Annotated in this window: 99 protein-coding genes (1 of these 99 running past the window's edge); 51 read left to right on the plus strand and 48 right to left on the minus strand. The window is 38.9% G+C overall.

The features are described 5' to 3' along the window. Positions 1-478: 478 nt before the first annotated feature. On the minus strand, positions 479-1942 hold the full coding sequence (gene crtD, locus ACFSKV_RS01600; protein WP_380799853.1) for a 1-hydroxycarotenoid 3,4-desaturase CrtD: 1464 nt from the start codon (positions 1940-1942) through the stop codon (positions 479-481). A gap of 391 nt (positions 1943-2333) precedes the next feature. Here crtD and ACFSKV_RS01605 point away from each other — a divergent pair, with 391 nt between their 5' ends. Beyond that, positions 2334-2546, plus strand: a complete 213-nt coding sequence (locus tag ACFSKV_RS01605) for a hypothetical protein (RefSeq protein ID WP_380799855.1) — start codon at positions 2334-2336, stop codon at positions 2544-2546. Positions 2547-4162: 1616 nt separating this feature from the next. On the opposite strand, the gene ACFSKV_RS01610 is transcribed toward ACFSKV_RS01605, so the two are convergent. Together ACFSKV_RS01610 and ACFSKV_RS01615 are read right to left on the minus strand one after the other, a co-directional pair. Beyond that, positions 4163-5629 (minus strand): glycine--tRNA ligase, encoded by a 1467-nt coding sequence (locus ACFSKV_RS01610; RefSeq protein ID WP_380799856.1) that lies wholly within the window; start codon positions 5627-5629, stop codon positions 4163-4165. 157 nt (positions 5630-5786) lie between these two features. After that, positions 5787-6500, minus strand: coding sequence for a pyridoxine 5'-phosphate synthase (locus ACFSKV_RS01615; protein WP_380799858.1), 714 nt, complete (start codon positions 6498-6500; stop codon positions 5787-5789). Between the two features lie 60 nt (positions 6501-6560). On the opposite strand from ACFSKV_RS01615, the gene ACFSKV_RS01620 reads away from it, so the two are divergent. The 4 genes from ACFSKV_RS01620 (at position 6561) to ACFSKV_RS01635 (ending at position 9264) form a co-directional block, all read left to right on the plus strand. After that, positions 6561-7010 (plus strand): GatB/YqeY domain-containing protein, encoded by a 450-nt coding sequence (locus ACFSKV_RS01620; protein WP_380799859.1) that lies wholly within the window; start codon positions 6561-6563, stop codon positions 7008-7010. A gap of 4 nt (positions 7011-7014) precedes the next feature. Further along, positions 7015-7560: a CvpA family protein gene (locus tag ACFSKV_RS01625; RefSeq protein WP_380799860.1), complete on the plus strand. Its 546-nt coding sequence runs from the start codon at positions 7015-7017 to the stop codon at positions 7558-7560. Continuing rightward, positions 7544-8140 (plus strand): anthranilate synthase component II, encoded by a 597-nt coding sequence (locus ACFSKV_RS01630; protein ID WP_380799861.1) that lies wholly within the window; start codon positions 7544-7546, stop codon positions 8138-8140. Before ACFSKV_RS01625 ends, ACFSKV_RS01630 begins: the two co-directional genes overlap by 17 nt. An 86-nt stretch (positions 8141-8226) precedes the next feature. Beyond that, entirely contained in the window at positions 8227-9264 is a 1038-nt protein-coding gene (locus ACFSKV_RS01635) for a sialidase family protein (protein WP_380799862.1), read from the plus strand. Between the two features lie 80 nt (positions 9265-9344). Here the strand turns inward: ACFSKV_RS01635 and dnaN are convergent, their stop codons facing one another. From dnaN to ACFSKV_RS01670, 7 genes are all read right to left on the minus strand, one after another. Beyond that, positions 9345-10469, minus strand: coding sequence for a DNA polymerase III subunit beta (gene dnaN / locus ACFSKV_RS01640; protein WP_380799863.1), 1125 nt, complete (start codon positions 10467-10469; stop codon positions 9345-9347). Between the two features lie 156 nt (positions 10470-10625). After that, entirely contained in the window at positions 10626-12308 is a 1683-nt protein-coding gene (gldG, locus tag ACFSKV_RS01645; RefSeq protein ID WP_380799864.1) for a gliding motility-associated ABC transporter substrate-binding protein GldG, read from the minus strand. Further along, the gene (gene gldF / locus ACFSKV_RS01650; RefSeq protein ID WP_380799866.1) at positions 12305-13027 is read right to left on the minus strand and encodes a gliding motility-associated ABC transporter permease subunit GldF; all 723 of its coding nucleotides are present in this window, start codon (positions 13025-13027) and stop codon (positions 12305-12307) included. Before gldF ends, gldG begins: the two co-directional genes overlap by 4 nt. Positions 13028-13031: 4 nt before the next feature. Then, positions 13032-13943 carry a gliding motility-associated ABC transporter ATP-binding subunit GldA gene (gene gldA, locus ACFSKV_RS01655; RefSeq protein ID WP_380799867.1) on the minus strand — a complete coding sequence of 304 codons (912 nt, stop codon included), beginning with the start codon at positions 13941-13943 and terminating at the stop codon, positions 13032-13034. Positions 13944-14053: 110 nt separating this feature from the next. Next, complete coding sequence (locus ACFSKV_RS01660) at positions 14054-14800, minus strand: hypothetical protein (RefSeq protein WP_380799868.1); 747 nt, start codon at positions 14798-14800, stop codon at positions 14054-14056. A gap of 414 nt (positions 14801-15214) precedes the next feature. Continuing rightward, a complete protein-coding gene (locus ACFSKV_RS01665) occupies positions 15215-17866 on the minus strand; it encodes a DUF5686 and carboxypeptidase regulatory-like domain-containing protein (RefSeq protein ID WP_380799869.1) in 2652 nt (883 codons plus the stop codon). Positions 17867-17996: 130 nt separating this feature from the next. Next, positions 17997-20795, minus strand: coding sequence for a carboxypeptidase-like regulatory domain-containing protein (locus ACFSKV_RS01670; RefSeq protein WP_380799870.1), 2799 nt, complete (start codon positions 20793-20795; stop codon positions 17997-17999). A gap of 515 nt (positions 20796-21310) precedes the next feature. Here ACFSKV_RS01670 and ACFSKV_RS01675 point away from each other — a divergent pair. The 8 genes from ACFSKV_RS01675 to rsmG all read left to right on the plus strand — a co-directional run bounded on the left by ACFSKV_RS01675 (position 21311) and on the right by rsmG (position 38839). Beyond that, the gene (locus ACFSKV_RS01675; RefSeq protein WP_380799872.1) at positions 21311-24298 is read left to right on the plus strand and encodes a SusC/RagA family TonB-linked outer membrane protein; all 2988 of its coding nucleotides are present in this window, start codon (positions 21311-21313) and stop codon (positions 24296-24298) included. 18 nt (positions 24299-24316) lie between these two features. Beyond that, entirely contained in the window at positions 24317-25810 is a 1494-nt protein-coding gene (locus tag ACFSKV_RS01680) for a RagB/SusD family nutrient uptake outer membrane protein (protein WP_380799873.1), read from the plus strand. Between the two features lie 145 nt (positions 25811-25955). Continuing rightward, positions 25956-29261, plus strand: a complete 3306-nt coding sequence (locus tag ACFSKV_RS01685; protein WP_465270305.1) for a VCBS repeat-containing protein — start codon at positions 25956-25958, stop codon at positions 29259-29261. A 34-nt stretch (positions 29262-29295) separates the two neighbouring features. Next, the gene (locus tag ACFSKV_RS01690) at positions 29296-29880 is read left to right on the plus strand and encodes a hypothetical protein (RefSeq protein ID WP_380799875.1); all 585 of its coding nucleotides are present in this window, start codon (positions 29296-29298) and stop codon (positions 29878-29880) included. Continuing rightward, positions 29867-33190 (plus strand): VCBS repeat-containing protein, encoded by a 3324-nt coding sequence (locus ACFSKV_RS01695; RefSeq protein ID WP_380799877.1) that lies wholly within the window; start codon positions 29867-29869, stop codon positions 33188-33190. Before ACFSKV_RS01690 ends, ACFSKV_RS01695 begins: the two co-directional genes overlap by 14 nt. Positions 33191-33304: 114 nt before the next feature. Further along, positions 33305-36574, plus strand: coding sequence for a VCBS repeat-containing protein (locus ACFSKV_RS01700; protein WP_380799879.1), 3270 nt, complete (start codon positions 33305-33307; stop codon positions 36572-36574). 175 nt (positions 36575-36749) lie between these two features. Next, the gene (locus ACFSKV_RS01705) at positions 36750-38102 is read left to right on the plus strand and encodes a vanadium-dependent haloperoxidase (RefSeq protein ID WP_380799881.1); all 1353 of its coding nucleotides are present in this window, start codon (positions 36750-36752) and stop codon (positions 38100-38102) included. A 104-nt stretch (positions 38103-38206) separates the two neighbouring features. Beyond that, complete coding sequence (gene rsmG / locus ACFSKV_RS01710; protein WP_380799883.1) at positions 38207-38839, plus strand: 16S rRNA (guanine(527)-N(7))-methyltransferase RsmG; 633 nt, start codon at positions 38207-38209, stop codon at positions 38837-38839. Positions 38840-39068: 229 nt separating this feature from the next. Here rsmG and ACFSKV_RS01715 read toward each other — a convergent pair whose 3' ends face one another. The 5 genes from ACFSKV_RS01715 to ACFSKV_RS01735 all read right to left on the minus strand — a co-directional run bounded on the left by ACFSKV_RS01715 (position 39069) and on the right by ACFSKV_RS01735 (position 45532). Continuing rightward, positions 39069-40217: an ATP-binding protein gene (locus ACFSKV_RS01715; RefSeq protein ID WP_380799884.1), complete on the minus strand. Its 1149-nt coding sequence runs from the start codon at positions 40215-40217 to the stop codon at positions 39069-39071. Between the two features lie 186 nt (positions 40218-40403). Next, complete coding sequence (locus ACFSKV_RS01720; RefSeq protein WP_380799885.1) at positions 40404-41150, minus strand: MIP/aquaporin family protein; 747 nt, start codon at positions 41148-41150, stop codon at positions 40404-40406. Then, positions 41150-42640 (minus strand): glycerol kinase GlpK, encoded by a 1491-nt coding sequence (gene glpK / locus ACFSKV_RS01725; RefSeq protein WP_380799887.1) that lies wholly within the window; start codon positions 42638-42640, stop codon positions 41150-41152. The genes ACFSKV_RS01720 and glpK overlap by 1 nt, the downstream gene beginning before the upstream one ends. A gap of 124 nt (positions 42641-42764) precedes the next feature. Then, positions 42765-43814 carry a TolB-like translocation protein gene (locus ACFSKV_RS01730; protein WP_380799889.1) on the minus strand — a complete coding sequence of 350 codons (1050 nt, stop codon included), beginning with the start codon at positions 43812-43814 and terminating at the stop codon, positions 42765-42767. Positions 43815-43969: 155 nt separating this feature from the next. Beyond that, positions 43970-45532 (minus strand): glycerol-3-phosphate dehydrogenase/oxidase, encoded by a 1563-nt coding sequence (locus ACFSKV_RS01735; RefSeq protein WP_380799890.1) that lies wholly within the window; start codon positions 45530-45532, stop codon positions 43970-43972. Between the two features lie 136 nt (positions 45533-45668). Between ACFSKV_RS01735 and ACFSKV_RS01740 the strand changes: the two genes are divergently transcribed. Beyond that, the gene (locus tag ACFSKV_RS01740; protein WP_380799892.1) at positions 45669-46433 is read left to right on the plus strand and encodes a DeoR/GlpR family DNA-binding transcription regulator; all 765 of its coding nucleotides are present in this window, start codon (positions 45669-45671) and stop codon (positions 46431-46433) included. 123 nt (positions 46434-46556) lie between these two features. Here the strand turns inward: ACFSKV_RS01740 and ACFSKV_RS01745 are convergent, their stop codons facing one another. The 4 genes from ACFSKV_RS01745 to ACFSKV_RS01760 all read right to left on the minus strand — a co-directional run bounded on the left by ACFSKV_RS01745 (position 46557) and on the right by ACFSKV_RS01760 (position 51105). Continuing rightward, the gene (locus tag ACFSKV_RS01745; RefSeq protein ID WP_380799894.1) at positions 46557-47075 is read right to left on the minus strand and encodes a phosphoglycerate mutase family protein; all 519 of its coding nucleotides are present in this window, start codon (positions 47073-47075) and stop codon (positions 46557-46559) included. A gap of 208 nt (positions 47076-47283) precedes the next feature. Continuing rightward, positions 47284-48018 (minus strand): RluA family pseudouridine synthase, encoded by a 735-nt coding sequence (locus ACFSKV_RS01750; RefSeq protein WP_380799895.1) that lies wholly within the window; start codon positions 48016-48018, stop codon positions 47284-47286. Between the two features lie 85 nt (positions 48019-48103). After that, entirely contained in the window at positions 48104-49684 is a 1581-nt protein-coding gene (locus ACFSKV_RS01755; RefSeq protein ID WP_380799896.1) for a peptide chain release factor 3, read from the minus strand. Positions 49685-49869: 185 nt separating this feature from the next. Continuing rightward, positions 49870-51105 (minus strand): sensor histidine kinase, encoded by a 1236-nt coding sequence (locus ACFSKV_RS01760; RefSeq protein WP_380799899.1) that lies wholly within the window; start codon positions 51103-51105, stop codon positions 49870-49872. Positions 51106-51250: 145 nt separating this feature from the next. Here ACFSKV_RS01760 and ACFSKV_RS01765 point away from each other — a divergent pair, with 145 nt between their 5' ends. Then, a complete protein-coding gene (locus ACFSKV_RS01765) occupies positions 51251-51721 on the plus strand; it encodes a Dps family protein (RefSeq protein WP_380799901.1) in 471 nt (156 codons plus the stop codon). Between the two features lie 50 nt (positions 51722-51771). On the opposite strand, the gene lipA is transcribed toward ACFSKV_RS01765, so the two are convergent. Continuing rightward, positions 51772-52650 carry a lipoyl synthase gene (gene lipA, locus ACFSKV_RS01770; protein ID WP_380799903.1) on the minus strand — a complete coding sequence of 293 codons (879 nt, stop codon included), beginning with the start codon at positions 52648-52650 and terminating at the stop codon, positions 51772-51774. 53 nt (positions 52651-52703) lie between these two features. Next, positions 52704-53429, minus strand: coding sequence for a hypothetical protein (locus ACFSKV_RS01775; protein WP_380799905.1), 726 nt, complete (start codon positions 53427-53429; stop codon positions 52704-52706). Positions 53430-53698: 269 nt separating this feature from the next. Between ACFSKV_RS01775 and ACFSKV_RS01780 the strand changes: the two genes are divergently transcribed. The 4 genes from ACFSKV_RS01780 (at position 53699) to sdaAA (ending at position 57513) form a co-directional block, all read left to right on the plus strand. Further along, positions 53699-54247 carry an RNA polymerase sigma factor gene (locus ACFSKV_RS01780; RefSeq protein WP_380799908.1) on the plus strand — a complete coding sequence of 183 codons (549 nt, stop codon included), beginning with the start codon at positions 53699-53701 and terminating at the stop codon, positions 54245-54247. Then, entirely contained in the window at positions 54228-55529 is a 1302-nt protein-coding gene (locus tag ACFSKV_RS01785; protein ID WP_380799909.1) for a hypothetical protein, read from the plus strand. The genes ACFSKV_RS01780 and ACFSKV_RS01785 overlap by 20 nt, the downstream gene beginning before the upstream one ends. 7 nt (positions 55530-55536) lie before the next feature. Continuing rightward, on the plus strand, positions 55537-56490 hold the full coding sequence (locus tag ACFSKV_RS01790; protein ID WP_380799910.1) for an FKBP-type peptidyl-prolyl cis-trans isomerase: 954 nt from the start codon (positions 55537-55539) through the stop codon (positions 56488-56490). A gap of 114 nt (positions 56491-56604) precedes the next feature. Continuing rightward, positions 56605-57513, plus strand: coding sequence for an L-serine ammonia-lyase, iron-sulfur-dependent, subunit alpha (sdaAA, locus tag ACFSKV_RS01795; protein WP_380799911.1), 909 nt, complete (start codon positions 56605-56607; stop codon positions 57511-57513). On the opposite strand, the gene ACFSKV_RS01800 is transcribed toward sdaAA, so the two are convergent. From ACFSKV_RS01800 to upp, 3 genes are read right to left on the minus strand one after another with little or no spacing between them, the layout of a single operon-like run. After that, the gene (locus ACFSKV_RS01800; RefSeq protein WP_380799912.1) at positions 57502-57954 is read right to left on the minus strand and encodes a hypothetical protein; all 453 of its coding nucleotides are present in this window, start codon (positions 57952-57954) and stop codon (positions 57502-57504) included. The two genes, sdaAA and ACFSKV_RS01800, sit on opposite strands and share 12 nt — an antisense overlap. After that, the gene (locus ACFSKV_RS01805; protein WP_380799914.1) at positions 57951-58886 is read right to left on the minus strand and encodes a calcium/sodium antiporter; all 936 of its coding nucleotides are present in this window, start codon (positions 58884-58886) and stop codon (positions 57951-57953) included. Before ACFSKV_RS01805 ends, ACFSKV_RS01800 begins: the two co-directional genes overlap by 4 nt. Before the next feature lie 4 nt (positions 58887-58890). Further along, the gene (gene upp / locus ACFSKV_RS01810) at positions 58891-59541 is read right to left on the minus strand and encodes a uracil phosphoribosyltransferase (protein WP_380799916.1); all 651 of its coding nucleotides are present in this window, start codon (positions 59539-59541) and stop codon (positions 58891-58893) included. A 317-nt stretch (positions 59542-59858) separates the two neighbouring features. Here upp and ACFSKV_RS01815 point away from each other — a divergent pair, with 317 nt between their 5' ends. The 10 genes from ACFSKV_RS01815 to ACFSKV_RS01860 all read left to right on the plus strand — a co-directional run bounded on the left by ACFSKV_RS01815 (position 59859) and on the right by ACFSKV_RS01860 (position 70160). Next, a complete protein-coding gene (locus ACFSKV_RS01815) occupies positions 59859-61577 on the plus strand; it encodes an IlvD/Edd family dehydratase (RefSeq protein ID WP_380799918.1) in 1719 nt (572 codons plus the stop codon). Positions 61578-61582: 5 nt separating this feature from the next. Then, complete coding sequence (locus tag ACFSKV_RS01820) at positions 61583-62344, plus strand: SDR family NAD(P)-dependent oxidoreductase (RefSeq protein WP_380799920.1); 762 nt, start codon at positions 61583-61585, stop codon at positions 62342-62344. Positions 62345-62381: 37 nt separating this feature from the next. Next, positions 62382-62825 carry a DinB family protein gene (locus ACFSKV_RS01825; protein WP_380799922.1) on the plus strand — a complete coding sequence of 148 codons (444 nt, stop codon included), beginning with the start codon at positions 62382-62384 and terminating at the stop codon, positions 62823-62825. After that, on the plus strand, positions 62822-63466 hold the full coding sequence (locus ACFSKV_RS01830) for an acetoacetate decarboxylase family protein (RefSeq protein WP_380799923.1): 645 nt from the start codon (positions 62822-62824) through the stop codon (positions 63464-63466). Before ACFSKV_RS01825 ends, ACFSKV_RS01830 begins: the two co-directional genes overlap by 4 nt. Then, on the plus strand, positions 63467-64255 hold the full coding sequence (locus ACFSKV_RS01835) for an SDR family NAD(P)-dependent oxidoreductase (RefSeq protein ID WP_380799924.1): 789 nt from the start codon (positions 63467-63469) through the stop codon (positions 64253-64255). It abuts the gene before it with no gap. Positions 64256-64339: 84 nt separating this feature from the next. Continuing rightward, positions 64340-64990: a hypothetical protein gene (locus tag ACFSKV_RS01840; RefSeq protein ID WP_380799925.1), complete on the plus strand. Its 651-nt coding sequence runs from the start codon at positions 64340-64342 to the stop codon at positions 64988-64990. Positions 64991-65076: 86 nt separating this feature from the next. Then, positions 65077-66363 (plus strand): M20/M25/M40 family metallo-hydrolase, encoded by a 1287-nt coding sequence (locus ACFSKV_RS01845; protein WP_380799927.1) that lies wholly within the window; start codon positions 65077-65079, stop codon positions 66361-66363. A gap of 7 nt (positions 66364-66370) precedes the next feature. Beyond that, positions 66371-66973, plus strand: a complete 603-nt coding sequence (locus ACFSKV_RS01850) for a Pr6Pr family membrane protein (protein ID WP_380799929.1) — start codon at positions 66371-66373, stop codon at positions 66971-66973. 45 nt (positions 66974-67018) lie between these two features. Continuing rightward, entirely contained in the window at positions 67019-68896 is a 1878-nt protein-coding gene (locus ACFSKV_RS01855; protein WP_380799931.1) for an alpha-amylase family protein, read from the plus strand. A 100-nt stretch (positions 68897-68996) separates the two neighbouring features. After that, positions 68997-70160 carry a homogentisate 1,2-dioxygenase gene (locus ACFSKV_RS01860; RefSeq protein ID WP_380799932.1) on the plus strand — a complete coding sequence of 388 codons (1164 nt, stop codon included), beginning with the start codon at positions 68997-68999 and terminating at the stop codon, positions 70158-70160. A gap of 57 nt (positions 70161-70217) precedes the next feature. Here the strand turns inward: ACFSKV_RS01860 and pafA are convergent, their stop codons facing one another. Together pafA and ACFSKV_RS01870 are read right to left on the minus strand one after the other, a co-directional pair. Further along, complete coding sequence (gene pafA / locus ACFSKV_RS01865) at positions 70218-71852, minus strand: alkaline phosphatase PafA (protein ID WP_380799934.1); 1635 nt, start codon at positions 71850-71852, stop codon at positions 70218-70220. Between the two features lie 187 nt (positions 71853-72039). Beyond that, positions 72040-72687, minus strand: a complete 648-nt coding sequence (locus ACFSKV_RS01870) for a carboxypeptidase-like regulatory domain-containing protein (RefSeq protein WP_380799936.1) — start codon at positions 72685-72687, stop codon at positions 72040-72042. Between the two features lie 133 nt (positions 72688-72820). On the opposite strand from ACFSKV_RS01870, the gene ACFSKV_RS01875 reads away from it, so the two are divergent. From ACFSKV_RS01875 to pruA, 3 genes are all read left to right on the plus strand, one after another. Beyond that, positions 72821-73204 carry an ArsR/SmtB family transcription factor gene (locus ACFSKV_RS01875; protein WP_380799938.1) on the plus strand — a complete coding sequence of 128 codons (384 nt, stop codon included), beginning with the start codon at positions 72821-72823 and terminating at the stop codon, positions 73202-73204. A gap of 7 nt (positions 73205-73211) precedes the next feature. Further along, complete coding sequence (locus tag ACFSKV_RS01880; protein WP_380799939.1) at positions 73212-73907, plus strand: YjjG family noncanonical pyrimidine nucleotidase; 696 nt, start codon at positions 73212-73214, stop codon at positions 73905-73907. A gap of 114 nt (positions 73908-74021) precedes the next feature. Then, positions 74022-75656 (plus strand): L-glutamate gamma-semialdehyde dehydrogenase, encoded by a 1635-nt coding sequence (pruA, locus tag ACFSKV_RS01885; RefSeq protein ID WP_380799940.1) that lies wholly within the window; start codon positions 74022-74024, stop codon positions 75654-75656. 264 nt (positions 75657-75920) lie between these two features. Here the strand turns inward: pruA and ftsY are convergent, their stop codons facing one another. The 5 genes from ftsY to ACFSKV_RS01910 all read right to left on the minus strand — a co-directional run bounded on the left by ftsY (position 75921) and on the right by ACFSKV_RS01910 (position 77983). Further along, a complete protein-coding gene (ftsY, locus tag ACFSKV_RS01890; protein ID WP_380799941.1) occupies positions 75921-76877 on the minus strand; it encodes a signal recognition particle-docking protein FtsY in 957 nt (318 codons plus the stop codon). A gap of 90 nt (positions 76878-76967) precedes the next feature. Beyond that, positions 76968-77120 (minus strand): DUF4295 domain-containing protein, encoded by a 153-nt coding sequence (locus ACFSKV_RS01895; protein WP_380799942.1) that lies wholly within the window; start codon positions 77118-77120, stop codon positions 76968-76970. A 45-nt stretch (positions 77121-77165) separates the two neighbouring features. Further along, positions 77166-77348, minus strand: coding sequence for a 50S ribosomal protein L33 (gene rpmG / locus ACFSKV_RS01900; protein ID WP_106568478.1), 183 nt, complete (start codon positions 77346-77348; stop codon positions 77166-77168). 36 nt (positions 77349-77384) lie between these two features. Then, complete coding sequence (gene rpmB, locus ACFSKV_RS01905; protein ID WP_130275048.1) at positions 77385-77627, minus strand: 50S ribosomal protein L28; 243 nt, start codon at positions 77625-77627, stop codon at positions 77385-77387. A 227-nt stretch (positions 77628-77854) separates the two neighbouring features. Further along, positions 77855-77983, minus strand: coding sequence for a DUF5522 domain-containing protein (locus tag ACFSKV_RS01910; RefSeq protein ID WP_380800017.1), 129 nt, complete (start codon positions 77981-77983; stop codon positions 77855-77857). A 114-nt stretch (positions 77984-78097) separates the two neighbouring features. Here ACFSKV_RS01910 and rocD point away from each other — a divergent pair, with 114 nt between their 5' ends. The 8 genes from rocD to ACFSKV_RS01950 all read left to right on the plus strand — a co-directional run bounded on the left by rocD (position 78098) and on the right by ACFSKV_RS01950 (position 87909). Beyond that, positions 78098-79375: an ornithine--oxo-acid transaminase gene (gene rocD, locus ACFSKV_RS01915; RefSeq protein WP_380799943.1), complete on the plus strand. Its 1278-nt coding sequence runs from the start codon at positions 78098-78100 to the stop codon at positions 79373-79375. Between the two features lie 8 nt (positions 79376-79383). After that, positions 79384-80037 carry an HAD family hydrolase gene (locus ACFSKV_RS01920; RefSeq protein ID WP_380799944.1) on the plus strand — a complete coding sequence of 218 codons (654 nt, stop codon included), beginning with the start codon at positions 79384-79386 and terminating at the stop codon, positions 80035-80037. Between the two features lie 403 nt (positions 80038-80440). After that, the gene (locus tag ACFSKV_RS01925; RefSeq protein WP_380799945.1) at positions 80441-81652 is read left to right on the plus strand and encodes a porin; all 1212 of its coding nucleotides are present in this window, start codon (positions 80441-80443) and stop codon (positions 81650-81652) included. A gap of 287 nt (positions 81653-81939) precedes the next feature. Then, positions 81940-82911: a porphobilinogen synthase gene (hemB, locus tag ACFSKV_RS01930; protein ID WP_380799946.1), complete on the plus strand. Its 972-nt coding sequence runs from the start codon at positions 81940-81942 to the stop codon at positions 82909-82911. 624 nt (positions 82912-83535) lie between these two features. Then, positions 83536-84840 (plus strand): ammonium transporter, encoded by a 1305-nt coding sequence (locus ACFSKV_RS01935; protein WP_380799947.1) that lies wholly within the window; start codon positions 83536-83538, stop codon positions 84838-84840. A 119-nt stretch (positions 84841-84959) separates the two neighbouring features. Beyond that, entirely contained in the window at positions 84960-86138 is a 1179-nt protein-coding gene (locus ACFSKV_RS01940) for a porin (protein ID WP_380799948.1), read from the plus strand. 301 nt (positions 86139-86439) lie between these two features. Next, the gene (locus ACFSKV_RS01945; protein ID WP_380799950.1) at positions 86440-86733 is read left to right on the plus strand and encodes a hypothetical protein; all 294 of its coding nucleotides are present in this window, start codon (positions 86440-86442) and stop codon (positions 86731-86733) included. 87 nt (positions 86734-86820) lie between these two features. Further along, on the plus strand, positions 86821-87909 hold the full coding sequence (locus ACFSKV_RS01950) for a fatty acid desaturase family protein (protein WP_380799951.1): 1089 nt from the start codon (positions 86821-86823) through the stop codon (positions 87907-87909). Positions 87910-87954: 45 nt separating this feature from the next. On the opposite strand, the gene ACFSKV_RS01955 is transcribed toward ACFSKV_RS01950, so the two are convergent. Together ACFSKV_RS01955 and dnaK are read right to left on the minus strand one after the other, a co-directional pair. Beyond that, entirely contained in the window at positions 87955-88329 is a 375-nt protein-coding gene (locus ACFSKV_RS01955; RefSeq protein WP_380799952.1) for a co-chaperone GroES, read from the minus strand. Positions 88330-88479: 150 nt separating this feature from the next. Beyond that, positions 88480-90402: a molecular chaperone DnaK gene (gene dnaK / locus ACFSKV_RS01960; RefSeq protein ID WP_380799954.1), complete on the minus strand. Its 1923-nt coding sequence runs from the start codon at positions 90400-90402 to the stop codon at positions 88480-88482. Positions 90403-90908: 506 nt separating this feature from the next. Between dnaK and ACFSKV_RS01965 the strand changes: the two genes are divergently transcribed. Then, on the plus strand, positions 90909-91703 hold the full coding sequence (locus tag ACFSKV_RS01965) for an MOSC domain-containing protein (RefSeq protein ID WP_380799955.1): 795 nt from the start codon (positions 90909-90911) through the stop codon (positions 91701-91703). A 28-nt stretch (positions 91704-91731) separates the two neighbouring features. Here the strand turns inward: ACFSKV_RS01965 and ACFSKV_RS01970 are convergent, their stop codons facing one another. The 7 genes from ACFSKV_RS01970 to truA form a co-directional block, all read right to left on the minus strand. Continuing rightward, complete coding sequence (locus tag ACFSKV_RS01970) at positions 91732-92469, minus strand: DUF6733 family protein (RefSeq protein WP_380799957.1); 738 nt, start codon at positions 92467-92469, stop codon at positions 91732-91734. A gap of 253 nt (positions 92470-92722) precedes the next feature. Further along, positions 92723-93745, minus strand: coding sequence for a uroporphyrinogen decarboxylase (gene hemE, locus ACFSKV_RS01975; protein WP_380799958.1), 1023 nt, complete (start codon positions 93743-93745; stop codon positions 92723-92725). Positions 93746-93827: 82 nt separating this feature from the next. Continuing rightward, positions 93828-94364 carry a hypothetical protein gene (locus tag ACFSKV_RS01980; protein ID WP_380799960.1) on the minus strand — a complete coding sequence of 179 codons (537 nt, stop codon included), beginning with the start codon at positions 94362-94364 and terminating at the stop codon, positions 93828-93830. A gap of 102 nt (positions 94365-94466) precedes the next feature. Next, a complete protein-coding gene (locus ACFSKV_RS01985; RefSeq protein ID WP_380799962.1) occupies positions 94467-94994 on the minus strand; it encodes a hypothetical protein in 528 nt (175 codons plus the stop codon). Positions 94995-94997: 3 nt separating this feature from the next. Beyond that, complete coding sequence (locus ACFSKV_RS01990; protein WP_380799963.1) at positions 94998-95582, minus strand: hypothetical protein; 585 nt, start codon at positions 95580-95582, stop codon at positions 94998-95000. 242 nt (positions 95583-95824) lie between these two features. Then, the gene (locus tag ACFSKV_RS01995; protein WP_380799964.1) at positions 95825-97597 is read right to left on the minus strand and encodes an ABC transporter ATP-binding protein; all 1773 of its coding nucleotides are present in this window, start codon (positions 97595-97597) and stop codon (positions 95825-95827) included. Positions 97598-97609: 12 nt separating this feature from the next. Continuing rightward, entirely contained in the window at positions 97610-98362 is a 753-nt protein-coding gene (gene truA / locus ACFSKV_RS02000; RefSeq protein WP_380799966.1) for a tRNA pseudouridine(38-40) synthase TruA, read from the minus strand. A 105-nt stretch (positions 98363-98467) separates the two neighbouring features. On the opposite strand from truA, the gene ACFSKV_RS02005 reads away from it, so the two are divergent. Both ACFSKV_RS02005 and ACFSKV_RS02010 read left to right on the plus strand, forming a co-directional pair. After that, positions 98468-98947, plus strand: a complete 480-nt coding sequence (locus ACFSKV_RS02005) for a DUF4293 domain-containing protein (RefSeq protein ID WP_380799967.1) — start codon at positions 98468-98470, stop codon at positions 98945-98947. Positions 98948-99030: 83 nt separating this feature from the next. Further along, positions 99031-100131: a trans-sulfuration enzyme family protein gene (locus tag ACFSKV_RS02010; protein ID WP_380799968.1), complete on the plus strand. Its 1101-nt coding sequence runs from the start codon at positions 99031-99033 to the stop codon at positions 100129-100131. A gap of 199 nt (positions 100132-100330) precedes the next feature. Here the strand turns inward: ACFSKV_RS02010 and ACFSKV_RS02015 are convergent, their stop codons facing one another. The 4 genes from ACFSKV_RS02015 to ACFSKV_RS02030 all read right to left on the minus strand — a co-directional run bounded on the left by ACFSKV_RS02015 (position 100331) and on the right by ACFSKV_RS02030 (position 105988). Then, positions 100331-101869, minus strand: coding sequence for a YifB family Mg chelatase-like AAA ATPase (locus tag ACFSKV_RS02015; RefSeq protein ID WP_380799969.1), 1539 nt, complete (start codon positions 101867-101869; stop codon positions 100331-100333). An 80-nt stretch (positions 101870-101949) separates the two neighbouring features. Then, positions 101950-102318, minus strand: coding sequence for a hypothetical protein (locus tag ACFSKV_RS02020; protein ID WP_380799970.1), 369 nt, complete (start codon positions 102316-102318; stop codon positions 101950-101952). A gap of 32 nt (positions 102319-102350) precedes the next feature. Then, positions 102351-104183, minus strand: a complete 1833-nt coding sequence (locus tag ACFSKV_RS02025) for an ABC transporter ATP-binding protein (protein WP_380799971.1) — start codon at positions 104181-104183, stop codon at positions 102351-102353. A 122-nt stretch (positions 104184-104305) separates the two neighbouring features. Next, positions 104306-105988 (minus strand): hypothetical protein, encoded by a 1683-nt coding sequence (locus tag ACFSKV_RS02030; RefSeq protein WP_380799972.1) that lies wholly within the window; start codon positions 105986-105988, stop codon positions 104306-104308. 138 nt (positions 105989-106126) lie between these two features. Between ACFSKV_RS02030 and ACFSKV_RS02035 the strand changes: the two genes are divergently transcribed. Then, positions 106127-106792 (plus strand): FAD-binding oxidoreductase, encoded by a 666-nt coding sequence (locus tag ACFSKV_RS02035; protein ID WP_380799974.1) that lies wholly within the window; start codon positions 106127-106129, stop codon positions 106790-106792. 11 nt (positions 106793-106803) lie between these two features. On the opposite strand, the gene ACFSKV_RS02040 is transcribed toward ACFSKV_RS02035, so the two are convergent. The 4 genes from ACFSKV_RS02040 to ACFSKV_RS02055 form a co-directional block, all read right to left on the minus strand. After that, entirely contained in the window at positions 106804-108048 is a 1245-nt protein-coding gene (locus ACFSKV_RS02040) for a hypothetical protein (RefSeq protein WP_380799975.1), read from the minus strand. Between the two features lie 57 nt (positions 108049-108105). After that, a complete protein-coding gene (locus ACFSKV_RS02045; protein ID WP_380799976.1) occupies positions 108106-108426 on the minus strand; it encodes a hypothetical protein in 321 nt (106 codons plus the stop codon). Between the two features lie 72 nt (positions 108427-108498). Beyond that, a complete protein-coding gene (locus tag ACFSKV_RS02050; RefSeq protein WP_380799978.1) occupies positions 108499-108792 on the minus strand; it encodes a winged helix-turn-helix domain-containing protein in 294 nt (97 codons plus the stop codon). A gap of 1 nt (position 108793) precedes the next feature. Then, the gene (locus ACFSKV_RS02055; RefSeq protein ID WP_380799980.1) at positions 108794-109408 is read right to left on the minus strand and encodes a hypothetical protein; all 615 of its coding nucleotides are present in this window, start codon (positions 109406-109408) and stop codon (positions 108794-108796) included. 293 nt (positions 109409-109701) lie between these two features. Here ACFSKV_RS02055 and ACFSKV_RS02060 point away from each other — a divergent pair, with 293 nt between their 5' ends. The 7 genes from ACFSKV_RS02060 to ACFSKV_RS02090 all read left to right on the plus strand — a co-directional run. After that, the gene (locus ACFSKV_RS02060; RefSeq protein ID WP_380799982.1) at positions 109702-109947 is read left to right on the plus strand and encodes a type B 50S ribosomal protein L31; all 246 of its coding nucleotides are present in this window, start codon (positions 109702-109704) and stop codon (positions 109945-109947) included. Positions 109948-110018: 71 nt separating this feature from the next. Beyond that, positions 110019-111218, plus strand: a complete 1200-nt coding sequence (locus ACFSKV_RS02065) for a GlmU family protein (RefSeq protein WP_380799983.1) — start codon at positions 110019-110021, stop codon at positions 111216-111218. 6 nt (positions 111219-111224) lie between these two features. After that, positions 111225-112373: a DNA polymerase III subunit gene (locus ACFSKV_RS02070; protein ID WP_380799984.1), complete on the plus strand. Its 1149-nt coding sequence runs from the start codon at positions 111225-111227 to the stop codon at positions 112371-112373. Further along, positions 112373-112804 (plus strand): ATP-dependent zinc protease family protein, encoded by a 432-nt coding sequence (locus ACFSKV_RS02075; RefSeq protein ID WP_380799986.1) that lies wholly within the window; start codon positions 112373-112375, stop codon positions 112802-112804. The genes ACFSKV_RS02070 and ACFSKV_RS02075 overlap by 1 nt, the downstream gene beginning before the upstream one ends. After that, on the plus strand, positions 112801-113733 hold the full coding sequence (gene rimK / locus ACFSKV_RS02080; protein ID WP_380799988.1) for a 30S ribosomal protein S6--L-glutamate ligase: 933 nt from the start codon (positions 112801-112803) through the stop codon (positions 113731-113733). The genes ACFSKV_RS02075 and rimK overlap by 4 nt, the downstream gene beginning before the upstream one ends. Beyond that, complete coding sequence (gene hemC / locus ACFSKV_RS02085) at positions 113705-114643, plus strand: hydroxymethylbilane synthase (RefSeq protein WP_380799989.1); 939 nt, start codon at positions 113705-113707, stop codon at positions 114641-114643. Before rimK ends, hemC begins: the two co-directional genes overlap by 29 nt. A 5-nt stretch (positions 114644-114648) precedes the next feature. Continuing rightward, positions 114649-115343 carry the 5' portion of a peptidylprolyl isomerase gene (locus ACFSKV_RS02090; protein ID WP_380799990.1) on the plus strand. It continues 133 nt past the right edge of the window, so the window shows 695 of its 828 coding nt (coding positions 1-695); the start codon lies at positions 114649-114651; its stop codon lies off the right edge, out of view.

Here is a 115343-nt window from a genome sequence, read left to right on the forward strand (position 1 = left end):
CAAAATAGAATATTCAAGAAGAAACCAGGTATTCAAACGGAAATTCAGAGCAAAACTGAAATACTCAATGAATTACAAATCTATTTAATTACATTCCTTAACTTAACGGCATTAAATTACCAATTAGAAATTACCAAAATCCAAAAGTCCAAAAGTCCAAAATCCAAGCTTTAAATTCCGAAATCCTCATTCCAAAATATCGGTGAAAACCTTAATCCATTCACTTTTCAATTTCCACGTCGTGAAATTACTTGTCACTTTTTCAAAATAAATTTTAATTCAATCCCTTCAGGATTGTGATTATAATATTTATCCATTTTATCCCCACGTTTCACGTGAGGCTATTCAAGATTTAACCACTTCGTGGTTACAAAACTTCACTGAAACACCTTTTCGAAATCCGCCTTCCCAAATCCGAACTTTGCCCCCCCTTCCGAAATCCTCCTTTTAACTTTTTCCTTTTGCCTTGGCTCTTATGCTATCCAATCATCTCACTCATTATCTTCGCAGACAGCAGGCAAAGCGGAATACCTCCACCGGGGTGAACACTTCCCCCGCAGAAATAGAGGTTTTGGATGTCTGAAGAGTAATTGGCATGACGGAGGAAAGCCGCGTATTTATTATTGGAACTGTTGCCGTAAAGGGCTCCATTGGCACTGGAAGTTCTGCTTTCTATGGTTCTTGGTTCTAATACATCTTCTACTTCGATGAGGGGCTCGATGTCTGTTTTTAGGATCCGGTTTACCTTGGCTATGATATTTTTGCGGGCTTCAGCAATCATGCTGTCCCAGTTCTGGCCTTGATTATTGGGTACATTGATCATGGTAAACCAGTTCATGCATCCCTTTGGTGCATCATCTGATTTATAAACGGAGGTGATGTTGATATACACCGTTGGGTCTTCGTAGATGCGTTTTTTGTGGAAGATATGTTCAAATTCCGTTTGGTAATCTTCCGAAAAGAGGATATTGTGAAGGTCTAGTTCCGGGAAGACTTTTTTGATGCCCCAATAAAAAATAAGTGCGGAACTGGATTTAGGCTGGTTCAGTAATAATTTCGGTTGTTTTTGTTTACGGAGAATACTCTTGTAGGCATTCACCATATCCATATTATTGACCACAATGTCTGAAAAACGGTTATTTTCTTTGACTTTTACCCCTACGGCCTTTTTGTTTTCCACCAGAATTTCTTCCACTTTGCTGTTAAAGTGAAAATTGACACCCAGTTCCAAGGCCAATTTGTATAGGCTAAGGGTTATGTCGTGCATGCCTTTTTTTGGAAAAAAAGCACCGATGTTGAACTCCAGATGGGGTATGATGTTGAGGGTTGCTGGGGTTTCGTAAGGATTTGATCCATTGTAGGTGGCATATCGGTTGAATAGCTGCACCATTTTGGGGTTGGTAAATTGCTTTTCATTCGCTTTGTTCATGGTGCTGAAAATACCCAGTTTCCCCATTTTGAGATACGACTTCAGGGCTTCCTTATTGGTCCAGGTGCCAAATCTATGAAGAGAGCGGTGCATGAACAGGGGAGATAGGTGGTCGTAGATAAATGCTGAGCGTTTTAGCGCCTCCCTGACGTGGGAGGCCGGTTCTCCCAATTTGATCTCCACTTCATCGGCAAAGCGGTTGATGTCTCCCCATGCTTTGACATGGTTGCCATCTTCCCAAAAATAATGGCAGGCCACGGGTAGTTGGATATACTCAAAGTGCTCTTTGGGATCCTTTCCTGAAATTCGGAACAATTCTTCTACCTGTGCTGGTAAGGTGAAAAGAGAGGGGCCAGCATCGAAGCGATAACCTTTGATTTCGATTTCGGACAGTTTGCCTCCCGGGTAGGGATTGGCTTCAAAAACCACTACTTGAAACCCTTTATGGATGAGTCTGATGGAAGCTGCTAGACCGGCAATTCCGGACCCGATGACGATTGCTTTTTTGGACATAATGTAGTAACTGAATTATCGAAATCTGGTTTAGAAAGATTAAAAAACAAATTGATTTTAGATTTTCAATGATTTTTGGTAAATAAACTATAATTCTTTGATACTAATTCATCAACAGTTTACTCAGATATTAAATAATGGGGTTTTTTCCTTAATTAATATTCTAAATATTGTATTTTAAATACATAAAAAAGGAATACAAATAATTTTAAAAATATTTTTTAAATTTTTTTGACCCAATAACCAGTGTTTTAAAGCTATTTAGGCCATTTTTTAGAGAAGTGTCTGGTTTTTGAATATACATAAAAATGTTTTTTAAATATAAAAAATTGTATTTAAAAAAAATAATATTTAATTTAGCATCATCATATAGACCAAAATTTTTAGAGAAATGAAAAATTTAGCATCAAAAATTCGAATAACCTTAACTGTGGCGTCGGTTATTGTATTGTTGGATTCCTGTAAAGTAATAGAACCATTTGATCCTACTCCTTTTGCTTTAGAAACTAAGGAGAAAGAAAGAGTAAGTTTGGATTTTTCTGATACTGAAAGGGAAGAGGTAAGTTTAATCGTATCCAACTTAGAATCCGGAGGGGTCAAATAGATTTCCAAAAAAATAATAGGATTTTATAGACTTATGGAAATGAAAACCATTTTTGGTTAAATAGAAATACAAGCAATGAGGTTTTTTCTTAGTCTTTTATTAAAAGGACCTTTGAATTAATTAATTCAACTCAAAATATAATGGAGTAGAATCTCAATCATCAGAAAAACAAAATTCTTGGTAATAAAAATATTATTTTTTGATAAGCCCTAGTATACATGTTTAGGCCCCGGAGAGATCCGGGGTTTTTTTATTGCGGAAGTGGGATTTAGTCGAATAAGTAAGTGGCTTCACAATAGAGGGCACCGAAACGCTCCGCTTTCTTGAACCATTAAGAAATTCAGGTATTAAGGGGATTCATTAAGTGAATTTTTTAACCCCCATGGACGCAATGGGGAAGGAAAAAATCATTGGGCCCCATTGCGTTCCTTGCGGTTTTATCTTCACCACAGAGGGCCGGAGAGTACTGAGAAAAGTTCACGTAACAACCACGAAGTGCCTGCCTGAAGGCGAGGCAGGGTTAAACCTTGATTAGGCCTAGGTGAGGTTTACCGAAACCTAGGGTTGATGATTTCCTGCCCATCACCAGAGCCGGCGCTTTATATATATTCGAAGAATGAATGGATCCGCCGGCGATAAGAAATGCACCCCTCAGTTATCTTTTTTAACCGCCAATTACACGAAGGGGAGATGTCGTCAATCTTTGGGATCCCTTGCGGTTTATTCTTCGCTTCGGAGCTGTGTCGGGAAAGGAGAAGCTTAGCTTTTTTATAGGGTAATTTTAATGTTCATCAAATAAATAAAAAAAAATAAACAATAAAAAACGTTTTTTAAATACAAATATTTGTATTTAAAAAAAATAATATGTAGTTTAACATCATCAAATAGACCAAGGTGGAAAAACTCCATTGCGGATCTTTTTAAGATGCTTTGGAGTAAGGTTCCGACCATATACCTGATGGTATTAGGTTGGATATTAGGAAAACAAGAATTAGGTTCCCTGGAGCTCGGTTTTTTCAGCAAAGGGGAAATGGGAAGAACGTAAATCTATGAGCCATGAAAGCTATTATACTCCCATAAAGTGTATTGTTTGGGTTTCTTTTTTTGAGAATTGGCAGTACTCTTTAAAATAAAAATTGGGTTGACCTTATGAATTTCAAAGGAAACTCCCACTAAGGTAAGTGCAAATCCCAAATTTTAAATATTTCAAAACATGATAAAGGATAGGCACTTAACCAAATGGTGTTAAACGGTGCATATTTTTTGATCAACGTTATACAATAGGTGATTTAGAACCTATTAACGAAAAAATGGCCCGATTGGGATATTGAAATTTCCATGGTAATGAAAAGATCTGAAAACGGTTTTCGGTTCTAACTCAGGTCAATTATATCGCTGGAAATTTAGATTAAGTGTGTGATATTTTTTAAGCCCTAGTAAAACAAGAACCCCGGAGCGATCCGGGGATTTTTTTATTTTTAGATTTAACCGCAGATAAACGCCGATTCACACGGATAAAGACGCTTGATTTTTTACTTCCTAGCAACAATAGAAAATAAATATAAAACTTTTGCGAACTCTTGCATTCCTTACTGTTTTTTGAAATGAATTAACAATTACAGTTTCTCAAAGATTCTTCTGAAACTACATGCATCACTCAATCTTGCATGAAGTTCCGGAATAGCCACCCGTTCCTGTTCGGTGTTGTCACGGTGACGGATAGTCACCGTATTGTCTTCCAATGTCTGATGGTCCACGGCTATACAGAATGGAGTTCCGATCAGGTCCTGACGGGTATAACGCTTGCCAATAGAAGCAGCCTCCTCATAGATGATGTTGAAATCATATTTCAAAGCTTCCACAATCTCTTTCGCTTTTTCGGGCAAACCGTCCTTTTTCACCAATGGAAGAATAGCCGCCTTTACAGGAGCAATGGCCGGATGGAACTTCAGGTAAGTTCTCTGTTTGCCTTCTACTTCCTCATCCACAAAAGCATTGCACAAGGTCATCAGGAATAACCTATCCGCTCCAATAGAGGTCTCTATCACATAAGGAATATAATTCTGATTGATCTCAGGATCAAAGTACTGCTGCTTTTTCTTGGAGTATTCCTGATGGCTTTTAAGGTCAAAGTCTGTTCTGGAATGTATCCCTTCCACTTCTTTGAACCCAAAAGGAAATTCATATTCTATGTCCATGGCAGCATTGGCGTAGTGGGCCAATTTCTCGTGGTCATGCCTTCTCAACTTATCTTCTGGAATTCCCAGTGCCTTATGCCATTGCATTCGGGTATCAGCCCACTCTTTATACCAATCCAGTTCGCTTCCGGGCCGTACGAAAAACTGCATTTCCATCTGTTCAAATTCCCGCATACGGAAGATAAACTGACGGGCTACAATTTCATTTCTAAATGCTTTGCCTATCTGAGCTATTCCGAATGGAACTTTCATCCTTGCTGTTTTCTGAACATTCAGGAAGTTGACAAAAATTCCTTGGGCTGTTTCAGGTCTTAAATAAATGGTGGACGCATCTTCTGCCACTGATCCTACCTGAGTGGAAAACATCAGATTGAACTGACGTACTTCAGTCCAATTGGAAGTGCCACTGATAGGACAGAAAATTCCTTCATTGATAATGAGGTCCCTTACTCCCGACAAATCCTCAGCTTCCAGAAGTCTTGCCATGGCATTTAGGAGGTTTTGGCCTCTTTCTTTTTCCCCATTTTGAGCGTATTGAGCCGCTTTTTCCTCAATCAACACATCGGCACGGTAACGTTTTTTGCTGTCCTTGTTGTCAATCATGGGGTCATTGAAACTGTCCACGTGGCCGGAAGCTTTCCAGGTGGTAGGATGCATAAAAATTGCGGCATCTATCCCCACGATGTTGTCATTCAGACGGGTCATGGTTTCCCACCAAAGACGCTTGAGGTTGTTTTTTAATTCCACCCCGTAAGCTCCGTAATCATAAACCGCTTGTAGGCCATCATAGATTTCGGATGAAGGGTACACAAAGCCATATTCCTTGGCATGTGCGATAATATCTTTCAGTTGCGTATTTTCCGCAGTTTGTTCAGTTTTTGCCATAGCCCGCAAAATTAATTAAAATGACTGAATAGCATAGGTAAATTTACAATTGTCAATTTACAATTGTCAATTACAAAAGGTCCCAAAGTTAAAACAATATTTTTTTCAAACGCTTCTAATTTTGTAATTGTTAATTGGGAATTTATCATTGTAAATTCTATTCCAACTGCCTTCTGTACATCTGAATCGTATTTTCCAATCCGTAATAGAGGGCATCGCAGATCAGGGCGTGTCCGATGGAGACTTCATCCAGGAAAGGAATGCTTTCTTTCAAAAACTTCAGATTGTGCAAATCCAGGTCATGTCCTGCATTTAGCCCTAAACCTAATTTCATGGCGATATGGGCCACTTCTACATAGGGTTTAACCGCAGCATCTCTGTCAAGATGGTAAAGGGAAGCATAAGGCTCGGTATACAATTCCACCCGATCTGTACCTGTACTTTTAGCCGGTTCAAAATACTTGGCTTCTGGATTGATGAATATGGACACCCTGGTGCCAGTTTCATGCAGTTCCGCTACAATATCTTTCAGTAATTCCTGGTGAGCGATGGTGTCCCAGCCATTGTTGGAAGTCAGTACATGGGGAGGATCCGGGACCAAAGTGGCCTGAGCGGGTTTTACAGTCCGAATGATGTCCATAAAACGTTTGTCCGGATAACCTTCGATATTGAATTCGGTGGTCACCACCTTGGAAAGGTCCAGTACGTCCTGATAGCGTATATGTCTTTCATCCGGCCTGGGATGCACGGTGATGCCCTGTGCTCCAAAGCGCTCGCAGTCCAATGCCACTTTCACCACATCCGGGTTATTGGCTCCACGGGCATTTCTCAAGGTGGCGATTTTATTAATATTCACACTCAGTTTGGTCATTTTTCTAAATTAAAAGGTATTTTTGTGCAAATTTACACCTATAACACAAAGAACAAGAAAATGAGTTTAAAGGCAAGTGTAGAAAGTGAAATTAAAAATGCCATGCTGGCTAAAGACAAGGACAGGTTAAGGGCTCTGAGGGCCATTAAGTCTTTGATATTATTGGAAGAAACCAAAGGAGGAGCTTCAGGAGCTATTTCCCAAGAGGATGAGTTGAAATTGCTTACCAAGGCTGCCAAGCAAAGGAAAGATTCTGCTGATATTTATAAGCAGCAAAACAGGGAGGATTTGTGGGCTGTGGAAATGGCAGAATTGGAAATCATCAATGAGTTTTTACCCAAGCAATTGTCTGAAGAGGAATTGGAGACTGAACTGAAAAAAATCATAGCTGAGATAGGTGCGGAAGGTCCAAAGGATATGGGAAAAGTGATGGGGGCGGCTACAAAATCCCTCGCAGGAAAAGCAGATGGGAAACTGATCTCACAAAAAGTTAAATCCTTATTATCTTAATCTCTTGAACGCACTTGACATTGTCATATTGGTTTTTTTAGCATTGGGGGCTTACAACGGTTACAAGCAGGGGCTATTTATCAGTATCCTGTCCATTGTAGCTTTTGTAGTGGCTTTGATTTTGGCATTTCATTTTATGGATTGGGGTGCGCAAATCCTTGCTGAAAAAGTAACCGAGCTGACCTTTGGCCTTCCTTTTATGGCTTTTATCCTTATATTTTTAGGAGTGATATTCATCATCCGGGGATTGGCATTTTTAGTGAAGAAAACCTTGGATTTTACTATTCTTGGTTCTGTGGACAGTTTGGCCGGCGGAATTTTAGGAGTAGTAAAAACTGCCTTTATCCTCAGTTTTTTTCTTTGGGTGGCCACTTCCTTTGATTTCAAAGTGTCTGAAGATTGGGTAAGGGACTCCAAATCATACATATATATTGAACCTATTGCCCCTGTTATCGTCAATTTTGTGGATGATTATACCCCAGTGATCAGCCGTTCGGTAAGTACCATACAGGAATTGGTCAAAAAAACTACTGATGGTCTTATTGATTGATAATTTCGATTCTTTCTCCCATATGCTGGCGGATTATCTCAGGCAATTGGGTATGGAGCTACATATTGTCAGGAATGATGTTGATCCCACCCAATTGCTGAACTATGAATGGGAGGCGCTGATATTGTCCCCTGGTCCGGAATCACCTCAAAAAGCGGGAAATCTCATGGGAATTTTGGAGCATTTTGTTTTTAAGATTCCCGTTTTGGGTATATGTCTTGGCCATCAGGCTATAGGGGAGTTTTTTGGTGGGAAATTAGTAAAAAGTCAGCGTCCTGCGCATGGAAAAGTACATCGGGTCTACCGTCAAAATATTCACCCGCTATTGGAAAATTTCCCGGAATCTTTTGAAGTAACCCGATATCATTCTCTGGAAATCCAGGATCTACCGGAGGATCTGGAAGTGTTGCTTCGAACCAAAGAAGGAGAAATTATGGCTATAGCACATAAAAATCTTCCTGTTATTGGTATCCAATACCATCCCGAGGCATATTTGACACAATTTGGGTTGGAAATATTGAATAATTGGTTAAAACATTGTAAATCAGTTGTTCACACTGAATTAGAGGAAAGTAAATAATCATTTTTTTTTTATCCTTTATTCCAAATTCATTTTTTATCTTTAAAGACATACCTTGATCCATTATGTATTTGAAAAGCCTTAGTATGACCCTGTTCCTTCATTTTGGAATAGGGATATCTGTTTATGCCCAGTATCCCTTTTTCCAAGATCTTGATCCAAATATTGAAATTCAGGAGTTTATTTTTGAAGAAAACAAACCTTTTGCCCAATGTCATGCTTCTTCCATTGAAAGTCTTGGATTCGGTAATTATATGATAGTATGGTTTGCCGGAACCAGGGAGAAGGATGATGACGTGGGGATTTGGATGTCAAAAGGAAAACCTGGAAGTTGGTCAGAACCCAAGCAATTGGTAAAGGTCAGAAATGACGCCCATTGGAATCCGGTCTTATTCAATTCTCCTGAAGGCAGGTTATTCCTGTATTTTAAAGTGGGGAAAGAAATTGATGATTGGGAAACCTGGGTTCAACATTCCGATGATCTGGGAGAGAGTTGGTCTAAACCAGAGGAACTCGTAGATGGGGATAGAGGTGGAAGGGGACCTGTGAGAAATCACATGCTGGTGTTGTCAGACGGCACTTGGCTGGCCCCAGCATCTATTGAAAAGAACAGGGTATGGAATGCTTTTGTGGACCGGTCAGATGATGGTGGAAAAACATGGATGTCTACTGAAACTTTGATTTTGGATAGAAAAATTATCAAGGGTGAGGGGGTCATTCAACCGGCATTATGGGAATCAAAACCCGGACAGGTGCATATGCTTTTAAGAACTTCTTCGGGAAAGATCGGGAGGAGTGATTCCAAAGACTTTGGTAGGACATGGTCCCCTGTAGTATTGACGGATTTACCCAACAACAATTCAGGAATAGATGTAGTCCAGATTTTAGGGGAAACCATTGCACTGGTATATAATCCTGTAGGAAAAAACTGGGGACCTAGATATCCGATACAACTGTCTATTTCCTATGATAATGGACATACCTGGCCTATCCATGAGATTCTGGAAGAGGGACAGGGAAACAATGAGTTTTCGTATCCATCCATAATTTTTGAGGATGGGCATTTGATTCTTTGTTATACCTGGAACAGGGAGAATATCCGTTTTGTAAAAATAAAATTATAATGCAATAGAATAGTTTAATCCTTATAAATGAAAAAGCCCGAACTTGAAAGTTCGGGCTTTTTCCTTTTATAACTGCTAATTTATACGTAGTTGTTCAACATCACTGGCATAACCAACATCAATATATCTTCATTGTCAGAAGATTCAGAAGGTACGATCAGGCCTGCCCTGTTAGGAGCGGAGAACTGAAGAGTGACTTGTTTGGAATCCAGGTTGTTAAGCATTTCCACCAGGAATTTGGCATTGAATCCAATTTCAATATCCTCTCCGTTGTGGTCACAGGAAAGTCTTTCGTTGGCTTCGTTGGAGAAATCCAGGTCTTCGGCTGAAATCTGCAATTCACTTCCTGTCAATTTCAGTCTGACCTGATGGGTAGTTTTATTGGCATAAATGGCAATCCTTCTTAATGAGCCTAGTAAGTCCAATCTGTCAATGGTCATGTGGTTGGGATTGTCCAACGGAATAACGTTTTCGTAATCCGGGAATCGCTCATCGATCAACCTACAGATCATTTTAATGCTGTTGAATTTGAAATAGGCATTGGAACTGTTGAATTCCATGGTTACCGGAACATTTTCCGATGGCAAGGTGGATTTCAGCAAATTCAGGGCTTTTCTTGGAATGATCAGACTTGCCGCATCAGCGGAAGCAACATCCACTCTTCTGTATCTTACCAACCTATGTCCATCTGTGGCGACGAAGGTAGCATTGGTACTGCTCAGGTTGATGTAAACACCCGTCATAGCAGGCCTTAATTCATCATTGCTTGTGGCAAAAATGGTATTACTGATAGCACTGCTTAATACTTCTGTGGACATATCAACTGCAGTGGCATTGGTAACAGTGGGTATTTTAGGAAAGTCAGTGGCGTTTTCACCGGCGAGTTTGTAACGTCCGTTATCAGAACTGATTTCAATACTGTAGGTATCATGGTCAATACTGAAAGTAACCGGTTGCTCCGGTAAATTTTTTAAGGTTTCAATTAGAATTTTTGCAGGTACTGCTATGTTTCCGTCTTCTTTTGCTTCGACATCGATCTCTGTCATCATGGAGGTCTGCAAATCAGAGGCAGTAATGGTCAGTTTTCCCTCTTTGATTTCAAAAAGGAAGTTTTCAAGGATTGGAACTACGGGATTCGTGGTAACTACACCGTTGATAGCTGAAAGCTGCTTCAAAAGGGCAGAAGAAGAAACAATAAATTTCATATTGAAAGGGCTTATGTTTTTGCTTTAAATTGAACAGGGTAAATTTATAAATAAAATTATAAAAGCAGCCGATTGCTATCAAAAATCCTTAAAAACAATATTCTCCTATTAGGTGTAGAATATTTATTAAATTTGGTTGGTAGCAATTGGGTTATTTTATTGTGCATATTTCCTTTTTCTGATATTAATCCAAAGTATCCCGACCAATGTGAAGAAAATTATGGGAGAAAGAATATTGATCAACTGCCATTTGGTCTTTTCCTCTTTGACCTTAAATTTGTTCAAAGGGCGTATTTGGTAGGTTTTCGTTCGTGTTGCGATGATTCCTTCCGGATCGATCAGGTAATTGATACTATTTTGGAGCAATTGTCGGTTTGCAAATGTGGATGCATTAAATGGATCCTCTCCCAAAGGGAGGGGATTTCCGTCTGTAAAATTAAGCTGGCTTTTGAATAAATTACCTGAGCCGCTTACGATCACCGTCCCATTTTCCGTAGCTTCCTTAAAACTGTTTTTGTCCATACCATCAGGTAAAAAGCGGTTTTTATAAAAGGAAGTAAAGCTTCCCTCCAAGAGGTAAAGAAGAGGAAGATTTTTAGATTGAAACTCATTGAGGTCGGGGCCTTCGGTCATGTCTTCAAAGGCCAATCTCACAGGAGCTGCCAGTTTTCTGCTAAAATCTGAAGTAAAAATAAGAGGTGTTTTTATTACCCCCTCTGCTTTTACAGTATCCATGGAGCTCGCAAAGCGAAACATTACCTGATCCAATCCTTTGGTGATAGGGTGGGGTGCCATTCTGCCCGCAGCCACATAAAATGGCCAAGGAAGAGGGATAAGTTGTTCCTGGTCACCAAAATTTCCAGCCATTACCGGATGGTATCCAAAATTCATGTCCTGAATGAAATCTTTATTGACTCGGATTCCATAACGAAAAAGTAATTGATCCAGGCCATTGTCAAATGGCATGGCCACGGTACCGGATCCACCTGCGTCTTCCAAGGTATATGTTAATGCATCTATTAAAAAAATCAGTTTCCCTCCCCGCATCAAAAACTGATCAACCAGGTAAGTTTCTTTCTCTCCATAAGCTTGCTTTGGTCCTGCGATAATCAGCACATCGAAAGGATCCAGGTCTTCAATTTTATTGGCCTGCTCCATGGGAATTTTGTACACTTCATAGTCATCCACCAGACTTTCTACGATTCCAAACCCATCATCTTCATCCATTTCACCTTTGCCTATCAGGATTCCTACAGCATATTGTTGTTTGTTGATGAGTTTTCGGATGGCCTGAATCAGTTCAAATTCCAGGTTTTCAATGGACTGATTCAGGATTTGCTCTGGTCCCATTCCTTTCTCTCCTTTCAGCAGAAGGGCGCCTGTTTCAAATTCTTCATTTCGTACTAAAACTCCAGGGAAAATCAATTTGCTCTTTTGGCCTCCATCTTCATTTACAAAAAGATTGGTGGGGTTAATCCCATATTCTGCCAGTCCTACTATATAATCTTCGCGGATGTCTTGAGGAAGACTCAATGGATCTTGATAATTGAAACTTATTTTTTTGCTGCTGTAGGCATTAAATGTCCGTATAGTTTCTTCAATGGAGCGCTGCAGTCTCCGCATACCCCCTGGCAATTTCCCTGTGAGTAAGATTTCCATTTCAATGGGCTCTTCCAGGGAACCTAAAACTTCAATCGTGGCAGGATGAAGGCTGTACCTTTTTTCTTCGGTCAGATCAATTCTAAAAGGCAAGAACCTGGCAACCAGCCATATCAAGACTATGGATCCTAAAAGTAATCCCCAGCTTTTTAAGGATGTATTTTGGTTGCTTTTTTTCATTTTCTTTTGATCATTAAACCCGTTAATCCCAACATGATAAAGATAACAGTAAGGAAATAAGCCAGATTTTGGGAATCGATTACCCCTCTGCTCATACTTTGATAATGGAAACTCAAACTTAATTCCTCCAGAAAAAGGGCGAAGGGACTCATGATATTTAATTGTACCAATGCGGTCAAACCAAAATACAGGAGAAAAGAAATGAAGACACCCCAGATAAATGCAACCATTTGATGGGAGGTCAAAGAAGAACCAAAAATCCCTATCGAGGCAAAAACAGCCCCAATTAAGAACAATCCAATCCATGAACCAAAAAAACCTGCTTGGTCCAAATTTCCAACCGGATCGCCCAATTGGACAATGCTGTAATAATACATCAAAGTTGGAAGTAGAGCGATAAAAATCAGGGTTAAAGAGGCCAAATATTTAGCTAAAATTACTTTACCTGGATTTAGAGGGGAAGTGATAAGGAGCTCCCAAGTTCCGGATTTTCTTTCTTCTGCGATCATTTTCATGGTTATGGCCGGAACCAAAAAATTAAAGACATATGGAGTGTAGATAAATAAGGGTTCCAGATCAGCAAATCCATATTCTAATACAGAAGTATCCGGAAATACCCATACAATCAACCCTAAGGAAACCAGAAATACCCCTAGAATTAAATAACCACTTAGGTTACTGAAAAATGCGTTGACTTCTTTCCAATACAAGGACCACATGTAGCTATTGTTTCGTGATTTGATGGAAAATGCTTTCCAGATTTCTTTCCTGTTGTTGAATGCTGATCAAAGTCAGATCTTTTTCCTGTATGAATTGCAAAACTCGTTTTCTGGAAGCTGCCACCTCATCTTCAACCGATATAATTATAGATTTTTTATTATCTGTATTGAAACTGACTTCTCCAAAATCAACAAACCATTCAAGTTCCAGATTCTCTTCTGTTTCGAGTAAAAGTATATTTTTCCCCATAATGGATTTGAGGTTTTTCAAAAGGTCTGAGGCTACGATTTTTCCTTGATTGATAATAACTACCTTGTCACAAATTGCCTCTACTTCCTGCATGATATGCGTACTTAGTATAAGGGTTTTGTTCTGACTGATGTCCTTGATCAGTTTTCTGATCTCCACCAGTTGATTTGGATCCAAACCAGTTGTTGGTTCATCCAAGATTATTACTTCAGGGTCATGGATAAGGGCTTTGGCCAAGCCCACTCTTTGTCTATATCCTTTGGAAAGCTGTCCGATTTTCTTGTCTGATTCTGCTTCCAGTACGCAGAGTTGAATCAGTTCATTGACACGGCTTTTTATTTGGGTTTTTCCCATCCCATAAATTCCTCCAATGAATTCCAGGAATTCTTTGATATACATTTCAAGGTAAAGGGGGTTGTGTTCTGGCAGATAACCAACAAGCTTGCTTACCTCTTTCGGGTTTTTCAAAACAGAAATACCATTAACCAACACATCACCTTCATCAGGCACTAAAAATCCGGTTGCTATTTTCATCGTGGTTGATTTTCCAGCACCATTTGGTCCCAGAAAACCCAGTACCTGGCCCTTTTCAGCATAAAAAGAAATGTTATCAAGGGCCCTTTGTTGGCCATATATTTTTGTAAGTTCTTTTACTTCTAAGGACATGGGATTAGGTTATGCAGACAAATTTAATGACTGCTTTGAATTCACAAAAAGAAATTGCCTTGTCTTAGAGTAAAGACTTAACTTTAGTTTCAGAATTTTTTGATGAATTATTAAAACCTAAAGCCAAAATTGGCAACATACCTGAAGCCGAAATTGGTGGTTTTGAATCCTCCTGTTCTTTTGATTTCCCCTGGTTCGATAATCCCTTCAAAACCTGGTACTCTACCACTGATGGCCTCATTCAAGGCATCAAAGAATGCTTGCTGTTGTTCAGGGTCCAAGTCAGTTTTAATGTTGGTTTTTAAATCATACCAGCCGTATCCCGGTCCTGCAAGTACCAGATCCAAGGTGAATCTTTTCCAAAAAATAAACTGATAACCCAATTGAAATCCTACAATGGTATTGTTAAGTCTAAGGTTAAAATCCATGTTGCTTGTTACTTCATCGTAAACTACATTCCATCGTACATCCCTGTTTAAATAATTGTACATGGCATAAGGCCCAATATAGACTCCTCTTGGGGCTTTATGTTTGTTTTCTTTCAACAGGTAAAACCTGTAGTCTCCTACAATATGAAAGCCGCTTTCTTTTACAGTCCTATTATCCAAAACCTCGAATTCCTCGGTGTTGATTCTTCTTAGTTCAGGAAGAGAGAATCTTCCAACATTTATTGAGAACGATCTTTTTTCGTTCAATACCCTTTCATATCCTAAGGCCAAGAATCTGTCCCCGAATAATAAGGGGCTGCTCATGTTGAGTCTGACCGTATTTTTTAAATCTTTTTTTGGTATACTATCCTGGCCATAAACACCAAAAAGTACCAAAAAAAGGAGAGGAAAAAGGCTTATAGTTTTCATGTCTGTTTTTTTATTAAAGTTACTTTAGAAACCTTGAATTTTATCAGTTTCAGGTCAAAAAATAATGTTTCTACTATTTATTTCAAGTAAAAATTTCATTTACAAAAATTAAATTAAATGGGGTTTTTGTGATAATTTAATTGGGAAAAAGTAAAATAAAAAAGGCTTCAAAGAAGCCCCAAGTAAAGATAAAATAGCCATGAGCCATTAAATCTCTTTCGATATTAAACCTTACAGATGCTAATGTATAATGGAAATTTTGGAATTGCAAATAGGGTATTTGCAATCTCTATTGTTTTGAAATCTGCTGAAGCAGGATTCTAAGATTACATTACTGAATATCTGCAAAATTAAGGATTGGGCCTTTTGAAAGTTTAACATTGTTTTCCAAAAATCCCCAAATATGCTTTAAGATTAATCATCAAAGTTTATATTGATGAAACTTGCTACCCCAAAACGCACCCCTCCTCTCTGGTAATTGTTATTTTCAAAGCCAACTCCCATTTCTACCCTGAAAATTCGGAACAGATTATCTAAGGAATAGCCTACCTCCCAATAATGGGGTGAATTTTTTGTTTTGAGGTAATTGAAAAAGATGTTTTCCCGTACTCCTGAAAACCTTAACATAGGCAATTGCGTCAGCAAAAACTTCCTAAACTGGTAGTGGATAATACCGCTAACATATTGTGTTTGGGTACTGTATTGGTAATAGTCCAAAAACCGGTAATTAGAGGCCACGCCCATATTGGCAAATATGGTCCTGTTACCACCAAAATGTTTGAAGTCCATAAAGTAAACCCGGTCATTGTTTAAAAAAGCTCCTGCTTTTACATTGAAATCCAGTTTTCCGGAGACTCCAAAATTGAAAAAATGCTCAACACCAGCCTCTATCCAATCAAATTTGGCAGCCGTCGAATTATTAAAAACCCCTGGAAAAGCCTTGGCGTAATGGATATTAACCAAGGGCGCAGATTCATAGATTGGCCTTTTCCTTCCATTTCGTATTGAATATTTCAAACCTGGCCTCCATTCCAATGAGTTTTCCCAGATAAGAGCCTGATGGTTTTCAAAATTACCAGGCTCCGCTTCAATATTTTCAGGTTGATTGGGCGTATATACCCTCTCCGGTTTATTGTACCAACTGTAATCTGTATTATTTTCCAAAGACCTTCGATTGGCATAGGTTAGATTTGTCCTGAAGGTGATGGCATCATTAAACCTATGGTAGTAATAGCCCTTAATGAAATCCTGCTCATATAATTTCATGAAATTTTGCCTTAACAATAAGGAATATACCATATTGACCAGTTCAGAAATGGGCTGATCTTTATTGTATTGGAAAATGAATTTCCCTCCGTTCACCCCAAAGGTCTGCCCAAAGCTTCCTTTGGTGATGGAACGCCTTACTTCTAAAGTACCATAAGGCTGGGTGCTTGAAAAACCATAGCGGAATTCAGGTTTGAAGTTCCAGGAGCGCACGTGGTTGGTGACAGAATCTGCCATTTTATTGCTTTTTTCCAAACGGTAAAATGCTGCAAATCCAAATTTGAAACCTTCAACAGTGTTGAATGACAATTTCTCAATATTTGGATAAAAACCCGCAGACCTTCCCTTACCAAAATGGTATCTTCCGCCTGTCAGAATTTCTCCTGGCCTGAAATTCCTTCTGGCCTTTTTTGCAACTGAGTCAACCTCCGAATTTTTTGCTGATTCAATTATCGCGAGACTATCGTCCCTTTGATATCCTTTGATTTCGGCTAAGGTCAAAGGTACGGGTCGGATGCTGTCCCAATAGCTTAGGTTTCTTTTTGTAGCCATGGAATCAATGGAATAATTCCTTTCGGAAATGACTTCTATCTCTTCCCTTTCCTTCATGGCTTCTTTTTCATACTCGTTGATCAGTTTCCTGAAATCCTTACGTGTCATTTTATCTGCCTGGGCCATTTGCTCTAGGGCTGATATGTTTTTATCCACTTTGATGACATCTTTTGGAACCTCATCCACTTTTTCGTCAATGATTTTTGTTTCAACAATCAGGTCAGGGTTGAGGGTGATCTGATAATCTCTGGTGGATGCCAGGTATTCATATTCCCCTGCAAAACCAAAAAATTTACCTCCGAATTTATACGTATGGGTGGAAGGCATCCAGACATTCTCTGCTACGGGCTGATACAGTTGCTTTACGCCTATCTGAAAACCCAAAAGGGAGGTCTTTAGATCCAGACTATGGATGGCCCAAAGATTTTCTATGATATAAATATAACCTTCAAATACCCGCTCCCCTTTAGACCTTGGAGTTACTTTAATCCTATTGACCATGACATCATTTTCCATGAATGACCCTTCATATTTGAACCGGTAATAGGCAAATGCAGAAGGGGATAAAGGGGAAACTGCCTCATTGATTTTAGGATTGTAAAAACTTGTGGCGATATAAGGTGCTGGAGACGTTTGGTTGCTTTCTCCAGAGGTCCTGATGCTGATCACTTTTTCTTCCACGGTATTGGGTTGCCGGAAGGTAATCTGCGAAACAGATTCGGAGGTATAAGCTTCATTCAATTTCACTCCTTCCTTTTCCATTTCTTTTTTAAGGAAAAAAGGAACATTGGTCAATTGACCGGTTCCTTTTAGATAGACCATCATGGTATATTCCTGCACCTGCATCCGGTGGAACTTGGCCTTTGATATGGCTTTTCTCATGATGGTGAGTGCAGGGTCTTCCTGCCCTGTCTTTACCACCACCTCCTGCAATAAATATTCCTGCTCTTTCAATTCAAAATCCAAAACTGCCCAATCTTCCAAAACTACCACTGTTTTCAATTCTGAGGTGTAACCCATGTATTGGGCGAGCACATCATAGACTCCTTTTTTGACCCTGAATTCATATTCCCCATTGAGATTGGTCGGGACTCCATCTCCTAAATTCCTGATGAAAATAGAGGCAAATGGGAGTGGTTCACCCTTGTCGTTGGTTACTTTTCCCTTGATTCCCTGGGCAAAAATTTCTCCCAAATTGCATAGGATAAACCCTGTAAAAAGGAAGGTAAAAATAAAGCGTTTACGCATGCGGCTTAGCTGGTTTATGGAAGGTAAAAATACAATTTAAATCCAAAATGGAATTCGAAAAATTTGATTTTGAGGTTTTTTAACTTTTTGCGAGGAAATTCAGGGATGAACAGATGAGGCCAATATCATGTCAGTCGACTTTGACTGAAAGTACCTTTGTGAAAGGGTTTCCGTCTTCTGTAATTCCCTCTATCCTAATCTGGAGGTTTTTGACAGAGGAGGGAAGAGAAAGACTGACTGAAAATGGTTCTTGGTCTGATTCGACTTTAATATTAGGATTCCAATAAAGGGAGGTGAAGGCCTTAACAGCTTTTTCAGTATCGGACTGTATTGGAAAGTTTGGAACAGGAGTGAAACCTCTGGAATTAAATACTTGGAAGTTTTCAGCATTGAAAATCCTCTCTTCTTCATTTTTCATCTTGCTTCCTCTTTTTGTTCTTACCACGATGGCACCGGCAAACCCAGCCATGCCAAAAACAGGAGCACTGAAAGTGTAAACTTCAATGTTTTCTACTTCAGCTGCCGTGAAAGTGCTAAGTTTGGCAAATACAGATTCATCTGGGGAAGGGAAAAATCTTGCGCCATCAATGATTAAAAGCGGTTCACCGGCATTTAGCCCCCAGTTATAATTTCCCATTCCACCTCCTGGCATATGCATGGAGATTACCGCATCCAAACTGAGTTCAGGTCTGGATTCCAAAAATTCCGGACCAATACTTCTATCTCCTTTGCCATAACCATAGTTGTTGTCTTCCATGGTTTCCTTTCTTTTTTCTTCCAGGACAAATTCTTCCAGTTCGAAATACCCATCTCCCAAAAAGAAATCAAAATCCTGATTATCGCTTTCCCTGATTTCCTCAGTTTCCAGGATAAGCCTTGGGAAGTAGCCGGACAAATATGGCCTTTCAACTTGGGTCTTGTTGATTGAACCATAGGGTTTTCTTTTGGTATTCAGGGCCGCAATGGCAATATCCTTTTCTCCCTGGAAATTCAACCCTGTTCCCCAGAAATAACCTGTATTATCCGATTTTAAAATCCCATAATCCTCAAGTTCTCCTAATACGATAGTGATGGGAACAGCTAGTGGTTTTTTCTTTTTATCCGAAAAATAGCCCTGAACACTTATGCCATATTCTATTGGAAAAACAGGTTCATTATATTCAATTGTTTTTCCCTCTTTGTTCAGCCAATCCATGGACTGGGAAAGACTGGTATGTGTTTCCAGAAATTGGGATTTGTCAGCATCAAGAATGGACAAGCTGAATTCTCCTATGAAGGCCTTTTCTGAGCCTTCCGTCAATCGGATTTCAAAGTTTGCCTGATTGTTCCATTCATCTCGTTTGAATTCTGCCGATAACCCGACTTCAATATCATCTTCCTCAAATAACAGATTATCAGCCTTCTTGATTACTCTTAAATTCTTATCAATCACCGGGATGGGCGTGTAAGTAAACTCTTCCTCACCATAATTCCTCATCCATTGGGTATAGGCGCGTATCGCATATTCATCCCCTTTAAGATCTTCGGGCAATTTGAGGAGACCGGAAGCATTCCCATTATTGATCAGAAAAGTCTCTTCCAGAATTTTGTTTGAAAACCTATCATACAAATCCACATAGAGGGTACGGCTAAGGGTATCTGCAAAAAAGGTATTCTGATACATCATTCTGGCATTGAACCATACTGCTTCCCCAGGATAATAGTAAGATTTGTTTAAGGTGATATGAGGTTTTTCCCTTAGGCTGTTCCATTTATTGATATTTAAGAGTACAGAGTCAATTTCAAAAAGACCAGAAGGACCTTCACCGGTAGGTTCAAAATCGTGGGGAAGATAGCGGGCCATCCGCTGCCTTGCCATATTCCCGGAAATAACCAGTTGGGAGGGGTCCGGAAGTATTCCGTTTTCATCCACAACGAAATATCCCAAAGGAGCCTCCAACCAACTTATGGGATTAAAAATTTTGGTATAATAATTATTGATCCAGAATTTCTTTTTGTTGTGTATCTCAATTTTTCCGGGAAGGGCCACCATATAGGCTCCACTTGGCAGGGTACAAACATAAAGGGAGTCCTGGGTAATAGGCTTGATACTGTTACCCAATTCCTCATGAAATACATTTGTCCTTTCATGAACATGAGGGGGAGGTATCACCTTAAACAGTTTATAATTGGAAATTTGGGGTTTTCTGTGCAGGAGAGCAAGTAAAAAATGTCTAAGTGAACCATGGAAAGTGTAATTTCTTTTATCTTCCCAATCACTAATTTGTTCTTCCTGATCAGTTTCCATTTCATTGAAATTGACCAGTCCTTTATAAAAGAAGCCGTAGCGGGTTTCTATGAATTCCTGAAGATGGTATTCTATGGAATAGCCCAAGGAGCTGTTTTCAATTTTCAAAGGTTCCAGGGCAGATGCACTGAAGTATTTTGTACCACCTTCAAATTTACCATGATCAAAATCCAATAACCAGGGATTGGTGATTGTATTTTCCTTAATGAATGGATCGTCCCCTAGGGCTATGAAAACCCTTTCAAATCTCTTTAGGTCTCTTTCCCATTTTTTGTCTCTTTTGACTTTCAGTTGGACTTCATCCAATTGATTTTCTTTCGGGAGCAATTCAAAGTTGACCGTGACATTATTTCTTCCGCTAAGGGCTATAGACCTGTACTTGGTATAATATCCCATAAAGGAGACAACAAGTTCCAGGTTTTGGGGGAGTTTGCCTGAAATCCTGTAATTTCCATTTTTATCAGTAGTGGAACCTAAGGTAGTATTGCTGATAAATACATTGGCAAAGGGAAGGGCTTCTCCGCTTTTTTCATCAATTACTTTACCGGAGATGGTTTGGGTTTGACCAATAATGCAGATGGAAAGCAGTAGACAGATCAAGAATATACTTCTCAAGACGCGCGTTTCTGCTTTTATGAACATGATCATTTGTTAGGAGAATAATTTTGGATCAACCCGGGATCCGGTTTGAATTTAAAGTCTTTCAATATAGTATAAATGAACTAACGTTGAAGGGAAAGAGGTGGTTTTCTTCTGATTTTGTGCTACAAAATATACTGTTAGATTAACGTTCAGATACTGTTTTTGAAGCGGTGATTTTTGGGTATAAAAATACAAATCTTTGAAATTATGCGATTTAGGGGGATTTTAAATTTGTCACCAAAAGTGAGCATTTGGAAGTGTTTATTTTCACATTTTTAAAAAAAACGAAAAATTTTAACTATTCGAAAAGTTCAATCGTTTTCGGTTGAATATTCCGTATAATTTTAATTTATTTTTTAACGATAAGAAAAAAATACTAATATTCTGTTAACAGTCATCATCTCAAAACGGCCTGTGGGCAATTGTTAAAAATTGCAAAATTAATTTTAAACATTCAACTTAGAATTGAAAATGACTATACAAACCATTTTGTTTTTTTCAAAACAACAAACCCTATGAGAAATTATTTACAAAAAATGAAGGCATTTCTGCTGATTGCATTACTGATGACCGTCGGTATTTCAGCAGCATTTGCACAAGGCAGGGAGGTATCAGGAACTGTCCTGGATGCCACTTTAAGAGACCCCTTACCGGGAGTAACAGTACTAGTAAAGGGTACTACCAGAGGTACCACTACTGACCTGGATGGAAAATTTATTTTGACCGTTCAGCCAACAGATCAGGTATTGGTTTTTTCTTTTGTTGGATTTACCCCTCAAGAGGTATCAATTGGAAACCTAAGCACATTTAACATTGAATTGGAAGAAGATATTCAAAGTCTTCAGGAAGCAGTGGTAATTGGATATGGTACGCAAGAAAAAAAGGAGATTACTTCTGCGGTAGCTTCTGTGGGATCGGAGCAATTCAACCGAGGTAACTTTCCAAATCCTACCCAATTACTTCAAGGTAAAGTAGCGGGTCTTTCAGTAACAAGACCGGGCGGTAACCCCAATGCACAGCCAACTGTTCGTTTGAGAGGTATTTCTTCTTTTGGTGCTACCCAGTCTCCTTTAATTGTATTGGATGGGGTAATTGGAGCATCCCTTGATGCTGTTGACCCTAACGATATTGAATCATTTGATGTATTGAAAGACGCATCTGCAGCTGCCATCTATGGTACAAGAGGAGCCGCCGGTGTTATTTTGATTACTACTAAAAGGGGATCTGCCAGAAAAGGTGTTTCTAGTGTGACAATCAATACTTTTGGGGCTGCTGACGTGGCCACTAACCTGATTCCGGTGCTTTCACCTGAAGAATTCGTAGCCAGAGGAGGTTTGGATTACGGTTCCAGGACTGATTGGAGGGATGAAATCACACAAACTGCCTTAAATGGAACTGTGAATGCTTCCATTACCGGTGGTTTTGAGAACACTTCTTATCTAGCTTCCGTCAACTATCGTAACAATGAAGGTATTGTGAAAGGCACCAGTAGAGAAACGTTGAATACCAGATTTAACTTGAACCATGGTGCTTTGAACAACAGGTTGAGAATGAATTTGAGTTTATCTTACACCAATACTGATGCGGTTGACGTAAACGGGGAAGCAGTAAGATATGCAACCATTTATAACCCTACTGCTCCTATTAGAGAAAATACCGCTGAGGCAAACAGTGATTTCGGAGGATATTTTCAGAGGCCGTTGTTTGATTTCTACAATCCAGTTGCTTTGATCAATCAGCAAAGATTTACCAACGAAACCCAAGCTGCACTTTATTCTTACAGAATTGAGTTTGATATCACAGATAAAATCACTGCGGCTACCCAATTCTCTCAGGATAGGTTATCCATTTTGAGTTCTGAGTTTTTCTCAAGACAGGATTTCCAGACAGGATTTGGTCGTAATGGTCAGGCCGGTCAGAGGAACTTTGATAGGACACAGACCATTTGGAACGGTACATTAAGATATGAAGATGAAATCTTTGATAATATGAATTTTACTTTCCTTTTAGGTGGGGAAACTCAGATTTTTGAAGAAAAAGGTTTTAATGCTTCTACAACCAGATTTTTGTTTGACCAAGGGCCAAACAATCTAGGAGCTGGTGGTTTAAGATTTGGACCGGGTACTGACATGAGTTCCTTTGCAACGAGAGCTGTATTGAATTCATTATTTGGAAGAGCCAATTTCAATTATGCCAATACTTATTTCTTGTCAGCTTCCTTGAGAGCAGAGACTTATTCCGGTTTTGGTAAGGATAATCAGACAGGTTTATTCCCTGCTATCAGTGCAGGTGCTGATTTTACCCAAATTTTTGATATGGGTATTTTTAGCCAATTCAAGCCAAGGGCATCCTTTGGTGTGGTAGGTCAGTTGCCACCTTCCCCAACTTTGGCTTTGGGTATCTATGGAAACGGAAACAGAATTCCGTTAAATCCTTTGGATCCGGTTAACTCTGTATTTGTAGGGATCAACCAGTTGAATAATCCAAACCCACAGTTGAAATGGGAGACCACAAGGGAATTTACCTTCGGTATTGATTTTGGTTTGATGCAGGGCAAAATAACCGGTCAGATGGATATCTATCAAAGAACGATTTCTGATTTGATATTTAATACGGAAGTACCAGTAGGGGCACCAAATGAATTTGATCCAGGTAATTTTTACACGGCCAACAGTATTTGGGCCAATATTGGTGATCTTACATCTGGAGGATTTGAATTTTTAGCTTCATACAATAACGTAAAATTAGGTCCGGTCAATTGGACTCCAACGGTTAATTTTACCATTTATCAAAGAGCAAGAATAGGAAATATCGGAGTCGGATCAATTCAGCTTCCTGAGATCAGGCAAGGTGTTCCGGGTGCTCCAGGACAGAACAATAACCCGATTATCTGGAACAGGGCCGGTGAGAAAATCGGTGACTTCTATGGTCCAAGATTATTGGGGCTGACTGATGGAGGAGAATACATCTTATCAGGAGAAACTCCGGATGAATTTGAAAGATTGGGCAATGCATTACCAACTGGGGATTTTGGTTTTGCCAACTCTTTTACATACGGCAATTGGGATATGAATTTCTTGTTAAGAGGAAGCTTCGGCCATTTGATTTACAACTCCTATAGAGGTTTCTATGAGAACGCTGACGGAGCGTCTTTGACATGGAATTCTGTCCTTACCAAAAACACTCCTACCAATCCATTAGTTACATCTACACCAACCTTTTCTGACCTGTATTTGGAAAAAGGCGATTTCGTAAGGTTGGATAACCTTCAAATTGGATACAACGTACCATCTAGGTCACAGTTTATAAACAACTTGAGAATCTACGGAGGTGTTCAGAACTTGTTCACTATCACGCAGTTTTCCGGTGTAGATCCTGAAGTAAGGTGGACTGATACGGAAGATCCTTTCAATCCGAATCCACTAGCTCCAGGTATAGAAAGAAGAAATACCTACTTCTTGCCAAGGACCTGGACTGCCGGTGTAACAATAACCTTTAAATAACATAAAACGATTATAAATATGTTACGATCAATTAAATCATTATTTGTTGGGGGCCTGATCGCAGTGACTATGGGGTCATGCTGGGAATTAGAGCAGGAAGTACTTACAGGTATTACCCAAGAAGATTTGCAGGAAAACGTGACACCTGAACTGATTGAGGTATTGAAGCAGTCTGCTTACAGTGCAGTGGTTTCAAACTGGGGCGGTCATGGTGGCTTGTACAGTATTATAGAAGTTTCTTCAGATGAATTGTCAATTCCTCAAAAAGGAGCGGACTGGGAAGATGGGGGTATTTGGTTAAGGAATCACAGGCATACCTGGATTTCTACTGATGGGCCCTATAACGGTGCATGGCAATATGCCTTTAGAATTGTTGGGGAATGTAACCTATTGTTACAGCAATATCCTGACTTGGAAGATTTAGGTGCAGAATTGAGGGTTTTAAGGGCTTTGGCTTACCTTTGGCTGATTGACAACTTCGGTAATGTTCCTATCATCAGAGAAACAGATAGGGGTGGAAATCCTGCACAGAATACCAGGCAAGAGGTGTTTCAGTTCATTGAAACATCCATTTTGGAAAATGCTGATCTTTTGACCAAGAACAACACCAGGACTAACCTCAACTATTGGACTGCTCACATGATTCTTGCCAAATTATACCTAAATGCTCAGGTATATACTGGTACTCCAAGATGGGCGGATGCAGAAGCAGCTTTGGATGTAATCATCAACGAAGGCCCATATTCCCTGGCACCAAACTTCTTCTCTAACTTTGCTACGGCAAATTCCAACTCTCCTGAAAATATGTTTACGCTTCCATATGATGCCAACAATGCAGGGGGTTTCAATATCCATCAGATGACCTACCATTACAGTACCCAGCAAACTTTCGAATTGCAGGAGCAGCCATGGAACGGTTATGCCGCTTTGGAAGAATTCTATAATAGTTTTGAAGAAAATGACGTTAGGATCAACAGCTTAAGAGAAGGACCTCAGTTCAGATCTGATGGGGTAACTCCGATCACTGATGCATCTGCTGAGGCTAATGACCCTGATGGTCCTGAAATCAACTTTACACCTAATATCAATGAGTTGGCGCCCAATGCTTTAAGACAAGCAGGGACCAGGATCAACAAGTTTGAAATCCAATTGGGTGCAGGTCCTGACCTGAGCAATGACTTTCCAATATTCAGATATTCTGACGTACTTTTGATGAAAGCAGAAGCTGCTTGGAGACAAGGAAATAATACCGTAGCCCTTCAGTTCGTAAACCAAGTAAGGGAGAGATCCAATGCAGACCCATTGACTTCCATTGATGCAAACATCTTGTTGGCTGAAAGAGGTAGAGAGCTTTTTGCTGAGGGTCATAGAAGATCTGACCTTATCCGATTTGGAAGATATAATGATGCATGGTGGGAAAAGGCACAATCTGCCCCTTTCAGAAACCTATTCCCAATCCCGGAAAACCAGCTTCAAGCCAATCCTAATTTGAGACAGAACGATGGATATTAATCCTGGTAGCTCAGGATTTAAATAAAAGAAGTGCGCATTTGCGCACTTCTTTTGATTTATAGTAGTCCCAATTGTTTATAGAAAATTTGAACGCAGAGTTTTCCCTCTATTTATTCATGAATTAATTGACTAGATTTAAACCCAAATTGAAGTCTTGAATCGTCCAATAATATTCCTTTTCATCGGAGTTTTGATCGCTTCCTCCTGTTCATCAAAAAAAGGTGGTAGACAATTACTTTTTGAGTTGATGGACAAATCCTGGACTGGTGTTGATTTCAGAAATGACCTGAATTACAATGAAAAATTCAATCCCTATACCTTTAGGAATTTTTATAATGGAGCTGGGGTAGCTTTAGGGGATATCAATAATGATGGCTTGGTAGATATTTTTTTAGCAGGCAACCAGACCGAAAACAAACTATATTTAAATAAAGGTAATTTTAAATTTGAAGATATTACTGAAAAGGCGGGGCTGGCAGTTCCTGGTATTTGGTCCACCGGTGTCTCCATGGCGGATGTGAACGGAGATGGTCTGTTGGATATCTATATCTGTAAATCAGGACCTTTGGGAGGAGAGGAAAGACATAACTCCTTATATATTAATCATGGGGATCTAACCTTTTCAGAGCAGGCCAAGGAATACGGAATAGCTGATGAAGGACTATCTCAACATGCCGTATTTTTTGATTTTGATAAAGATGGAGATCTGGATATGTATTTGTTAAACAATTCTGCCAGGTCAGTTGGAATCAATGATTTGAGGATAGGGCAAAGAGAAATCAGAGATCCATTAGGTGGCAATAAGTTATATCAGAATGATTCGGGAAAATTTGTGGATGTGAGTGAGGAGGCTGGAATTTACGGATCAGCAATTGGTTATGGACTGGGCATTACGGTAGCAGACCTCAATCGTGATGGATGGCCTGATCTATATGTCTCCAATGATTTTTTTGAGAAAGATTATTTGTATCTCAACAATGGGGATGGAACTTTCACTGAATCCCTGGAAGAAATGATTACGGAAATCAGCATGGGTTCTATGGGCGCTGATATTGCAGATCTGGATAATAATGGCTGGCAGGATATATTTGTAACGGAAATGTTGCCCGCTACTTTAGAGCGGGTGAAAACCAAAACTCCCTTTGAAGAATGGGATAAATACCAGGCTAATGTCAATGCAGGGTATTTTCACCAATTTACCAGAAATACTTTACAAAGGAACCTTGGTTATCGGCCTGGTTCAGATCAAATCCATTTTGTGGATGTTTCGAGGCAAGCCGGAGTAGAGGCCACTGACTGGTCTTGGGGAGCTTTGATTTTTGATGCCGATAATGATGGTTTGAAGGATATTTTTGTAGCCAATGGCATTGTTAAGGATCTTACCGATTTTGATTATGTGGACTATTATGTCAACAATCAGAATCTTATTGCCCAATTCAAAAAAGATTCTGTTTTGCTTACCAAGATGATTGATGAATTTCCTTCAACACCATTGCAGAATTACCTGTTCAAAAACCAGGGAGATTTCAAATTTGAAAACATTGCACCAGAGATAGGTATGGATCAGTTTACTTTTTCTACTGGTGCAGCTTATGCGGATTTGGACAATGATGGAGACCTTGATCTGGTGGTGAATAACCTGAATGGGGAAGTTTTTCTATATAAAAACAACAGCAGGGAAATCAATGCAAACAATTACCTCCAATTTGATCTGGCAGGACAATTCGGGACCCAAGTGACGCTTTATGCAGGTTCAGTCCAATTTTTTGCTGAACATAATCCTGTCAAAGGTTACATGTCTTCAATAGATCACAGATTGCATTTTGGAGTTGGAGATATCGAAATGTTGGACTCAGTAAGGGTGCTTTGGCCAAATGGTAAAACCTCCCTGTTGAAAAATGTGCAAAGCAATCAGCTTCTAGAGCTAAATCCTTCAACCGCCAATGAGACATGGAATTTTGATTATTCAGCCCCAAGAACAATCCTGACTTCTGTAAATGTTCAGGTTCCATGGAAGCATATTGAAAGTGACTTTATTGATTTTGACAGGGACAGGCTAAGGTTTCACATGATCTCCAATGAGGGACCAAAATTAGCCATTGGAGACATCAATGGCGATGGCTTGGATGATGTTTTTGCTCCAGGAGCAAGGGGACAGGCTTCAGTTCTATTGATTCAGGACAATCAAGGTAATTTCAAAGTCCACCAAAGTCTGATAGAAGATACATTGTCAGAGGATGTCGGCGGTTTGTTTTTCGATGCCAATGGGGATGGGTATTCGGATCTTTATGTATTGAGCGGGGGGTTGGAATTTGGAAACCGAAACAGCAATTACCAGGATAGGTTATACATAAATGATGGTAAAGGTAATTTTACAAAGTCTACTGGCCATTTGCCAGTACGATATGAGAGTTCTTCTTTTGTGAAAGATTTTGACCTGGATGATGACGGGAATTTGGACCTGATTATTGGTACGCGTAATATTCCCTTTGCCTATGGACTGCCTGGAGATGTGGTGCTTTTGAGAAACCAGGGTGATGGATCATTTGTTGACAATTCAGCCGAATTTAGTGAAGGATTGAAAAATTTGGGCATGACCAGAGATGCCTGGGTTGGAGATTTAGATGGGGATGATATCGCTGAATTGGTGGTGGTTGGAGAGTGGATGCCGATAAAAGTATACAAAAAAGTCAATGGGAAATACCAGGACCATTCAGATTCTTTTGGATTTGGTAAATCCGGAGGTTTTTGGAATACCATCCATGTGACAGATGTCAATAGAGATGGTAAACCTGATATCCTTTTCGGAAATATGGGCTTGAATACCCGTCTGAAGGCCAGTGAAGAGAGACCTTTGCAATTGCATATCAATGATTTTGACCAAAATGGCAGCGTGGAACAGATTTTGACCCAATATGAATTAGAATACGCTTATCCCTTGGTATTAAAATCAACGCTTTTGAAGCAGTTACCCGGATTAAGAAAGCAATTGCTTTCTTATGATGATTATAAAAACAAAAAAATAGAAGACCTCTTCTCCAATGAAATACTTTCAAGAAGCCTGGTATTGGATATTCATACTTTGGAGTCACGGCTTTATATCAACAAAGGAAATGGTAAATTTGAAAAGTCAAGTTTACCTTCCCTTGTCCAGGGAAGTCCACTTTATGCCATTCATTCCTTTAGAGATGATAAGGGAAATCTACATCTTCTCTTAGGAGGCAACCAAAGTAGAATTAAGCCTGAACTTGGAATAAACATGGGAAGTTGGGGTTGGCATCTGATCGGAACGGATTCCGGTGAGATGAGGATCATCCCAGCCTCTCAATCCGGCCTGTTTATCAATGGGGAAATCAGGGATATACAGGAATTTCAATCACCCAGTGGGAGGAGATGGATTGTGGGTAGAAATAATGGGGAATTGGCGTTTTTAGAACTTATTCCTGAGTAATAGATCGAAAATTTTGATTAGAGAATTAAGAAACATGAAGCGTATTTTATTCTTACTGGTTTTGATTAATACAGTGTTGGCTTGTAAACCAAAAACAGAATATGATAGGATTAAAGAAAGAGAACTCTCCTCTGGAAAAGTAGTGGAGGATCTTTTTTTGGATCTGCGATTTGGAATGGGAAGAAAGGAGTTTTTTGGGACTTGTTGGGAGCATAACAAAAAAGGAATCCTTACCAATGGGGCACATCATCTCATGGTCCAATATAAACCTGAAATGCCCTCCGGTAAAAATGCAGATATGTTTTTTTACCCCCAATTTGAAGAAAACAAATTATACTTCATGCCTATGGAATTTATTTACCCAGCCTGGTTTCCGGGAAATGAAGAATTCTCCAATGAAAAATTGTTTCAGGATGTGGTTGAATTAATGGGGGAATGGTATGGAAATGGTTTTTTTGAGGTTTCCAATACAGACCGGAGTATTAGGGCAATGGTAAAAATAGATGGTAACCGATTGATCCGCATATTTAAAAAAGATATTTCGACAGTCAGGGTTGAGATGCTTGATTTAAGGGTTAAAGATATTTCTGAAATGAAAAAAGAAGATGGTGCAGTATAAAAAAGGTCTATTGATCAACTTCATTCTATTGGTCATTTTGTGCTCCTGCAAAGGAAAAGTAGAGACACAAAAGGACACCTTATTTGAAAAAATCGATAAAGATTATTCAGGAGTCAATTTCAGGAATGACCTTGAGTTTGATGAAAGGTTCAACATTTTTACCTATAGGAATTATTATAATGGAGGAGGTGTAGCATTGGGGGATGTCAATAATGATGGCTTATTGGATGTTTACCTCTCAGCCAACATGGGTGAAAATAAGCTTTTTCTGAATCTGGGAGATTTCAAATTCAAGGAGGTGACAAAGGAAGCAGGGGTTGCGGGAACAAGGGCTTGGAGTACGGGAGTGGCTATGGCCGATATCAATGGAGATGGATTTTTGGATATTTACGTGTGTAATTCAGGAGATATTAAAGGCGATAACAAGCAAAACGAGCTTTTTATCAATAATGGGGATGGAACTTTCACTGAAAAAGCTGCAGCATATGGTCTTGCAGATGAGGGTTATTCCACCCATGCCGTTTTTTTTGATTACGATAATGATGGTGATCTGGATGTTTATCTGCTAAATAATAGTTATCAGGCGATAGGCAGCTTTAATAAAATGCAAAATGAAAGGCCCAGAAGGGATCCTGTAGGAGGGGATAAATTATTCAGAAATGATAGGGAAAAATTTACCGATGTTTCTGAAGAAGCAGGAATTTATGGGTCTGTAATCGGTTTTGGATTGGGGATAACTATAGGGGATGTCAACAGGGACGGTTGGATGGATATTTTTATCTCCAATGATTTTTTTGAAAGAGATTATCTTTATATCAACAATCAGGACGGGACATTTTCCGAAAGACTACCTGAATACATGAAATCAACTTCTGCTGCCTCCATGGGAGCGGATATTGCGGATATCAATAACAATGGCTATCTGGATATTTTTGTAACAGAAATGCTGCCGGAGCCTTCTGAAAGGCTGAAACAGATCACCACTTTTGAAAGTTGGGATAAATTTCAGTTCAATGTGGAGCATGGATACCATTACCAATACACACGCAATATGCTCCATGTCAACAATGGAGATGGGACATACTCAGAATTGGGAAGGCTTACCAATGTAGAGGCAACAGATTGGAGCTGGGCGGCTCTCATGTTTGATATGGACAATGATGGGTTGAAGGATATTTTTGTGGCCAATGGTATTTACCAGGATCTCACCGATTTGGATTATCTGAATTTTATTGACAATGATGAAACCAAGAGGAGCATAATTTCCCAGGAAGGTGTGGATTACAGAAAACTTATTGACCCTATGCCAATCAATCCAGTTTCCAATTACGCCTTCAAAAATAAAGGAGATCTTGTTTTTGAAAATGTTATCCACGAATGGGGAATGGGGGATCCAATCCATTCCAATGGTTCAGCTTATGGAGACCTTGACAATGATGGGGCAATGGATCTTGTGGTCAACAATGTCAATAATGAAGTTTTGATTTTCAAAAACAAAAGCGCGGAGATTCTGGCCGGCAATCATTATTTGAAAATTGCATTGGAAGGTAAAGGGAAAAATACCTCGGCAATCGGTACACAGGTCCGGGTGATTTCAGGAGATAAGGAATTCTATTTGGAGCAAATGCCCAATCGGGGATTTCAATCATCAGTGGATCCAAGGTTAAATTTTGGTTTGGGGGGAATTAATAAAATTGATGAGGTTCAGGTGAGATGGCCGGATGGCAAAATCACAATCGTTAATGATGTGGATGCTGACCAGATCCTGGAATTGAAATGGGAAGATGGTGTAGAAGCATCACCACAATTTCAATTTTTCAGGGAGCCAAGGGGACAAATATTCCAAAAGCTAGACAGAAAAATTATTGATTATGTCCATAAAGAAAACCAGTTTGTGGATTTCGACAGGGACAGACTGACTTATCATATGCTTTCAACAGAAGGCCCAAAAGCTATTTGGGGAGATGTGAATCAGGATGGATTGGAAGATGTTTATTTGGGGGGGGCTAAAGGATATCCAGGTCAGTTTTTTGTACAGCAGGCAAATGGTAGTTTTAGATTGTCTCAGCAGGAAGCATTTTTTGCAGATAGGGTTTCAGAAGACACCCATGGGGTCTTTCATGATTTCAATGGAGACGGGTCTTTGGACCTTTTGGTGACCTCAGGAGGAAATGAGTCCGGTTTTGGTGCCCTTGATCTTTCGGATAGGCTTTATCTGAATGATGGAAAAGGAATGTTCAACAAGGCTGTCACCAGTGGTCTTTCCAATTTCAAGAACAGTACTTCAGTGGTTCAATTGATTGATATCAATGAAGATGGGGCAATGGATATTTTTGTTGGGTCAAGGTTGGTGCCATTCCTCTATGGTGTAAATCCTAGCAGTCAGGTTTTGATCAATGATGGAAAAGGAAATTTTTCGGATGGGACGGCAGAGTATGCTCCTGCATTAAAAGAGATAGGAATGGTTACTGATGCTGTTGTGGTGGATTATGATGGGGATGGAAAAATGGACCTGGTGTTGGTCGGGGAATGGATGGCACCTACATTTTTCAGGAATGCCGGCAAAAGGTTGGAAAAAATTGAAATGCCGGAGATGGAAAATTATAAAGGTTGGTACCAGGCTATTGAGATCGGAGATTTCAATGGAGATGGCAAGCCTGACTTTGCTTTGGCAAATCATGGATTGAATACAAGATTTAAAGCCAATAAGGAAAGTCCGATCCGGATGTTTGTGAATGATTTTGACCAAAATGGATCCGTTGAACATTTGTTTGCCCAAAAGCAGGGCAACAGACATGTTCCATTTACCCTGAAGCACCAATTGGAGGCTCAAGTTCCTTCTATAAAAAAGAAATTTCTGAAATACAGCGCCTATAATGACAAGTACCTGGAAGAAATTTTCGATCAAAAGACCTTAGCAAACTCAGTTATGCAAGAAGTGAATTACTTTAATTCTGCCGTGGTGATCAACAAAGGAGAGGGTAATTTTGAGGTTAAGGAACTTCCTAGATATGCCCAGCGAAGCTGGATGTACACAGCCTTGGTGACAGATATTAATGGAGATGGAAAGGATGATCTGATCATGGGGGGAAATCTAACAGGAGCAAAACCTGAAGTGGGACAATATGATGGTAGTTATGGAGAGGTTTTACTGGGAAAGGGAGACGGAGGCTTTGATTATTGGCATAATAGAGAAAATGGGCTTCAGCTTCATGGAGACATCAGGGATTTACATACCCTTCAAATAAATGGCCAAAGGATGTTGGTAGTGGTGAAGAATGGTGATGCAGTGGAATTCTGGAACTTTTAACTAAGGGAATTTTCAAGCTCCAAACTCCAAGTTTAAGGTTCAAAACCTAGTGGATGGTCAAGTTGGGCTTATGGATCCAAGTTTCAAATCATCAGTTGAATATTGGAATTTTACATGCGTAGACTTTATATTATTCTTATTGTTTTTATTTTTTCTTCCTGTTCCAATAAGAAGGAGGAAGAACCATTATTTACCCTCATTCCTTCCCTTGCGACCGGAATAGACTTCAGGAATGACCTGTTGTCAACCGAGGATCTGAATATTTTAGAATACCTGTATTTTTATAACGGGGGAGGGGTTTCCTTAGGAGATGTCAACAATGACGGTTTGGTGGATATTTACTTTACCTCCAATCAAGGGGAGAACAAACTTTATTTAAATAAAGGGGAATTCCGTTTTGAAGATATTACCAATTCTGCAGGAGTAACAGGAGATGGAGGTTGGTCCACTGGCGTTACGATGTCAGATGTGAATGGGGATGGTTTTTTGGATATTTATGTCTGCCAGGTGGGTGATTACAAAGGTCTGAAAGGGAAAAACAAATTGTATATTAATAATGGTGACTTGACTTTTTCTGAAATGGCAGAAGCTTTTGGGATTGATTTTGTGGGTTTCTCGACCCATGCAGTTTTTTTTGATTATGACCAGGATGGAGATTTGGATTTATACCTATTGAATCATTCCATTAAGAAACCGGAAGTATTTTCTCATGCGGACACGAAGTTCACCAATCAGGATGAAAAAGGTGGGGATAAGCTTTATATGAGTTTGGTATCTGAAGGGGAAAACAGAATGGTGGATGTTACCCAGGAAGCGGGTATACTCTCTTCCAGTTTAGGTTTTGGCTTGGGTATTGGGATAGCAGACGTCAATGTTGACGGATGGATGGATATTTATGTATCCAATGATTTCACGGAAGATGATTACCTCTATATTAATCGGGGAGATGGTACTTTTCAGGAATCACTCCAAGAATATATAGAAAATACAAGTAGGTACAGTATGGGCAACGATTTGGCTGATATTAACAATGATGGCCTGCCGGATATTTTCACCACGGATATGCTTCCCGAGGATCCTGAAATTTGGATGAAGTCGGTAGGAGAAGACAAACAGGAAGTGTTTGATGTGAAAAAACGCCTGGGTTATGGTGACCAGTATGTAAGGAATCATCTTCAACTCAACAGGGGTAATGGGAAGTTCAGTGAAATTGGATTACTGACCAATACATTTGCAACAGATTGGAGCTGGTCTCCTTTGATTTTTGACATGGACAATGATGGGCACAAGGACATCCATATCACCAACGGAATAGTCAAAAGACCCAATGACCTGGATTTTATCCAATATAGCCAGGAGCCAAGCACGGGGGTATCTGAGCCAGAAATTCAAAAACAACAAATTGACATGTTGCCTACGGTTAAACTGGCTAATTTTTCTTTAAAAAATGAGGGAAAGTTAAATTTTACCAATGTTACGAAGCAATGGGGCCTTGGCCAACTTTCCTATTCCAATGGTTCTGCCTATGGAGATTTGGATAATGATGGGGACTTGGATTTAGTTATTAACAATACAGATCAAGAGGTTTTTGTTTATAGAAACAACAGTACAGAAAATTCGGGCAATCATTTTGTGCAAATAGATCTTAAAGGGGGGATCCCTAATGTCTTTGCTGTAGGAGCTCAAATCTGGGTATATGCGGGAGAAGACAGTTTTTACCAGTCCTTAAGTACATCCCGGGGATTTCAATCCGGTACTTCCACTACCATAACATTTGGATTGGGGAATAATTTCAGTATTGATTCGGTGAATGTTTTATGGGATTCCAAAAATTTTGAAGTTTTTAAAGGTTTGGAAGTGAATAAAAGATTTATTCTTGAAAAAGGAAAAGGGGAAAAGCGTTCTTTCAATAAATCTAGAATACCTACCATTCTGGAAATAGCTGATTTGGGAATTGATTGGACGCATAAAGAAAACAGTGAATTTGATGAATTCAGGAGGGAATACCTGATGCCAAGGCGTTATGGAGAAGAAGGCCCTGCATTAGCAATAGGGGATGTCAATGGGGATGGATTGGATGATATTTATTTTGGTGGGGCTAAAGGGCAGGCAGGAGCTTTGTTTATTCAAACTGAAAATGGAAGATTTAACCAAGTAAATAACCCTGTCTTTGAACAGTTGAAAACAGCAGAGGATGTGGTGGCATTATTTGTGGATTTGAATGGGGATGGACACCTGGATTTATTTGTTGGAAGTGGGGGCAATGAGTACGCAAGCGGTGAGATTTTCAATTTTGACAGGATTTTCCTAAATGACGGAAAAGGAAATCTTAGGTTTTCCATGAATTCCCTACCTCCAATAGGAGAGAATACCTCTACAATTGCTGTTCATGATATCAATCAAGACGGTTATCCGGATTTATTTATAGGTAGTTCTGTGGTAACGGGAAACTATGGAGCTATCCCGAAATCGTATTTGTTGGTGAATGATGGAAAAGGGAGGTTCAGGGATGCAACTTCCCAGTATTTTGAAGATGATTTCAGGCCAGGAATGGTTCAAAAGGCGTTGTGGGAGGACATTACCGGGGATGGGCAAGATGAATTGATTTTAGTAGGGGAATGGATGCCGGTAAAAGTATTTGCTAAAAATAGTTCAGGCAAATTTCATGAAATCAAAGAGTTGGCTGAATCAGGATGGTATTATGGGGCAAAGGATTTCAAGTTTAATGGAAAATTTAAGGGGTTATTGTTGGGTAATCTGGGATTGAACTCAAAGTTAAAGGCATCTTTAGAAGAACCTGTATGGTTATATCATGGTGATTTCGATGGTAATGGACAGGATGATCCTTTAATTTTTCATTATATGCAGGGACATTTAGTGCCTTTTGCATCCAGGGATGATCTGATCAAGCAGATTCCAGCAATCAAAAAAAAGCATGAAAGTTATGTGGACTATTCAGGTATCCGACAACCTGGTGAATTATTGGATAAAAAACAGATGTTGGAGGCAATGAAGGTTGAAGCAAAAGAATTTCGTTCTGGCTTACTATTACAAAAGGATGCCGGATTGGAATGGGTTCCTTTTTCTATTGAGGCACAATTTGCACCAATAAAGGGTTTTATTTCCTTTGAGTCGCAGGGCAAATCATATGTGTTGGCAATAGGAAATATCAAGGGTTTCAGAAATGACCTGGGTAAAGCCATGTCCCAGCCTTTAGTGTTAATGGAATGGGATGGTAAATCTTTCAAATATATCCCTCTGGGATTGAATGGAAAAGAATATTGGGGAGAATACCGAAATGCAGGAATAATCAGGATCGATGGACATAATCATATTCTATTGACCAGAAATAATGAAGCACCTGTCCTGTTAAAAATAAGGTAATGGAAATAAAAAGGGTATAAAACCTGCTTAATATCAGTTTTTTGTACCTTTTGAAAAGATTTGATTTTCCATATTATTTCATAGATTTGAAGTTGAAAACCCGCGAAATCATTTCCCGTTTTAATTGAATATAAGGGATTTGAATAGTTGAAGAAAATTGCTGAAGTACAATCCAATGAAAAACAAGATTCAAAGATTATTTCTGGCCATGTTGGTAATGGTCAGTGTAATTGCCTGTCAGGACAATAACAATTACCATGAGGTAATAAAAGATGGGGATTATCTGATTGCTGCACAACTGAAATTAACTGATGTTATTATCCATGATATTTTCTCTCCGCCTGTTGCTAGCAGAATATATGCTTATCCTGCCATAGCTGCATTTGAAGTAGCTGCTTTGGCGGATCCCTCCTATAGGTCTTTTATGGGGCAACTCAATAGATTTGAGAAAGCGGAATTTGAACCTTCAGAGGATATTTATTATCCTTTAGCATCCCTTGCTGCTTATTATAAGGTAGGAACAGCAATGATTTTTTCTGAAAATCTGGTACAGGAACACAAAGAAAAGGCCTTTAAAGAAATAAGGGAAAAGGGAGTACCTAAAAAAGTTTTTGATAGGTCAGTTGCCTTTGGTGAACAGGTTGCAGATCATGTCATAGCTTATTCAAAAAAGGACAATTATCATGAAAGCCGGTCTTTTGAAAAGTATACCGTAAAAAGTGATGCTTATACCTGGCAACCCACTCCTCCGGCATATATGGAAGGCATTGAACCACATTGGAATAAAATCAGGCCATTTTTTCTTCAATCTGCTGATCAGTTTAAATCTGTTCCTCCAACAGATTTTTCTACAGATCCTTCAAGTCAGTTTTATAAAGAGGCGGATGAGGTTTTTACGATTGTAAAAAATCTTTCCGATGAACAAAAAGACATTGCCATGTTTTGGGACTGTAATCCTTACAAGGTCAATGTCAAAGGTCATGTGATGTTTGCAGAGAAAAAAATAACTCCCGGGGGTCATTGGATGGGAATTGCAGCAATTGCGTCCAAGACAGCAGGGCAGGATTGGAAAGGAACGGCCGAGACCTTGGCCTATACAAGTATTGCCATTTTTGACGCCTTTATCGCTTGTTGGGATGAAAAATACCGGAGCATTTTGATCAGACCTGAGACTTACATCAATAAATATATTGATGAAGATTGGCTTCCATTATTGCAGACACCACCGTTTCCGGAATATACCAGTGGGCATAGCGTGGCATCCAATGCCGCTGCTGAAGCCTTGAAAAAACTGTTTGGTGAACCCTTTCATTTTGTAGATTCAACAGAGGTGGCCTATGGATTACCGATAAGGGAGTTTGACTCATTTAGGCAAGCAGCTGATGAAGCAGCAATCAGCAGGTTATATGGAGGGATTCATTATATGCCGGCTATAGTTAATGGTGCTACAAAAGGCCAGAATTTGGGATTATTTTTAAATGAAAAAGTGATCACCAAATCACAGAATCTTGCAAAAGTGAATGAATAAAATAAAATTGTTTAAAAAAAATATTTATAAGGACCTGGCGGTATAGAATACCGACAGGTCTTTTAGTATAAAACCTTAATTTTGTGTCACAATAAAAATATCCCATGGACATCATCCTCAAATACTTTCCTGATCTTAGCGAAACACAAAGAGAAAAGTTTGCGAGATTAAAGCCCTTATATGAAGAATGGAATGAGAAAATCAATGTGATCAGTAGAAAAGATATGGAGCATTTTTATGAGAAGCATGTGCTGCATTCTTTGGGGATAGCCAAGGTGATTTCATTCCAGCCTGGGACAAAAGTATTGGATATCGGAACCGGAGGAGGATTTCCAGGAATACCTTTGGCAATTATGTTTCCGGAAACCCATTTCCATTTGGTGGATTCCATTGGGAAAAAGATTGCTGTTGTCAAGGATATTGCCAGGCAATTGAAGCTCTCCAATGTAGAAGCCCAACAAACCAGAGCTGAAGAATTGGTAAGAAAGTATGATTTTATTGTGAGTAGGGCGGTAACCCGATTTGCCAATTTTTATCCTTGGGTAAAAGGAAAATTCAGGAAGGAAGATTTCAATGAATTTCCAAATGGAATACTTCTTTTAAAGGGTGGAGCTGTGGATGAAGAGATGGAAGAAAGGCCTGTAAGCTATGTGACCTATCATCTTGACGATTATTTCAAAGAAGAATTTTTTGACACCAAGAAAGTGGTATATGTGCCCTGGGAGGGGAAAAGGTGATTTTGATTCAAGTTTCGAGAGTTAAGAGACAAGACTCAAGACATAAGATGCAAGAAAAAAGAATTTTGGATTTCGAAGGGCGGATTTGGGAAAACTACTTTTGAAATTTTGCAATTTCTTAATGAGATATTCCGAATTAATCATCCGATTTAGTTGTATTTTAATAGATTGTAAATCTTATTGTTATTGTTTTTTTATCCTATTTCAATGGATATGAAAAAAATTCATTTCAGTTTAAATCTTTCCAATTTCTAATTTGGATTCCTTCCCGCTCTAGATGTAGGTTACCTGCATATATAAGCATAGGAAAAGTCTCAGGTGCCAGTTTTTGGAAATATTTCAGCCCTTTGAGAAAGTCTGTATGAAAAGTTTCAGAGGATTTGAGTTCATACGCTATCACATTGCCTCCTTTTTCCATAATCAGGTCAACTTCATTTTGATGGTTATCTCTCCAATAATAAATATTTGGGATTTCACCTTTATTCAGTTCACTTTTCATAATTTCTGTAATAATTAAATTCTCAAAAATTGGCCCTTTGGCAAAATGAATTGCTAAATCATTATTTGTTTTGATTCCCAATAAACTACAAGCTATTCCAGTGTCATAGAAATATATTTTAGGAGTTTTAATAATTCTTTTGTTAAAACTCCTAAAATAACTGGGTAAACGGAAGGCTATAAATGTTGCCTCAAGTACAGAAAGCCAAGAGTTTACTGTTTTTTGGTCTATCCCTAATTCATTGGAAAAACTGCTTTGATTAAATAGTTGTCCAGTTCTGCCAGCTAATAACTGCATGAATTTCTGAAAAATAACCAGATCTTTAATGTTCAAAATTTGTCTTACATCCCTTTCAATATAGGTTTGTATGTAATTTGGATAAAAATCGCTTGGTTCTATATTATACATGTGTTTTCTTGGATATCCACCTGCAAGGGCAAAACCTTCCCAGGATTCTAATTGAGTATTTTTAGCTATTTCTTCCCATGAAAATGGGAGAAGGTTTAGAATGGCTATCCTACCTGCAAGTGACTGCGAAATATTATTGGAAAGAAGAAAATTCTGTGAACCTGTTAAGATATATTCACCCACTTTATTTCTTTGGTCGCTTATTACTTGCAAATAGGAAAATAATTCAGGAACCCTTTGTACTTCATCTAGTATTACTCCGTCCTGATAGCTTTTTAAAAATCCTAAAGGATCACTTTGAGCAAAACTTCTTAATTCTGGCAACTCAAGATTTACATATTTATATTTTGGTTTTAGCGATTTGGCAAACGTTGTTTTTCCAGACTGTCTTGGACCAGTAATGGCTAAAAATGGAAACTTATTCAATAAAGAATCTGCCTTCTGGAATAACTTTCTATTTAGAATTTCCATTCTGTACAAATTAGGAGTTAAATCCCTAATTTGTACAGAATTATTTGCTTTTCCAAATAATCCAAATCTTTCCAGTGTTTCCACCCTTTGGAAATCCCCCTTCTTTTTTCTTGGTACATCGTAATTGGTACTTGGTAAAAATCAAAACTTATGAATAGAATCTTGTTTCTTTCGTCTTGCCACTAATCACACAATACCTCCAACGCCCAACAGTAAATAAATCCCAGCAGCTATGGCTGCACCTAAAATCGGGCCCAATACCGGAACCCAACTGTAGGCCCAATCACTGCTGCCTTTGCCTTTGATAGGGAGGATTTGGTGCATGATCCTAGGTCCAAGGTCCCGGGCTGGGTTGATGGCATAACCTGTTGTACCTCCTAGGGCCAGACCGATTACCCAAACCAAAAATGCTACGGGCAATGCGCCTAATGATCCCATTCCGATGGGGGTATCATTACCATCCTGAATTACCGGTTCAGTTGAATAAAGGATCACAATAATGAGAACCGAGGTTCCTACAATTTCTGATATCAGATTGGAAGGTAAGTTCCGTATGGCAGGGGCAGTGGCAAATGGAGCAAATTTCGATCCAGGGTCATTGGTGGCATCAAAGTGATCCTTATAAACCAACCAGGCTATCCCACTACCAAACATGGCACCCAAAACTTGGGCTAGTATATATTTGGGTACCAAAGCCCAGGCAAAATCTCCGGTAATGGCCAAGGCGATACTAACCGCAGGGTTCAAATGCGCACCACTATAAGGTCCAGCTACCACCACACCGATAAATACACCCAATGCCCATGCTGTGGTGATGACGATCCAACCACTGCCATTGCCTTTGGTTTGATTAAGGACTACATTGGCCACAACACCTGAACCCATTGCTATGAGAAGTGATGTGCCTACAAATTCTGCTACAAATACATCCATTATTCTACCCAGTTTTTTGACCTTTCAACAGCTTTATTCCAAAAATGTAAAAAATGTGCGACTTTTCCAGCATTCATTTGGGGTTCAAAGGTTTTATCTGACTCCCAAAGGGATTTTAACTCTTCTTCGTCTTTCCAAAACCCTACAGCCAACCCAGCTAAAAATGCAGCCCCTAAGGCAGTGGTCTCTATAATTTTTGGACGCTGGATTCTGCAACCTAGGATATCTGCCTGAAATTGCATCAGGAAATTATTGGCAGTTGCTCCACCATCTACCCGGAGTTCCTTAGTGGGTTCACCGCTGTCTTTCTCCATAGCTTTGATCACGTCATAAACCTGATAGGCAATAGCCTCTAGCGCTGCCCGGGTCATATGGGCAATCGTGGTACCTCTGGTGATCCCGAAAAATGCCCCTCTCGCATTTTGGTCCCAGTGGGGTGCTCCCAAGCCTGCCAGCGCAGGTACAAAGTAAACCCCGTCATTGTCTTCAAGGCTTATGGCCAGCTTCTCACTTTCTTTGGCATGGCCAAAGAGTTCAATCCCATCCCGTAACCATTGAATCGCAGCTCCGCCAATAAATACCGAACCTTCCAAAGCATAATTTACCTTCCCATTTACCTCCCAGGCTACTGTAGTCAACAATTGGTTGTTTGATCTTACAGGCTTCTCACCTGTGTTCATGACTAAAAAGCAACCAGTACCGTAGGTTGTCTTGGCCATTCCAGGTTGGGTACAAAGTTGCCCAAATAAGGCGGCCTGCTGGTCTCCTGCAATTCCCGCAATGGGGATTTTATGGGATAATATGTCTCCAGAGGTCTCACAATAGATTTCAGAGGATGATTTTACCTGAGGTAAAATAGACTCGGGTATATCAAACAAAGCCAATAAATCTCTTTCCCATTTTTTTTCATGGATATTGTAAATCATGGTACGGCTGGCATTGGTAATATCTGTGACATGGGTATTGCCTCCTGTAAGTTTCCAAACCAGCCAGGTGTCAATAGTCCCGAAAGCCAGTTCCCCATTTTCTGCCTTCTCTCTTGCTCCATCCACATGGTCCAATATCCATTTGATTTTAGTGGCTGAGAAATACGCGTCCAATATCAATCCGGTTTTTTCGGCGATCAAGTCAGCCTTTCCTTTTGCTTTGAGTTCATCACAATAAGAAGCAGTTCTTCTATCCTGCCACACGATAGCATTGTAAATGGCTTTGCCTGTTTTCCTGTCCCAAAGAATGGTAGTCTCTCTTTGGTTGGTGATTCCGATGGCAGCGATATCCACAGCTTTAAGACCTTGATTGGCCAGGGACTCAATCATCACTGAGGATTGGCTTGTCCAGATTTCCTGTGGGTCATGCTCAACCCAACCTGATTTTGGGAAATGCTGTTTGAAATCCTTTTGGGCCACAGATACAATCTGACCTTTTTTATTGAAAATAATTGCTCTCGAACTTGTTGTCCCTTGGTCAAGGGAGAGGATGTATTGGGACATAAGGTTTGGTTATTTGGTTATTGGTTGATTATTTCAATAGTTGATTTACCGATTGAATGGATTAGATAGTGATAAATTATAGAAATAAGGTAGAAATACAATAGTTCTTTTCACTGGGGTTTTTCTAATTTTCCTTCTTTTTATATTTTTCATAAAGTTCCAAATCAAACAGGAAAATACCTCTGCCATCCCCAGCCCCTTTCTGAAATCCAAACTGATGGGCAATTATATTTCCATGTTTATTCACTACTGGATTGTCTGATTTTATTTTATTTAAATATCGGGTAGAGAAATCTGCCAATCTTTCCACATCTCCACTGCCATCCAACTTTAATTTGTAAATATCGAGTTTGTATTTGTTTCTTTCTTCCATTGGTTGGTGCCGGTCACTTTCTATGGCCATATAATTTCCATCTGGGAAAATACCTTCTGCTTCATTATAGCTATTGGGTAAATCGGTATACTTGATCGTTTCTTTTGTCTTTAGATTGAAGCCAAACACTTGCGAATTGTAATACTGATCTTTTGCATCACCCCAATAATGAGTGTAGATAAGTTCCTCATTCAAAGGTGGTCTGAAATCCTGGGTTTCCAACCGGACATAATCGGATGAATCCTTGTAAGAAATAACTGTTTGTATATCTTCCAGGCGGGGTACCCCTCCCTCATAAATTATCTCGCCGGTTTTTATTTCTCTTTGTTCTTGAAGCGTCCAGGCTATCTTCATACTGTTTTTTGACACGGCAGGACCTTCGTCACAGTAAGCATTTAAGGGATAAGGACTATTGGGGTTGTCTTTGGTGAGTACATATAAACCCAGTCCGGAATGTCTGTCTTTTTCGGGGTTGGTAGCGTTAAAAATATTTGAACCCATAGCCAGCAGTAAATCTCCATTGGATAAACATAAAACACGATGAATGCCACCATGATAAAAGCCAGAAGTTACTTGAGATACCTCACGGGTAGCAATATTGATCTTAAAAACATCCCCCACCAGTTTATTTAAAAAATAAATGTTTTCCGAATTTTCATCCCATTCAGGCCTTACGCCCCAGGTAGTAAGAATCGAAAAGTATGGGGGTAATTCCTCTTTCAATGATTCGATTGTTTGGGTATTTGCCGGATTCATAAATTGAAGGAATAAAATGGCAGTAATAAGTACTGATTTTTTCATTTTAAATACGTGGTTTTTTGTGTTAAAATTCCTTTTCTAATTGTACTGATAAAAAGTATTGTTTTCAATTTTCAACTTTGATTCTTTTTGAGATCTTAAGGGGCCAATGAGAATTATTTACCACCAAATTCTTTTTACAATAAGCATCTTCCCAATTACTTCAAAACATATTTAGCTGCCAATTTTTGAAAATCTATCAGTTCCTTATCTATCCAGGACGAATCTTTTCCTAGTTCTTTAGCCATTAATTCAGCCACTTTTGGAGCCATTTCTAAAGCGGCTTTGGCATCCAGAAACAATATCCGAATCCTTCTTCCTAAAATGTCATCTACATTTTTTGCCATTTCATGACGGGTACTCCATATTACTTCGGCTTGAGTGTAAGGATAATCAGGGTGTAGTTTTTCTCCCAAATCAGGTTGTTTTTTGATTACATCCAGGATCTCGTCTGCATCGGTTCCATAGCTTCGCCAATGACCAGGTTTGGGTTTGACAGTGTATCCATGGTATCGAATATCAGCAGAAGTGCTCGGCTTGAGGATTTCACCGGTTACCTCTGTGAAATGGTTAACTGTATCTTCTCCCATTTTCCGAAAAGTGGTCCATTTTCCTCCCGTAATAGATACCAGTTTGCTTTCTGAAACAATTACTTTATGCGACCGGGAAATTTCTTTGGTTTTGGTACTTCCTTCTTTTGGTGCTGCCAAAGGACGCAAACCTGCAAAAACTGCCTTTACATCTTGTCTTGAAGGCGCCTTGCTGAGATATGCTTCTGCTGTTTTTAAAACAAAATCTACCTCTTTGCTTAAGGCTTCGGGCTCCAATTTGGCTTTTTCCCTTAAAGTATCTGTAGTGCCAACTACCAGTTTACCCTGCCAGGGCACAGCAAATAAAACCCTTCCATCGGATGTCTTGGGGATCATTAGTGCATCCTTTCCCCCAAGGAAACTTTGCTCCAATACCAAATGGATTCCTTGAGATGGTTGAATACTTTTTGGTGCAGCAGGTTGATCCATCTGAAGTATTTTGTCAGCAAAAACACCCGTGGCATTGACCACCATTTTTGCAACTATTTTATATTTTTCTTCATTGAGTTCATCCCTTACTTGGATACCGTTAATTTCTCCATTTTGGTCTTTCAATAAATCAGTGACCTTCATGTAATTCAACATACATCCCCCCATATTGTCACAGGTCATGGCAATACTTAATGCCAATCTTGCATCGTCAAACTGTCCGTCATGATAGACCACGCCTCCCTTCAGCCCTTTTTGTTTGATTTGGGGGAGTCTTTTTATTGTCTCTTCTCTGGATATGAACCTGGATTTTCCTAGACGTAATCGCCCTGCCATCCAGTCATAGATTTTAAGGCCAATACTGTACTGAAGTTTATCAAAAAGTGTATAGACTGGAATGATAAAAGGTTGGTTATAAGTGAGATGAGGTGCATTTTTTAATAACCTTCCCCTTTCTTTTAAGGCTTCAAAAACCAGCATGATGTCACCTTGTGCCAAATAACGCACCCCACCATGTACCAATTTGGTGCTACGGCTCGAAGTACCTTTGGCAAAATCTGCTTTTTCTACCAATACTACGGATAATCCCCTTGATAAAGCATCCAAAGCCACCCCTAACCCGGAAGCTCCACCACCGATAACAGCAATATCCCACAATTTTCCTTTCTCTTCGATTCGTTTTAGGTTTTTTATCCTATCCATTTTTTATTGTTTTATTTCAAAAATATAGAAAATAGAAATAAAAGAAAATAAAAAGAAAGAAAAAATAAAGATTTTATCTAGTTTATGTTTCTTTTGCTAATTATTTGATTTAATTTTAAGTTGAAAAGAAAGTGACATGACAATTGCAGAACGGCATAAGCACATTTTAGACGAGTTAAATAAAAGCGGTTTTGTCAGCGTGGCTGAGTTGAGCAAGGAATTGGAGGTAACCATGGTGACCATCCGCAAAGATCTCAAGATTCTTGAAGATAAAGGTTTGCTTTACCGCTCCCATGGATCGGCAACACCTCTTTCCCCTTATGTCAATGACCGTTCTGTCAGTGAAAAAAAATTGGTCAAGGTGGAGGAAAAAACCAAAATCGCTTTGGTTGCAAAGGACTTGGTGGATGAGGATGATGCCATTATTATAGGTTCGGGCACTACTGTTGTAGCATTTGCACAGGCTATTCCCAAAAACAAAAAATTAACTGTTTTAACCGCTGCAATGAATGTTACCTTGGCTTTGATAGATGCCTCTGAGGTTGAGATTGTGCAATTAGGTGGTGTGGTAAGAAAAAGCAGCAGCTCGGTAGTAGGGCACTATGCAGAAGAAATGCTGCAGCAGTTTGTCTGTTCGAAGCTTTTTTTGAGTGTTGATGGCATCAGTCTGGATTATGGATTGACCACCTCCCACATGATGGAAGCCCATCTGAATGCTCAGATGATGAAAGGTGTTCAAAAGACCATTGTCCTTGCAGATTCAAGTAAATTTGGGAAAAAAGGATTTGGCAAAATCTGCAACCTTGAGGATGTGGATATGATCATTACCGATGCAGGTATCCCGGAGCTTTACCTTGAAAAATTAGAGGAAATGGGAATTGAAGTAAGGATTGTGGATTAGAAAAAAGCAGGAGACTAGAGCTTAGATTTTTAAAATACGATACAATACAATAAAAATTCGGAAACAAGGTTTTGAAACTGTTCAACCAACATATTAACCTGCTGAATTAATACCCACAATCAACTAATTGAAATCCTTGAATACCTTCCTTTCTACCTTGGAGCTGCCATCTTTTTCCAAGGTGACCACAAATATAAAATCGTACTCTATATCCTGTAATTCAGGGAATTTTTCACCTTGCTGAACAAAATAATTAACAACATGATGGATGGTATTGCTATGGCCTACTACTACCGCATTTCCTTTTCTGGTCCTCAGGTCTTTAACCAGTTCATCATGGTTTTTAACATCGTATATTTCTACGGATAAACCTGTTTGGGCATCCATCAAGGGTTGAATGGTAGCTATAGTCCTGATGGTATTGGTACTGTAGGCATGGTCGATATTTTTATCTGCCAGGATCTGGGCCAATTTTTTTGCTCTTGCAGTACCTGCTACACTCAGTTCCGGATCGTCTCCTACCAAAACCTTTTCAGCATGACGTACTAAATAGATGGTTTTGGGTTCCTGTTTTTGGGAACAGGAATCAATTGAAAAAGCGATAAACAATGCAAAAAGGACTTTTTGAAAATACTTCATCATTTTTAAGGATTGTTTGCTATTAATTTGAGGCCAATTATTCTGAGCTTAACTTATTAATCCGACCTTCATAACAATTCATTAATTCATCAAATGCTATAGGTATTGTAAATTTTTCAACCAAAATGCCATTTTTGATAATTTTATTTTCACTTGCATAATATGGTAGTAAAACTAGAAATGGAAGTTCTATCCAAATAATTACAATGGATTAGCCACTAAATGTATTGTCCAAGTGCTGATCTTTAGCCTTTATTGGCTCAAATTCCAAATACTGCTCCCAGAAAGCCTCTTCTGGCAAGGCAGCACGTAGATAGAGTTTTTCTTTTTTGATTGGATGCACAAATACAAGATGGAAGGCATGGAGGTTGATGTTGCCATCCGGATTGGGCTTGTGGAAACCGTATTTTATATCCCCCCGGATAGGGCAACCCATAGAGGCCAATTGTACCCTGATCTGATGTGGTCTGCCAGAAACAGGCCTCACTTCCAAGAGCCAATGGTCGTTCAACTTGCCTAAGGTTTTGTAATTCAATTCTGCTTTTTGGGAACCCGGAACTTCTTTATCGTAGGCAGTTACGAAATTTTTCTGCTCATCTTTGACCAGCCAATGGGTGAGTTTTCCGGATTCATCTTTGGGTCTGTTTTTAACAACTGCCCAGTATACCTTATGGATATCCCTTTTGCGGAAAACCTCCATCATGCGCTCCAGCCCCTTGGAAGTCCTGGCAAAAACCACCAAACCGCTGACCGGTCTGTCCAACCGGTGAACAGGATGTAAAAAAACAGCTCCTGGTTTCTGATATTTTTCAGCAATGTAGTTCTTACAATAGTCAGTAAGGGTTTTGTCTCCGGTTTTATCTCCTTGAACCAAAATACCTGCAGCCTTATTGACTATCAACAGGTGGTTGTCTTCATAAACTACGGTAAATGGTTTCTTTCTCATAATCAGGAATAAATATACAATAAAATTATCCCGCCATTAAATGGCAAAAGTAATTCATTGAATCGGCATAAAATTTAATTTCTGTTTAGAATTCGGAAGTAAAATGGAATTCAATTTCAGGATAATTGTCCTGCACCATTTGCAACCAAGCTCTGGATTCGGCCATAAAAACCAATTTTCCGTCTTTATCATGGGCAATATGTCTGTTTTTAGACCTTACAAATTCATCAAGCTGTTTTTTATCCTTACTGCTAATCCAACATGCTTTATACAAGTTCATTGGGGCAAACTCCACCGAAGCATTGTATTCATTTTTTAAGCGGAACTGGATTACCTCAAACTGAAGTTGTCCAACTGTGCCTACTACTTTTCTGTTTCCCATTTCATAGGTGAAGTACTGGGCAACCCCTTCTTCCATCAATTGCTTCAGGCCTTTTTCCAGCTGTTTGGTCTTCATGGCGTCTTTGTTGATCACTTCCTTGAAGATTTCTGGGGAGAAGCTTGGGATTCCTTTAAAGGTCATGTTTTCTCCATCGGTAAGGGTATCTCCGATTTTCAGGTTACCGGTATCATATAAGCCGACGATATCTCCAGGAAATGCCTCATCTACGATTTCTCTGTCCTGGGCCATAAACTGGGTTACATTGGAGAATCTGAGAGGTTTGGGGCCTCTGACATGGTTGTATGGTTTGTTTCTTTCAAATTTTCCCGAGCAGATTCTCAAAAATGCAATCCGGTTTCTATGATTCGGGTCCATATTGGCGTGGATTTTAAAGATAAATCCAGAGAACTTAGGTTCTTCCGGCATTACTTCACGCTCCTCGGTAAACCTGCTTTTAGGGGCTGGGGCAATTCTGATAAAAGTATCCAGCATTTCATTGACTCCAAAATTGTTGACCGCTGAGCCAAAAAAGACCGGAGCTACCTTTCCTTCGAGATACTCTTTGGTGTCGAATTCAGGGTAAACTCCCTCAATCAGTTCTACATCTTCCCTGAGTTGTTTGGCATTGTTTCCACCAATCAGTTCATCCAGTTTATTATCCTCAAGATTTTCGATAACGACACGGTCATCACTGAGTTTTCTTTGGCTTGGTGTAAATAGGTTGAGCTTTTTATCATAAAGGTTATAAACCCCTTTAAATCCCTTACCCATGCCTATTGGCCAGGATAAAGGGCGTACTTTTATGTTGAGTTTTTCTTCCACTTCATCCAAAAGCTCATAGGGATCTCTTCCCTCTCTATCCAATTTATTGATAAAACAGATTACAGGAGTATTTCTCATCCTACAGACTTCCATCAGTTTTTCCGTCTGGATCTCTACCCCTTTCACGCAATCAATCACCATAATTACGGAGTCTACTGCGGTCAGGGTCCTGTAGGTGTCTTCTGCAAAGTCCTGGTGTCCAGGTGTGTCAAGTAGATTAATTTTTACCCCCTGATACTCAAATCCCATCACTGAAGTGGCCACAGAGATACCTCTTTGTTTCTCTATTTCCATCCAGTCTGATTTGGTGGCGGTGTCAATTTTGTTGGATTTAACTGCCCCTGCAGTCTGTATGGCTCCTCCAAAAAGGAGGAGTTTTTCCGTCAAAGTAGTCTTACCAGCATCCGGGTGGGCAATAATGGCAAAAGTCCTTCTTTTTTGTATTTCCTTGGTCAAGTCCATTTAAACTCCTGATTCTCTATTTTTCAGCCTGCAAAGGTAAGGCTTATTCCTTTGGGAAGGAAATAGGGGGGTGAAATAGTTACTGGCTTTTGGATGGATAAATTATTAATTATAGGGTTTATCCTTTAATGGATATATATAAACAAATACGTATATTAAGTCGTGATTTTTTCCAAAGATGAGAACTATATACTTTGGCCTACAAAATCCTCACTTTTGAATTCACTGATTCCATCCTTACTTCCCTGAAGGACAATTCTAAAAGTTGTTCCTTTACCAAGTTCAGAGTTTTTGACAAAAATTTTTCCTTTGTGGTATCCTTCTATAATTCTTTTGGCCAAGGTCAACCCCAATCCCCAACCTCTTTGTCTGGTTGTAAATCCGGGGATAAATACTTTTTTGAACATTTTCTTGTCCATTCCCTTTCCTGTATCCGTAATATCGATGATGACAAATTTTTCGCTTTCCTTAATGATGTCGATGGAAATGCTGCCTTGCCCTTTCATGGCATCCACTGCGTTTTTACAGATATTTTCAATTACCCATTCGAACAATGGTTTATTGATCAAGGCCTCAATATGATTGGCATAGCCATTTATATTTATTTCAACTTTGGAAGAAATCCTTGGCCTTAGGTAATTGATTGCATCATCAATAACCAAAAATACATTTTCAGGTTGTATGGAAGGTGTGCTGCCAATAGAACTAAAACGCTCTGTGACCATACGTAATTTGACCACATCTTTGTCCATTTCCTCGATCACTTCCTTGTTTTCCTCCCAAACAGGCGAGTTTCTTAAATAATCAATCCATGCCATAAGAGATGCGATGGGTGTTCCCAATTGATGCGCTGTTTCTTTGGTAAGACCTGCCCAAACCCTGTTTTGTTCGGCTACTTTAGATTGGTTAAATACAGCATAGGCCAAGAAACCAAAAACAAGGATTACAGATAACTGAACATAAGGATAGAAGCGCAGAGAGGTCAATAATTCGGAGTTTCTGTAATAAACCATGGCATCCTCTATGGGGATCGGGTCATATTCAGTTTTCATCTTGACCAACTCCTTGGCTAGTTTTTCGTTCTTCTCCTCCTCGCTGCTGTTCTTTCGGAAATTTATATTTCTATATTCGATCGGGGTTCCTTCTTTATCTACCACTATCACAGGAATAGAGGTGTTTTGTTGAATGATTTCCTGATTGATGAAAGTCAGGTTGTCAGTGTAGAGGGAAGCGTATTCCAAAGCTCTCGCCAATAATTCAATCTGTCTTTTTTCCCTTTCTTTCAGTTCTTCCACCAATTTATTGGTATAAAAAATAGACCCAAAACTAATGACCACTGAACAAATCACAACAATCCATTTAATTTGGTTGCTGTTTTGGTAAAGATTCAAATAAGTAAAATCCTGAAGCCTATTCTTCATGTAGAAGTTTGAATTTTGGTAAACATAATAGAAAACTCCATTTATTGATAGTTATTATCAATCGGACAATTTTTCTTTTTAGGACCGAATGGCCTTGTTTTTGATCCTATTAATAATGAAAATATAAACCATAAATATAAGTATTATGAGAACAAACGATATAGGATTAAAAATAAAAGACAGCAAAGTCTTGGTGGATAAATTGAACAGCCTATTGGCTAATTATGAAATTTATTATCAGAATTTAAGAAATTTTCACTGGAATGTTTCAGGTCCTAATTTCTTTGAATTGCATGCCAAATTTGAAGAATTATATAATGAAGCAAATTTGGGTATTGATGAGACAGCAGAGAGGATTCTTACCTTAGGTGAAAGGCCTTTTTCTTCTTTTGCTGAATATATTGAAAATTCGGAGATCAAAGAGGCCAAGGAGATTCAAGAAGCAAAAAAAATGGTAGAAATCATCAGGGATAACCTGAACACGCTGTTAAAATTAGAGCGGTCTACCTTAGAAACTGCCGCTGAACATGGGGATGAAGGTACGGTTGCTTTAATGAGTGAATATATTACTGCTAAAGAAAAAGTAGTTTGGATGTTATCTGCCTACTTAAGATAATTGCTCGAAATCAAAAAGAGGCTGTCTCATAAATAGGGACAGCCTCTTTTTTATACGTTCACATGTCTTTCAGCATGATAAGATGACCTTACCAAAGGTCCTGATTCTACATATTTAATACCTCTTTTTAATCCTTCCTCCCTGTAATGCGAAAATAAATCCGGATGGATAAATTCTGCGACTTCAATGTGCATTTTGGTGGGTTGAAGATATTGCCCCAAGGTTAAAATATCGCAGCCATGTTGGGCCAGATCATCCATAGCCTTGTATACTTCATCTTTTGTTTCTCCCAGACCTAACATGATTCCTGTTTTTGTCCTTTTCCCAAATTCCTTGGTTAATTTAATCTGTTCCAAGGAACGGGAATATTTCGCTTGAGGTCTTACCCTTCTATAAAGGCTTTCCACAGTCTCCATGTTGTGTGAAACCACCTCCTGACCTCCTGAAATCATTCGGTATAGCGCATCCCAATTGGCTTTCACATCGGGGATTAAAGTCTCAATAGTTGTTTGAGGCGATAATCTCTTGGTTTCAACTACAGTTTGGTACCAAATCTCAGCTCCCCGGTCTTTGAGTTCATCCCTATTTACAGAGGTGATCACGGCGTGTTTTACTCCCATGAGTTTTATTGCTTCGGCAACACGTCTTGGTTCATCAGTATCGTATTCAGGCGGTCTTCCTGTAGCTACCGCACAAAAGGAACAAGACCTGGTACAGACATTTCCAAGAATCATAAAAGTTGCTGTTCCAGCACCCCAGCACTCACCCATATTTGGGCAATTTCCGCTTTCACAAATCGTATGGAGTTTATGTTCGTCTACTAACTTTCTTACTTTAGCATATTCTTTACCGACAGGCAGCTTCACCCTCAACCAATTCGGTTTTTTTCTTTTGCTGGCCTCTTCGGATATTATGGGTAGTTCGATCATGTTCTTTGGTTTTTTATGTTGCGAAATTACTCCTAAGCACCAATTAACCCAAATTATTTCCTAAATCCGTAGAAGAAGGTAAAATAGACCGATTGAAAAATCTGCCTGTTTTCAGTTGTTGGCATCAGTGGAATTTCTTTAGTGAAACCTTCCAATTGGTATCCAAGTTCCAATCCGGTAACATTTGATTTAAAAACACCAAATTCAAAATTAACTGCTGCTTTTGCATTTCCCCCAAAAGCAATTTCAGCATCTCCCATACCTTCAAATGGGCGACCATGTCCCAGAATATTAAACCGGCTTTGATGGACTTCTGGGTCATATTGTTCCCTGACTGTTTCCACTCTACTGACGGAGTATTCAATAATATAAGGTGAGATGATGCCTAAGGAAGGTCCAATAGCTCCCAATAAAGATACCTGTACTCCCTGCTGAGGCGCTTTTTTGAATAATATCAATTCTCTTCCGTAATAAGGGCGTATGACATAGAGGTAGTTTGATTTGCCAAATATATAGGAATTGCCTAAAACGGTATTGTACCGGACTTCTTTTGGATTTTTCACATTTGCTAGATCCAATCCGAAAAATTGAAATGTCGATTCGTCAATTCTATATCCCAGCTTAAGAGAAAGCGCACCGATCAGCCCTCCGTTGGTGTTTTTATTGATTCCAAAAAGTACCTCACGGTCATATTCATAATCTCCCGCGTCCTCGCGCTGAGCAAACAGGACAAAACTTTGAAAGGTTAAAATTAAGGTAAGTATAAATCTAAATCTCATGTTTTTTTCTCAGGCCAAGGAATTTAACGCAAATTTGGCTTGTAAGTTATTAAACTGAAAATAAATGTAAGAGTTTAAACCTACTATTAAAAACTCCATGGAATGAATTATTTATAAAGATCAATTTTAAAAATCAGAATCATTCCAGATTTTTGAAATAATTTAAGGAGGATGAAAATAATTACCATTAATTATTTTCATCAATTTTGTAGCGATTTTTATTTCTATCACGTCTTTACATAAATACCTACAAAAGAAAGCAAGCGTATTTGGAAAATTTACTCATCCAAAAAGCAAAAGAAGGAGACAAAAAGTCTATAGAAATGCTTTACCGGCATTTCTACGGCTATGCTATGAGCGTTGCTTTGAGATATTCAAATTCCAGGGATGAGGCTTGCGAGATTGTAAATGATAGTTTCATGAAGGTATTCGATAAACTCGGACAGCATGACGAAAAAAATTCTTTCAAAGGCTGGTTCAGAAGAATTTTGGTCAATACTTCCATTGACTACTACAGGAAAAATGTCAAGTATTTCGCGGTAATGGATATAGATAAGGCTGATGCAGAAAGTTATGAACCTGAAATCATCAGCCAATTGTCAAAAGAGGATATTCTTGGGATTTTAAGAAGTATACCGGAAATGCTGAGGATGGTATTCAACATGTATGAAATTGAGGGTTATTCCCACAGCGAAATAGGTGAACAACTTGGGATACCAGCAAGTACCTCAAGAACATACCTGGCTCGGGCCAAGCAAAAACTTAGGGAAAAGGTGATTGAAAAAAACCAAATAAAAAATGAAGGAGCAGTTCGATAAACGGCTGGTTGAAAAAATTAAAGACTCCTTTGACAACCATGAAGAGTCTTTTGATCCCAAAGCTTGGGAAAACTTTTCAGCAGCGTATTTTAAACCAAAGAATTCGACGGCAAAATACACTTGGATTTTGTGGGTGGCTTCTTTTGCATTGGTATTAGGATTCACGATTTTGTTTTTTTCCCAAGAAAATAAAATTGCAGAACAAGAACTTGCCACTTTAACAAATGAAATGAATACAGGAACTTCTGATAGTCAGGATTCGCTGATAATGAATCAAGCTACAGTATCAGAGATAGGGGATGACAATAAATTAAAGTTGACAGAAGTAATTCAAAACAAAAATTCAAAAGAGACTTTAGAAAGGGGTGAAATTGAAAAAGAACCAGTTTCTCAGTTCGCATTGGCTGAACTTGAAGAAAAAAAGATAATGGTTGAAACAACCATTGAAACGTCAGAAGGGACTCTTTCCCCCTCAGATCAAGAGAGGGACTTGAACAAGCCTTTGGTCAGTGATTTAAGGGTAGAAGAAGAAATACAGGCCAATGAATTGATTCAGGAATGGTTCTATGACGGGTTAGATAAGGATAATAAAAAAGAGTTGGTTACCAAGGATACAAAAAAAGCGGTGAAGTTGGGTGTGCTTCTGGCACCTCAAACCATATCTAATTCGAATCAGGCTATGAATTTAGGGGCCGGTTTTATGTCTGAATTTACTTTTTCAAAAAGATTAAAGCTAGACTTGGGAGTGGCTTATGCCAATCAGAATATCACTCCTGGTGGTACCAATTTAAGAAATGTAATGGCCTCCCAATCTGAGGATGCTTCCAGGGCCGCGAATATGACCATGAGCAATAACCTGATCAATACAGATTCTGAACTTAAATTCGGTCAACTTGAAGTTCCCATAAATCTGAAATTTATGGTAATGGACAAAGAAGCTTCCGGTCTATACCTTGTTTCCGGAGTTTCAAGTATGGTTTATGTTAACCAAAGAAGCATAATTACCTATAATGCTGTCAATTTAAATACTTCTGGCTCTTTAAGTTCGCAGAATATGGTACAGACGTTTTCAGAAACATTAAGACCTACTGAAGAAAATAGCGGTTCAAATGTTGGTCAAATGATTAATTTTGGCCTTGGATATGAACATAATCTCAAAAACGGAACCTTTGTTTCCTTTGAACCATTTTTCAAAACCTCTGTGGGCTCTCAGACATTTTTGGGCCAGCAGTTCTCTATTGGAGGGATTAATCTAAGAATGAATTTCCAACTAAAAAAATAATAATCAAATGCGCAAAGTTTTAGGATTTATGGTGGTAATAGCCACTTTTGGGTTAGGTTCATGTTTTGAAGGTCTTGAATCAGATCTTGAAAAGGCAATTGAAAGGGATGATAGATTGGTAAAAGAATATTTAGAAAGAAATAACATACAGGCAATTGAAACTCCTTTGGGCTATTATTATGTAAAAGAGGAATCTGCAAGCAACTCCAATCAAATTGTGAACAATGACATAATTGGGGTTTATTATGAAATCAAAACCATTAACGGGCAATTGATCGATAGTTATCTGGATGAAACTAAAGACCCCAAGATTTTCAAACATTCAGAAGGGGGACTTGTTCCAAGGGCTATGAATTTTGCTTCAGGCCTGGCCAAAGAAGGGGAAGTATTCACCCTATATGTCCCTTCTTATTTAGGTTATCAGGACTATAGTTATCAACAACTGATATTGCCAAACTCTAATTTGGAAATCAGGATTAAGTATGCAAAAGTATATTCTGAAGCAGAAATAAAAGCCATTGAGGAGGAGATGATTCTGAATTATCTGGAAGAAAAGGAATTGACAGGATTCGAAAGGACTGAAGAAGGACTATACATCAAAATTTTGAATGCTTCCAATGGAGGTACCCCCGCTGAAGATGGTGATATTGTAGGCTTTACCTTCACTTTGAATCAATTAGGCGAAACGCAGCCAATAGCTGAAGGAAAGAATCCCACCAGTCCTACACAAATATCTTTGGGCAGTGAGTCAAATTTGGAATTTTTAAACCTATCCATGACAGGATTGACCAATAATACTGAATTTGAGGTTTTGGTTCCTTCCCATCTTGCTTTTGGAGTATCTACCCAAGTCTTTCCATTTCAGGTAAGAAGGGATTTGTTTCAAAAGGCGTATATACCCCAGGTAGCTAGGCCTTTTGAACCCCTGCTTTTTAAAGCGAAGATTGTGGATATCAGATAATATCACATTTATTGAGAAGCCCTGCATTGATATTGCAGGGCTTTTTTTTGGAATTTGGAATCATTGCATTGTGTCAATGTTTTGACCAAATTGCATGAAATTAAACCAAAAATCATGAGTTACCTTTTTGAAAGCTTTAAAGGCTGGAAGGCCTATTGTGAAGAAAAAAAGATCAATATTTTTGATTCTGTAATTGAATATGAAATTACCCAAAAAGGAAATTCGGAGGAATCTATTTGGGAAGGGCTCCAAAAAGCTTATTCGGTAATGAAAGAAGCTGTAGAAACCGGCCTAAAAGAAGAAATGACCTCAAGGTCTGGAATGATCAATAATGGGGCAAAAAAAGTTTACAGACACCCGGTAAGCGTGTTATCTCCAGAGTTTCAACGACTGATTTCCAGGGCCTTGGCAGCTAAAGAAGTAAATTCCTGTATGGGAAGGGTTGTAGCAGCCCCGACTGCAGGAGCTTCAGGAATCCTTCCAGGAACATTGTATACTTTACAGGAAATTCATGGACTTTCGGACAGAAAAATTTTAGAAGGTCTTTTGGTAGGGGCTGGAATTGCCTTGATTATTGAAGAAAAGGCTAGTTTGGCAGGAGCTGTAGGAGGGTGTCAGGCAGAAACCGGTTCGGCTGCTGCAATGGCATCGGGAGCAATAGTTCATTGTCTGGGAGGCAACTTTGACCAGATTTTTAATGCAGTCGCTATCACCATACAGTGTATGTTGGGTTTGGTTTGTGACCCGGTGGCCGGTTTGGTGGAAATACCCTGTGTTGTCAGAAATGCAAGTGCCGCAGCCATAGCCAATAGTTCCGCCCAGATCGCTTTGGCTCAGGTAAGTGCAGTTATACCTGTAGATGAATGTGTGGAAGCTATGGGAGAAATTGGGGCAAGTATGGAGAGCCGGTATAAAGAAACAGCGATGGGAGGTTTAGCAGCCACACTTACCGGTCAGGAAATTGCCAAAAGGGTTTTGATCCAGGATATAGAGATATTACCAGACGAGATTTTACCGGAGTAATTGCTCAAAAAAGGGTATGGAAAGGATCCAATTGATAGAAATACCAAACAAAAAGGCCCAAATTAAGGAACTGATCAGCATGTAGGTAAAAATCTTGGCTTTATTAACATTGAAAGCTGTGAGTATGATTGTACCTCCAATTGGGGTGAGGATGACCGGGGTGAGCGCCGCAATTCCTGCAGGTCCAAATTTTTTCCAGGTTTTGACAATCGTCCGTTTCCGTTTTGTGATTTTTTTTTCAGTGACTTTTAATGTCCAATTTGACTTGAACCATTCTCCCAAATAGGTTACAAAAAAAACGGAAGTCATCATGCCGCCTACAGTTACAAGCATGATTTCAGGCAAACTGTAATTGGCAGCAGAACCGAGAACTGGACCTGCTATGAACTTGAAAAGGCAGGCGAACCAAATTGCCAGAAATTTTAGGAGATAGGTAATCATAGCAGTGCATAAATGTAAACCCCATAGATTGCAAGTAAAAGTAACCCCTCCCATCTTGAAATCTGAAGCTTCGACCTAAGAATGGGGAATAATAGGATGGTTATACCCACCATCCAAATAAAGTCCTGTTTTAGAAATACGTCTGCTACAGGAATAGGACTGATCATGGAGGTGATACCAATGATGGCAAGAATATTCATAATGTTGCTTCCCAGTATATTTCCAATGGCGATATCCGTCTGTTTTTTTATCGCAGCTATAACAGATGTCACCATTTCCGGCAAACTGGTCCCTATGGCAATGACTGTGATACCTATAACCCTCTCACTTACTCCAAAAATTTCGGAAATTTTGACTGCACTGTCTACAAATAGGTCTGAGCCAAAGTAAAGACCTAGGACTCCCAATATAAAAAAGAATAGGGAATAGGCTAAGGGCGTCTTTTTGATCATTTCCTCAACTTCTTCTTCAGATATGATTTCTTCGTCTACTTTGCTTAATTTTTTGAAAAAATACCAGTTTAAAAACAGCATGATCACAAAAAGAAGAATTCCTTCCATCCTGGAAATAATCCCGTTGTAAGCCAATATAAAGAAAAGGATACTACATATAAGGGTAGCTAAATAATCTAGTTTCAAGACAGACTTATAGATAATAATCGGGTATAAGACAGCACTAATCCCCAAAACCAAGCTGATATTTGCAATATTGGATCCGATCACATTGCCAAGTGCAATTTCACTGTTTCCCTTGAGGGCAGCATTAATACTTACCAACAATTCTGGAGCAGATGTCCCAAAGGCTACCACAGTCAGGCCGATCAATCCAGGGCTTAAACCAAATCTTGCGGCAAGATCAGATGCACCGTCCACTAAATATTTCCCACCGGCCAATAAAATGACCAGGCCCAAAACAAGGACCAGATAAACCATATTTTTATAATTTATTTCCGAAACTCAGATCACCTGCGTCACCAAGTCCTGGAACTATGTAGAAATTTTCATTTAAATTCTCATCCAAAGCCCCCAACCAAAGTTTATAGGGGATATCAAGATTTTTTTGGATATAAGATACCCCTTCCGGGGATGCAATAACACAGGCAATATGGATCATTTTTGGCTTTCCGTTTACTAATAGGTGCTGGATAGTTTTGATGAACGATTTACCTGTAGCCAACATTGGGTCTATTAGAATGACCTCTTTGCCTTCAATGTTTGGCGCCGCCTGGTACAAAAAATCTATTTCAATATCTTTTTTAGCTGATTTTTCTTCTTTCCGATAAGCTCCGACAAAGCCGCTATCCGAATGATCGAAATAATTGATAAATCCCTGGTAAAATGGTAAGGCAGCCCTCAGAACACTGATCAGTACCGGAGAGTTTGTCAACCTTTTCACTTTGGTCTTTTTTAAAGGTGTTTCAATTTCTACCGAATCATAGTCCATACATTTGGATATCTCGTAGGCCATAATTTCTCCAAGTCTTTCTAAATTCTTTCTGAATTTGAATCGGTCTTTTTGTATATTGATATCTCTTAAATCTGAGAGAAACTGATTGGCTATTGAATTATTGCTGTTGAGTATGAACATTTTTTCAGTTTTGGATTAAATATTTTAGGGACATTTCAAGGAAATCCAATTTGGAAAAAGAAAGCTCATGATGCAATTAAATCATGTTCACCTTTCCTGATTCAGCTTCATGGTTTTCACTGCTAAAAGTATAAAAAATACTGGTGAAAAGGTGCTTTAATAAGCATGTATCATCCAATTTAACTTTCAAAATTTTGTATTTTTACATCAAATGATAAATCAAATTACCGTTTCTCACATTTTCTAAATTCTATACCTCAATCAAAGAAACTTTTGCTAAATTCTGACCAAATATAAACGCAAACAAACCTATTCCTATGGAAAAAAAGAAATTAAGGAGCCAAGAATGGTATGGCCGTAAAGGAAAAGACGGCTTTATTTATAGATCATGGATGAAAAACCAAGGATTTCCCCACCATCTCTTTGAGGGTGAAAAACCTGTAATCGGCATATGTAACACTTATTCTGAACTGACTCCCTGCAATGCCCATTTTCGTGAATTGGCTGATGCGGTGAAAAGAGGGATTTGGGAAGCAGGTGGGTTTCCTTTGGAATTTCCCGTGATGTCCCTTGGGGAATGTTCCATCAAGCCTACAGCGATGCTTTTCCGGAACCTGGCAAGCATGGATGTTGAAGAAAGTATAAGGGCAAATCCAATGGATGGAGTAATTCTTTTATGTGGTTGTGATAAAACAACCCCTTCCTTGGTAATGGGTGCAGCAAGTGTTAATCTACCTACTTTGGTAGTTTCAGGAGGTCCCATGTTGGCAGGTTGGTTCAAAGGAAAAAAAATTGGCACTTCTGATGTTTGGAGATTTGCCGAGCAATATAAGAAAGGGGAATTGTCTGAGGAAGATTTTGTGGCAGCAGAAGCCGCTATGTCAAGATCCAGAGGCCATTGTGCCCCGATGGGCACTGCATCCACTATGGCAGCCATGGTTGAATCTTTGGGATTGGGTATGCCTGATAATGCGTCCATCCCTGCTGCGGATTCGAGAAGGAAAGTTCTGGCCCATATGGCAGGAAAGAGAATTGTGGAAATGGTCAAGGAAGACCTTAAAATGACTGATATTCTAACCAGGAAGGCATTTGAAAATTCCATTATGGTCAATGCCGCTTTAGGGGGATCCACCAATTATATTATACACCTTTTGGCGATAGCTGGGCGAATCGGGGTGGAGTTGGACATTGAGGATTTTGATAAATTTTCAGCTAAAATTCCTTTATTGGCAAATATTCAGCCTTCAGGAGAGCACTTTTTTGAAGATCTTTATTATGCAGGGGGATTACCTGCCCTGATGAAGGAAATGAGCACGATATTACATCAAGATTGTATTACTGTAAATGGTAAAACAATAGGAGAGAATATCCAAAATGCTGAATGCTATAATAGAGAAGTAATCGGTACTATGGAAAATCCTTTTAAACCTGAATCAGGAATAGCGGTATTAAAAGGTAACTTATGTCCAAATGGAGCCGTGCTAAAGCCTTCGGCAGCTACACCGGCTTTGTTGCAGCATAGGGGGAAGGCTGTGGTATTTGAGGATATAGATGATTATAAGAAAAGGGTAGATGATCCGGATCTGGATGTTACTCCCGAATCTATCTTAGTTTTGAAAAATGTAGGACCTAAAGGTTATCCAGGGATGCCTGAGGTGGGAAATATGGCCTTGCCGGCAAAAATCCTTGCCCAGGGTATTTCAGATATGGTCCGTATATCAGATGGCCGTATGAGCGGCACCGGTTTTGGAACTGTGGTTTTGCATGTTTCTCCTGAATCTGCGGTGGGTGGAAACCTGGCATTGGTTCAGAACGGGGACTGGATTACCTTGGATGTTCCAAAAAGAACCTTGACCTTGGAAGTATCTGACGAAGAGCTTGAGAAAAGAAGGGTAGCCTTCAAAGCTTTGGACTTAGGCTACGACCGCGGTTATGTAAATTTGTTTATACAGAATGTTACGCAAGCCCATGAGGGTGTGGATTTTGATTTTCTTAAAGGGGCTTCGGGACCTGTTGTCAAAAGAGATTCACATTAACTATTATGAAAAACCATCAAAAAGTTGCATTGATAACCGGTGCAGGCCAGGGGATTGGGCTTGAAATAGCCAAATTATTGGCAGATCGTGCCCACCATATAATATTGAATGATATTGAGAAAAGCCTCACCGAAGAAGGAGTAAAGGAAGTCTTGAATTCAGCAAAAGGAAAGGTATTGGGCATTTCGGGTGATTCAGGTGACCCTGAATTCATTCTCGAAATGGTAAGGCTTGCTGAAAGTGAATTCGGTCAATTGGATATCGCCATTGCCAATGCAGGAATTACCCTATATGGAAATTTTTGGGAATATGATGTCAAAGATTTTATGGAAGTGATGAGGGTAAACATGGGAGGGACTTTCTTTCTGGCTCAAGCATCTGCTATGATGATGAAGGACCAGCCAAATGGAGGATCTTTATTGTTTACTTCCTCAGTCACAGCCCATCAATCCCACAAAAATCTGGCAGCTTATGCGATGAGCAAAGCAGGAATAGAAATGCTGGCCAAAAATTTGGTTATTGAACTGTCTGAATATAATATTAACGTAAATACCATTGCACCAGGTGCCACCTTGACTAAAAGGACCGCTTTGGACAAAGATTATGAGGCAACATGGTCCAGAATTACCCCGATGGGAAGGCCAGCTTCCGTGAAGGATGTTGCAAACGCTGCGGTTTTTTTGGTTTCAGATGAGGCCAAACATATTACCGGTCAGAATCTAATAGTCGATGGGGGATGGACAAGCATCAGTCCTTCCCCTTATTGACACTCTTCCATTAGTTTAACATCATAGCCAACACACGATGAAAGCTTTCTTTAATGATCTCTTGGAGTATACCTACAGAAGTAATCTTGAAACCATTCTTATTTTGGAAAGGAATGAAAGTAAAATTTCCGCAAAAACTTTAAATATTGTCAGCCACCTTTTAAATGCCCATCATATTTGGAACCATAGGATTTTAGGGAAAAAACCAAGATTTGGAGTTTGGGACCTTCAACAAATTGAAAATTTAGGTGAGTTTAATAAGGAGTGTTTTGAAAGGTCCAAGCGGATTTTAAAAAACTTAGCTTTTTCCAAACAAATAACCTACACCACTTCCAAGGGTGATACGTTTAGCAGTACCATTCAGGAAATCCTTTTTCATATTGTCAATCACAGCACCTATCATAGAGGACAGATCATGGCCCAACTTCGGGAAAGTGGATTGGAACCTATCTCAACTGATTTTATTTTCTATAAAAGATGATTGGGCCTAGAATTCCTGCAAATCTTTTTCCCCCGCCATGGAAGCTAAAAGGTGAAGGTATCATCATAGTTTTCAGATTCCATAAAAAATGGGTGGAGGAAAACGGTTTGCTGAATGAAAATCAAAAAAGCAATTATAATGGGGGGCTAGGTTATGTAATGTTGGTAAATTATAGGGATTCCCCTGTTGGACCTTATAAAGAACTTCTTTTTATTCCGGGAAAGTTCAAGCCTAATAATTTTCAATCTATAACCAAAATTTTTGTGGACTCTGATGCGAGTACAGAAAACGGGCGGTTCAACTGGGGTATACCTAAAGAGACGGTACCCATTTTTTGGCAAAAAAATGGAAAAGAAGAGACCATTGGAGTGGGCACAGAAGAGGAGCCTGTGCTTTTCTGTAAAATTACTTCCGGTGGATTACCATTTCCAGCCTCCACCAAATTACTTCCCATCAATTTGTTCCAGGAATTAGAGGGAAAGGAGTTTTATACCCGTCCCAGTGGACACGGTTGGGCGAAAATTGCCAAAATCGAATCCTTAAAAATAAACAAGGATCATTTTCCAGATATTGGCCAGATTAAGCCCTTATTTTGCTTCAAAATAAATCCATTTACTATGGAATTTCCTTTGCCTGAATAAATGCCTATTGAAAATAAAAATATTGTTATTACCGGTGCGGCTTCGGGTATAGGTAGGGCATTGCTGTTTCAATTGACCTCACAGGGGAATAAGATTTTGGCTATTGATATCAATGAGGTAGGATTAGTAAGTTTAAAAAAATTGTTTCCCCAAATTAGTACACTCAAAGTGGATTTAACGGAAAGCAAAAACCTATCTTTGGTTTTCCAAGAGATTAAAAGTCAAATGGGGGTGGTGGATATATTTTTTGCCAATGCAGGCATAGCAAAATATGGATTGTGGGAAGATATAAAAACCAACGATATAGATAAAATTTTTAAAATCAATACCCTAATCCCCATTGAAACAGCCCATTGGTTAAAAGAAAACCAAAAAAATCACCCTTTCAGGTTGGTAGTGACAGCTTCTGCCATTTCTTATTGGCCTGTACCTGGCTATGCAGCATATGCTGCATCCAAAGCTGCAATTCACCAATTTGCAGAAACATTAAGAAGTGAGGGAGATGGGTCTTGGCTTACCTTAGCTTATCCCAGTGCAACCGATACCGGATTTTTTGATTTTGCGGGGAAAGATATTCCAAAGGCATTTCCGGTCCAATCTGCAGATTCGGTTGCCCGGGCCATTGTAAAGGGTGTTGAAAAGGGAAAAACAAGAATCTACCCATCCACTGCTTTTTGGCTGGTAATGAAGTTGAATAAATGGGTCCCGATTCTTCAGCCTATTTATTTTTTTATCGAGAGCCAGAAACTTCACAAATGGTCTGAGGGTCTAAAAAATGAAAGCCAATAGCATGGAATTCAAGTCCTTAATTTTATCATCTTAAGTGAAAAACGATTAAATTGCCCTTATCAAGAAAATCCCCCTCAAATCGCTATGAAAAATACATTCACCTTTCTCCTTCTAATTGCTCTTTTGGTCTTTTGGTCCTGCGGAAGTCCTGAAGCAGAGGATTCCTTACCCATGAAAGTTGCAAAAGCCTATGGTTTTGAAAATTTTGATAAAATCAAATCAATTGCTTATACCTGGAATGTTCAGGTCAATCCTGAAACTGTTAGAACCAGGGATTGGAGATGGAATATTAAAGATAGGTCTGTTTACTTTGCAGATGCAGATACAAGTTTTACTTATAGCCTGGATCTTCCCAAGGAGGAATTGCCTACTCAAGATGGAGGATTTATAAATGATAAATATTGGTTGATGTTTCCCTTTCAATTGGTTTGGGATACCGGGTATACATTTACAATTTTAGAAAATATTCCTGCACCAATTTCAGGTCAAATGACCACCCAGCTAACAATACTTTATAACCAAGAAGATGGATATACTCCAGGTGATGCCTATGACTTATTCATAGATGAAAATTATATGATCAAAGAATGGGTTTTTAGAAGGGGTAATGGGATAGAGGGGAGACCTATGACTTGGGAAAATGAACAGGAGTTTAAAGGAGTCAAATTTGCCACGGAACACAAAAATGCTGATGGAGTAAGGTTCATATGGTTTACCGGAATTAAAGTAGAATAATAAGCCTTGAAACCAATTTTGCTTAAAGAATAATCAAGATAACCCCCAAAGTCACTGAAAATCTTCTGAGAAATTAATTAATATCTATGAAAAAACTTTTATTACTTACCCTTCTCTTAATTTCCTTTGATTTATCTGCTCAAAATCTAAGTGGGATTGAAAAGCGCTTGGTGGAAACAATTGACAAAAACTACCAAGAGACGATTGCTCTTTTGGAAGAAACTGTAAACATAAATTCAGGAACCTTGAATTTGGAAGGTGTCAGAGAAGTAGGAAGGGTTTTTGAAAGAGAATTTGCCAAAATAGGTTTTAAAACAGAATGGATATCACTGCCTGATTCATTAAAGAGAGCGGGTCACTTTGTGGCAACCCGAAAAGGTAGCAAAGGGAAAAAATTATTTTTTATAGGTCATCTTGATACGGTTTTTGAAAAGGAAATGCCCTTTTATCCTTTCACCATGGTGGATGAAAATACAGCCAAAGGTCAGGGAGTAAATGACATGAAGGGTGGGAATGTGATGATTTTCGCCACCCTTAAAGCCCTTCATGAATTGGGACTTTTGGAGGACAGAACTGTTACTGTTTATTTTCCCGGAGACGAGGAAAATGCTGGAAACCCTTCCTGGGTTAGCCGTTTGGATTTTGTGGAAAGGGCCAAGCAACATGATTATGCCCTGGGATATGAAACAGCACAGGGTTTTAATATAGCAACCATTGCCAGGAGAGGGGCCAGCGGTTGGAAATTGAAAACCGCGGGAAGGCAGGTTCATTCTTCCGGAGTTTTCCGTGAATCCGTTGGCTATGGTGCAGTTTACGAAGCAGCAAGAATACTCAATCAATTCCGGGAAGAGCTAGCGGGAGAAAAATACCTGACTTTCAATCCAGGCCAGTTTATTGGTGGTTCAGATATTAGCTATAATGAGGACACCGGAGAAGGTAAAGCCTTGGGTAAAACCAATATTGTTTCAAGAGAAGCTTTTGTAACAGGTGATCTGCGTTTTCTCGGTGAGCCTCAAAAAGAGGCAACCCGTGAAAAAATGAGGCAAATTGTAGCACAAAGCCTGAATGGTACTAGTGCTTCCATTGAATTTGAAGACGGGATTCCTTCCATGCCTCCTACAGATGGGAATATGGCTTTAGTGGAAATTCTGAGCAAAGTGAGTTTGGATATGGGATTTGGAGAAGTGAAAGCGGGTGATCCAGGATCCAGAGGGGCTGGGGATATTTCCTATGTAGCTGAATATTTGGATTGTATTGATGGTTTGGGAGCCTCAGGTACAGGCGCCCATTCCCCCGCCGAAACGATCAATATGAAAGAATTTCCTGATTTATTGAAAAGGAGTGTAGTATTTGTATATAGATTACTACAATAGAGGATAAATGAAAAAGTATTCGGCGCTTATTTTCGCAGTAATTGCTTGGTTTGCAGTCATTGTGCAGTTTTACCTCATCCTAGAAAGCCAGTCCAATCCAATTGGAGAGACCATCATCCGTTTTTTTAGTTACTTCACCATCCTCACTAATACATTAGTCGCTTGTTATTTTTCATCCCAGGTTTTTGAACTTGGGGAAAAAAGTGTTTGGAATAAACCCGGCATGTTGACAGCAATTACAGTTTACATTATCGTTGTAGGTATAGTTTATCAAATAGTTCTAAGGCCTATTTGGAACCCTCAAGGTTTGGCAATATTGGTGGATGAATTGCTCCATTCTGTGAATCCTTTATTAGTGCTTTGGTTTTGGTGGTTGTATGAAGAGAAATCTAAAGTTGAATGGGTTCAGGTACCCTATTGGCTTTTATATCCTTTTTTCTATTTGATTTATATCCTAGGCCGTGGTCAGTTTTCAGGTTTTTATCCTTACCCTTTTATGAATGTAACCGAATTGGGATTCCCAATGGTGGCTCTGAACAGTTTGGTATTGTTTGCCGTATTTTTAAGCTTGTCCGGGATGTTGGTTTTTTTGGGAAGAAAAATTCAATAAGCCAATATTCAAAGGTTATTTAACACAATTCATTAATTTAGGAAGATGAAAAAACACTTGCTTTGGGCTGCTTTGCTTTCTTTCATAATTATTGCAGCTTTCGGATGTAAAAAATCAAAAACGCAGCAACCTTCTTCAACTGAGATGTATAAAACCCACAAAATTGTTGTCTATCAGGTTTTCACCAGACTCTTTGGAAATACCAACACGGCCAATAAACCTTGGGGGACAATCGAGGAAAATGGGGTTGGGAAATTCAATGATTTTACAGATAAAGCACTTTCTGAAATTAAAGCATTAGGGGTCACCCATATTTGGTACACAGGAGTACCACATCATGCTGTAATCAGGGATTATTCTGCTTTTGGTATCTCCGAGGATGATCCTGATGTGGTCAAAGGTCGGGCTGGGTCTCCCTATGCTGTAAAAGACTATTACAATGTCAATCCGGATTTGGCTTCAGATCCTGCAAAGAGAATGGAAGAATTTGAGGCTTTGATTTCCAGAACCCATCAACATGGCATGAAAGTGCTTATTGATATTGTACCCAATCATGTAGCCAGGAAATATCAAGGAAGCAATAATCCGGATGGAGTTAAAGACTTCGGTGCTGAAGATGATACTTCGGTGGAATACAACAGAGATAATAACTTTTATTATATCCCTGGAGAGGCATTCAAAGTGCCTGATTCTCTGGAAGGATACAGGCCATTAGGGGGTGAGAATCATCCTTTGGCAGACGGAAAATTTGATGAGTTTCCTGCCAAATGGACAGGAAACGGTTCCCGTGAGCCCCAGCCCCATTTTTATGATTGGTATGAGACTGTAAAAATAAATTATGGGGTAAAGCCTGATGGAACAAAAGATTTTCCTGAGTTGCCTTCAGTCTATTCCCAAAAAGAGTTTAGGGAACATTTTGAATTTTGGAAAGATAAAGATGTGCCGGACTCGTGGAAAAAATTCAGGGATATTGCCTTATTCTGGACAAAAAAAGGAGTGGATGGTTTTCGGTATGATATGGCGGAAATGGTACCTGTAGAATTTTGGAGTTATATGAATTCAGCCATTAAAATGGAGAATCCGGAAGCTTTCCTGTTGGCTGAAATTTATAATCCCAAAGCTTACAGAGATTATATTCATTTGGGAAAGATGGATTATTTGTATGATAAAGTGGAGCTCTATGATACTTTAAAAAACATCATGCAGGCAAAAGGGTCTACAGATCATATCATTTCGATTCAAAAAGGCCTGGAAGATATCAACAAGCACATGCTACATTTTCTGGAAAATCATGATGAGCAAAGGATTGCAAGTCAGGGATTTGCAGGAAATGCTGAATTAGGTAAACCGGCAATGGTAGTTTCTGCAACCATTGATCCGGGACCTATCATGGTATATTTTGGACAGGAGGTGGGAGAAGCCGGAGCTTTGGATGCCGGTTTTGGCAAAGCAACAAGAACTTCCATTTTTGATTATGTTGGAGTGCCCCATCACCAAAGATGGATGAATGAGGGGAAGTTTGATGGGGGGCAATTGAGTGAATCAGAAAAATCTTTAAGGGATTTCTATCAAAGGTTGCTCAATTTTGTAAAGACAGCGCCTGCTCTTGAAGGCAATTATTTGGAAATACACAGTTTAAACAGACAACATACGGAATGGTATAATGATCGGGTATTTTCCTTTGTCAGGTGGAATCAAAATCAAAAATTGATAATCATTGCAAATTTTGATTCCAAAGAGGCCTACGGGTTTGATATAGAGCTTCCAGTTCAATTATTGGAATTCTGGGGTTTGAAAGAAGGAGAAATGACATTGAAGGAAAAACTCTATGATAAAGTAAATCCGGTTCTTAAAATCCAAAATGGAAAAGGAAATCTCAGAGTAGAATTAAAACCATTGGAAAGTTGGATTTTGGAATTATAATCCAATCGACTTTTGTAAAAGAGAAGACTTCCTGGAATATTCAGGATTGCCTTGTATTTTCATTAAATTTGCTGAATATATAAACCCAAATAGATTCAAAATGGCCTATTATTTCAGATTAGGGGAAATCCCTCCAAAAAGACATATCCAATTCAGACAACCTGACGGAAGCCTTTATAAAGAAGAGCTGGTAAGTTCCAAAGGCTTTTCAGGTATCTACTCCAACCTTTACCATATCCATAATCCTAATAATGTCAAATCAATAGGAGATCCCATCCCTTACAATTGGGAACCGGCAAAGGAATATGGGCTTAAACAAACCCATCTCAAAACTTCTGGGGTAACCCAATCAGGTAAAGATTACCTTGAGGCGAGAAAAATGCTGATGATGAACAATGATGTCATGATGGGGATTTGCTCACCTGAACAAAGGAAGATGGATTACTTTTTCAAAAATGCAGATGGTGATGAATTGATATATGTGCATGATGGAGAAGGAGTGATGTTTTCCCAATTTGGTAAGTTGGAAGTTAGAAAAGGAGATTATATTGTTATTCCCAGAACAACCATATACCGCTTTGAGTGGAATGAAGAGGGCCCCTTAAGGCTTTTGGTAATTGAGTCCAAAGGGCCCATTGAAACTGTAAAAAGATACAGGAATGAATTGGGTCAGTTACTGGAACATTCCCCTTACTGCGAAAGGGATATCCGACCTCCTGGGGAATTGGTGACTGAGCCTGAAAAAGGAGAATGTCTGGTCCACATAAAAAAAGGAGGTATGCTTCACCCCTACACTTATGGGCATAGTCCTATGGATATTGTTGGCTGGGATGGGTATTTGTACCCTTATGCCTTTTCTATTTACGATTTTGAACCCATTACAGGAAGAATCCACCAACCACCTCCTGTACACCAGACGTTTCAGGCATGGGGATTTGTGATCTGTTCATTTGTCCCTAGGCTATTTGATTATCATCCTTTGGCTATCCCGGCTCCCTATAATCACAGTAATATTGACTCAGATGAAGTACTCTATTATGCGGAAGGTGAATTCATGAGTCGTAAAGGTATTGACAGAGGATCTTTCACCATGCATGTAGGTGGATTGCCACATGGGCCGCATCCTGGGACAGTTGAGAAATCAATCGGAGCGAAAGCCACTGAAGAATATGCAGTCATGCTGGATACATTCAAACCATTATTTATAACCACTCAAGGGTTGGATTTTGTAGATCCTGATTATCCTATGAGCTGGAAAGAATAAAAAAAATCCTGCAAAGGCCTTGCTTTTGCAGGATTCTAGCCAAAATCATAAAATCCTTTATTGTAAAATTTCTAAAATAGGTTGCCCTGTAGCCCCATTTGGAAGTCGGATATTCAGTAGCATGGACAAGGTTGGGGCTATATCAGTAATGCTTACATATCTGGAACTTTGACCATTGGGGATGTTCCAGCCCATAAATACAATTGGAACATGAGTGTCATAAGTATATCCTGTACCATGGGTTGTGCCTTTCCAAGAGCTGCTTAACCAAGCCGGTTCCAATAAAAGAAGCAGATCTCCTGAAGCTTTGTGATTGAAACCCATTTGTAAGAGGTGTTTTTGTCCGCTGGAATATTCTACCCTTTTCATGTCTGTGGCTGTATAAATTTCTTTAATTCCTTCATATCGATTTAATAAAAAATCAGCCAATTCCCGTTGTATCTTTTCTATCGAAATATCTTTTTCTTTTGCCAAAGCATGGTTCAGGAATACCTGCTCGTTGGAAAAACTTGAAATCCAGTCCCCTTCTCCATAATTGATCACACAAAATCCTCTCATTTGGGTAAGTACCTGCCTGGTATTGAAATTTCCAGCAGGTACATTTTCACTTTTCATATAATCAACGATATCGGCCACAGCATGGTCTGCAGTTAAAAACACCAGGTATTCATCTTTACCATATTCCTTGTCCAGATAGTTGAAAAATTTTTCCAAATCCCTGTCCAACCGTAAGTAATTGTCCTCCAGCTCCACAGAAGTAGGTCCAAATCTATGGCCTATATAATCTGGTGATGAAAAACTGATGGCCAATAGGTCGGTTTCTCCTCTTTTACCCAATTTCTCTCCTTCAATGGCTGCATAGGCCATATCCAAAGTTAGGGTGTTTCCAAAAGGAGTGGTGCCAATCAATCCCATTCCACCATTAAATTCCATTAAAGCGGGCAAGTCATAAGGGAATGCAGTAGAGTCTTTTCCGATAAAAGGGCCTTCAAAATCATTATGGTCTGAAATACTCTGTACATAGGTGTCTACTGGGAAAAGTGTTTCCCATTTTCCTGAAAGGTATTGTAGCGCAAGGCCTTTTGAATTGAAATCCTGCACCCATTGTGGTGGAAGGCTGTCATAATAATAGGTAGAAGTCATAAATTGACCTGTTTGGCTATCATACCAATAGGCATCACCTGTATGCCCCGCTGGGAGAGCTGCTCCTCTGTCTTTGATTGCAATCCCTACAACTTTTGATCTCTTGTTGGAAGCAAATCTCAATTCATCTGATATGGTCGTACTCAATAAATTTCTTGGAGAAATTTTCCCATTGGATTCTGACCCCCCTACAGCTTTTGCTGTGGTATCCTCAGCACAATAAATCATTCTGTTTAAATTACGTACATACCAATCATTGGCAATGATTCCATGCATTGCAGGTGTAGCACCTGTATAAACTGAAGCATGGCCGGGACCTGTATAAGTAGGAATGTAATTGTAATGGGCATTTTTCATCATATACCCATCTTTCATAAGCCTTTTAAAGCCACCTTCAGTATATCTATCCTGATATTTATAGAAATAATCCTGTCGCATTTGATCCACCAGAATTCCCACAATGAGTTTAGGTTTTTCAGTTTTTTTAACTTGGGCGAATACAGGAAGTGAAAAAAGTATCAATAAATAAATAGATATAGCCTTATTCATTTCTGGAATAGTTTTGTTTGCTGTAAATATAGTAAATTGAATTTGGCAGGAGATTACCTATAGATTAAAAACCATCTTATAACACCAAAGATTCTGATCAAAAAAGCAAATGCTCCGGATTTCAGTTGATCTGAGGTCTGGAGCATTTGAAGTATTGGATTTGGTATAAGGGTAAATATTTAATTTGTCAGTCTTTCTTCTTCAGGTCTCCACGTTTAATGGATTTAATAAAGTTTGACCAGGCAAAAGGATCCAAAAGTGTAAATGGTCTAGGACCATACCTATCCTGAATTTGCATGACGCGTCCCTGTTGGAAGTATCGCCAATTTTCATTGCCTGAGGCGGGCATTTGTTCCGCATACCGCAATAAAGTCTCTGCGCTCATGTTTCCTCTGCTATCAATCACCAAAGGCGCCTCATAGTTCATGGCGAGGACCTGCCTTTTGAATTCATCCTCAGAGGGGAAAGGCATCACCTCTATTTCCGCAAGGGCAATTTCATCAACCTGCATGGTAACTATCAAGCTGATTTTATCATCCTCCATAACTTCCGGCACTTTATAGGTTTGTCTTTTCAAACCTATAAAACTAAATACTACCGAATCACCTTCGAGAACAGGCATTGAAAAATAACCATATCTTCCGGAAGTAGTGCCTCTTCCTTTTTTAGGGACATAGATATTGACCCCTGGCACAGCATCAGTGCTGTCTGCATTTAAAACAATTCCGGAAATCTGAATGACCTTTCTTTCTGTATCCTGGGCAAATGTATTCTGGCTTCCTAAAAAGAGGAAAATAGACAACAGAAAGACTATATGGGGTATTGGGCTTTTCAAAATAATCAATTTAATATATTTACGAACTGGAATAAAATCCGTTCAATTAGTGTTTCTAATTTCGACATAATATTAGCCTATTTTACAATCAATTGCTTAATTTCAGGCAGGATTTATTCGTTAAAATTACTAAATGCGCCTCAAAAATATAAGTTTGAGTTATGGAATGAGGATTTTTAAAGCCCTTTCAGAGGAGCCTAGGGTACGTATACTGCATCTTTTGCTCCAAAACAGGGAATTGTCCATTTCAGATTTAGAACTTATACTGGATTTTACACAAACTAAAACGAGCCGGCATTTGGGTTATTTAAAAAATGCAGGGCTTGTGGGGAGCAGGAGGGTAGACCAATGGATATTTTATTACATTCTGGATGAGTCCCAGGAGATTATTCAACAAATTTTTAAGTTTATCCAAAAGGATATGAACCTGATCCGTGACCAGGAAGTTTATACTATACTTCAGTCCAATAGAGAATTGGCCAAAAACAAAATCGAGAATAATCCTTATAGAAAATAAAATATCATTGAAAACTTACCAGCATCTATTCTTTGACCTTGATCATACCCTTTGGGATTATGACCGGAATGTACAGGAATCTTTATCAGAATTACATCAGCAATATCAATTGGTAAATTTAGGCATTGAACATTCTGAACAATTCATCCAATCCTTTTACAATGTCAATTTCAAGTTGTGGGCAATGTATGATGTTGGAAAAATAGATAAAGAATCTTTGAGGGAAAAAAGGTTCAAGCTTGTTTTTGAAAACGCTGGTGCTGACCCTTTTTCTGTCCCTAAGACTATGGAAGAAGATTTTATGCATAGGACATCCTCAAAGCCTCATGTGGTGCCTTATACTTTTGAGATTTTGGAATATCTAAAACCCAATTACGGACTCCATATCATTTCCAACGGGTTTAACGAAAGCCAGTCTAAAAAAATGGAAGCTTCGGGCTTGACACCTTATTTTGACCTGATAGTAACTTCAGAAACAACAGGGCATAAAAAACCAGATCCAAAAATTTTCAAATATGCATTAGATCGATTAGGGGCTCGAAATTCAGAAACCATCATGATTGGGGATAATCCCGATTCCGATATTCTTGGAGCAATTAGGGCGAACATCGATAATGTGTATTTTGATCCCCATGAGAGAGGAATAGCGCACATGCCGACATACACCATCCGACATCTAAAAGAATTGGAGTCCTTATTGTAATTTGATAAAGACTGCGGGAACCCTAACCTAGCCCTTCAGTCTTTGTGCTATCATAGGGTTTTCCAAGCCTTAGTCCTTATATTTGTGCCACAGAAACTATAAACTCAAATTCATATGCTTAAAGGATTTTTCAATGTGCCAATACCGCACAACGAACCCGTGAAAAGTTATGCGCCAGGATCTCCTGAAAGGAAAGAACTACAGGCAAAATTAAAGGAATTAAGAGCGCACCAGGTGGATGTGCCCATGTATATTGGTTCAGAAGAAGTAAGAACTGGCCACAAAAAGCCTATGTCTCCTCCACATGATCACCAACATATCCTTGGGTATTTTCATGAGGGTGATGCCTCTCATGTCGAGCAGGCAATCAATGCGGCCCTTGGGGCAAAATATGCCTGGGAAAATATGGAATGGGAACAGAGGTCTGCTATTTTTCTAAAGGCAGCAGATCTTTTGGCTGGGCCTTATAGAGCAAAAATCAATGCTGCCACTATGCTAGGGCAATCCAAAAATGCTTTTCAGGCAGAAATAGATGCAGCATGTGAAATCATAGATTTCCTGCGATTCAACGTGAAATATATGGCGGAAATTTATTCCCAGCAGCCTCCTGTCTCAGGCAATGGTGTTTGGAATAGGGTGGAGCAAAGGCCCTTGGAAGGATTTGTGTTCGCTTTGACACCATTCAACTTCACTGCTATAGCAGGAAACTTACCCACTTCTGCTGCAATGATGGGAAATACAGTGGTATGGAAGCCAGCTTATACCCAGATTTATTCAGCTAATGTACTGATGGAGGTATTTAAAGAAGCTGGGGTGCCAGATGGTGTCATCAACCTGGTTTATGTGGACGGACCTACAGCCGGTAACATCATATTCAATCATCCTGATTTTGCAGGAATCCATTTCACAGGGTCTACGGGTGTCTTCCAACATATCTGGAAAACCATTGGAGAGAATATTTACAAATACAAATCTTATCCCCGAATTGTTGGGGAGACAGGAGGCAAGGACTTTGTGATTGCCCATCAATCAGCTGATCCAAAAGCAGTGGCAGTGGGACTTTCCAGAGGTGCTTTCGAATTCCAAGGCCAGAAATGTTCAGCCGCTTCCAGGGCTTATATTCCAAGTAACCTTTGGGAGGACGTGAAAAAATACCTCTTAGATGATCTTGCTTCTATGAAAATGGGCGGGACAGAAGATTTCACTAATTTTATCAATGCCGTGATCGACGAAAAGGCTTTTGATAAGATTTCCAAATATATTGACAATGCCAAAAAGTCAGAGGCTGTGGAAATCATTGCTGGGGGTAATTATGATAAGTCCAAAGGTTATTTTATTGAGCCAACCGTAATCCTGACTAAAGATCCGATGTATACCACCATGTGCGAGGAGATTTTTGGACCGGTGTTGACCATCTATGTCTACCATGAAAATCATTATGAAGAAGCATTGGAATTGGTAGATCAGACATCTCCTTATGCCTTAACCGGTGCAGTATTCTCACAAGACAGATATGCTATTGAATTGGCTACCAAAAAATTAAAAAACGCTGCAGGTAACTTTTATATCAATGACAAGCCTACCGGTGCGGTAGTTGGCCAGCAGCCTTTTGGGGGAGCCAGGGCTTCAGGAACCAATGATAAGGCAGGTTCGATGATCAACCTTCTGCGTTGGGTATCTCCAAGGACAATCAAAGAAACCTTTGTATCTCCAGTAGATTATAGGTATCCTTTTTTGGGAAAAGATTGAGTTTGTTGATTGTACCAAGTACCAAGTGCCAAGTACAATGTACCAAGTATCGACAGACGAGAAGCAAGAGTTAATAATCAAGAAGCAAGAACCAAGAGACAAGAAATAAGACCCGAAATGGTAGTATTGAGGCGGTAGAGGAATCTGGTCTTTTGTCTAAAGTCTTATGTATTAAGATAAAAGATCTGATCAACTTGCAAGTTTGTAAGAAAGGACCTTTGGGGTTTTTGTACCCCGAAGGTCTTTTTCGTTTTAGTTTATCGCTTATTTCTTCTTGAACAGAGAATCCACAAATTCTTTTCTGTTGAATACCTGAAGATCAGTCATTTTTTCTCCGACTCCAATATATTTTACAGGGATTTTGAATTGATCGGAAATACCGATTACCACACCTCCTTTGGCGGTTCCGTCCAATTTGGTGATGGCAAGTGCAGTGATGTCAGTTGCCTTGGTAAATTCCTTAGCCTGAACAAATGCATTTTGCCCTGTTGAACCATCCAGCACCAATAAAATTTCATGGGGGGCATCTTCTATGAATTTCTGCATGACCCTTTTGATTTTGGTCAATTCATTCATCAGGTTGATTTTGGTATGCAACCTTCCTGCAGTATCCACGATCACAACATCGGCATTGGTGTCCACACCTTGCTTTACTGCATCAAATGCTACTGATGCCGGGTCAGTATTCATGCCATGTGAAACGACAGGAACTCCCACTCTTTCACCCCAGAGGATCAATTGGTCAACTGCAGCGGCACGGAAAGTATCCGCCGCTCCAAGGATTACAGATTTACCGGCTTGCTTGAATTGGTAGGCAAGTTTACCGATAGTCGTTGTTTTACCCACTCCATTGACACCCACCACCATGATCACATAGGGCTTTTTATCAGCGGGAAGGTCAAAATCAGATAAATCGGCGCTTTTGTTTTCTTCCAAAAGACCAGCTATTTCTTCCCTGAGAATGACATCCAGTTCAGCGGTATTTAAATATTTGTCTCTTGCCACCCGGTCTTCTATTCTTCGGATGACTTTTATCGTGGTTTCAACACCCACATCAGAGGTGATCAGGATTTCCTCTAGTTCATCTAGGATTTCTTCATCAACTTTTGATTTGCCTACAACAGCCTTGCTGAGTTTTGAAAAAATATTTTCGCTGGATTTTTGGAGGCCTTGATCAAGGCTTTCCTTTTTTTCCTTTGAAAAGAAACCGAAAATTCCCATAATTTTTTTATTTAGAATCCGAATATAACGAAAAAGTCCCTTCACAGCTTTTGCCTGAAGGGACTTTTATTGCATTAATACGTAAGGCAATTATTTTTTCAAGGTATCCTGAACCAGTGAGGTTGGAACCATTTCTTCTTTGAAGGTATATGCACCGGTTTTCTCAGACTTTACAGCCTTGATAACCTTTGCATAAGTGACACCACCTTCTTTTTTCAGGGTTGCTACTACTTTCTTAGCCATATCTTTAAGGGTTTTAATGCCGCTAGGCGCAACAATGATCCTAAATTATTTAATTTCTTTATGAACCGTTACTTTTTTAAGGATAGGATTGTATTTTTTCAACTCCAACCTTTCAGTAGTATTCTTACGGTTTTTGGTAGTGATATATCTGGATGTTCCAGGAACACCGGAATTTTTGTGCTCAGTGCACTCTAAAACTACCTGAACTCTGTTACCTTTCTTAGCCATCGCTCTGTATTTTTAAATGGGTAAACCTATTCTTAATTATTTTATGATGATCATACCTTTGTCCTGAGCTTCTTTCAATACGGCACTGACACCTTTCTTATTGATTGTTCTCAAAGCTTTGGTACAAACTTTCAACGTAATCCAAGCATCTTCTTCAGGAATGTAGAAGTTTTTCTTGTGCAGGTTTGGATAAAACTTGCGCTTGGTCTTGTTGTTCGCGTGCGATACATTATTACCTACTCGAGGTCTTTTACCGGTGATGTCACAAACTTTTGCCATGATATATTATCGTATTATTAGAGACGTTTTTTCAATTGAGTCTGCAAATATCGGACTTTTAGCTGAATTACCAAAAGCACCTTTCAAAAATATTCTGTAAAGTTTTAAAAATGTGTGAGATTGTGGAAGAGACAATAGACTTAAGACAATAGACAAAAGACTTAGGTTATAGAAAGATCAATGAACAATTTAAAGTTTAACTACATTTAATCAACTAATCACTAAACTCACTTCTCCCTATAAGGACAATGCCTACAGCCACTTCCACAACAAAACCCCCTTTTTAAATGGTATTGGGCAGTAAAAACCATCAAGCCTTTTTCATTCATGTAATAATCGCCCGGTTGTAACTTCATAGGTGAAGTAAGCTTCTTTTTGGAATTCATTCTTTATCCTGAGGCCTTTTCTTATATTTGTCCAATTGCAAAAGCCAGGCAAAATGTCCTGACGGGCACAAATTTAGAAATTTTATGATGGAAACAATAAACTCAAGCAAACAGGCCATTGAACTGGAAGACAAGTATGGGGCACACAATTACCATCCTTTGCCAGTAGTACTATCTAGAGGAGAAGGTGTTCATTTATGGGATGTGGAGGGAAAAAGGTATTATGATTTTCTTTCGGCTTACTCTGCAGTTAACCAGGGACATTGTCACCCTAGGATAAAAAATGCCCTGATTGAGCAAGCAGGCACCCTTACTCTGACTTCCCGTGCTTTTTATAATGATGTTTTGGGACCCTTTGAAAAATACATCACCGCGTATTTCGGATTTGATAAGGTGTTACCCATGAATACTGGTGCAGAAGGAGTAGAAACCGCTATAAAAATTGCCAGGAAATGGGGTTATGAAAAAAAAGGTATTGTTGAAGGACAGGCCAAGATCGTTGTTGCAGAAAACAATTTCCATGGAAGAACTTCTACCATTATTTCTTTTTCTTCTGATGCCAATGCAAGAAAAAACTTCGGGCCTTATATGCCGGGTTTTGTGAGGATTCCTTACAATGACATTGATGCTTTGAAATCAGCTTTGGAAGATGATACAGTGGTGGCATTTTTAGTAGAGCCGATTCAAGGTGAGGCAGGCGTATATACACCTGCTGAGGATTACCTAAAAAAGGTTGCGGAGGCCTGCAAATCAAAAAATGTTCTTTTTATTGCAGATGAAATACAAACAGGAATAGCAAGAACCGGTTCATTGTTGGCTGTCTGTGGAAATTGTACCTGTGAGGGTCATTGTGAAAGACAAAGCACCTATATCAAACCCGATATATTGATTTTGGGGAAAGCAATTTCCGGAGGTTTTTATCCTGTTTCTGCGGTTTTGACCGATAACCCTATTATGGATGTGATCAAGCCAGGCACCCATGGCTCCACTTTTGGAGGAAATCCTCTTGGTGCAAAAATTGCAATGACTGCACTGGAAGTTGTTAGGGATGAAAAACTTGCCCAAAATGCCCGAAGGCTTGGAAAATTATTCCGGGATCGTATGCAGATATTGGTGGATAAATACCGTATTCTAAAGCTGGTAAGAGGTAAAGGTTTGTTAAATGCCGTGGTAGTCAATGATTCCCCCGATAGTAGCACTGCTTGGGATATGTGTTTAAAATTGGCGGAAAATGGGCTTTTGGCCAAACCAACGCATGGGAATATTATTCGTTTTGCACCTCCTTTGGTAATGACAGAAGAACAATTGCATGATTGTTGCGATATTATCGAAAAAGTGGTGAAACAATTTGATAACCGATAATTCTACCCATGCATAAAGCAGTGATTTTCGATATGGATGGTGTTATTTGCCATACCAATCCTTTTCATTCTATTGCCTTTAAGGAGTTCTTTGCAAGAAGGAATATGTTTCCAACAGAAGTAGAATTTGCCAATCATATGTATGGTAAAAGTAACTCCTATATCATGAGCCATTTTTTCGGAAGGCCGGTTTCTGGAAAAGAACTATTGGAATTGGAAGAGGAGAAAGAAAGCCTTTTTAGGGAGATTTACAAGGATAAGGTGGATCCGATCAAGGGATTTTTAGGGTTTTTCCATCAATTAAAATCCAAGCAGGTACTTACTGGGGTAGCCACTTCTGCGCCCTATGCCAATCTTGAACTTATCGCAGGAAATTTGGCCTTGTTTGAACACATGGAGTCTATTTTGGCAAGTGAACATGTAACAAAGCACAAACCAGACCCTGAAGTTTACCTAAAGTCCGCAGCCAAACTGAATGTGAATCCGGATTTTTGTGTGGTTTTTGAAGATTCTTATTCAGGAGTGACAGCTGCCAAAAATGCAGGAATGAAAGTGGTTGGAGTCCTTTCTTCCCATTCCAGTGAGGAATTGCCAGTTTGTGATTTATATATTGAAGACTTTTTACAGGTTGATGTAGAAAAAGTCTTGGGTTTAATTGGTTGAAGTATTAATTTCTAAATTAGGCCTTTTTCTTATCTTAAAATTATTTGTTATTAACCATGGCAACAATTTGACAAGATCCATTCTAATTCAATAAAGTTCTTTAGAAGAGGATTAAATCTTGAGTTTACATCCTCATCCAAAGAATTTATACTTAACATTTTTTTAAGAATTTTTTAACATTGAAATTTTCTTAACATTAGCTTAATATGTTATTTGTTTCATTTTTTGCATTTAGGCCGTCATTTCAAAATAAATGATCTGTAATGACTCTTATTCACCCCCCTTGCCATGTTTTTTTGATTAACAAATTGATAACATAGGCGTCATTATAAAGAAATATTGGTGCCCCAACTTTGCAGAGCTGTACAATAAGTATTTATTACTTAACTATCTAAATTTATTTATGCGGATAAAATTCGCAGGGATTATTGTCATGACGACAATGATCTTCATGGACGTTTTTGCAAGGGACGTTCAGGAAGATACCCTGACTACCACTGAGGTCGCCCAGGTGGTCAAGAAGCCTTGGTACGAGACCATTCAATTGCGTGGATATGCCCAGTTACGCTATAATGGGCTATTTGAAACCAACCCGGACTTACAATGTTCCCAATGTGATCGCTCATGGGGAGGGGATGGAGGAGGTTTTTTCTTCAGAAGGATCAGGATGATCTTTTTTGGACAGATTCATGAAAGGATATATATGTATATCCAGCCCGACTTTGCTTCCGGGGGTAATAATTTTGCCCAAATAAGAGATGCGTATTTTGACTTGGGGTTGGATGAAAAACAAGAATTCCGTTTGAGAATTGGTCAATCAAAAGTTCCATTTGGTTTTGAAAACCTGCAATCCAGTCAGAACAGGATTCCTTTGGACAGGAATGATGGATTGAATTCCGCAGTAGTGAATGAAAGGGATATTGGGGTTTTCATGTATTATGCTCCTTCCGAAATTAGGAAGAGGTTCAGTTACCTTGTTTCCTCAGGTCTCAAAGGATCCGGAGATTATGGGGTTGTTGGACTTGGGGTATATAACGGGCAAACAGCAAATCTAGCAGAGAGAAACAAGAATTTACACGTAGTCGGAAGGATGACTTACCCTTGGGAATTGCCTTCCGGTCAGTTTATTGAAGCTTCAATTCAGGGTTATACTGGTAAATTTGTAATCAATAGAAACCCTTTGACTGATTTTGATCAAACTGAATTTTCTGAATTCAGATATGGCCCCTCCATCATCATCTATCCACAGCCTTTTGGCATTCAGGCTGAATTCAACTGGGGAAGAGGCCCTGAATATGACCCTGTGACCAATGATGTAAAAGACGCCCCAATTGAAGGGGGATATGTATTGGCAACTTATATGCTGAAAACGTCAAAAGATATCTTTATTCCTTTTACCAGATACCATTATTACAAAGGAGGAAAAAAATTCGAATTGGATGCTACCCGTCACCGGGTCAAAGAGTTTGAAATCGGTGTAGAATGGCAATTGAATAAATCCTTTGAATTGGTAGGAATGTACACCATTTCTGATAGGACATTTGAAAACTCCCTGAATCCTGATAATCGCCAAAAAGGCAGGCTTCTCAGATTGCAGGCCCAGGTGAATTTCTAAGAATATAAAAGTTTAGTCTTTATGTGTTGTAAAGCAGGCCACTTTTGGAGGCCTGTTTTTTTTTATTATCAAAAAGAAATTACTTGGCATGTATTATTCATTTGATCCAGTTTTAAAGCTTGGTTTTTAACATAAAAGTATGGAAAACCAAAAAACCTGATATAATTACCGGTATTTAAAAACTCATATTTAAATCCTGGTAAAAAAATCCTGTCGACAAAATCCGCCATTTTGGATTCCAAGTCTTGGGCATAAGCCTTACCTTTGCTACATAAAAAAAGACAACTATGCTCAGAAGACCAAGAAGAAACAGAAAGTCACAAGTTATCCGCCAAATGGTAGAAGAGACCAGGCTTTCAGTAAAGGATTTTATATTCCCCATGTTCCTTATTGACGGTATCAATCAAAAAGTGGAAGTGTCCTCTATGCCGGGGATATTTAGATATTCCCTTGATTTGATGCTTAAAGAGATTGAGGAATGTATGAACCTTGGAATCATGGCATTTGATATTTTTCCTGCTTATCCAGAGAGTAAAAAAGACAAATATGCATCGGAAAGTTATAATCCGGATACTTTTTATTTAAAAGCCATTCACAAGATTAAAACGAGTTTTCCAGAAGCAGTAGTGATGACTGATGTCGCGATGGATCCTTATAGTTCTGATGGGCATGATGGTCTCGTTCAGGATGGCAAAATTCTTAATGACGAGACTTTGGAGATTCTTGGGAAAATGTCCCTTGCTCAGGCGCAGGCAGGAGCGGATATTTTGGGTCCATCAGATATGATGGATGGAAGAGTAGGGTGTATCAGGAAAATCCTGGATGATAATGGATTTACAGATGTATCTATCATGTCTTACACGGCAAAGTATGCTTCAGCTTTTTACGGTCCTTTCAGGGATGCCTTGGATTCCGCACCCAAGCTGGGGGATAAGAAAACCTATCAAATGGATCCCGCTAATTATTATGAAGCTCTAATTGAGGCTGGTCTAGATACAGAGGAGGGGGCAGACTTTTTGATGGTGAAACCGGCCTTGGCATATTTGGATGTGATCCGTCTTTTGAAAGACAATTCGAATCTTCCTATTGCTGCTTATAATGTCAGTGGTGAATATGCAATGATTAAGGCATCTGCTCAGAGAGGTTGGCTGGATGGTGAAAGAGCAATGATGGAATCCCTATTAAGTATTAAACGGGCAGGAGCCAATATAATCCTGAGTTATTTTGCAAAGGAATTTGCCCATTTAATGCGTAAGTGATGTAAGAATTACCAGTATTTTTTATAAATCGTAACAAGAGTCTACCTTAATTAATTTAAAAAACATTTTCTCTTTATTTTTAAACCATTAATTGCAATGATTACATACTTTTTGATTTTTTAAGTTATTTTTTTAATTAATAATCAACAGGGTTTCTTTATTCTTATGAAAGTTGGTTTAAAAAAACACATAAATAAAAAAAATTTATGTTTATCATAAATTTTTTTTTTGGATTTATTCAGGTTTTTCCTTGTACTTATTCTTCATTTTCATTCTAATTAATGCATATTCTGATTTTATCAATTTATATAAAATTTTTAACAAATAAGATAGTAAAAAACGATATTTTATATTGTCTTTCATTTTTTTAAATCGATTGCGGAAAATATAAAAAAATCAACAGTATAATATTTGGTTATTTTTTCAATTACATATTTTTAATTATGATTGAAAAAACCAAAATAATAAAAGATTATTTATAAAAATATGTTAATTAAATATCTTTTAAATTGAATATAATGAAAAATTTAGGTTTATTTTTTAATAAAAATGTATTTAGATTTAGCGAAAGATTATTTCTTCAAACCTATATAAAATTTTAAAATCAATTTAAAAATCAAGCCTATGCAGTGGATTCAATTGACAATCGCTCAAGTGAGCGATGTGCCTGGTCTATCTGAACTGAGTTCAGATCTTGCCCAAAACGCTTTAACAACAAACAATGTTTGGATGATGTTATGTACCGCTTTGGTATTTATCATGCATTTAGGATTTGCCGGTGTAGAAACAGGATTTGGACAGGCCAAAAACACCGTTAATATTCTGTTTAAAAACACCGTTACTCCCATTTTGGGGATTGTGACTTATGCCATTGGGGGATTCTTTCTAATGTACCCAGGTTTTGAAACTCCTGGGTGGTTTGCATTTGACAGTTCTGGATGGAATATGTTTTGGTTTAATTCTTCAGAAGCTGACATAACAACAGACTATGCGGATGGGGGCTATACTTATTGGACTGATTTTTTATTTCAGGCCATGTTTGCTGCAACAGCAGCCACCATAGTTTCAGGTGCTATAGCTGAGAGGGTAAAATTATGGGCTTACCTCGCATTTACCCTCTTGTTTGTAGGTATTGTATATCCTTTAATCGGTAGTTGGAAATGGGGGGGAGGTGCTTTGGATGCCATGGGCTTTTACGATTTTGCCGGATCTACTTTGGTTCATTCAGTTGGAGGTTGGGGAGCGCTTGCCGGTGTTATTTTGGTAGGCCCAAGAATAGGGAAGTATGTCAACGGTAAAACAGTGGATAAACCTGGGGCCAGTGTGCCTTTGGCTGCCATTGGCGTATTTCTCCTTTGGTTCGGTTGGTTTGGTTTTAACGGCGGGTCAGTGCTCTCCGCGGATCCTGGTCTTGTATCCATTGTATTGGTGATAACCTGTCTTGGTGCTGCTTCTGGTGGCCTCGGTGGTTTTCTCGCTGCTTATTTTGCATTCAAAAGATTGGATCTTGGGATGGTTTTAAATGGTATTCTTGCCGGTTTGGTTGGGATAACAGCAGGAGCGGATGTGTTTACCCCTGGTTCTGCTCTTCTCATAGGATTTATTTCCGGTATATTGGTGGTTTTATCAGCCATTTTCCTTGATAAATTGAAATTGGATGATGTGGTAGGCGCTGTATCCGTTCACCTGACCTGTGGGATCTGGGGAACACTAGCTGTAGGTTTATTCTCAACTAATCCCGAACATTCATTTTTAACCCAATTGACTGGTGTGGCTATTTGTGGGGCCATGGCGTTTTTTTCTGCCTTTACCATTTTCTATGTCCTAAAAGTCTCTGTGGGGATCCGTGTTTCAGAGGAACATGAAAGAAGTGGCTTAGATTCACACGAACATGGAATCCGAGGCTATACCATCGTATTCGATGAATAAGAAAATAATTCTCAAAAAATAAGCAAGAACCCTACCCAAGGAAAAAAACGCGACTCTCTTTCTGATTGGGTTAGGGTTCTCTTCAGCTAAACTATGTTTAACCGATAATCAAAACTAAAATGAAAAATTCTTATGCGCTAATAATATTGCTATTATTACTTATTTCAATACCTGTACTTGCTCAAGAAGAAGAAACAGCAGAAGAAAAAGGTACTTTTTCTCTTTCAGGATCTGCTGATGTTTATTTTCGTAAAAATTTTAATGCCCCTTCCAAAGGGGAATTTGCCCAGGCCCCAGCCACCTCATTTGGAAACCTTCCCGGCTTTTCCCTTGGGATGTTTAATTTGATAAGCAGTTATCAAGGAAAGAATGTTGGAATAGTTGCAGATTTAGTTTTTGGGCCAAGAGGTGAGGATGCCGTGTTCAGATCACCGATGAATACTGGGGGTTTTGGAGGGAGTTCACAGATGATCAACCAATTGTACATTTATTGGACGGTTTCGGATTTGGTGACGATTACTTTTGGAAATTTCAATACTTACCTGGGCTACGAAGTAATTTCTCCAACCGGTAATTTCAATTATTCCACGTCTTATATGTTTTCATATGGTCCCTTCTCCCATACCGGGATCAAAGCTGATTTTACCATTACTGAAAAATTATCTTTTATAGCTTCCCTCATGGACCCCACAGATATGACAGAATTTAATGATTTAGAAAGCTATACCTTAGGGGCACAAATCGGTTACACTTCCTCAAAAGGCAGTACTTACCTCAATTTTCTATATGGAGATCAGGATGGAACCTTTGATTTGGATTATCCTTTGAATATTGGAGAGGTTTCTGCCGGAAAAACCTTTCAGGTTGACCTTACTACCGGATTTGACCTTTCCGAAAAATTATATTTAGGATTTAATACTACCTACAACACGATTTCTCCCGGAGAAGTGGTAAGCCCGACCAATAGCATTGAAGATGTGGATGGAGGGAGTTCTGGATTTTATGGTGCGGCTGCTTACATTCAGTCCCAAATTTCGAAAAAAGTAAAACTTGGTGCACGGGCGGAATATTTTTCTGTGTTCAACAAAGGCGTGGATGGTGCCATAGGTTTGAATGATTCAGGGGATGGTAATGTGTTTGCTTTTACCCTAAGCGGTAATATTAAAGTTGCAAAATATTTGACTGTGATTCCAGAGATCAGAACAGATACCACAAGTGAAGACACTTTCCTTAATTACTCATTGAATCCATCCAAGAACCTATCTTCATTCTTACTGGCCGCAGTATTCTCTTTTTAAATAGGTAATTTTTTTTGTTTTTCCCAAAATTCACCTTCCTTCACCGGGAGGTGGGTTTTGGATTTTTTTTATTTTTCCAGATAAGTAGGTTAGAAAATCAACTGCCTAAAACGGATTTTTTAAATTTATTTGAAAAGAGGGTTTTAAAAACCCCCCAGTTATTGAATATTTATAACAATTTTTCAATATATAATTTTTTATATTGTTAAAACAAACAAATAAAAATCTGTTTTATTTGAAAACCTTTTTCTATTTTCACGTTTATACTATTGATTTCAAAACTCTTCAAATGAATGTATTTATGAAAAAGATAGCGTTGATATTTGTTGCGTTCCTCGTTACTCTTGCATTTACAAACGCACAGGAATCCGGTGATTTGAAAGGTCCTGCAGCTAAAAATTATAAACCTTGGAAACATCAGGCAAAGTCAGAAGCTATGATGGTGAGTGTATCTCCTGACGGAAAAAAGGGTCCTGAATTTAAAAATTCCAAAATCTGGAAGGAGGATTCAGAAATGATGGTAGCGGGAAGTAAATCAAAAGTTAAAAAAACAGGTCCTGAGGCAAAAAACCAGAAACCATGGAAACATAACTGAATTAAAGAAAAAAAATATAAAATAAAGGGGTGCTGATTCAGCATCCTTTTTTTATATTGGGTGTTATTCAATCTAAAAATTTAAAGAGTGTTAGCTTATCCAACCGAAATCACGGATCCTGTCTATATCAAGAAGGAATCCCTTTCCATTTTCCAGCAATTTTTAAAGCATTTTATTAAAGACCCCAGAGATCTTCCCTTTTTACAGCTTATTGTTTCCTTACACCTTACTGTTATTCCCCTTGCGGTTCTGTTGTATTTGCCGGTTTTAGAGGGCTATTGGTGGTGGGCAGTGGCCATTCCATATTTTTACATTTCACAATTTTATTTTAAAGGTTCCTTTGGATTGATGTTGCATTGCCTATGTCATAGAAATATGTGGAAACCAAATTGGCAGTGGGTACAAAAATACATTCTTTGGTTTCTTTCCCCCTTTTTCGGGCATTTGGGAGAATCCTACAATAGTCATCATATCGGGATGCATCATATTGCCGGAAATTTACCAGAGGATTCCAGCAGCACCATGGCTTATCAGCGTGACAGCTTGAAAGATTTTATCAGATATTGGTTGAATTTTATGTTGATGGGCTTTCTTGACACCTACCAATACCTTTTTAGAAGAAAGCTCAAGAAATATTATGTGCCCTTGACCTGGAGTGAGTTTTTGTTTATTCTATTTGCCATTGTCATGTGTTTTGTAAACTTAAAAGCCACAATGGTTATTTTCGTTATACCTTTCTTTTTTGCCAGATTGGTGATGATGCTAGGGAATTGGACCCAACATGCCTTTGTTGATCCAGACCAGCCAGGAGATGAGTTAGCAAGTACACTTATTTGTATCAATACAGTTTACAATCATAAATGCTGGAATGACGGATACCATGCATTTCACCATTTTAAACCCTCTGTACATTATACAGAATATCCTTTGATGCTGGAAAAATATAAGAAACAATTGGCTGAAAAAAGGACATTTATTTTCTCAGGCGTCCATTACCTTCATATTTTTACCTGGCTGATGACAAGAAACTATGAAAAACTTGCTGATCATCTTGTAAATTTAAATGGAACCTTCAAAAGCAAGGAAGACGCAATTGAACTATTAAAAGCTAGGGTGAAAAAGTTTGAAAATCTGGTAAAGGACAAAACTGTTCAGGAAGAGATAATGGTGAATTGAAAAATCCTCCAAGGTGCTTTGTTCCTTGGAGGATATTCGATTTTTTTAGAGTTCTTCTTCTCTTTCCAACATCAATATGGAGTGTTGTGGTACAATAAAGTATTTTTCCCCTTCATAGATTACCTCATAAGAACCGTTTAGTAAGAAAATGGCCAGATCTCCTTCTTTGGCCTGAAGTGGAATATATTTGATATTTTCGTCCCTGTCTTTCCAGGGTTCATCTTCTTCTACCGGAGCAGGGATTGGGTATCCTGGTCCTGTTTTGATGATAAATCCTTGTTGTACTTTTTCCCTTTCCTGTACTCCCGGTGGAAGATAAAGTCCAGAGGAGGTCTTTTCATCTGATTTTCGGAGTTTGATGAGTACCCGATCACCAACGATGATCAGTTTTTTCAACTTATTGTCAGGAGTCAATTTCATAGGTAGTAATTTTGGAGCTTAGAGTAAATGGACCAAGAAACAAGAGCCAAGAATCAAGACCCTCTTGTCTCTTGATTCTTGGTTCTTGTCACTAAAAAAAGAGGCATCCATATCAGATACAGATGCCGTCCTTTGTTGGTTCAGTTCTTTTTATTTTTTGTCTTCGGATACTTCTTCATAATCTACATCAGACACTCCATCTCCGGTACCTGTTGCTCCGGCACCAGCATCAGGACCTGGTTGAGTACCTGTCGTTCCGGCTCCTTGTGTGGCATTGTAAATTTCCTGAGAAGCAGCTTCCCAAGCCTTATTTAAACTTTCCAAGGCAGAATCGATACCTGCGATATTCTGAGTCTGATGGGCAGATTTTAAGGATTCCAAAGCGGAAGAAATATTTGCCTTATTGCCATCTGAAAGTTTATCACCATATTCTTTCAGCTGTTTTTCAGTTTGGAATACCAAACTGTCTGCTTGGTTCAGCTTTTCAATTTTTTCTTTTTCGGCTTTATCAGCAGCAGCATTGGCTTCTGCTTCTCTCTTCATTCTTTCGATATCGTCTTGGGATAAGCCAGAAGAAGCCTCGATCTTGATTTTCTGCTCCTTACCTGTTCCTTTGTCTTTGGCAGAGACATTCAGAATACCATTGGCGTCAATGTCGAATGTTACTTCAATTTGAGGAACTCCCCTAGGTGCAGGTGGGATATCGCTCAACTGGAACCTACCGATTGATCTGTTGTCTTTAGCCAAAGGTCTTTCTCCTTGGAGTACATGGATATCAACCGCTGGCTGATTGTCTGCAGCTGTGGAGAACACTTCTGATTTCTTGGAAGGGATCGTGGTGTTGGCTTCGATCAATTTGGTAAATACGCCCCCCATGGTTTCTATACCCAATGAAAGGGGTGTAACATCAAGCAGCAACACATCTTTCACCTCACCTGTCAGTACACCACCTTGAATAGCGGCACCGATAGCAACTACTTCATCAGGGTTCACTCCTTTGGATGGTTTTTTCCCGAAGAACTTCTCTACTTCTTCCTGGATCTTAGGGATTCTGGTAGATCCACCTACCAAGATAACCTCGTCAATGTCAGAGGCAGTCATTCCGGCATCCTGAAGGGCTTTCTTGCATGGATCCATAGATCTTCTTACCAAATCCTCAGATAGCTGCTCAAATTTGGATCTGCTCAAGGTTCTGACCAAGTGCTTAGGACCGGTTTGGGTAGCAGTGATATAAGGAAGGTTGATTTCAGTAGAAGCTGAACTGGAGAGTTCGATTTTAGCTTTTTCAGCTGCTTCTTTTAATCTTTGAAGAGCCATTGGGTCTTTTCTTAAGTCCATGGATTCTTCCAACATGAACTCATCAGCCAACCAATTGATGATCACTTGGTCAAAGTCATCTCCACCTAGGTGCACATCACCATTGGTAGACTTCACCTCGAATACTCCATCACCTAATTCAAGAATAGAAATATCAAATGTACCACCACCAAGGTCATACACAGCGATTTTCATGTCCTTGTTTTTCTTATCCATGCCATATGCCAAAGCAGCAGCAGTTGGCTCATTGATAATTCTTTTTACTTCCAAACCTGCTATCTGTCCTGCTTCTTTTGTCGCCTGACGTTCAGCATCATTGAAGTATGCAGGAACTGTGATGACAGCTTCTGTAACAGTTTGACCAAGAAAATCTTCAGCAGTACTCTTCATTTTTTGAAGAATCATCGCAGAAAGTTCCTGAGGGGTGTAAGATCTGTCACCAATTTTGACAACCACAGTGTCATTTGGTCCTTGCTCAACTTTGTATGAGGCATGTTTTTTCTCTTCTGATACTTCAGAGAATCTTTTGCCCATAAATCTTTTTACGGAAGAAACGGTATTAGCAGGGTTGGTAATTGCCTGACGCTTGGCAGGGTCACCTACTTTCCTCTCTCCATTACCATTATCCAAGAAAGCCACAATGGATGGCGTAGTTCTTCTGCCTTCCGAGTTTTGGATTACCACTGGCTCATTACCTTCCATTACGGCAACACAGGAGTTCGTAGTACCCAAGTCTATACCTATGATTTTTCCCATAATTGTATATTTTTAATTTCTGTTTTTGATTACTTTTTCGAATACAAATGCTTAGTGACAAGGTATGTGCCAAGTGGATTTTGGCTTATATTTGTGTCAGAATGACAGATTTTATGACAATGGAATGGATTAATTTTATACTATTTGTCATTCATTTCATCCGTTGTCATGAAATTGTTGGACTGGGATTTAGTATCCTTTCATTGTTTTTGGTGTGATAAAAGTTTTTTCTTTCGGAGCAACCAATCCATATCTTTTTGTATCTAATGGATATGAATGTATTTTTTAGAAAAAGGTTTAAAAGTGAGCAAAAAAGATGGTTGATCGCAGCGGTTATATGTGCATTTTCAACTTTGATTTTTTCAAAAAGATTTTCAGTGGATCCTTTGTTATGCCTCATTTTTGATCAATTTGAATTATTGAAAGTTGTAGAAGATGACCCCTTTAGCGAGTTTTTCACTATTTTTAAACCCAATGAATTTAAGGAGGTTTAGTTTAAGAGCGATATGACATTACAAGACATTTACATTTATCCTATCAAATCATTGGGGGGTATTCGGTTGGACAGTGGAGTATTGGAAGAGCGGGGATTTAGACATGACCGTCGTTGGATGTTGGTGGATAAAGAGGGTAATTTTCTTTCCCAGAGAACTTTTCCTGGAATGGCTATGCTTCAAGTCAATCTTTTAGAGGAAGGCCTGATGGTCTTTCATAAGTCAAATCCTGAAAATAAAGTCCAAATCCCAATTGAGCCTCTGAGCGATCAGTTAATTTCTGTGAAGATTTGGGAAGATGAGGTCTTGGGACAAGTTGTAAGCCCTCTGGTTAACCTATGGTTTTCAGAAATCCTAAAACAAGAATGCGTCTTGGTAAAAATGCCGCAATCAACACAAAGGAAAATAAAGCCCAAATATGCGGTTAAAGGCGAATCGGTCAGTTTTGCCGATGGAATGCCATATTTATTAATTGGGCAGAGTTCATTGGATGACCTGAACAAAAGATTGGAAGAGCCCGTTGGGATGGATCGATTCAGGCCCAATTTGGTGTTTGCTGGAGGTAATCCATTTGAGGAAGACCATTGGCAGAAAATTCAAATAGGACATGCGAAATTTAAAATCACAAAACCTTGTGCGAGGTGTGTAATGACCACCGTTAATCAGCAAACAGCCGAGAAAAGTAAAGAACCTTTAAAAACTTTGGCAACTTATCGAACCTTCAGCAATAATGTCATGTTTGGACAAAACATATTGCTTTTAGAAGGGGAGCTAGTTCGTGTTGGGGATAAACTCAATGAAATATAAAAAGGCCAGGTTTCCCCGGCCTTTATTTTTAAAAACTAAAACCAGTTGTTAGCTTAAAAAAGGAATCATTTCCTTCTACAAGGTCAGTCCCAAAAGAAAATCTGGCAAAAGGCCCACCGCTTGGTTTTGAAAACTGTATGTAGGGTCCTAGCCATTGGTAAACATCCGTAGAAGAATCTACAGCTGATCCTCCTGTATTGATCAAATGTTCGAAATGACCTCCCAAAGAAATGAAAGGAGAAACTTTATATCCGAAATTTGCCCAATAATGAAGGTAAGAAAGAGTTGTGCCACCAGTTGGGGCCTCATTCCTTAATGGTGCATAAAACCCGGCATAAATCTGTCCCTCAGTTTTTGATTTATCAAGATTGACTGTCAGGTTAGGTACAACTCCATCCCCAAATCTTCCTGATCCTGCAGTACCGGAAGATAGTAAGTTACCCCCTAAAATACCGATCTGCGGATTGACAGAGACACCGTCTGCAACATCGAAATTCATTCCGACACCAAATTCAGTCCAATTGCCCCATCCGCCACCAGTACCTCCAGACCAAAGAATGCCATAAAAAGTAAAAGCGGATTTATCGCTCAGGCTGTAAGCTCCTTGGAAAAAAGGATAAAATCCAAAAAATTGATCTGAGTTTAGTGAGACATCAAAACTGAATTTGTCATCATCTTGAGCCATGAGGCTGTTCGTGCTTAGCGCTAAAAGCAATATGCCAAGCACTAAACCTCCTTTGAGAAGGTTTGTAAATTTGTTTTTCATAGGTTTAATAGGTTTTAGTGAAAATAGGTTTGTTTTTTAACCAGATTTACATAGATAAATGTAATATACTGATTTTATGGTTGCTAAATTAACCACTATTTTAAATAAAACAATAAAAAATAAATTTTTATGATAAAAAAACAACCAAATTCATTTTAATTGAAAATTCCGCAATGAATTTTGTAATTGCTTAAAAATGAAAAAAGGGCTGTCTAATAAAATAGAACAGCCCTTTAAAGGAAATGGGGTTAAGTTAGTAGTTTTTTACAGTCTGTATAAATACCTTAACCATTTCAGGGTCAATATCAGGATACACTCCATGGCCTAGGTTGGCAATATGCCTGCTACCTTTAAATTGATCCATCATCAATTTGGTTGCTTTTTCGACTTCTTTGGCATTTCCATATAAAGCTGCCGGGTCAAGATTTCCCTGAAGGGTTTTATGTGGACCGATTAATTGTCTGGATTCCTTTATATCCATATTCCAATCCAGCCCTATGGTTTCGCAGTTCAGGGCTGCCATTTCAGTTCTTGCGAAAAATGCCCCTTTTGCAAAAACAGTTTTTGGAACTTCATGGATGGCATCACATATTTGGGAAATGTACCTTAATGAATATTCTCTGTAATGATCAGGCGGTAAAATTCCTGCCCAACTATCAAAAACCTGAATCAAATTAACACCTGCTTCAACTTGGGCTTTAAGGTAATTAATTGTGCTTTTGGTAATCAACTGCAACAGCTGATGGGAAAAATCAGGCTGTGTATAAAGCATGGCCCTGGCTTTGGAAAAAGTTTTACTTCCTGAGCCCTCAATCATGTAGGCGAAGATGGTCCAGGGAGCACCGGCAAATCCAATTAAGGGTACCCGTCCATTTAAAGCTTTCTTAGTAATCTTAATAGCTTCTATTACATAAGATAAGTCATCTTTACCATCTGCAATCCTCAGTTTCTTCAGGTCTGCTTCTGATTTCACTGTTTCTGGAAACCATGGTCCTCTTTTTTCAACCATTTCATAAGGTAACCCCATGGCTTCAGGAATCACCAGGATGTCAGAGAAAATGATGGCTGCATCCACATCCAAAATATCTACCGGTTGAATGGTTACTTCTGCTGCCAATTCGGGCGTTTGTGCCAATTCGATGAATCCACTGACACTATCTCTCACTGCCCTGTATTCAGGTAGAATTCTACCTGCTTGTCTCATCAACCAGACCGGCGTACGTTCCACTTCCTGTCCTTTTGCGGCACGTATCAATAAATCATTTTTCAATTGCATGGGGCAAAGATAAAAGAGGAAGGGGATTATTTAAATCTGGTCAAAAAAAAAGCCTCCGGATTGGAGGCCTTTGAATTCCGTTTTAGTTTTTCGGGCTGATTTTCACAATATCCTTTTCTGTTGCACCTATCAACTTCATTACACCCTCGTAGTCGGTGTAATCTATTCTTCCATTAGCAAAATCTGCTGGAATAACTACAGCCCTAATATATTGATTTCTTGTCCAGGAATTATCCAAAATACTTGGATCAAAAGTGGTTTCCAGGAATACGCTAAAATCAACTCTGGTAAAATCATAATTATAGGTTAGAACCCCTTCTTCAAAGAAAACATTTTGCGGAAGCAATCTCCAAACGCTGTTTCCATTGAAAGTTTCCCATTCGATATATACCAATACCACATCACTGGGTTCAATAGGAACAGTAAAACTGAAATCTACAAAATAATCATTTGCAGGAGTGAAATCAACTGTAGCCTCGAATACTTCCCCTAAGAGTACAAGTCCTGGCTGTCCTTGTGGCCCGGATGGTCCCGGAGGTCCTGGAGGTCCCATAGGCCCTTCACAGGCTTGGAAAAATACGGCAAATCCTAATGCGAGTAATGAAAGTAGTTTCTTCATTTGAAAGAGATTAATTTGTATTAATAAAATATTACGTGAACAGGAGCAATTAAGTTAAATTCCTTTCCAGAATTTTATTTCTAACGAAAATTATACCAAGATTTATGGATTGGTATTGTTTTTTATTCCGATTACCCTAACCAAATCGGAGTCAATGATTTGGTCAATAAATAAATCGGGTTCCTCCATCTGGTTATTTTTTGCAAATTCCCTGATTTCATCCTTGACTTTTTCTGGACCTGGCATCACAAACCTATGTGATTTGATCTCAGCAACAATAGCTGCACTGCCATCAAATTCTAAATAAATCAAATTTTCCTGATTTTTGGTCCATTTGCTTTCTATCCCTACAAAAACCTCCATGGTATCTCTCTTACCGGCCGGTTCCTGGAAATAAATGGTGTGAAGTTTTGCTCCTTTATTTTCCTTAGTTAAATCTTCTATGGTAAGGAATGCATTTTTTAATGATTCATCCATTGGAGTGCCTTGGAAATGTACCCCTGACAGTTCGATTTGTCCCAAATTTTCCTGATTTACTTCTATATCATTAAAACCTCCCATTAAGTAAAATAGAGACAGGCCAAGTGCCAAGGCAAAAACAAGGATAACACCAATGGCTGTTTTTTTCATGGATTAGAAAATATATCTTACCCCAATGGCCCCCTGAAACCTGAAATGGCCAAACCGGTCAAGCAACTCCATAAAAAAGCCAACTTCTGCAAATACACTCATTGGCAGCTCGTCAAAATAATATTCCGCCCCACCAAATGCCTCAGGGCCAAAGTCAATGTTGGTTCTAGATTCTCTGAAAACCGTATTTTGACTTAAAGAGGAATCTGTATATGCATAGTCCACTTGGGCTGTTCTGAGTTGTGCCCCTACTCCAAAATATCCTAAAATATAGCCTTGGTCAATACTTAAGTCATCTGTGATATCTTCATGATAAGCGCCTCTTAAATTAAAGGAAAGGATACTGTTTGTGCTGTGTCCTGCATAAAATGCGTTGGGGCTGGGTCTGTTATTATCAAATGATTTCTGATAATATGAGGCACTGTTAGCTCCTGCTCCCCCGAACATTCCTTCAATTGCTATATGGTCATCAAGAAATTTTTTATAGGTAATTGAAAAAGGTTCTCCCAATCTAATTCCTATACCGTCCTCTTGGGCATTTGACAAGATGGGTAAAAATCCTATAATCAATAAAATATACTTTTTCACGTTTTTTGGTTTAGTTTGTCCTTTGCTTTTAACGGTGCAAAAATAATTGCAGTTGTGAATTTTTCACCATTTGGAGAGATTGTCTTTTGTTCCTTTGTAGAGCAAATTATTTTTTTGAAAGGTTTTGATAACCACTGAGAGCTTCAATGAAGAATCATTTCCAGTCCAAAGATTCCAACTATTGAAGTAAGAAGAATCCATTTATTTTTTCACAATTCGAAACTCAAGGACAAATTTTATGACTAAATAGCCATCGATTTCAGTTGCATTTGGTGAAGTTGGGTATAATAACCTCCTAGTTCCAAAAGGGATTCATGGGTACCTGCTTCTTTGATTTCTCCCTGATGCAGGACTATAATTTTATGGGCTTTTTGAATAGTTGATAACCTATGGGCAATTACTATTGAGGTTCTGCCCTTCATCATTTTTCCGATTGCTTTCTGAATCATTTCTTCGGTTTCAGTATCTACTGAAGAGGTCGCTTCATCCAAAATAATGATTTCAGGATTATAGACCATTGCCCTAACAAAGGATATAAGTTGCCTTTGGCCAACAGACAAGGTTGCCCCTCTTTCCATGACATTATAATCCAGCCCACCTGGCAACCTTTCTATGAATTTTTTAGCACCAACCAATTTGGCGGCCTGCATGACCTGTTCCCGGCTTATGTCAGGATTTCCCAGGGTAATATTATAGTATATCGTATCTGAGAAAAGAAATACATCCTGTAAAACAACACCAATATGTTTTCGTAAAGTGCCCAATTCGAAATCTCTTATTTCTGTCCCGTCCACCTTGATTATTCCTTTATTGATTTCGTAAAACCTGGTAATCAAATTGATAATGGAAGATTTTCCGGCACCTGTAGCTCCTACCAATGCGACAGTTTCACCATGATTTACTTTAAAATTAATATTTTTTAATACCCATTCTTCATCATTATAGGCGAACCAAACATTTTCAAATTCAATATTGCCTTTGATTCTTTCTGGTTTAAAATTCCCTTCATTCGGAATCTGCTCCTCACTTTCCAGTAATTTAAAAATTCTAGAAGAACTTACTACGCCCAACTGTAAGGTGTTGAATCTATCTGCAATCATTCGTATCGGTCTAAAAAACAATTGAAGGTACATGATGAATGATATCAGGACACCTACTTTTAAATTTGCGTCAAAAACACCTGTTGCCCCGTACCAAACCACTAAACCAATTCCAATTGCCTGAATGATTTCCGCTACAGGAAAATATATTGAATAATAAAGGACAGATTTGATATGTGCCTTCCTGTGTTCTTTATTGATTTCTTTGAATTTTTCAAATTCTCTTTTTTCTCTATTGAATATCTGCACGATATTCATACCTGTAATATGCTCCTGAAGAAATGAGTTGAGATTCGAAACGGCATTCCTTACCTCATTGAAAGCCACTTTGATTTTTTCCTTGAAAATGTAGGTTGAAATTATCAGAAGAGGAAGGGTGCACAAACTTACTAGCGTCAACCTCCAGTCAATGTAAAACATAACTGCCAGGATGGTGACCAATTGGAGCAAATCACCAATTATAGCGGCCAATCCTTCACTGAACACATCAGCCAATGTCTCAATATCAGAAATATTTCTGGTGACAAGTCTCCCGATAGGGGTATTGTCAAAGAATTTTAACCTCATTTTAAGTAAATGCCGATAGAGTTTGATTCGGATATCTTTGATTATTACCTGGCCTATCCAACCTGAAAGATAAGTATGGGCAAATTGGACTGCAGCTTGAAGTACCAGCAAAAACACCAAAAGATAAATTATCCGGACCAGACCGGGAGCATCACCTACGGAAACGTAATCATCTATACCTACCTGAATAAAATAAGGTCTTGTAGGGGCAAGTATTGCCAGAGCAATGGTCAAAAAGACCAAAAGATAAAATTGGGTTCTGTAAGGTTGTACAAAACGGTACAATTTTTTCAGAACTTGGGTGTCTATAATCTCACCACTGTTTACATTTTCTTTTTCCAGACTCAAAAGATGATAAGTTTATATAAATATTTCTTCGGGATAGATGATATTGCACAAATAAAGGCCTTGGGCCGGTGCAGCTGCTTTGGCTTTACTTCTGTCCTTGCTTTCAAGGATTTGTTGAAAATCATCTATACTGATGTTATCGGTACCTACTGCAATTAAAGTGCCTACTATAGCCCTGACCATTCCTCTCAAAAACCTATTGGCAGTAATATGGAATAACAATTGAGGGCCTTTTTGTTCCCAAAAGGCTTCATTTATTTTACAAATAAATGTATTTACTTCAGTTTTTACTTTGCTAAAACATTGGAAATCCTCATGCGATAGCAACAATTGGGCTGCATCATTCATTTTTTGAATATCAGGATTTTTAAATAGCAGCCAGGCAGATTCCTGCTCAAATGGATCTTTTCTTAAAGTAATCCTATAGACATAGCTGCGCCATACGGCATCAAATCGGGCATGGGCATCATTTTTTACTCTCCTAATTGTATAAACAGCAATATCTTTTGGAAGTATTCCGTTCAATTTTTTTAGAAAGTCCAAAGGATCCAGATCATCCTTGCTGTCAAAATGCAGGAATTGTTGACTTGCATGTACTCCAGTATCCGTCCGTCCGCTGCCAATTATTCCGGTGGGGGTGTCCAATAAGATGGAAAGTGCATTTTCCAGTTCATGCTGGATGGTATGGGCATTGTTTTGAATCTGCCAACCATGATAGTTGGTCCCTTTGTAGGCAATTTCCAGAAAGTATCTTTTGGTTTCCATTTTTACTTTCACAAAGATAGTATTCACCTTTAAAATCTAATACCCGTTTATACAAACCTTGCGATTGAAAAAATTACCCTGTTTCTTTGTTGAAAATTCAAGTTTATGATACAAAGAATTCAGACAGTTTTTCTGTTTTTGGTGGCAGTGGCCATGAGTTTGGTTTTGGCATTTCCGATTTGGCATCAGGTAAACCCTGACCAAAGCCAAAGAATGACCTTAAGTGCTTTTAGCATGATTACCATGGATATCGCAACTGGAGATGTTATTTCTTCGGAAAGCAAGATTGTAATTGCGATACTTGCAATATTGGCTGCCGGACTTGCTTTTTTCAGCATATTCCAATACAAAAACCGGACAAAGCAAATGTTTATCAATATGATCAACTCTTTGGTCATGGTCACCAATGTGGGGGTAATTGTATGGATTTCCCATAATGCCAATGAGGCATTCAATCCTCAGGTCAATGGGGCATTTGTTCTAGGATTTTGGTCCATTTTGGTAGGATTGGTGATGAATCTTTTGGCCAACAGGTTTATTAGAAAAGATGAAATGCTGGTCCGGTCTGTGGACAGAATTAGATAATTGATGATTGATAACATTTTAGAAAGCCAGCGGTAGAATTGCTGGCTTTTATTTTTTATTTATTAAGTTTAATAAAAAAGAACATGAGAATAGAAACCATTGCCATTCATGCAGGTAATATGATCACAGATTCGAACCGACCTGTTATTCAACCCATCATTACCTCTACCACCTTTGAGCATCATGAAAATTCTCCTATTTATACTAGAGCAAGCAATCCCAACAGACTTGCCTTGGAAAAAGTTTTGACCCAACTGGAATTTGGGAAAGATGCAGCGGCCTTTTCATCGGGCAATGCAGCAGCTATGGCTGTATTTCAGTCTCTGGATCCTCAGAGCCATATCATCGCCCCGGATGATATGTATCATGGAATCAGAAAACAGCTGGTGGAGGTTTTCAAAGGAATTCATGAAGTGAGCTTTGTGGACATGGCGGACATCAACCAGGTGAATGCAAGTATTAAGGAAAATACCAGATTAATCTGGTTAGAAACTCCTTCGAATCCTTTGCTCAAGATTTGCGATATTAGAAACATTGCCAGATTAGCCAAGGGAAAGAATATGATTCTGGCCTGTGATAACACTTTTGCCACTCCGGTATTTCAAAACCCTATCTTATTAGGAGCTGATCTGGTCATGCACAGTACCACAAAATTTCTGGGAGGACACAGTGATATTTTAGGAGGTATTATTATTACTAATGAAAAAAATGCTTTTTGGGAGAGGTTAAGAATGATTCAGCATGTGGGAGGAGCTGTTCCATCCCCCTTTGATTGTTATTTATTGACCAGGAGTATCAAAACACTGCCATATAGGATGAAAGGGCATTTTCAAAATGCAAGTAAGCTGGCAAAATTCTTAACGGATCATCCTTCGATTGAAAAGGTTTATTATCCCGGTTTGCAGAGTCATGAGGGGTATAAAATTGCCTCTTCTCAAATGACAGGGTTTAGCGGAGTTTTATCTGTTACCATCGTAGGTGGTGCTAAAGAAGCAGACCGAGTGATTGACAAATTGAAATATTTTACCAATGCGACAAGTTTAGGAGGAATTGAGAGTTTGATTGAGAGAAGAGCTGCTGTGGAAGGCCCTGATACTTTGACTCCACAGAATTTATTAAGGGTTTCTGTTGGATTGGAAAATATAGAAGATTTGATTGAGGATTTTGACCAGGCCTTGAAGTAAAAGAACAAAGGCTGCCCAAGGCAGCCTTTATAACTTGTTATTTGGGATGAAATTGACTAAAAAGGCTTGGGTGATAAGCAGCTTTTCTGTAATTCAGTTCCACTAAAACAAATAAAGAAATCATTATTCACTTTATGAAATTATTTTATAATTATTTTTTTATTCATTGAATTTTTTCAATAAACGGTTAAACATAATCTTAACCAGCCCAACCTTCTCTGTCCAAACTCCTATACTGAATGGCTTCGGCCAGGTGTTCTACTTTGATATCTTCAGATTGGGAAAGATCAGCAATTGTCCTTGATACTTTAAGGATACGGTCATAAGCTCTTGCTGAAAGGCCTAACCTTTCCATAGCGGTTTTTAGAAGTAATTTTCCCGGTTCATTGATTTTACAGACTTCTTTTACCAGATGGGAAGGCATCATGGCATTACAGTGGATGTCAGTGGAATCCTTAAATCTTTTCACCTGAATTTCCCGGCCTTTGATCACTCTTTCCCTAATGGATTTGCTGGATTCAGATTTTCTTGTAGAGGTCATTTCATCAAATTTTACAGGGGTGACTTCTACATGTAGGTCAATTCTGTCCAATAATGGGCCGCTGACTTTATTCAGATAACGCTGTACAATTCCGGGTCCGCAGACACATTCTTTTTCGGGATGGTTGTAATAGCCGCAAGGGCATGGGTTCATACTAGCGATCAGCATGAAGTTGGCAGGATAATCAACGGATACTTTCGCTCTAGAAATAGTGACTTTTCTCTCTTCCAATGGCTGTCTCATCACTTCTAATACTGTCCTTTTAAATTCCGGTAATTCATCCAAAAACAAAACCCCGTGATGGGATAGGGAGATTTCACCAGGTTGAGGATTTCCTCCTCCCCCGACTAAGGCGACATCCGAAATGGTATGATGAGGACTCCTGAATGGCCTTTTAGCAATCAAAGACGCATTTCTACCTAATTTACCAGCTACGGAATGGATTTTAGTCGTCTCCAAGGCTTCCTGAAGTGTCAGGGGTGGCAATATGGAGGGCAGTCTTTTGGCCAACATGGTTTTTCCTGCTCCAGGAGGACCGATCATGATGACATTGTGTCCCCCGGCAGCAGCGATTTCCATAGCTCTCTTGATGTTTTCCTGTCCCTGCACATCGGCAAAATCAAATTCATAGTTTTCTAGGGAATTGAAAAAAAGATCTCTTGTATCGGTTACCAAAGGCTTAATGTCTATTTCACCATCCAGAAATCCTATAGCCTCTGCCAAGGTTTCTACCCCGATAATGTCCAGACTATTCACTATGGATGCTTCTGAGGCATTTTCTTTTGGAAGGATAAAACCTTTGAACCCCCTTTTTCTAGCTTCAATGGCTATTGGGAGAACTCCTTTTACCGGCCTTAATTTACCATCCAAGGATAGTTCTCCCATGATGACGAATTTTTCCAGTTCAGGAAAATTTACCTGTTCAGAAGCTTTTAATATTCCTAATGCAATCGGAAGATCGTAGGAAGAGCCTTCTTTTCTAATGTCAGCAGGTGCAAGATTGATGACCACCTTTTGTCTGGGCATCCTAAACCCAAAATATTTTAAGGCGGACTCAACCCTTTGTTGACTTTCTTTTACAGCACTGTCAGGAAGGCCGACCATAAAAAAATTCGTCCCCTGACCGACATTGACTTCAATAGTGATGAGCTTGGCATCTACACCGGATACCGCGCTTCCAAAAGTTTTTGCAACCATGATCCAAAATTAAATTGAAACAAAAAAGGAAACCAAAAAAGCGGTTTCCTAATATACTAAATTTTGAATAAATATCCTTACTATTTGATGTTTTGTCTAGGACGGATTACCGAACTGTCTTTTTCCTCCTCCTTTTTCTGGTCAATCTTTTTTTCGATGTTTTTAAGTTTGATTCCTTGTTCATGGTCGTAAAGTTTAGCCTTGAGTTCATTTTTTTCAATCTCCTTTTTTTCAATTTGACTCTTCAGACCACTGATTTCCATTTTATCTGTAGCCATGGAAATAATAAACAAGAAAAAACCGATCAAAAGGAAATTAACGACAAGCGAGGTATTCAGTTCCTCTATTCCAATGATTCCTTTGATGCTGTTGAAAGAAAGAAAGATTACCAAACTTACAGCAAAATATAGTAGGACAAGTAAGTGCGTAATTTTATTGAATTGTTTCATATTTCAGGAATAGATTTACTGTTACTAATATACTAAACAGACTGCATTGTGGAAAGATTCCTGTAAAGTCCATCTTCCTCCATTAATTGTTGGTGGGTTCCCCTTTGGACTATTTTCCCCTTTTTGATGACCAATATTTCATCGGCGTGCTGTATCGTACTCAATCTATGTGCGATCACCAATGTCGTTCTGTTGGTCATCAGATTGGTGAGTGCTTCCTGTACCAATTTTTCAGATTGGGAATCCAGGGCCGAAGTAGCTTCATCCAAAATAAGAATAGGAGGATTTTTGAGTACGGCCCTGGCAATGCTAAGACGCTGTCTTTGGCCTCCAGATAGTTTTGAACCCCTTTCCCCAATGGAAGTATGGTAACCATTTTCCATTTGTACGATAAATTCATGCGCATTGGCAATTTTAGCTGCCTCAATAACACTTTCTTCAGAAACCCCTTCAAGTCCGAATGCTATGTTATTGAAAACAGTATCATTGAACAGTATGGACTCCTGGGTCACAATTCCCATTTGGTCTCTTAGGCTATTGATCTCTATTTCTTTGATTAGAGTACCATCTAAAGAAATCTTACCTGCTGAAGGATCATAAAATCTAGGCAATAAATCAGCAATAGTAGATTTTCCGCCACCTGATGGACCAACTAAGGCAATTGTTTTTCCTTTTTCCAAGATAAAATTAATATCCTTTAACACCATTTCTTTTTCATAACTAAAAGAAACATTTTCAAACACAATGGCTTCATTAAATTGGGAAACTCTAACTGGATTTGGTGAATTTTGGATAGCACTTGGGGTATCGACGACTTCAAATATCCTGTCCGCTGAAGCCAGGCCTCGCTGAATACTACTGGTAGCTTTTGAAATTTCCTTAGCCGGATTGAGAACCTGTGTGAAAATTATGATATAGGTAATAAAATCAGAGGCACCCAAATCAGAGGTATTGCTCAAAACCAAGTAGCCCCCATAAACCAAAATTCCAGCTACGACCAATACACCCAAAAATTGGGAGGTGGGGGAAGCCAATTCATTTTTCCTTGCCATGGAAATATTGACATCAGAGTAAAAATCTGTCTCTTTGTCGAATTTGGATCTGACATATTTTTGGGCGCCAAATGCCTTGATGACCCTCATGCCCCCTATTGTTTCATCAAGAATATTAACGATTCTACCCAAGGACTCCTGGCTTTCCACTGCTTTCTTTTTCAACCTTTTGGTAATACCTCCGATGATTGCGCCGGATATTGGGATAATCAATATGGTGAAAAGAGTCAATTTGAAAGACATAAAAAAGAGAACTGCAAAATATAAAAGAATGGTCACCGGTTCTTTAAATACTACCCGTAAAGACTGTACAATGCTATTTTCCACCTCTTGGATGTCATTGGTCATTTTGGACATCAGGTCACCTTTCCGCTCATTGGAAAAATAGCCAATGTGCATTTGGCTAACCTGCTCAAAAATATTCATCCTCATTTTTTTGATAATCTCTGCACGGACCTTTGCCAATACGACGCCCGATAGGTATGTAAATAAATTGGACAGGAATACAGAGGTAACAATTATTATACAGACATAAACCAGAGTACCGAATTTTCCATAGGTTGCAGAAGTCTGTAAAAAATAGTAATTGAAAATATGGAGAAAATAATCAATAGAGAATGAAAAGCTTGGCTTTTGAAGGTATTTATCCAAATCACCTGGCTGAACCTGTTCGAAAATAACATCAAATAGTGGTTTTAATAAAGTAAAATTCAATAAACCAAAAATGATCGCCAAAAGGGTGTAGATAACATAAATGGGAAAATATCTTCTATAAGGTTTTGCAAAAGATAATATCCTGAAATAGGTGTCCATGTAATAGTGCGGAAATTTTTACGCAAGTTACAGAAATAAAAAATGATATGGGGCAGGCAATCTCAATCCAAAGCCCCAAACTCCAAAATTCAAAATTTAATAATAAGAGGTCTGTTGATTTTTTAAAAATTAAAATCATTCCTGACCATATTGACCCGAACGCCAAACTGAGTAAAATTAGTGGATTCGGGTTCGTTCAAATCCTGCGCTGTTCTTCTTCTGAAACTATGGCTTAGATCAAGAAATACATTTTGTTTGACCATGTAGCTCAAATTCAGGTTCGCCATCAATACACGGTTTTCAATACCTTGTCCTATTTTGTTGTTGTAAAGACCAATACCGGTCCCTGGGTTTAGCCTGTTTTTCAATACATCCTTGCCAAAATTGATTTCAGGAGATGGGTCGTCTCCAAAAAACTGATACATTCCTGTAAAGTTTGCAAAAAGTCTAGGGATAGGTTGGTACCTGAGTATTCCAATGAATTCCCTGAAGTTTGCTCCTATGGGATGGGTAAGAGGTGTCCTGTAATTTGAAAAAGCCTGATAAGGGAATTTTTCTTGATAAGTATAGGGTCTAGCTTGGTTGTATTCTAATTGGATATCGAGATTTTTGATTTTAAAAACATCAATGTACTTGTACCCAACCTGTAAACCATATTTGTTTCTGCTCGATTGTTTCCCGTCTATGCCGAAAAATTCATTGAACACAAATTCATCCAGTGCAAATTGTCCATAAAATTGCATCCCTCTTGTAAAATTCCATTTGGCATCCGTACCTAGCATGATTTTATCAGGTGTACCCAATTGATGTTCAACCCATCGGTAGAAAATGATGGGATTAAGGTAATTCCAATTGAATTCATTCATCATTACCGATTCGAATATTCCGATATTGAAGTTTTTACCAATATTGGTCCCTAGCCTGTGATGCGAAAACCATTTTTGAGGATATCTTCCGTCAGTCGGTCTACCTTGTGAATCATAAATCACATCGGCCGTCATTTGAGACCATAAATTGCTGAAAGTAAAGCGCCAGATTTTTACATCAAGTTTCAAAAACATATAAGGGTTGGAAAAGTCAGAAAGAATCATGGATCGGTAACCTTCTCCTATAAAATTCCTGTCGTGCCCTATTTGGGCATTGATATGCCGGGTGATATTAAAACTTACATGTCCCAAAGCTGAAAAATAACCATACCCTTCCTCATTATATCTTTTCCAAAAGCCCTGACCGGGAATTGCCCCGCTATGTTCAATGTTATCCTTCACCCAGGAAGGGAAGATGACTTGAGTTGTAGTCAGATAGGTATAAAATGCTACTTTTCTATCTATACTTCCCCGGAATTCAATTCCTCTGCTATTCATCAATCGGCTATCATAACCCGGTTCAACACCACCTGACAAATTAAGGACTGGGTTAAGATGAAAGTCAAATATGGAGTCCCTATAATAAAAAAGATCTGATGGTTTTTTGTAAATTTCCTTAAGAAAGGGTTTTTTGGAATATTCTGTTTCCTGTGAAACAAATTCCCAATTGTCATTGCTGAGATAACGAAGATTGAACTGGTCAGATGCTGAAGTCATAATCCCGGAAGAATTCAGAGAGTCCAGATAGGCTCCCAATTTATCCCTTCGGTAAGGTTTGTTTGCGGTATGAAACTCGCTATTGTTTTTTCCCTGAAGTATTTCATACCTTTCCACAAGGTGATAATAGTCCCTGTTGAAGGGTACATAGGCGCCTTGTCCAAAAATTTGATTGCCAATAAATATCCATAAGGCAATGATGAAAAAGAGATGTTTTTTCATTTGGTGTAAAACTGTAATATTGTAAAGCTAAAAAAAGTAAAGGAAAATGAAAGGATATTGCAAACTGGTATTTTCCGCATAAAAACCAAACAAAATTTTCCGTGGTCGTTTACTATAATAAGACTAAATGAAAAAATCATGGAAAATATTGTAGAAATTCTAAATATTGAACCCCTGACTCACGATGTGAAGTTGTATAAAGTAAGTAAACCTGCTGGCTATGATTTTGTGCCAGGGCAAGCTACTGAAGTCGCAATTAATCGGGAAGGTTGGAAGGATGAAAAACGCCCATTTACCTTCACCTCATTACCTGGAGATAATCATCTTGAATTTGTGATCAAATCTTATCGTGACCATGATGGGGTAACGAAACAGTTTGATACACTGTCCGCAGGAGATGAGTTGATTATTGATGATCCCTGGGGTGCAATCCAATACAGAGGTAAAGGGGTATTTATAGCAGGAGGCGCGGGAATTACACCATTTATAGCCATATTCAAGTCCCTCCAAGCAAAAGGTGAGGTTAAAGGAAACCGTTTGTTTTTTGCCAACAAAACTGGAAAAGATGTAATTCTTGAAGCCTATTTTCAAGATTTATTGGGTAAGGATTTTATTTCCGCATTGGATCAGGAAGTAAAAGAAGGCCATAAGTATGGACGGATTGACAAAGATTTTCTGAAGAAATACATAAGAGACTTTTCACAGGAGTTTTACATTTGTGGACCTCAACCTATGGTAAAATCGGTCAGTCAAAGTTTGAAGGAACTTGGGGCCAGTCCTGAGGGGATTGTTTTTGAAAAATAATGCAAACTGAACTATTGAAATCCGAAAGCAAAAGGAAGGATAAAGACAATCAACAATGACCAGATAAGGTAAACAGGGATGTACTGGACTATTGATCTGCCCACATCTGACAATTCTTTTTTTCCCAATACGGACTTATAGAGTTTGATGATGACTATCATGATATGGGTCAACATCAAGACATTGGCTCCAAGTACAGCAATTCTGTTTGGCGAAATTCCCCATTCCGAGATGCGGTAGATGATGGCTGATAATGCGATTAGATTTACTACTGTAGTGACTATGGCCAATAAGAGTAGAATCCATATTCCAAATTTATTTTTCTGTCTGTTTGTGCTTTCAGCAACAGAAAAGAAAATCAAGGCCATAACCCCAATCAAAAGAAGGTTAAATAACATTAGAAACTCCCTGTCATTGTAGGGGTCTTTTCCGGAAAAGACAATTGCAGACAAATACACCACAAGCATCACAAGCACCAATGGGCTGAATAGTTTAGCAATGACAGGAGATACCCTATTGACTAGTTGTGGGTTGTTTTGGGTAAGGAAAGTTGCAATAATTGGAACCATGGGCAACCCGAAAATCACCACATAACTAAAATAAAACTTCTGATTTTTCAGCCCAATAAATTCAAATAATCCCAGTGTAATCCCTGTCATCAGTCCGCCTGCAATCAATAAAAGCCCGGACATAACTAACAGATCTCCATTGAATCGCAGAAATTCAAGTCTTTTCTGGAAGTTTTGAAGTTCATGACCGGAAAAGGAAATCCCAAAAAGTCCCCAAAGCAGTATAGGTAAATGAAGACATGCCAAAGTCAGTGTATTGCTTTCAGGATTGTTAGGTAAAAGGTTGATATAAATAAGGAAAACCAAAAGCATTGCTGTTATCCATGCAATTGTTTTGTTAGATAGATTGTTTTTGTGGATAAAATAAGCGGTTAAGGAAGGAAGGACAATAAAGCTGATGTTTCTGGGATAAAAGAATTCTTCATTGATGGTAAAAATATGAGGAATCTTGGCTAGTAAACCTGCGGTTAGGGAAAGGATTGCAACAAATTTCAATTCCTTCCTTGTTCCCCAGAAAATAGTATCAGTTTCATATATAAGTCTTTGATGCCAAAACTCAGCAAGTTTATTGTCTTTGAGTTCTGGATAAATACAGTCAAAGGCCTTTTTGAAGTCAGATTTGTTTTTCCTGTATAAACTTTCCAAATAGACAGGGTCTTCAAAGTGGGTTAAAATTTCTTCTTGCATGTTGTTATTTATTTTCAAATTTCAATTTTTCATCTAAGGATTCCGGACTGATGTTGATCAATTCCAATGGCCGGTAATTGCAAAAGCCATCACTGCGCTTATCCAAAGCGCCAAAAAGTATAAGATTGTGCTGAAAATAATAGCTAAGAGCTTTTTACTCCCTTTTGGAAACCATTGAAAACCCATCATGTAGAAAAATGCTCCAGCTATGGCCCCACCTGTTGGAATAATTATGAGTGGGTAATACATCCAGGATTTGAAATGGTCTTCTTTAGTAAGGATGATGATAAGCAGGAAGGCCAAGGGTAGAAAGGCACCTATGGAGATAGGCAGAATCAGTTTTTTGATTGACAGTGTGTTGTTGGAAGAATAGTTCATAGCATGGTTTATTTTGATTAATTCTGATTGCTTGAAAGTACTTTGTAATTCAAAGTAAATTGATAAATTTTTTTAAGCTTTATTTTCTTTGATCAGCCTTTCAAGGAATTCCAGGTGGGATTGGAATGCCTTTTTCCCCATTGAAGTGGCCATATAAGTTGTTAAAGGTTTTCTTCCCATAAAGGATTTTTCTACCGAAATATATTTCTGGTTTTCTAAATACCTGAGATGAGAAGCCAAATTTCCGTCGGTGACTTCCAATAATTCCTTAAAAGAGTTGAAATCAAATTGCTCATTGACCATTAGAATGGACATAACCCGAAGTCTGATCACATTTTCAAATGCTTTGTCGAAAATCCCTGTCACTTTATTGGTTGTATTTGTAATACATCAAGCTTCCATATAGAATATGTAATAGGCCAAATCCCAATGCCCAGATTATCAGGCCGAATTCCGGGAAAAAGGCTGCGGTAATTCCCAGAATAATTTGGCTATATCCGAGATTTTTGATTTCCTTGAGGGTAAAGTGGGAAGCATTGAACAGACCCAAACCATAAAACACCAACATTGCCGATGCAATGAAGCTAGAAAACCCTTGATGCAAAAGAGCGAAACAAAATAACCCCCCAATAATAACAGGAATAAAAAGAGATTCAATAAATCGTTTTCCAGCGGGTGTGCTCAGATGTCCGGATTTATTGTTACTTTTTCTCCTGCTCAAGATCCAGGCAGTAAAGATGGATAGCGCCAATACCGTAATTGCCGTATAGATCAAGTTGGTCAATACTCTTCCGGATAATTGATGAAGAGAGTTATTCCCAAAAGGTAGATGCGGGAAGTAAAGCCAATAATAAGCTATGAGGGCACCGATTAATGCATAGATTCCAGCCATGACGCCAGCTAGTCCGCTCAAGGAAAGGAAGCGTGTACTGCGCTCCATCATAGTTTTGATCTCTGCTAAATCTTTATTAGGATCTTTCATTTTAAAAGTACTTTGAAAAACAAAGTAATATAAAATAAATGATAACTCGAAAAGGAATTGAAAAAATTTTGCAAATGAATTCTTGGCAGCTAATGAAAGGGTGGTTTGGGAATTGAAAATTTAGGGCCTTGAAATAACGGGTTTAGCATATAATCTTTGTTTTTGGAGTTGGTATTGAATCGAGGTTCAAATTGATCCTACAAATAATTTTCAGGGTTTCTTGGAAAGGTTTCGAAAAAGAAATAACTTTGTGCCTCATTTGTGAAAAGCGGTCAAAGATAAATAGTAATACAATGAAAAAAGAGATTCATCCTAACTACAGAGATGTCGTATTTTACGATACCTCCAGCGAATATAAGTTCATCACCAAGTCCACTATTGAGACGAACGAAACTATTGTTTGGGAAGACGGTAAAGAATATCCGGTTTACAAAATTGAAGTGAGCTCCAATTCACACCCTTTCTACACTGGTAAGAAAATGTTGTTGGATACTGCAGGACGTGTGGAAAAATTCAACAAAAGATACGCAAAGAAATAATTGTCCTGAAAGTTTAACAGGTAAAAGTCTCGCGGGAGTTGTTTTCCGGGAGACTTTTTTATTTTTGTGGCATGGACAATCTGATATTATTTGATGACCCGGCCATCAGGGGTTCTTTATTGCCCTTCACTTTTACCCGACCTGTAGCAGATATACGGGTAGGAATTCTCAAGATTTCTCAAAAATGGGAAAAATATAGCGGATTGACCCCGGGTTTTCTGACTCAGGATTATCTTTCGTCCAAGTTTCCAAAAAAAGAAGGTGCTGCTATTTTGGTTAATGGAGCAGTGTGCCCCTCCCCAATACTCTGGAATAAAATACAAGGATTGAACAAGGGAGAGGCGCTTTATAAGCAGAATATCCTACTTGCCGCTCTTATAGAAGATCCCGCATCATTTCAACCTGAAATCTGCAAGTCCTTCACAAGCATTGATTTTGAGGAAGATCTGACAATCATTCAAAAAAGCTGGCACATTTTCCAATTCAATGGAAAGGAGCTGAAAAATGATTTTAGACTAATTACTGAAGGAAGGGTTTCTCAGCCCAATCCGGATAAACATACTATTATTTACAATGAAGAAGAGATATTCATTGAACCGGGGGCCAAAATAAAAGCTGCCGTTCTCAATGCGGAAGCTGGACCTATTTATATAGGAAAGAATACCGAAATACAGGAAGGCGCCTTAATCCGTGGACCATTTGCTTTATGCGAAGGTTCTACGGTAAATATGGGAGCAAAAATGAGGGGAGATACAACTATTGGTCCATCTTGCAAAGTTGGAGGAGAGATATCAAATTCAGTAATTTTCGGATATAGCAATAAGGGGCACGAGGGTTTCCTTGGTAATGCTGTTCTCGGTGAATGGTGTAACATAGGTGCTGATTCCAATAATTCAAACTTAAAGAATAATTATGCGCAAGTGAAAATATGGGATTACACCAAAGGTGGCTTTTCCAATACGGGTTTGCAGTTTTGTGGCCTGATGATGGGGGATCATTCTAAATGTGGTATCAATACCATGTTTAATACAGGTACAGTAGTTGGGGTTGGGGCCAATATTTTTGGAGACGGCTTTCCAAGAAACTTCATACCCTCTTTTTCCTGGGGAGGAGCTGCCGGTTTCAGCACTTTTCAGGTCAGAAAATTTGAGGAGACAGCCATTGCCGTCATGGCACGTAGAGGAATGGAATATAGTGACCTTGAAAAAGAAATCATTGAAAAGGTTTTTGAATTGACCAGACATTACCGTATTTGGGACAAAGAAGGTTAAGAGTTTATGTTATTTTCTTCCATACCAGGGCATAAAGAAGTCAAAGACAAAATTATCAATGCTGTAAAGACCAACCATCTTGCGCATGCATTGCTGTTTCATGGCCCTGAAGGTTCGCCCAACCTGAAAATGGCATTGGCATTGGCTACTTATCTACACTGCGAAAATCCAGGTGATCAAGATGCCTGTGGGGTTTGTCCTTCCTGTCAAAAGATGGCAAAATTGGTTCATCCTGATATAAACTTTTCTTTTCCTTTGCCAGGTGAAGGGAAAGACAAGGAAGAAGAAGACGAAAAAAAGAAAGTTGATTTTTTGGCATCCTTTAGAAGTTTTGCCCTCAGCACTCCCTATGGTAGTGTTTCAGATTGGATATATCTGAATGACTTTGAAAAGAAACAATTGAATATTTCAAAATCAGCTGCTAGGCAAATCATCAAAACCCTTTCATTAAAATCATTTGAAGGGGGATATAAAATCATGGTAATTTGGTCCCCCGAATTCATGCATATAAATGCAGCTAATGCATTGCTTAAGATTTTGGAGGAACCGGCCGAAAAAACCATTTTCTTATTGGTAACCTCCCATCCGGAGCAACTGCTTACAACCATTCTGTCCAGGACCCAAAAAGTTATGATCAGGGCATTTTCAGATGAAGAAATCATGGATCATCTGGTCAATGAAAAATTTTGTTCCAGGGAAGTTGCTACCCAGATTGCACCCTTGGCAGATGGCAATATGAGGGAAGCCTACAGAATGATAGATCAGGTAGAAGATGAAAATACTGCTTTGATCCGTGATTGGTTTCGAGTCTGTTATTCCATTCAGGTTAATGAAATGATGGCTTTTGTTGAAAATTTTAGCGGAAAAGATAAAGAGGCCCAGAAGTCGCTTTTACTGAGCGCAATCAATGTTATCAGGGAAGTGCTGCTGGATAAAAGTCAGTTGTTCGAACTGATGAGAAGTGCCGAATCTGATAGGGATTTTATCCATAAGCTCGGAGTAAATGTTTTGGATGAGGATAAATTGGCTAAGATTTATGAATTAATCAATAGAGCCAGTTATTACCTTGAAAGGAATGCCAATGCTAAAATATTATTTGCTGACCTTTCTTTTAGCATTGCGAGGATATTGAAACCTCTTCAAACTGCTTCCTAATGAAAAAAATAATAGGGCGAAGAGAGAAGATTTCCCTTCCGGAATGGGGATTAAAAGATATTTCCGGGAAAATTGACACAGGTGCATATACTTCTTCCATTCATTGTGAATATTGGGAAGAAAAACAGGAAGGAGGAGAAAAAGTGCTTTATTATATCGTATTGCCCAAAAACCATCCCAAGTATAACGGAAAAATCATAAGGACACAGAATTATAGCCAAAAAAAGGTCAAGAACTCCTTTGGTCAGGAAGAAGTAAGGTATAAAGTCAATACAAAAGTAATTATGTTTGGGGAGGAGTTTGAAATGGAATTCACTCTTTCGGATAGATCAAAAATGAAGAACCCCATTCTCCTTGGAAGAAAAGTGTTGGGAGGGAAGTTTTTAGTAGATGTCCAGGAAGTTAATTTATCAAAAAAATCAAGAAAATGAGAATAGCGGTTTTATCACGAAACCCCCATTTATATTCTACCAGAAGGCTGGTTGAGGCCATTAGAGATGCTGGTCATGAGTCCTTGGTAGTGGACCATTCGATTTGCGACCTGATCATTGAGCAAGAAGGACCTTCTATCATTTATAAAGGAGAGAAATTGGCAGATGTGGATGCTATTATTCCCAGAATTGGGGCTTCGGTTACTTTTTATGGTACAGCAGTGGTCCGGCAATTTGAATTGATGGGTGTTTTTTCTGCAAATGATTCCCAGGCTATTGTAAGGAGCAGGGATAAACTTAGAAGTTTACAGATTTTATCTAAAGCTGGTTTGGGAATGCCTAAAACAGCATTCACCAACTTTTCAAAAGGTGGTGAAAAAGCACTGATCGAAAGAGTGGGGGGAGCACCTCTGATCATTAAACTGTTGGAAGGCACACAGGGCTTGGGAGTGGTATTGGCGGAAACAAAAAAGGCAGGACAATCTGTAATTGAGGCATTCCATGGCCTTAGGGCGAGGATTATTGTGCAGGAATTCATCAAAGAGGCGAAAGGTGCAGACATCAGGGCGTTTGTAGTAAATGGTAAAGTAGTTGGGGCAATGAAAAGACAAGGAGCAGAGGGTGAATTCCGGTCCAACCTTCATAGGGGAGGAAAAGCGAGCATAATTAAATTAAGTAAAGAAGAAAAATCGGCCGCATTGGGTGCCGCAAATGCTTTGGGATTAGATATTGCAGGTGTTGACATGCTCCAATCCGAAAGAGGCCCTCTAATTTTAGAGGTAAACAGTAGCCCTGGCTTAGAGGGGATAGAAAAAGCAACGCAAATCAATATTGCAGGCGAAATTGTTAGATTTATTGAGGATTCGGTTCAAAAGAGAGCCAATAAAAGAAAGTTGAAAAATGAACAGAGTAATCCGGATAGGCACTAGAGGAAGTAAACTTGCTCTTTGGCAGGCTTATTATGTGGCCGACTTACTGAAAGCCAAAGGACTTGAATCTGAAATTGTAGTAGTGGAAACAAAAGGAGATAAAATCCTAGATGTTTCTATTTCAAAAATTGGCAGTAAAGGAGTTTTTACAGAGGAACTTGAAGAGCAATTGGTCACCGGATCAATTGATATAGCCGTCCACAGCGCCAAAGATATGCAATCCCGTTTGCCTGAAGGCTTTGAATTAATTGCATTCACTGAAAGGGAAAAAGTAAATGATATCATCCTTAGTCATAAACCTGATATAGACTATAAAGATTCTTCCAAAACTTTGGTTTTAGGGACATCTTCCACCCGAAGAATAGCTACGCTAAGACATTTTTATCCGCATGTAAAAACAGTCGAGGTTAGAGGAAATCTTCAGACTAGGATAACCAAAATGGAGACAGGTTTATGTGATGCTTTATTGTTAGCTTATGCAGGTGCGCATAGGATGGGGTATGATGATCTAATCCGTCATGAATTATCCTTGGAAGAGTTTACCCCAGCAGTTGGTCAAGGAAGTGTGGCCATAGAATCCGCAGTAGGGCTGGACGCTAATCTAAAAGCAATAATTGTGGAAGCATGCCATCATTTGGAAACTGGATACAGATTGACAGCTGAAAGGAGTTATTTAAGGGTTTTGGAAGGGGGATGTAGTATACCGGTTTTTGCTCTCGCCGAAATTCTGGAAGGTCAACTGGTCCTTAAGGGAGGGATTGTCAGTCTAGATGGTTCCGAAAGATTAACCCATCAACTCATCGGCAGGCCTGAAGATGCCGGGCAAATCGGGGAAAGGTTAGCGGAATTGATTCTTTCAACTGGGGGGGACAGGATTTTAAATGAAATAAAATCAGAACTTAAAAAATGAAAAAAATGAGGCTAATTACTTTTGTGGTTTTGCTTTTTGTTCTTTTTTCCTGCACAACGGAAAAGGACTACCTTATTAAGATCCAAACGAAGCATGGTGATATGTATGCCGTTTTATTTGACGAAACCCCAATACACAAGAAGAATTTTGTCGATTTGGCAAAAGCTGGCCGGTTTGATTCCACAGAGTTTCATAGGGTAATCCCACATTTCATGATTCAGGGCGGTGATGTTTTTGGGAAAGAAGGATTACCCCAGGATCAGTGGCCAACCATAGCTGCTGAAATTGTTCCGCAATATTTTCACAGTAAAGGAATGATTGCTGCGGCACGCCAAGGGAATAACATCAATCCGGAAAGGAGATCAAGTGGATCCCAATTCTATATCGTACAGGGGAAAGTATATGAAAGAGATGAATTGGTGACCGATATGAAGTTGCTTTCAGAAACATTTTTTAAATATATACAATTGGCAAGTAATGAGGCTTTGAAAAATGAATACAGCAGGCTTTATGAGGAGGAAAAATTTGACTCCTTAAATCATCTAATGCTTCAAGAGAAAACAAATTTGGAGGGGTTTTACAGTATTAATTTGGAAAAACCCCTTACAAAAGAGCAAATAGAAGCTTACACATCCATTGGGGGAACGCCGCATTTGGACGGGGAGTATACCGTGTTTGGTAAAATAATAGATGGTTTGGA

It is taken from the genome of Shivajiella indica (assembly GCF_042683085.1).
GTDB classification, from domain to species: Bacteria; Bacteroidota; Bacteroidia; order Cytophagales; family Cyclobacteriaceae; genus Shivajiella; species Shivajiella indica.

Coding starts and splice junctions, on each gene's coding strand:
- ACFSKV_RS01805 (WP_380799914.1), bottom strand. CDS start 58,886: ATGGTTTATCTGGTCCTTGTTTTGGGCCTGGTCATTTTATTGGCCGGT.
- ACFSKV_RS01850 (WP_380799929.1), top strand. CDS start 66,371: ATGAAAAAGTATTCGGCGCTTATTTTCGCAGTAATTGCTTGGTTTGCA.
- ACFSKV_RS01790 (WP_380799910.1), top strand. CDS start 55,537: ATGCGCAAAGTTTTAGGATTTATGGTGGTAATAGCCACTTTTGGGTTA.
- ACFSKV_RS01675 (WP_380799872.1), top strand. CDS start 21,311: ATGAGAAATTATTTACAAAAAATGAAGGCATTTCTGCTGATTGCATTA.
- gldF (WP_380799866.1), bottom strand. CDS start 13,027: ATGTGGTCCTTGTATTGGAAAGAAGTCAACGCATTTTTCAGTAACCTA.
- ACFSKV_RS01955 (WP_380799952.1), bottom strand. CDS start 88,329: ATGAAATTGACTCCTGACAATAAGTTGAAAAAACTGATCATCGTTGGT.
- rocD (WP_380799943.1), top strand. CDS start 78,098: ATGATGGAAACAATAAACTCAAGCAAACAGGCCATTGAACTGGAAGAC.
- ACFSKV_RS01635 (WP_380799862.1), top strand. CDS start 8,227: ATGACCCTGTTCCTTCATTTTGGAATAGGGATATCTGTTTATGCCCAG.
- upp (WP_380799916.1), bottom strand. CDS start 59,541: ATGTTCATACTCAACAGCAATAATTCAATAGCCAATCAGTTTCTCTCA.
- ACFSKV_RS01745 (WP_380799894.1), bottom strand. CDS start 47,075: ATGATGAAGTATTTTCAAAAAGTCCTTTTTGCATTGTTTATCGCTTTT.
- ACFSKV_RS01750 (WP_380799895.1), bottom strand. CDS start 48,018: ATGAGAAAGAAACCATTTACCGTAGTTTATGAAGACAACCACCTGTTG.
- rpmG (WP_106568478.1), bottom strand. CDS start 77,348: ATGGCTAAGAAAGGTAACAGAGTTCAGGTAGTTTTAGAGTGCACTGAG.
- ACFSKV_RS01845 (WP_380799927.1), top strand. CDS start 65,077: ATGAAAAAACTTTTATTACTTACCCTTCTCTTAATTTCCTTTGATTTA.
- ACFSKV_RS01620 (WP_380799859.1), top strand. CDS start 6,561: ATGAGTTTAAAGGCAAGTGTAGAAAGTGAAATTAAAAATGCCATGCTG.
- ACFSKV_RS01700 (WP_380799879.1), top strand. CDS start 33,305: ATGCGTAGACTTTATATTATTCTTATTGTTTTTATTTTTTCTTCCTGT.
- ACFSKV_RS01690 (WP_380799875.1), top strand. CDS start 29,296: ATGAAGCGTATTTTATTCTTACTGGTTTTGATTAATACAGTGTTGGCT.
- pruA (WP_380799940.1), top strand. CDS start 74,022: ATGCTTAAAGGATTTTTCAATGTGCCAATACCGCACAACGAACCCGTG.
- ACFSKV_RS02030 (WP_380799972.1), bottom strand. CDS start 105,988: ATGAAAAAACATCTCTTTTTCATCATTGCCTTATGGATATTTATTGGC.
- ACFSKV_RS01630 (WP_380799861.1), top strand. CDS start 7,544: ATGGTCTTATTGATTGATAATTTCGATTCTTTCTCCCATATGCTGGCG.
- hemE (WP_380799958.1), bottom strand. CDS start 93,745: ATGCAATTGAAAAATGATTTATTGATACGTGCCGCAAAAGGACAGGAA.
- ACFSKV_RS01755 (WP_380799896.1), bottom strand. CDS start 49,684: ATGGACTTGACCAAGGAAATACAAAAAAGAAGGACTTTTGCCATTATT.
- ACFSKV_RS01730 (WP_380799889.1), bottom strand. CDS start 43,814: ATGAAAAAATCAGTACTTATTACTGCCATTTTATTCCTTCAATTTATG.
- lipA (WP_380799903.1), bottom strand. CDS start 52,650: ATGATCGAACTACCCATAATATCCGAAGAGGCCAGCAAAAGAAAAAAA.
- gldG (WP_380799864.1), bottom strand. CDS start 12,308: ATGAAAAAAAGCAACCAAAATACATCCTTAAAAAGCTGGGGATTACTT.
- ACFSKV_RS01985 (WP_380799962.1), bottom strand. CDS start 94,994: ATGAAAAAAACAGCCATTGGTGTTATCCTTGTTTTTGCCTTGGCACTT.
- ACFSKV_RS01660 (WP_380799868.1), bottom strand. CDS start 14,800: ATGAAAACTATAAGCCTTTTTCCTCTCCTTTTTTTGGTACTTTTTGGT.
- ACFSKV_RS01800 (WP_380799912.1), bottom strand. CDS start 57,954: ATGATTACCTATCTCCTAAAATTTCTGGCAATTTGGTTCGCCTGCCTT.
- rpmB (WP_130275048.1), bottom strand. CDS start 77,627: ATGGCAAAAGTTTGTGACATCACCGGTAAAAGACCTCGAGTAGGTAAT.
- ACFSKV_RS01615 (WP_380799858.1), bottom strand. CDS start 6,500: ATGACCAAACTGAGTGTGAATATTAATAAAATCGCCACCTTGAGAAAT.
- crtD (WP_380799853.1), bottom strand. CDS start 1,942: ATGTCCAAAAAAGCAATCGTCATCGGGTCCGGAATTGCCGGTCTAGCA.
- dnaN (WP_380799863.1), bottom strand. CDS start 10,469: ATGAAATTTATTGTTTCTTCTTCTGCCCTTTTGAAGCAGCTTTCAGCT.
- ACFSKV_RS01855 (WP_380799931.1), top strand. CDS start 67,019: ATGAAAAAACACTTGCTTTGGGCTGCTTTGCTTTCTTTCATAATTATT.
- ACFSKV_RS02035 (WP_380799974.1), top strand. CDS start 106,127: ATGGAAAATATTGTAGAAATTCTAAATATTGAACCCCTGACTCACGAT.
- ftsY (WP_380799941.1), bottom strand. CDS start 76,877: ATGGGAATTTTCGGTTTCTTTTCAAAGGAAAAAAAGGAAAGCCTTGAT.
- ACFSKV_RS01825 (WP_380799922.1), top strand. CDS start 62,382: ATGAAAGCTTTCTTTAATGATCTCTTGGAGTATACCTACAGAAGTAAT.
- pafA (WP_380799934.1), bottom strand. CDS start 71,852: ATGAATAAGGCTATATCTATTTATTTATTGATACTTTTTTCACTTCCT.
- ACFSKV_RS01670 (WP_380799870.1), bottom strand. CDS start 20,795: ATGTTCATAAAAGCAGAAACGCGCGTCTTGAGAAGTATATTCTTGATC.
- gldA (WP_380799867.1), bottom strand. CDS start 13,943: ATGTCCTTAGAAGTAAAAGAACTTACAAAAATATATGGCCAACAAAGG.
- glpK (WP_380799887.1), bottom strand. CDS start 42,640: ATGTCCCAATACATCCTCTCCCTTGACCAAGGGACAACAAGTTCGAGA.
- ACFSKV_RS02005 (WP_380799967.1), top strand. CDS start 98,468: ATGATACAAAGAATTCAGACAGTTTTTCTGTTTTTGGTGGCAGTGGCC.
- ACFSKV_RS02070 (WP_380799984.1), top strand. CDS start 111,225: ATGTTATTTTCTTCCATACCAGGGCATAAAGAAGTCAAAGACAAAATT.
- ACFSKV_RS01775 (WP_380799905.1), bottom strand. CDS start 53,429: ATGAGATTTAGATTTATACTTACCTTAATTTTAACCTTTCAAAGTTTT.
- ACFSKV_RS01860 (WP_380799932.1), top strand. CDS start 68,997: ATGGCCTATTATTTCAGATTAGGGGAAATCCCTCCAAAAAGACATATC.
- ACFSKV_RS01895 (WP_380799942.1), bottom strand. CDS start 77,120: ATGGCTAAGAAAGTAGTAGCAACCCTGAAAAAAGAAGGTGGTGTCACT.
- truA (WP_380799966.1), bottom strand. CDS start 98,362: ATGGAAACCAAAAGATACTTTCTGGAAATTGCCTACAAAGGGACCAAC.
- ACFSKV_RS02015 (WP_380799969.1), bottom strand. CDS start 101,869: ATGGTTGCAAAAACTTTTGGAAGCGCGGTATCCGGTGTAGATGCCAAG.
- ACFSKV_RS01840 (WP_380799925.1), top strand. CDS start 64,340: ATGAAAAATACATTCACCTTTCTCCTTCTAATTGCTCTTTTGGTCTTT.
- ACFSKV_RS01920 (WP_380799944.1), top strand. CDS start 79,384: ATGCATAAAGCAGTGATTTTCGATATGGATGGTGTTATTTGCCATACC.
- ACFSKV_RS01970 (WP_380799957.1), bottom strand. CDS start 92,469: ATGAAAAACAAATTTACAAACCTTCTCAAAGGAGGTTTAGTGCTTGGC.
- ACFSKV_RS01680 (WP_380799873.1), top strand. CDS start 24,317: ATGTTACGATCAATTAAATCATTATTTGTTGGGGGCCTGATCGCAGTG.
- ACFSKV_RS01760 (WP_380799899.1), bottom strand. CDS start 51,105: ATGAAGAATAGGCTTCAGGATTTTACTTATTTGAATCTTTACCAAAAC.
- ACFSKV_RS01720 (WP_380799885.1), bottom strand. CDS start 41,150: ATGGATGTATTTGTAGCAGAATTTGTAGGCACATCACTTCTCATAGCA.
- ACFSKV_RS01715 (WP_380799884.1), bottom strand. CDS start 40,217: ATGGAAATTCTAAATAGAAAGTTATTCCAGAAGGCAGATTCTTTATTG.
- ACFSKV_RS01910 (WP_380800017.1), bottom strand. CDS start 77,983: ATGAAGTTACAACCGGGCGATTATTACATGAATGAAAAAGGCTTGATG.
- ACFSKV_RS02025 (WP_380799971.1), bottom strand. CDS start 104,183: ATGGACACCTATTTCAGGATATTATCTTTTGCAAAACCTTATAGAAGA.
- ACFSKV_RS01665 (WP_380799869.1), bottom strand. CDS start 17,866: ATGCGTAAACGCTTTATTTTTACCTTCCTTTTTACAGGGTTTATCCTA.
- ACFSKV_RS01835 (WP_380799924.1), top strand. CDS start 63,467: ATGCCTATTGAAAATAAAAATATTGTTATTACCGGTGCGGCTTCGGGT.
- ACFSKV_RS01965 (WP_380799955.1), top strand. CDS start 90,909: ATGACATTACAAGACATTTACATTTATCCTATCAAATCATTGGGGGGT.
- ACFSKV_RS01945 (WP_380799950.1), top strand. CDS start 86,440: ATGAAAAAGATAGCGTTGATATTTGTTGCGTTCCTCGTTACTCTTGCA.
- ACFSKV_RS02045 (WP_380799976.1), bottom strand. CDS start 108,426: ATGAACTATTCTTCCAACAACACACTGTCAATCAAAAAACTGATTCTG.
- ACFSKV_RS02040 (WP_380799975.1), bottom strand. CDS start 108,048: ATGCAAGAAGAAATTTTAACCCACTTTGAAGACCCTGTCTATTTGGAA.
- ACFSKV_RS01705 (WP_380799881.1), top strand. CDS start 36,750: ATGAAAAACAAGATTCAAAGATTATTTCTGGCCATGTTGGTAATGGTC.
- ACFSKV_RS02075 (WP_380799986.1), top strand. CDS start 112,373: ATGAAAAAAATAATAGGGCGAAGAGAGAAGATTTCCCTTCCGGAATGG.
- dnaK (WP_380799954.1), bottom strand. CDS start 90,402: ATGGGAAAAATCATAGGTATAGACTTGGGTACTACGAACTCCTGTGTT.
- ACFSKV_RS02055 (WP_380799980.1), bottom strand. CDS start 109,408: ATGAAAGATCCTAATAAAGATTTAGCAGAGATCAAAACTATGATGGAG.
- ACFSKV_RS01980 (WP_380799960.1), bottom strand. CDS start 94,364: ATGAAGAAACTACTTTCATTACTCGCATTAGGATTTGCCGTATTTTTC.
- ACFSKV_RS01785 (WP_380799909.1), top strand. CDS start 54,228: ATGAAGGAGCAGTTCGATAAACGGCTGGTTGAAAAAATTAAAGACTCC.
- sdaAA (WP_380799911.1), top strand. CDS start 56,605: ATGAGTTACCTTTTTGAAAGCTTTAAAGGCTGGAAGGCCTATTGTGAA.
- ACFSKV_RS02060 (WP_380799982.1), top strand. CDS start 109,702: ATGAAAAAAGAGATTCATCCTAACTACAGAGATGTCGTATTTTACGAT.
- ACFSKV_RS01605 (WP_380799855.1), top strand. CDS start 2,334: ATGAAAAATTTAGCATCAAAAATTCGAATAACCTTAACTGTGGCGTCG.
- ACFSKV_RS01935 (WP_380799947.1), top strand. CDS start 83,536: ATGCAGTGGATTCAATTGACAATCGCTCAAGTGAGCGATGTGCCTGGT.
- ACFSKV_RS02020 (WP_380799970.1), bottom strand. CDS start 102,318: ATGAAACAATTCAATAAAATTACGCACTTACTTGTCCTACTATATTTT.
- hemB (WP_380799946.1), top strand. CDS start 81,940: ATGCTCAGAAGACCAAGAAGAAACAGAAAGTCACAAGTTATCCGCCAA.
- hemC (WP_380799989.1), top strand. CDS start 113,705: ATGAACAGAGTAATCCGGATAGGCACTAGAGGAAGTAAACTTGCTCTT.
- ACFSKV_RS01940 (WP_380799948.1), top strand. CDS start 84,960: ATGAAAAATTCTTATGCGCTAATAATATTGCTATTATTACTTATTTCA.
- ACFSKV_RS01925 (WP_380799945.1), top strand. CDS start 80,441: ATGCGGATAAAATTCGCAGGGATTATTGTCATGACGACAATGATCTTC.
- ACFSKV_RS01820 (WP_380799920.1), top strand. CDS start 61,583: ATGAAAAACCATCAAAAAGTTGCATTGATAACCGGTGCAGGCCAGGGG.
- ACFSKV_RS01740 (WP_380799892.1), top strand. CDS start 45,669: ATGACAATTGCAGAACGGCATAAGCACATTTTAGACGAGTTAAATAAA.
- ACFSKV_RS01695 (WP_380799877.1), top strand. CDS start 29,867: ATGGTGCAGTATAAAAAAGGTCTATTGATCAACTTCATTCTATTGGTC.
- ACFSKV_RS01610 (WP_380799856.1), bottom strand. CDS start 5,629: ATGGCAAAAACTGAACAAACTGCGGAAAATACGCAACTGAAAGATATT.
- ACFSKV_RS01815 (WP_380799918.1), top strand. CDS start 59,859: ATGGAAAAAAAGAAATTAAGGAGCCAAGAATGGTATGGCCGTAAAGGA.
- rimK (WP_380799988.1), top strand. CDS start 112,801: ATGAGAATAGCGGTTTTATCACGAAACCCCCATTTATATTCTACCAGA.
- ACFSKV_RS01875 (WP_380799938.1), top strand. CDS start 72,821: ATGCGCCTCAAAAATATAAGTTTGAGTTATGGAATGAGGATTTTTAAA.
- ACFSKV_RS02065 (WP_380799983.1), top strand. CDS start 110,019: ATGGACAATCTGATATTATTTGATGACCCGGCCATCAGGGGTTCTTTA.
- ACFSKV_RS01735 (WP_380799890.1), bottom strand. CDS start 45,532: ATGGATAGGATAAAAAACCTAAAACGAATCGAAGAGAAAGGAAAATTG.
- rsmG (WP_380799883.1), top strand. CDS start 38,207: ATGGACATCATCCTCAAATACTTTCCTGATCTTAGCGAAACACAAAGA.
- ACFSKV_RS01765 (WP_380799901.1), top strand. CDS start 51,251: ATGAGAACAAACGATATAGGATTAAAAATAAAAGACAGCAAAGTCTTG.
- ACFSKV_RS01830 (WP_380799923.1), top strand. CDS start 62,822: ATGATTGGGCCTAGAATTCCTGCAAATCTTTTTCCCCCGCCATGGAAG.
- ACFSKV_RS02010 (WP_380799968.1), top strand. CDS start 99,031: ATGAGAATAGAAACCATTGCCATTCATGCAGGTAATATGATCACAGAT.